68 protein-coding genes, 1 tRNA gene, 4 pseudogenes and 1 riboswitch are annotated in these 88,064 nt (G+C 42.5%); of the genes and pseudogenes, 47 read left to right on the top strand and 26 right to left on the bottom strand.

Translation table 11 applies throughout. The annotated features are described in order from the left end of the window. Window positions 1-233: 233 nt before the first annotated feature. Window positions 234-445, bottom strand: a riboswitch (cobalamin riboswitch). 125 nt (window positions 446-570) lie between these two features. The 5 genes from DW862_RS17025 (at window position 571) to DW862_RS17005 (ending at window position 5,621) form a co-directional block, all read left to right on the top strand. Further along, on the top strand, window positions 571-1,704 hold the full coding sequence (locus tag DW862_RS17025; RefSeq protein ID WP_178287198.1) for an ABC transporter substrate-binding protein: 1,134 nt from the start codon (window positions 571-573) through the stop codon (window positions 1,702-1,704). Continuing rightward, window positions 1,701-2,717: an iron ABC transporter permease gene (locus DW862_RS17020; RefSeq protein WP_120069511.1), complete on the top strand. Its 1,017-nt coding sequence runs from the start codon at window positions 1,701-1,703 to the stop codon at window positions 2,715-2,717. Before DW862_RS17025 ends, DW862_RS17020 begins: the two co-directional genes overlap by 4 nt. Then, complete coding sequence (locus DW862_RS17015; RefSeq protein WP_004313546.1) at window positions 2,714-3,469, top strand: ABC transporter ATP-binding protein; 756 nt, start codon at window positions 2,714-2,716, stop codon at window positions 3,467-3,469. The genes DW862_RS17020 and DW862_RS17015 overlap by 4 nt, the downstream gene beginning before the upstream one ends. A 204-nt stretch (window positions 3,470-3,673) precedes the next feature. Further along, complete coding sequence (locus tag DW862_RS17010; RefSeq protein ID WP_120069508.1) at window positions 3,674-5,023, top strand: MATE family efflux transporter; 1,350 nt, start codon at window positions 3,674-3,676, stop codon at window positions 5,021-5,023. A gap of 19 nt (window positions 5,024-5,042) precedes the next feature. Beyond that, complete coding sequence (locus DW862_RS17005) at window positions 5,043-5,621, top strand: Crp/Fnr family transcriptional regulator (RefSeq protein WP_120069505.1); 579 nt, start codon at window positions 5,043-5,045, stop codon at window positions 5,619-5,621. A gap of 182 nt (window positions 5,622-5,803) precedes the next feature. On the opposite strand, the gene DW862_RS17000 is transcribed toward DW862_RS17005, so the two are convergent. From DW862_RS17000 to DW862_RS16965, 8 genes are read right to left on the bottom strand one after another with little or no spacing between them, the layout of a single operon-like run. Beyond that, entirely contained in the window at window positions 5,804-8,542 is a 2,739-nt protein-coding gene (locus tag DW862_RS17000; RefSeq protein ID WP_120069525.1) for a GH92 family glycosyl hydrolase, read from the bottom strand. A gap of 17 nt (window positions 8,543-8,559) precedes the next feature. Further along, on the bottom strand, window positions 8,560-9,741 hold the full coding sequence (locus DW862_RS16995) for a sugar MFS transporter (protein ID WP_120069502.1): 1,182 nt from the start codon (window positions 9,739-9,741) through the stop codon (window positions 8,560-8,562). Window positions 9,742-9,746: 5 nt separating this feature from the next. Continuing rightward, a complete protein-coding gene (locus DW862_RS16990; RefSeq protein WP_120069522.1) occupies window positions 9,747-10,850 on the bottom strand; it encodes a DUF4185 domain-containing protein in 1,104 nt (367 codons plus the stop codon). A gap of 16 nt (window positions 10,851-10,866) precedes the next feature. Continuing rightward, entirely contained in the window at window positions 10,867-12,360 is a 1,494-nt protein-coding gene (locus DW862_RS16985; RefSeq protein WP_120069499.1) for a RagB/SusD family nutrient uptake outer membrane protein, read from the bottom strand. A 13-nt stretch (window positions 12,361-12,373) separates the two neighbouring features. After that, window positions 12,374-15,475: a TonB-dependent receptor gene (locus DW862_RS16980; RefSeq protein WP_120069495.1), complete on the bottom strand. Its 3,102-nt coding sequence runs from the start codon at window positions 15,473-15,475 to the stop codon at window positions 12,374-12,376. Window positions 15,476-15,499: 24 nt separating this feature from the next. After that, window positions 15,500-16,372, bottom strand: a complete 873-nt coding sequence (locus DW862_RS16975) for a hypothetical protein (protein ID WP_120069492.1) — start codon at window positions 16,370-16,372, stop codon at window positions 15,500-15,502. 21 nt (window positions 16,373-16,393) lie between these two features. After that, complete coding sequence (locus DW862_RS16970) at window positions 16,394-17,494, bottom strand: ROK family protein (RefSeq protein WP_120069489.1); 1,101 nt, start codon at window positions 17,492-17,494, stop codon at window positions 16,394-16,396. Between the two features lie 30 nt (window positions 17,495-17,524). Then, the gene (locus DW862_RS16965) at window positions 17,525-19,255 is read right to left on the bottom strand and encodes a class I mannose-6-phosphate isomerase (protein WP_120069519.1); all 1,731 of its coding nucleotides are present in this window, start codon (window positions 19,253-19,255) and stop codon (window positions 17,525-17,527) included. Window positions 19,256-19,397: 142 nt separating this feature from the next. Between DW862_RS16965 and DW862_RS16960 the strand changes: the two genes are divergently transcribed. Beyond that, on the top strand, window positions 19,398-20,126 hold the full coding sequence (locus DW862_RS16960) for a GntR family transcriptional regulator (protein ID WP_008024915.1): 729 nt from the start codon (window positions 19,398-19,400) through the stop codon (window positions 20,124-20,126). A gap of 116 nt (window positions 20,127-20,242) precedes the next feature. On the opposite strand, the pseudogene DW862_RS26415 reads toward DW862_RS16960, so the two are convergent. Continuing rightward, window positions 20,243-21,034 (bottom strand): annotated as a pseudogene (locus tag DW862_RS26415) (hypothetical protein). 595 nt (window positions 21,035-21,629) lie between these two features. On the opposite strand from DW862_RS26415, the gene DW862_RS16945 reads away from it, so the two are divergent. Next, window positions 21,630-22,229 carry a DsbA family protein gene (locus tag DW862_RS16945; protein ID WP_015531404.1) on the top strand — a complete coding sequence of 200 codons (600 nt, stop codon included), beginning with the start codon at window positions 21,630-21,632 and terminating at the stop codon, window positions 22,227-22,229. 37 nt (window positions 22,230-22,266) lie between these two features. On the opposite strand, the gene DW862_RS16940 is transcribed toward DW862_RS16945, so the two are convergent. From DW862_RS16940 to DW862_RS16930, 3 genes are read right to left on the bottom strand one after another with little or no spacing between them, the layout of a single operon-like run. Then, window positions 22,267-22,470 (bottom strand): DUF3791 domain-containing protein, encoded by a 204-nt coding sequence (locus tag DW862_RS16940; RefSeq protein WP_049702082.1) that lies wholly within the window; start codon window positions 22,468-22,470, stop codon window positions 22,267-22,269. Window positions 22,471-22,479: 9 nt separating this feature from the next. Continuing rightward, window positions 22,480-22,971, bottom strand: a complete 492-nt coding sequence (locus DW862_RS16935; protein WP_115484963.1) for a DUF3990 domain-containing protein — start codon at window positions 22,969-22,971, stop codon at window positions 22,480-22,482. Then, window positions 22,968-23,234, bottom strand: a complete 267-nt coding sequence (locus DW862_RS16930; protein ID WP_004313517.1) for a DUF3791 domain-containing protein — start codon at window positions 23,232-23,234, stop codon at window positions 22,968-22,970. Before DW862_RS16930 ends, DW862_RS16935 begins: the two co-directional genes overlap by 4 nt. Window positions 23,235-23,563: 329 nt before the next feature. Here DW862_RS16930 and DW862_RS16925 point away from each other — a divergent pair, with 329 nt between their 5' ends. Both DW862_RS16925 and DW862_RS16920 read left to right on the top strand, forming a co-directional pair. Continuing rightward, window positions 23,564-24,043: an HU family DNA-binding protein gene (locus DW862_RS16925; protein WP_004313515.1), complete on the top strand. Its 480-nt coding sequence runs from the start codon at window positions 23,564-23,566 to the stop codon at window positions 24,041-24,043. 142 nt (window positions 24,044-24,185) lie between these two features. Beyond that, a complete protein-coding gene (locus DW862_RS16920; protein WP_004299385.1) occupies window positions 24,186-24,431 on the top strand; it encodes a DUF4248 domain-containing protein in 246 nt (81 codons plus the stop codon). A gap of 23 nt (window positions 24,432-24,454) precedes the next feature. Here the strand turns inward: DW862_RS16920 and DW862_RS16915 are convergent, their stop codons facing one another. From DW862_RS16915 to DW862_RS16905, 3 genes are read right to left on the bottom strand one after another with little or no spacing between them, the layout of a single operon-like run. Continuing rightward, window positions 24,455-25,825: a TolC family protein gene (locus DW862_RS16915; protein WP_044130663.1), complete on the bottom strand. Its 1,371-nt coding sequence runs from the start codon at window positions 25,823-25,825 to the stop codon at window positions 24,455-24,457. Further along, window positions 25,822-28,959: an efflux RND transporter permease subunit gene (locus DW862_RS16910; RefSeq protein ID WP_118195549.1), complete on the bottom strand. Its 3,138-nt coding sequence runs from the start codon at window positions 28,957-28,959 to the stop codon at window positions 25,822-25,824. Before DW862_RS16910 ends, DW862_RS16915 begins: the two co-directional genes overlap by 4 nt. Continuing rightward, window positions 28,956-30,026, bottom strand: coding sequence for an efflux RND transporter periplasmic adaptor subunit (locus DW862_RS16905; RefSeq protein WP_022275942.1), 1,071 nt, complete (start codon window positions 30,024-30,026; stop codon window positions 28,956-28,958). The genes DW862_RS16910 and DW862_RS16905 overlap by 4 nt, the downstream gene beginning before the upstream one ends. Window positions 30,027-30,205: 179 nt before the next feature. Between DW862_RS16905 and DW862_RS16900 the strand changes: the two genes are divergently transcribed. Next, entirely contained in the window at window positions 30,206-31,066 is an 861-nt protein-coding gene (locus DW862_RS16900; protein ID WP_117683260.1) for a helix-turn-helix domain-containing protein, read from the top strand. On the opposite strand, the gene DW862_RS16895 is transcribed toward DW862_RS16900, so the two are convergent. Further along, window positions 31,056-32,408: an MATE family efflux transporter gene (locus tag DW862_RS16895; protein ID WP_004299380.1), complete on the bottom strand. Its 1,353-nt coding sequence runs from the start codon at window positions 32,406-32,408 to the stop codon at window positions 31,056-31,058. The genes DW862_RS16900 and DW862_RS16895 overlap by 11 nt on opposite strands. Window positions 32,409-32,513: 105 nt before the next feature. Between DW862_RS16895 and lysS the strand changes: the two genes are divergently transcribed. The 3 genes from lysS to DW862_RS16880 all read left to right on the top strand — a co-directional run bounded on the left by lysS (window position 32,514) and on the right by DW862_RS16880 (window position 36,715). After that, window positions 32,514-34,241, top strand: coding sequence for a lysine--tRNA ligase (lysS, locus tag DW862_RS16890; protein ID WP_049702077.1), 1,728 nt, complete (start codon window positions 32,514-32,516; stop codon window positions 34,239-34,241). A 26-nt stretch (window positions 34,242-34,267) separates the two neighbouring features. Next, on the top strand, window positions 34,268-35,263 hold the full coding sequence (locus DW862_RS16885) for an NAD(P)H-dependent glycerol-3-phosphate dehydrogenase (protein WP_004299378.1): 996 nt from the start codon (window positions 34,268-34,270) through the stop codon (window positions 35,261-35,263). Between the two features lie 114 nt (window positions 35,264-35,377). Continuing rightward, on the top strand, window positions 35,378-36,715 hold the full coding sequence (locus DW862_RS16880) for a glucose-6-phosphate isomerase (protein ID WP_004299377.1): 1,338 nt from the start codon (window positions 35,378-35,380) through the stop codon (window positions 36,713-36,715). 179 nt (window positions 36,716-36,894) lie between these two features. Here the strand turns inward: DW862_RS16880 and DW862_RS16870 are convergent, their stop codons facing one another. Then, on the bottom strand, window positions 36,895-37,401 hold the full coding sequence (locus tag DW862_RS16870; RefSeq protein ID WP_004313491.1) for a DUF5035 domain-containing protein: 507 nt from the start codon (window positions 37,399-37,401) through the stop codon (window positions 36,895-36,897). Window positions 37,402-37,648: 247 nt separating this feature from the next. On the opposite strand from DW862_RS16870, the gene DW862_RS16865 reads away from it, so the two are divergent. From DW862_RS16865 to DW862_RS16845, 5 genes and pseudogenes are all read left to right on the top strand, one after another. Beyond that, window positions 37,649-38,458: a hypothetical protein gene (locus tag DW862_RS16865; RefSeq protein ID WP_008024965.1), complete on the top strand. Its 810-nt coding sequence runs from the start codon at window positions 37,649-37,651 to the stop codon at window positions 38,456-38,458. Between the two features lie 37 nt (window positions 38,459-38,495). Continuing rightward, on the top strand, window positions 38,496-39,179 hold the full coding sequence (locus DW862_RS16860) for an HAD family hydrolase (protein ID WP_004299374.1): 684 nt from the start codon (window positions 38,496-38,498) through the stop codon (window positions 39,177-39,179). A 119-nt stretch (window positions 39,180-39,298) separates the two neighbouring features. Continuing rightward, window positions 39,299-42,154, top strand: a pseudogene (locus tag DW862_RS16855) (bifunctional fucokinase/fucose-1-phosphate guanylyltransferase); the annotation flags it as partial. A 545-nt stretch (window positions 42,155-42,699) separates the two neighbouring features. Further along, on the top strand, window positions 42,700-43,116 hold the full coding sequence (locus DW862_RS16850; protein ID WP_049702073.1) for a hypothetical protein: 417 nt from the start codon (window positions 42,700-42,702) through the stop codon (window positions 43,114-43,116). Window positions 43,117-43,204: 88 nt separating this feature from the next. After that, window positions 43,205-43,987: a hypothetical protein gene (locus DW862_RS16845; protein ID WP_087317189.1), complete on the top strand. Its 783-nt coding sequence runs from the start codon at window positions 43,205-43,207 to the stop codon at window positions 43,985-43,987. Between the two features lie 170 nt (window positions 43,988-44,157). Here DW862_RS16845 and DW862_RS16840 read toward each other — a convergent pair. Then, a tRNA-Arg gene (locus tag DW862_RS16840) sits at window positions 44,158-44,230 on the bottom strand. A gap of 221 nt (window positions 44,231-44,451) precedes the next feature. On the opposite strand from DW862_RS16840, the gene asnA reads away from it, so the two are divergent. Together asnA and ung are read left to right on the top strand one after the other, a co-directional pair. Next, window positions 44,452-45,489 carry an aspartate--ammonia ligase gene (gene asnA / locus DW862_RS16835; RefSeq protein WP_004299370.1) on the top strand — a complete coding sequence of 346 codons (1,038 nt, stop codon included), beginning with the start codon at window positions 44,452-44,454 and terminating at the stop codon, window positions 45,487-45,489. A gap of 6 nt (window positions 45,490-45,495) precedes the next feature. After that, window positions 45,496-46,158 carry a uracil-DNA glycosylase gene (gene ung, locus DW862_RS16830; RefSeq protein WP_004299369.1) on the top strand — a complete coding sequence of 221 codons (663 nt, stop codon included), beginning with the start codon at window positions 45,496-45,498 and terminating at the stop codon, window positions 46,156-46,158. Window positions 46,159-46,334: 176 nt separating this feature from the next. Here the strand turns inward: ung and DW862_RS16825 are convergent, their stop codons facing one another. Next, window positions 46,335-49,049: a putative LPS assembly protein LptD gene (locus tag DW862_RS16825; protein WP_015531394.1), complete on the bottom strand. Its 2,715-nt coding sequence runs from the start codon at window positions 49,047-49,049 to the stop codon at window positions 46,335-46,337. Window positions 49,050-49,138: 89 nt separating this feature from the next. Beyond that, window positions 49,139-49,675 carry an HDIG domain-containing metalloprotein gene (locus DW862_RS16820; protein ID WP_004312347.1) on the bottom strand — a complete coding sequence of 179 codons (537 nt, stop codon included), beginning with the start codon at window positions 49,673-49,675 and terminating at the stop codon, window positions 49,139-49,141. A 70-nt stretch (window positions 49,676-49,745) separates the two neighbouring features. On the opposite strand from DW862_RS16820, the gene DW862_RS16815 reads away from it, so the two are divergent. Further along, a complete protein-coding gene (locus tag DW862_RS16815; protein WP_087317282.1) occupies window positions 49,746-50,912 on the top strand; it encodes an exo-beta-N-acetylmuramidase NamZ domain-containing protein in 1,167 nt (388 codons plus the stop codon). Between the two features lie 132 nt (window positions 50,913-51,044). Here the strand turns inward: DW862_RS16815 and DW862_RS16810 are convergent, their stop codons facing one another. Both DW862_RS16810 and DW862_RS16805 read right to left on the bottom strand, forming a co-directional pair. After that, on the bottom strand, window positions 51,045-51,908 hold the full coding sequence (locus DW862_RS16810; protein ID WP_008024972.1) for a Bro-N domain-containing protein: 864 nt from the start codon (window positions 51,906-51,908) through the stop codon (window positions 51,045-51,047). Window positions 51,909-51,950: 42 nt separating this feature from the next. Then, a complete protein-coding gene (locus tag DW862_RS16805) occupies window positions 51,951-54,035 on the bottom strand; it encodes a BT4734/BF3469 family protein (RefSeq protein ID WP_087317192.1) in 2,085 nt (694 codons plus the stop codon). A gap of 398 nt (window positions 54,036-54,433) precedes the next feature. Here DW862_RS16805 and DW862_RS16800 point away from each other — a divergent pair, with 398 nt between their 5' ends. Together DW862_RS16800 and DW862_RS16795 are read left to right on the top strand one after the other, a co-directional pair. Next, window positions 54,434-55,042, top strand: a complete 609-nt coding sequence (locus tag DW862_RS16800) for an HU family DNA-binding protein (protein WP_087317194.1) — start codon at window positions 54,434-54,436, stop codon at window positions 55,040-55,042. Window positions 55,043-55,308: 266 nt separating this feature from the next. Continuing rightward, window positions 55,309-55,686: an MmcQ/YjbR family DNA-binding protein gene (locus DW862_RS16795; RefSeq protein ID WP_087317195.1), complete on the top strand. Its 378-nt coding sequence runs from the start codon at window positions 55,309-55,311 to the stop codon at window positions 55,684-55,686. A 50-nt stretch (window positions 55,687-55,736) separates the two neighbouring features. On the opposite strand, the gene DW862_RS16790 is transcribed toward DW862_RS16795, so the two are convergent. After that, window positions 55,737-56,123: a GNAT family N-acetyltransferase gene (locus tag DW862_RS16790; RefSeq protein WP_225450776.1), complete on the bottom strand. Its 387-nt coding sequence runs from the start codon at window positions 56,121-56,123 to the stop codon at window positions 55,737-55,739. Window positions 56,124-57,197: 1,074 nt separating this feature from the next. Here DW862_RS16790 and DW862_RS16785 point away from each other — a divergent pair. The 18 genes from DW862_RS16785 to DW862_RS26405 all read left to right on the top strand — a co-directional run bounded on the left by DW862_RS16785 (window position 57,198) and on the right by DW862_RS26405 (window position 82,933). Then, a complete protein-coding gene (locus tag DW862_RS16785; protein WP_087320694.1) occupies window positions 57,198-57,728 on the top strand; it encodes an RNA polymerase sigma-70 factor in 531 nt (176 codons plus the stop codon). 111 nt (window positions 57,729-57,839) lie between these two features. Beyond that, window positions 57,840-59,351, top strand: coding sequence for an arylsulfatase (locus tag DW862_RS16780; RefSeq protein WP_087317197.1), 1,512 nt, complete (start codon window positions 57,840-57,842; stop codon window positions 59,349-59,351). A gap of 49 nt (window positions 59,352-59,400) precedes the next feature. Continuing rightward, window positions 59,401-60,852 carry a sulfatase gene (locus DW862_RS16775; protein WP_120069482.1) on the top strand — a complete coding sequence of 484 codons (1,452 nt, stop codon included), beginning with the start codon at window positions 59,401-59,403 and terminating at the stop codon, window positions 60,850-60,852. A gap of 44 nt (window positions 60,853-60,896) precedes the next feature. Further along, window positions 60,897-62,201 carry a sulfatase-like hydrolase/transferase gene (locus tag DW862_RS16770; protein ID WP_207895164.1) on the top strand — a complete coding sequence of 435 codons (1,305 nt, stop codon included), beginning with the start codon at window positions 60,897-60,899 and terminating at the stop codon, window positions 62,199-62,201. A gap of 74 nt (window positions 62,202-62,275) precedes the next feature. Further along, the gene (locus DW862_RS16765; RefSeq protein ID WP_087317200.1) at window positions 62,276-63,253 is read left to right on the top strand and encodes a FecR family protein; all 978 of its coding nucleotides are present in this window, start codon (window positions 62,276-62,278) and stop codon (window positions 63,251-63,253) included. A 173-nt stretch (window positions 63,254-63,426) separates the two neighbouring features. After that, window positions 63,427-66,726, top strand: a complete 3,300-nt coding sequence (locus DW862_RS16760; RefSeq protein ID WP_087317202.1) for a TonB-dependent receptor — start codon at window positions 63,427-63,429, stop codon at window positions 66,724-66,726. 13 nt (window positions 66,727-66,739) lie between these two features. Next, window positions 66,740-68,338 carry a RagB/SusD family nutrient uptake outer membrane protein gene (locus DW862_RS16755; protein ID WP_199722818.1) on the top strand — a complete coding sequence of 533 codons (1,599 nt, stop codon included), beginning with the start codon at window positions 66,740-66,742 and terminating at the stop codon, window positions 68,336-68,338. A gap of 15 nt (window positions 68,339-68,353) precedes the next feature. Then, a complete protein-coding gene (locus tag DW862_RS16750) occupies window positions 68,354-69,325 on the top strand; it encodes a glycoside hydrolase family 18 (RefSeq protein WP_241149270.1) in 972 nt (323 codons plus the stop codon). Between the two features lie 14 nt (window positions 69,326-69,339). Further along, window positions 69,340-70,476, top strand: a complete 1,137-nt coding sequence (locus DW862_RS16745) for a DUF1735 and LamG domain-containing protein (RefSeq protein WP_087317204.1) — start codon at window positions 69,340-69,342, stop codon at window positions 70,474-70,476. Between the two features lie 121 nt (window positions 70,477-70,597). Continuing rightward, the gene (locus DW862_RS16740; protein ID WP_087317206.1) at window positions 70,598-72,181 is read left to right on the top strand and encodes a sulfatase; all 1,584 of its coding nucleotides are present in this window, start codon (window positions 70,598-70,600) and stop codon (window positions 72,179-72,181) included. A 73-nt stretch (window positions 72,182-72,254) separates the two neighbouring features. After that, a complete protein-coding gene (locus DW862_RS16735) occupies window positions 72,255-73,715 on the top strand; it encodes an arylsulfatase (protein WP_225450782.1) in 1,461 nt (486 codons plus the stop codon). Window positions 73,716-73,742: 27 nt separating this feature from the next. Further along, a complete protein-coding gene (locus tag DW862_RS16730) occupies window positions 73,743-74,969 on the top strand; it encodes a glycoside hydrolase family protein (protein ID WP_143241477.1) in 1,227 nt (408 codons plus the stop codon). Window positions 74,970-74,991: 22 nt separating this feature from the next. Next, window positions 74,992-76,476 (top strand): sulfatase, encoded by a 1,485-nt coding sequence (locus tag DW862_RS16725; protein WP_225450774.1) that lies wholly within the window; start codon window positions 74,992-74,994, stop codon window positions 76,474-76,476. Between the two features lie 22 nt (window positions 76,477-76,498). After that, on the top strand, window positions 76,499-78,811 hold the full coding sequence (locus tag DW862_RS16720) for a family 20 glycosylhydrolase (RefSeq protein ID WP_087317212.1): 2,313 nt from the start codon (window positions 76,499-76,501) through the stop codon (window positions 78,809-78,811). 32 nt (window positions 78,812-78,843) lie between these two features. Next, a complete protein-coding gene (locus DW862_RS16715) occupies window positions 78,844-80,304 on the top strand; it encodes a sulfatase-like hydrolase/transferase (RefSeq protein ID WP_243636504.1) in 1,461 nt (486 codons plus the stop codon). 84 nt (window positions 80,305-80,388) lie between these two features. Beyond that, on the top strand, window positions 80,389-81,891 hold the full coding sequence (locus DW862_RS16710) for a sulfatase (RefSeq protein ID WP_087317214.1): 1,503 nt from the start codon (window positions 80,389-80,391) through the stop codon (window positions 81,889-81,891). A gap of 285 nt (window positions 81,892-82,176) precedes the next feature. Then, entirely contained in the window at window positions 82,177-82,476 is a 300-nt protein-coding gene (locus DW862_RS26410) for a transposase (protein ID WP_243636503.1), read from the top strand. After that, a complete protein-coding gene (locus DW862_RS26405) occupies window positions 82,469-82,933 on the top strand; it encodes a transposase (protein ID WP_225450781.1) in 465 nt (154 codons plus the stop codon). Before DW862_RS26410 ends, DW862_RS26405 begins: the two co-directional genes overlap by 8 nt. Before the next feature lie 192 nt (window positions 82,934-83,125). On the opposite strand, the pseudogene DW862_RS16700 reads toward DW862_RS26405, so the two are convergent. Then, window positions 83,126-83,488, bottom strand: a pseudogene (locus DW862_RS16700) (hypothetical protein); the annotation flags it as partial. Window positions 83,489-84,029: 541 nt separating this feature from the next. Here DW862_RS16700 and DW862_RS16695 point away from each other — a divergent pair. The 6 genes from DW862_RS16695 to DW862_RS16670 all read left to right on the top strand — a co-directional run bounded on the left by DW862_RS16695 (window position 84,030) and on the right by DW862_RS16670 (window position 87,012). Continuing rightward, the gene (locus DW862_RS16695; protein WP_049129949.1) at window positions 84,030-84,224 is read left to right on the top strand and encodes a DUF6597 domain-containing transcriptional factor; all 195 of its coding nucleotides are present in this window, start codon (window positions 84,030-84,032) and stop codon (window positions 84,222-84,224) included. Window positions 84,225-84,349: 125 nt separating this feature from the next. Further along, window positions 84,350-84,976 (top strand): Type 1 glutamine amidotransferase-like domain-containing protein, encoded by a 627-nt coding sequence (locus DW862_RS16690; RefSeq protein ID WP_004315354.1) that lies wholly within the window; start codon window positions 84,350-84,352, stop codon window positions 84,974-84,976. After that, the gene (locus tag DW862_RS16685; RefSeq protein ID WP_004315355.1) at window positions 84,973-85,905 is read left to right on the top strand and encodes a YafY family protein; all 933 of its coding nucleotides are present in this window, start codon (window positions 84,973-84,975) and stop codon (window positions 85,903-85,905) included. The genes DW862_RS16690 and DW862_RS16685 overlap by 4 nt, the downstream gene beginning before the upstream one ends. 31 nt (window positions 85,906-85,936) lie before the next feature. Beyond that, the gene (locus DW862_RS16680; RefSeq protein WP_004315356.1) at window positions 85,937-86,176 is read left to right on the top strand and encodes a hypothetical protein; all 240 of its coding nucleotides are present in this window, start codon (window positions 85,937-85,939) and stop codon (window positions 86,174-86,176) included. Continuing rightward, window positions 86,130-86,549: an RteC domain-containing protein gene (locus DW862_RS16675; protein ID WP_008770715.1), complete on the top strand. Its 420-nt coding sequence runs from the start codon at window positions 86,130-86,132 to the stop codon at window positions 86,547-86,549. The genes DW862_RS16680 and DW862_RS16675 overlap by 47 nt, the downstream gene beginning before the upstream one ends. A gap of 130 nt (window positions 86,550-86,679) precedes the next feature. Beyond that, window positions 86,680-87,012 (top strand): helix-turn-helix domain-containing protein, encoded by a 333-nt coding sequence (locus DW862_RS16670; protein ID WP_008997282.1) that lies wholly within the window; start codon window positions 86,680-86,682, stop codon window positions 87,010-87,012. Window positions 87,013-87,064: 52 nt separating this feature from the next. Here DW862_RS16670 and DW862_RS16665 read toward each other — a convergent pair whose 3' ends face one another. Next, window positions 87,065-87,784: a hypothetical protein gene (locus DW862_RS16665; protein ID WP_103877822.1), complete on the bottom strand. Its 720-nt coding sequence runs from the start codon at window positions 87,782-87,784 to the stop codon at window positions 87,065-87,067. A gap of 4 nt (window positions 87,785-87,788) precedes the next feature. Further along, window positions 87,789-88,064 (bottom strand): annotated as a pseudogene (locus DW862_RS16660) (mobilization protein); the annotation flags it as partial.

The raw sequence follows: 88,064 nt of genomic DNA, 5'->3' as shown, positions 1-88,064 counted from the left end.
TCTTTAGACTGGCTAAGATTTATGCATACCCCCAATGATTATCGGGTGAGCCAACTTTCATAGGGTTACAGCAAGGATGCAATTTTCTACATACTCAAACCAATATACGTACTTCTCCCCCGTATAATGGAACATTCAAAAAGGCATATTTCTCCTTTCTGAAACTTCACATCAGCAATTAAAGATGTATTTTGAATTAAAAACTGCACTCTTCAAACTCTAATCCCGGAAAGTTTCAAGAATTCAATTTTGGCAGGTCTTCTGACTTACTCCATTTTCCTAACGCCCTTCCCATCTCTCCAAAGCGAGACAGTGGATTTGAGTATTGTAGGAAAACTTCTGGCGGAGCTTACAGCAGCGGGTCTGTTCAGGATTTACACCTGATTCCCTTTTCACCATTCTTCCGTAGCATCGGACGAATGACACCAAAATTTCTGCGGCAAAGATACATCAAATAGAAACAAATCAGAAGAAAATTCTAATGAAAATAAAAACAAACTAATAATTAGTCCTATCTTTGCCACTCGAGAGCATCCACTAATCTTTTTTCTAATTAAAATCTGTATAAAAGTGAAATCTCCAATCTTAACCATCGCGCTACTATGCCTCTTCTTTTTGGCAAGCTGTATATCACGTAATAAAACATCTCTGGAGAGATTCAATCAGGATATATATACTCCCGAATACGCTTCCGGATTTAAAATCCTGGGGGCAGACAATGCGGCCAGTACCCTCATTCAAGTTTCCAATCCATGGCAAGGAGCACAGGACGTGAAAATGTCCTATTTCATTTCGCGCAACGGAGAGCAAGCTCCTGCAGGTTTTAATAGTCCTGTCATTCCTGCCGGAGCCAGAAATATCGTATGTATGTCTTCTTCCTACATCGCCATGCTCGATGCATTGGGAGAACTCAAACGTATTGTCGGAGTATCCGGCATCAATTACGTGTCTAATCCTTACATTCTCGCCCACAAAGATTCAATCAAAGATATGGGAGCGGAAATGAATTACGAGTTGTTGCTGGGATTAAAGCCGGACGTCGTACTATTATATGGTATTGGTGATGCTCAAACAGCTGTTACAGATAAATTGAAAGAATTAGCCATACCTTATATATATATGGGAGAATATCTGGAAGAATCTCCACTGGGAAAAGCCGAGTGGATGGTTGTTCTTTCCGAATTGATTGACAACCGGGAGAAAGGGATTGAAGTGTTCCGGGAAATCCCGAAACGCTACCATGCTTTAAAAGCTCTCACCGACTCCATCAGCCAACACCCTACCGTCATGTTCAACACTCCATGGAACGACAGTTGGGTAATGCCTTCCACCCAAAGTTACATGGCACAGTTAATCGCAGACGCGGGTGCAGACTACATTTACAAAGAGAACAATTCCAACAGTTCAACTCCTATCGGTTTGGAAACAGCCTACGAACTGATACAAAAGGCAGATTATTGGATCAATGTAGGTTCGGTCACCACATTAGATGAATTAAAAGCTGTCAATCCTAAATTTGCAGATGCTAAAGCCGTCCGGGAAAAGACAGTCTACAACAATAACCTGCGACTGACATCGACAGGAGGCAATGATTATTGGGAATCAGCAGTTGTTCGTCCTGATGTGGTGTTGCGTGATCTAATTCATATTTTCCATCCGGAACTCGTTTCCGATTCACCTTATTATTACAGACACCTGGAATGAAACAATCCCGCAGACGTACCGCTCTATTATTCACCGCATTAGGAATAGTTGCCATTCTGTTACTATTAGTAGATATGGCAACAGGAGATACTTTCATCCCTATATCAAAGATAGGAGCAATACTCACCGGGGGTGAATGTGACGAAACCACCCGCAATATAATTCTCTCCATCCGCTTTATCCGCGTCATAGTGGCTGCATTGATAGGTATAGCGCTTTCGGTTAGCGGTCTGCAAATGCAGACAGTTTTCCAGAATCCGCTGGCAGATCCTTACCTGCTGGGAGTGAGCTCCGGGGCGGGTCTTGGAGTGGCATTGTTTATACTAGGTGCCCCGCTTCTCGGTTGGACAGATTTTCCCTTTCTGCAATCAGTCGGTATTGTAGGTTCGGGGTGGATAGGGACTTCCGTCATACTGCTGGGAGTAGCCATCATCAGTCGAAAAGTAAAAAATATATTAGGTGTACTGATTATGGGAGTCATGATAGGTTACGTGGCGGGAGCTATCATCCAGATATTACAATACCTAAGTTCTGCAGAACAACTGAAAATGTTCACACTTTGGGCTTTGGGCTCACTTAGCCACATCACGACAGGGCAATTAACAATTATGATACCAGTAATATGCATAGGGTTGCTGCTATCCATCGCCTGTATCAAATCACTGAATCTGTTGTTGCTTGGTGAAAATTATGCACGCACCATGGGAATGAATATCAAGCGCTCAAGAACGCTTATTTTTATATCTACAGCGTTACTGACAGGAACGGTTACAGCCTTTTGCGGTCCGGTAGGATTCATCGGGCTGGCTATCCCACATATCACACGGATCCTGTTTGACAACGCCGATCACCGGATATTGATGCCGGGTACGATGCTGACAGGGTTGATCGGGATGCTGATTTGTGACATCATAGCCAAGAAGTTTCTGTTGCCGTTGAATTGCATCACTGCGCTATTGGGTGTTCCGGTTATTTTATGGGTAATAGGTAAAAACTTGCGTATATTCAAATGATTCAACTAAAAGATCTGACATTAGGATACGAACAACGTATATTGCTGGAGAAAGTTTCCACCCATATCACGGGCGGGCAACTTGTCGCACTGCTCGGACGGAATGGTACAGGAAAAAGCACGCTTCTCCGTGCCATCATGGGGTTGGAAACACCTAAAAACGGAGAAATCATCCTGCATGGGAAAAACATTGCTTCACTGAAACCGGAGAAATTAGCCCGAAAGATTAGTTTTGTAACTACCGACAAAGTACGCATCGCCAACCTGCGTTGTAAAGATGTAGTCGCATTGGGACGTGCTCCTTATACCAACTGGATCGGACAATTACAGGCGGAAGATGAGAAAAGAGTGGTTACTGCCATGCACCTGGTAGGAATGTCCGATTATGCAGAAAAGACAATGGATAAGATGTCCGACGGAGAATGCCAACGAATCATGATAGCACGCGCACTTGCACAAGACACACCTATCATTCTTCTTGATGAGCCTACTGCTTTTCTGGATTTACCTAATCGCTACGAACTCTGTCTGCTACTGAAAAAGCTAGCGCAAACGGAAGGAAAATGTATCCTGTTTTCCACACACGACCTGGACATTGCCCTGTCTCTCTGCGACACGATCATGCTGATTGACAACCCACAATTGTATAGTCTCCCCACAAATGAGATGATTACGAGCGGACATATAGAAAGACTATTCCGAAACGAATCTGTGACATTTGATGCACAAGCAATGAAGATAATCATCAAATAAAGTCCAAAGAGACTTTATTCCGTAACATACCCTCCTTCAGATTCGCAAACCAATGGATATAGGTTTTCATCGCCCCCTCGTCGAGACGAATATCATAACTTTGTAAAAATCCAACAAATGGGATAAAATTACCAAATGGTAATTTTTATCTTCTTTCAGACCCCTACCTTTGCACCCGATTTAACAAACAAAAGATAGAAAGTTATGAAAGATAGTATTGATTTCGGCAGTATGGACGTTTCCATGTTATTCCGCAAATTATTGGTTCCTACAGTACTCGGAATGGTTTTCTCGGCTATATTCGTCATCACAGACGGGATATTCGTAGGGAAAGGAATTGGCAGCGATGCATTGGCAGCCGTCAATATCGCGGCACCATTCTTTATGATTGCCACCGGAATCGGACTGATGTTCGGAATCGGAGGATCGGTAGTTGCCTCCATTCATTTATCGCAAGGGAAAAATAAGGCGGCAAGCATCAATATAACACAAGCTCTTATTTTCTCTTCACTCATTATATTAGTGATGTCTGTGTTGTGCTGCCTATTTGTAGAACCATTGGCACAATTGCTCGGCAGTTCGGAAAAGCTGTTGCCGCTTGTGATAGAATATATGTTATGGTATCTACCATTCCTGGTATTCTACGAACTATTAAGCACAGGTATGTTCTTTATCCGGCTGGACGGTTCGCCCAACTATGCCATGATGTGTAATGCCGTTGCTGCCATACTCAACATTATCTTAGACTATATTTTCATTTTCGAGTTTGGCTGGGGAATGATGGGAGCCGCCTTCGCAACCAGTCTAGGAACCATTGCAGGGGGATTAATGACTCTAATCTACCTTCTACGATTCTCTCATAGCATCCGTTTATACCGCATTAAATTGAGTATAAAAAGTCTGATGCTCACCTTCCGCAATGTCGGTTACATGATAAAACTGGGAACCTCCGGTTTCATCAGTGAGGCGTCTATCGCCTGTATGATGTTTTTAGGAAACTATGTTTTCATCCGCCATCTCGGAGAAGACGGAGTAGCAGCATTCAGCATTGCCTGTTATTTCTTCCCCATCATCTTTATGGTCTACAATGCTATTGCACAATCCGCACAACCGATTATCAGCTACAACTTCGGAGCCGGACAACCCGATCGTGTCAGAAAAGCGTTGCATCTTGCCTTCCGGACAGCTTTAATCTGTGGAATCTGTTTTTTCATCATCACTGTGCTATGCAGTCAGAATATCGTTTCATTATTTATCGACCGCAGCTATCCCGCATTTGACATAGCGGTAAAAGGAATTCCATTTTTTGGAATCGGATTTATTTTCTTTGCGGTTAACATGATAGGAATAGGTTACTATCAAAGCGTTGAACGGGGACAACGAGCTACGATCATCACTCTTCTCCGGGGAATTGTATTTATGTTGATAGGTTTCTTTACCCTTCCTCCGCTTTTGGGTGTAGCAGGTATTTGGCTGGCCGTACCATTAGCCGAGTTATTAACAATGCTTTATATTATCGGAATTTATTTCAAAGATCGCTTCATGGTCCGCTGACGATGAGTATCTTTGCAGCATGGATACATTCATTGAAAAACTTTGCAATAAATATAAGGTATCGAAAACTGATATACAGACTTTACTGGGCTGTATGGAAGAAGTGTATTTCAAAAAGAAAGAATTAATTGTACGCGAAGGAACCAGGAATAACAATCTTTATTTCATAAGAACAGGGATCTGGCGGGCATATTATCATAAAGACGGAGTAGATACCACCATTTGGTTTGCTTCAGACGGAGAAGCTGCCTTCTCCGTCTGGGGATATGTAGATAATGCATATTCGCTCATCAATATCGAAGCAATGTGTGATAGTGTAGCTTACTGTATTTCCCGGACTGCTCTGAATCAACTATTCTCCTCCTCTATCGGACTCGCCAATCTGGGACTTCACCTGATGGACCGTCAACTACTTTTACAAGAAAACTGGCTTATCAGCTCCGGAAGTCCGCGGGCAAGAGAGCGTTATCTTACTCTTATCAAAGAGACACCGGAACTATTGCAATATGTACCTTTAAAGCATATAGCCTCCTATCTATGGATCACTCCGCAATCATTGAGCAGGATTCGGGCAAAGATAGCGTCTTCTTCTCTTTAATAGACGCCGTTTCCTTTTCCATATCCAAACAAATCAAATTTTATCCTTCCAACGCATCTCCAGCCTCTTAAAAAAGTGGTTCTGTCAACATTATTAGTTATGACAAAACCACACCCAGTATTAATGCCAGAATCGACATTGTTCCAGTTATTTAATAGAGAAATAGCAACTTTCTATTTCAATTATAAATCTGAGTCCGGAGCCAAATATTTAAGCTTTCCCCACGATTTATTGGGCTGATTACCTAGCCATAACTCAAGCTTTCCTCCTTTGGCAAAGTCTGCATGATCAAATTGTGCATAATTCCATTCCACATTGTTCAATTGCGCACGTTGGATATAACAATTTTCAGCAGAATTATTGTGGGTAGTTATAGTAAATGTACTTCCTTCATAATAATTTTTATTCAATTTGATTGTAATCTTATCAAAAATAGGTGAAGTAATATCATAGTATGGAGTATCAGATTCCGTCCCTGTTACACTAAATAGTCCAAGTGCCATCAAAGCACTGACACCTCCCATTTGACCTTCATCTTCATCATGACCACCGTACCCTTTATCTGGAGTAATTCCCCCATACGCACGTTCTTTTACCTGACGCACCCAATATTGTGTCAACCAGGGTTTTCCACCATAGGTAAAGACGTGTGCATTAGAACATCCGGGCTGATTAGCATAACTTACGTATCCTCCACTGTAAGCATAAACAAAATCTAAATCCTTTGCCTGCTCAAATGCAAAATTTAACTTCTCACAAAACTTATCAGCACCTCCCATCATCTTTACCAACTTAGGTAGTTCATGAGACAAAGACCAGGTGGCCTGCCAGGAATTAGCTTCCACCCAACCGCTTCCACTCAATCCATCCTGATGCAACCATTCACCATTTCTCTTTTTCGGAAATACCAACCCCTGTTCCGCATTGAATAAAGGAGTCCATGCTCGTGAACGTTTTTCAAACATACGCGCTTCCGAGCGTTTTCCCAACCTTGCAGCCATCCGGCTTGCTCCCCAATCTTGAAATGCCCATTCCAGAGTTTTGCTTGCATTGTCCGGACAATAACCATGACTGATATAAAACTTTAAATCATCAGCACTCTCATAGCTCATCATTCCGCCAGGCATATGATTACGTTTTATGACATCAAGTGTATGCAAAGGATCGGCTTTTTTCATAATTCCTTTCATATATGTGCTTACCAGTAAACTAGTAGCCGGACAACCGATCATAATAAATGAATATCCACCCGAACATGCCCCACGAGGCAACAGTTTTCCATTATCAGCATACTGAACCAGACAAGCAGATAAATCATCCATGACTTCGGGCCATGCCAGCCCCCATAAAACGTTCAAATTCCAATGTGTCAACCAAAGCCCGTCAAAGCCATACATATTAAACTTCGGTTTTCCATCGGCTGTAAGCGGAAGACGACGTACCTTCATAGGTTCAGACGTACGTTTATTGACGTATTTATTTCCGGCATAATCCGGATAATAGCCATTCACATCATTTATTTTATGCCGTCCTAACAATACATGCCAAAGGTCAGTATAGAACTTGATACGTTGAGCATCCGTACCACCTTCAACAGCTATACGTCCTAAAGCCTCATTCCAGATTGAACGGGTTTCTTTACAAACCTTGTCAAAATCCCAATGGTTCAGTTCCGCATCCATATTGGCTATTGCATTGTCTACACTGGTATAGGAGAGTGCCATCTTAAAAAGCAACTCTTCAGCATTTAGCTGTCCAAAGTTCAAGACCATACCTGCAGCATTCCCCGCAATGGCCTCAACATCGGGCAAGACGCCCTTCTCATTCCATCCGTCAATACTTTTTATAGGGCGGTTACAATCTAGTACAAAACTTATTTTTATGCTGTCCGGACCGCCCCAGAAGCGTTCTGTTGTGAAAAATTCTCCAACAACACGTGTATCGCTGACACGCAGTAAGGTAGCTTTATCCATAGAGCAATTACCCAAAACACTACCTACATCCACCAATAATTTGGCATTTACATTTTCGGTATAATTCAAACGATAGAATGTAGCCCGCTCTGTTGCCGTATATTCCACCCAAGTCTTATATCGGTCCAAATACAGACGATGATAGCCTGGCTGAATTATTTCACTTTCATGTTTAAAAGGCGATTTCCATCCTGCCATACCTTCAGTAGGATTTATTTCCCCTACAACCGGCATTATGTTCGGACCGGAAATCATCCACTCATTTATTTGAGAGAATCCCAAGATATCCGGAAAATTATAATTGTATCCGCCACCTCCCTGATTTTTATTGCGGGTAAAAGCATGAGCAGCCACCATACCAAAGGGACGTCCTCCCGGAGTACAGAAGAACCATCGTCCCCGGGTAGTTTCAATATAAGGGTCAACCCACTCCACATAGTCAGTTTGATCACCATGTGCGGCAAAAACTTCGATTTCAGACAACCCCAAATTCTTTCCATTACCGTCTGTTGCTTCAAAACGAATCCATTTCACCTTTTTCTTAGGAAAAGAGATACTTTTCGGACTTCCATCATTGGGAATAGCTGTTACACTAAGCTGAGATCCATCACTAAACTGAAGAGTTCCACCGGCAAGATGTTCAGCAAGAGACACACGGTCATATAATACCACTCGATCCACACACACTTCTTCATCCCATTCCAACTGTGCCCACGGAGTATACATGACTCCCCACGATGTAACGCTCCCCTTGCAAGCCCATTCGCCCTTATCACCATACATTATTTTACCGTCAACCAAGTTGTTGGCAGCATAATTTTCATTCAACACATTAGATACCGTGACGTGCGCCCGTGGAGCTATATTATCTTGTGCTGCCTGAAGTACAAGAGTACTGCTACACCATATAGCAGCTACTGCTAATCCTTTTATTAAGTTCTGATTCATCATTATATTTTAATTTATTATAAAGCTGTCTGCTCCCCACTCTTGCGTTCTCTTACCGCAAAAGCACAGTAGGTGAGATACAATACACAAAGCAAAATGACAATAACCCCAGCTGTAATTCCGGCATTGTCTATTGCAAACCCAATAACAGGGGTTACCACTCCTCCTCCGGCTACAGCCGTCAGCATTAATCCAGAAATCTGATTCATTTTTGTAGGACACTCTTGAAATGCCATCGAATAAATGATAGAAAATACAGACGAAGCAAAAAAGCCGACTCCGCCAATACACAATAGACTAACAGCGGGATTCTGAATACCGATCAATAATACAAGCATCAGGATACACGCCAGAATATTGACTTTGAAATAACGTACACCTGCAATGCGGGTCAGTAAGAAAGCACCGAGAAGAGCGCCAACCGTCCTACTAAAGAAATATACTTGTGGAGCAAACTTCACTTGTTCTGCAGTCCAGTCATACCGGATACTCATCAGTTTTGAACTGACATAGTTTGTAGCGACATCCACACCTACAATAAAGAATATTCCCCAAAAAAGAATGAGTATAGTTCTATTCTTCAGTAGGTTGAAAGAATCAGAGAAAGATACTTTACTCTCTTCCACCTGCTCTCTCCAAATGGGAGTAAACGTCAGCCATAAAGCAAAAAATAATGTAATAGTGCCTAAAATGGGGAAGCAATAATACCATTTATCATCACCAAAATGCAGGGTGGCAAACAATACAATTTCAGGACCGACCAAAGAAGAAACAGCCTTGATAACCTGTCCGGCCGTCAGACTACTGGTCAATAACCGAGGGCTAGAAATAACATTATTCAATAACGGATTTAAAGAGATCTGTAATATAGCATTTCCTACGCCTAACAAAACGTACGCAATAATACAGGTTACACTACTGTAGACCAACAATGGCAAAAACATCCCAACCACTGTCACCGCCATACTGGCGAGTACTGTATTTTTCCGCCCGTATTTACTCATTCTGTTACCAACAGGAATCCCTAAAAATAAAAACCAGATGAATACCATTGAAGGAACAAACCCCGTCATGGTTGGAGACCAATTAAAGTTCTTCTGCATATAGTCGGATGAAATACCGACTATATCACAGAATCCCATAACAAAAAAAGCGGCTAGCACGGGAATGGCTTTCAAATAAGAGTTATTCTTTACCATAACTATCACTTTAATATATGATCTACGGGTACCCAAAAGAAACGAGGCTGATACAACGATGCCTTCTCAAATACCTTCTTCAAATCATAAGTATTAACATTATAACACATCAATATTTTATCATTTTTCATGTATTGAGGATGTACCATCGTATTATATGTCATCATATTGTCTTTTTCAAAATTAGGTTCATCCACCGTATAGAGCAATTTCTCATGACTAAATGCACCTTCAGGACTGTCGGCAATATAAGAATAAATCTCTTTGGCATTTCCCGAACGATTTTGGGAAACCAACACTATCTTTTCTTTTAGACTAAATACATTAAATTGTTCAGAGATATTTTTCTGAAGTCCTTCAAGTTTCGCCGTTTTAGTAGCGTCCGACTGCCAGCCAGCGCCATCCCAATACACAAAGTTCGTCAACTTATTATCAACCAATTCAGCTTTCGCCACATGAACAACTGCCTTTGCTCCTGTTGAATCCGACTTTGTTCCATAGACGTAGATTGCATTTTGATAAGGCATCACTGCATGTCCATAGTGTACACCATTCTGATTGGCAGCAGGAATATTCACCTTATCAATGATCTTCATGGTTTTCACATCCAGACGGAAATAGTCACAACACATATATTCAAAACCAAAAGATCCCTCACCCACTTTCCTGAACTTGGACATAAACAAATGAAGAATACCATCTTTCACAAATCCATCTCCAGGCCAATACCAACGGGGCGAATCTCCGTCCTGCTCTGCCGGTATATATGCGGAAGGATTCTTCAAATCACCACTATACAAAGTCTCCAGTTCTCCTTTCTCATTAATAATCGTAAAAGTGTTACCCATCACAAATTTAGAGTCTTTGCTCCTTTTATCATCAACAACATCTCCAAAAAATGAGTCTCCCCACATAAAAAGACTTCTTCCATCCTTCAAATCTATAGATATAGCACCGTCACCTCCTGTCACTCCACCGCCAAGCCCGGGCATTAGCCGTGTACACCACATCGAATCGAGTTCGACCTCCATCTTTGTCACAGATGACTTATTATTGTTTTGGCAAGATACAAATAATGTACAGGCCAACAAATAGATAAACTTATTCATAATCCTATCATTTTGGTTATTGTCCATAGCCTTCATTCTGAGTAATCGTGTTTTGTGACAAGTCTATTTCTCTTTGAGGAATAGGAAATTTCACATGGTATTCTTTAGGAGTAGATTCCGGTTTGGCAGCCTTTATGATAGACACAAATTCTTGCGGCGTACACATTCTGGTCAAATCAAACCAACGATGTCCTTCCATCACAAATTCATGGCGGTACTCGTTCAATACAGCATTTTTAAATCCCTTATAGTCGGTAGGTACAGCTGTGGTCAGCCCGGCACGGTTCCTTACAGCATTAATTGCAATCACCGCCTCCTCATTAGCTCCTTGATTTATTTCATTCAAAGCTTCGGCTATAATCAAATACATCTCAGCAGTACGAATTGCCGGAAATATGGCCTCGGTATTATTCCCTTTAGGTTCAGCCTGGCTATCCCAATACTTAAAAACATAAGGCTTATCAAAATCCTCGACGCTACCATCACTATAAGTAAAACTTCTTTTCAAAGTAACATCCAAGCGTTGGTCATTCTGCTGATCAAAGCTGTTCCACAAATCTTCGGTTGCATTTTCCCATCCCTGAGCATTGCTGACTCCGTCAAGGGCAGGCAATAAACGTACCAAAAACTGTCCACCTTTCCAACCTTCACTCAACGCCGCACTAAAGTTTACTCCCCAGATTATTTCCGTATTAAAACGATTGGTCACCTTAAATAAATCACCGTAGTTTTTAAGCATAGGGAAACTCTTGATGACAGATTTAGCCTTGTCTACAGCAAGTTGGTAATGCTCCTTACTCTGATGTTCTGCTGCATAAGTAACATAAACCCTGGCTAACAAAGCTGATGCAGATGCAGGGTAAGGTCTTCCCCCGCCAAAACGTTCAGCGTACTTCAAATCGGTTTCAGCAGTCTTAAGATCCGAAAAGATCAGTTCATAAATTGTCTCTTTGGAGGTTCGGCTAGTTACATCTTCCGCAGCACTCTCAACATTATGTTCGCGTAAAGGAACATCGCCAAACATACGGATCAAATCAAAATACATCATTGCTCTAAAGAATTTTGCTTCGGCCACCAACTGATTTCTTAAAGTCACATCCATATCAATGGATGGAACTTTATCAATCACAACATTACAACATTTTATCGTTTGATAAAAATCTCTCCACAACAATTCTACAGGCTGATTATATTGGTCTATCTGCATATTTTCTACCGACTGATAGTCAATGCTGGTTTGATTTGTTTCCGAATTATCAGCAAACATATCCTGAAGAACCCAATAATCATTGTAGAAAGTGCCACCATAGTTTTTATCCCATAATCCATTGGGAGCATATCCGATAATCAAATAATCATAAATAGCATTGGTAGCGGATATAGCATGTTGAGCAGTTTTATAATATCCTTCACTTGTAATATCCCCTTTAGGCTCTTCGTCCAGGAAATCCGAACAAGCAGTGAACATAAATGCTCCACCCAATAAAACGCTTAATATGTATTTTTTCATAATCTATTCTTTTTTAAAAATTCATTCTTAAACCAAACTCATACGATTTAGACATCGGATAAGAACCATAATCAGCTCCCATTGAAAGATTATCGTTAGAAAAACGACTTACCTCGGGATCATATCCGGAATAATTGGTGAACGTATAAATATTCTTTAATCCGGCAAAGATTGTAAGTCCCTCACAATAAAATTTCTGAAGGATGCTTTTGGGGAAAGTATAACTTAACGTGATATCTTTCACTCTGAGATATGAACCGTCTTCCACATAATGATCGGATAAAATAGTACCTGATGATTTGGTCGTGGCACGAGGATATTTATTAGTAGGATTCTCTGGAGTCCATCTTTCCAATGCTGCCACAGAGTTGTTTTTATGTCCGTCAAAGCTTTCCAATGAAAACTTATTGAAGTTCACAATCTCATTACCTACCGCACCTTGCAAATAGACTGTCAGCCCAATGGATGAATGATCGCGCAGGTTATAAGTAAAGGTATTATTGAATCCGAAAGTAAAATCCGGATTGGCATTTCCCAATTCAAATAAATCGTCCTCATTAATCACATTATCACCATTCTTATTGACATATTTACGATCGCCATGCTTCAAGGTTTTTCCAGAGAAATATGGAATTTTAGACAAGTCTTCGCTCAGTTGTGCTATACCATCAGTTTTATATCCATAAATTGTACCGATAGGTTTACCCTCATTTATTTTAGTCCAATAGGTTACTCCCAAAATAGATGCCCCCGAAAGATTCTCCTGGCTTCCAGCTAAATCTGTAATTTCATTCTTATTGTAACCGAGAGTAAAATTCATATCCCAGCCGAATTTACCGGCAAAAGGCACTACTCCCAAAGCAAATTCAAAACCCTCATTACGCAGACTGCCAACATTCTTTACGGCTGTATCATAACCGGTATTAAATGACACAGGCATAGCAAGCAGCAAATCGCGCGTATTTTTGCGATAATAGTCCGCAGTTAAGGTAAGACGATTATTGAATAAGCCCAAATCAAAACCAAGATTTACCTGAGAAGTCGTTTCCCACTTCAGGTCCTGATTACTCAGTGTATAAGGCACCACCCCGGTTGCCACTTCACTATTGCCAAAATAAGCTTCTGTGTTGTACATTAACCCTTGCGAACTATAAGGAGGAATTCCTTCATTACCCACAATACCGTAACTTACTCTCAACTTCATATTCGAAATGGCTTGCAACTGCTTCATGAAATTCTCTTCTGAAATTCTCCAAGCACCCGAAACTGAAGGGAAAAAGCCATATTTATTCCCCTTTCCAAATTTTGAAGATCCATCAATACGCCCCGTCAGGCTCATTAAATAACGACCGCCATAATTATAATTCACGCGAGCCAAATAAGATAACATCTGCCATTCGGAGATGCCCGAACTTGCGGCTTGACGCAATGCTCCTGACTGTATGGAGTTGAATCCTAAAAATCCGTCTGTAAAATCAGCTGTTGCAACCGCCGAATTTTCCGAAACAAAAGCTTGCGCCGTCATACCAGCCAAAGCGCTAATCGTATGCTTCTCAAAAGTGTTTGTATAGTTGACGGTATTCTCCCACACCCAGTTGTAACCGTCACGATTTCCTACGCTGGCATAACCACCATTCGATTCTGCACGTTTTATCTCCCCAGGAGCGAAAGCCTGATCCTTTATATAGAAATAGTCGACACCGATACTCGTTTTAAAAGTTAGATTTTTAACTGGACCCCATTCTAAATAAGCATTAGCCAATGTCCGAAATGAAGTATTTCTATTTTTCGCTTCATAGGCATCTTGTACAGGATTACCCACATTGTTAGTTGTAGTGAGATTGTTTTCATAAATGTAATCACCGGATTCATTTCTCACGGGAAGAGCCGGATTCATTTCCAATGCCCAAGAAGTGATCGAAGAAGCAAATCCTCCTTCCGAGTTCGTTACTACACCATTTGAACGGCTATAACTCAGGTTCACAGAAACGCCAGTCTTTAGCCATTTATTTATTTGCTGCCCCAAATTAATGCGGAAACTTCCTTTTCCGAAATCTGAACCAATAATTATACCATCCTGCAACAGTAAATTACCGGAAACAAAATAAGTCGTTTTATCATTACCACCTGATATTGAAATATCATAGTTCTGCATAGGTGCTGTGCGGAATATCTCATCTTGCCAATTCGTATTCAGTTTAGACAGATTATTCAACCCTGCAAAAACGGGATTTCTTTCTTCACCTGCATTGTCCGTTGCTTCATTTCCCAGTTCGGCCAATTGAACTGCATTCAACATATCCATTTTTTTAGTTACCTGCTGCAATGTGTATTTAGCTCCGATAGAGACTTTAGGCTTTCCATTTTTACCTTGTTTGGTAGTGACCAGTACAACACCATTCGCCCCACGAGCACCATATATGGAAGTTGCAGAAGCATCTTTCAATATTTCAATGGATTCAATATCATTGGGATTGATATTAGTCAAAGGATTAAGAGCAGGATTCTTTAAAGTCCCGGTACTGAATGTGCTTGCGTCACTAATCACAGGGACACCATCAATCACATACAAAGGTTCATTATTTCCATTAATAGAACTGGTACCTCTGATGCGAATAGAAGTTCCGGCACCAGGCTGCCCCGAAGTGTTCAAAACAGCTACACCGGCTGCTCTTCCCTGAATACCCTGGTCTAAAGAGGTTATCGAAGTAGAAGATAATTGTTCTGACTTGATAGTGGAAATTGACGAAGTCAGATCACTTTTTTTCTGCACACCATATCCTACCACTACCACATCAGCCAATACTTGTGTATCATCTTCCAGCACGATGTTAAATTCTCTCTTTTGCGCGGTAACTTTAACTATCTTTGTTTGATACCCTATGAAAGAAATCTCAAGCATTGATTTGTCCGGAACAGATAATGAAAACTCTCCATCCTTATTAGAAATGGTTCCATGCGTTGAACCTTGCTGCAAAATAGTAGCTCCGACAATGGGGTCACCCATTGCATCACGAACAATACCTTTGATGTTCAAACTTGTATTCTGTGCACTAACACTTCCCAGAATAAACATCAACAACAATAAAGTTATGCTCCTTAATAAATTATTCATGTGTTCTTATGATTAGATTGTTTATTAATAAGATCCCGGATTACAAGACGCTACAATATAATTATCTGGATTCTGTCCCCGATAAGGAGTAAAATCTTCGGTTTTGGATACTGGCGTATAGACTTCCAGCACTCTTTCATTTGAAGAATAGTCACCCCCCAGTCCTGAAAGGTCTTGATAACTTTCCAATATCATTTTACGATCTGACAACTGCAATACATTATAATGAGTCATCAAAGCTTGGGACGGTGAAAACACATTATAGTGAATGGTAGATAAAGTCTTGACAGTAGCTCCGTCCATAGTAACCTTCCATGCACAATAGGAATTTAACGTTTCCAAAGCGGCACTTGAGAATATGAATCCCCAATCAACCTGCCAAGTCAAGTCTGAATTAAACCGGTGTATATCATCTTTCAAGTCAGGAGTAGCTGTATCTTCTCCTTTAATAGTTTGTGATGCCAATACCCAGTCATATTTTAGCAATAACGGAATCTGCGCCAGCTCCACTGTTAAAACCAGATCTGCGGCATCCACCACACTGTTATTCTCATCCATTCCATAAAAAGAGTACACTAATATTCCATTTTCATCACCGGCAATAATCTCCTCAGTAAATGTATATGGAAAGCTCAATTCCCTCACATTCAATTCCTTTAAATAGGAACTGACTTCTTTTCCTTCGATACTTTTTTTAACCACAATTTTCGAAATCAAATCAGGATGAGGCAGTGACAGTTCTACAGAAACATAATCCCCAATCTTAATTTTCCCCTCCAAAGTACTTAAGGTCAGTAACCCTGTCTGTCCCTTATCATCATTTTTACACGAAATAATTAATGATGATATCATTCCTAACACAATAGAAATGAAAATGATTTTTTTAAGTGTTTTCATATGATATTTAGTTTACGAATATTACGTTAAGTCTATTTTTTGTAGCGCATAGGCATAAGCACCTCGCATAATAGAGCGGCTGGCACCTTCTTTACTACACAGTACCAAGGTCTGTTTTAATTGATGATAGGTAGTAGTCAAACGAGTACCTGGAATGACAACCTGACTATCAGATAAACTCAAAAAGCGAGCTCTTTCCGATTCATCTTCTCCATTATATACCTCCATGGAAACACATGGAAACTTATTTCCCGAAAAAGTAGTCAGTTGTGTTCTAAGTTCTGTTATCAGAGCAGGCAATATATACTTTGATGCGCCTGCAACCCCACCACCTATAACCACCAGGCCATCCACAACATTCAGCATCGAAGCGACAGCAGCACCTGCCATCATGCCAAGTTCATTAAAACTTGTGATTGCTGCATGACGGTTGCCTTCCTTTATACCTTCAGCAATGTCATAAATATCCTTTGGACTCAATGAGGCAGAGTTTTGTCCGGACAAGTCGCCATACACTCTTTTCACAGCGCGTATACTAACACTTTCTTCGGCAAGCATATCTGGATATTTCTTATTTCTCATAAGCCAGATATCCCCTCCACAACCATTATCTCCGGTCAATAAGACTTTATCTATAACAACTCCTGCGCCGAATCCCGTTCCCAATGTTATACCAATCAAATTTTTATATTCCCTGCTGCAACCAGCTAAAGATAACTCTCTGTTTATCATAGGTAATGCACCCGATAAGGCTTCACCGTAAGCAAACAGATTTCCGTCATTTTCTATAAAAACCGGAATTCTGTATTTATGCTTTAAAAAAGGACCTAATGCAACACCTCCTCTGAATGAAGGAAAATTGGGCAAATCGCCAATAATTCCATTCTTATAATCAGCAGGACCCGGAAAAGCAAAACTTATTGCTACCGGAGGAACTGATATAGCAGCTATTACTCTATCAAACCCCTTTACCAATACTTCCAAACATTCGTCTAAATTATCAGAAACCGCCGGAAGACTTATTGGGCTTATCATTTCATTATTTCCTTGAATGGCAGAAAACACAAAATTTGTTCCTCCTGCATCCAGGGTCAAAACGACCCGTTTATCATATTCATACATATACTATTTTAGGCTTAAAAAGTTCAACTACTAAAATCTGACATACGCCTTGATAGTGACACATTCCTTATTACAGGACTTTCCATAAGGTTTTATTGTATATTCACCCACAGAAGCAGGAATGATAAATGTTTCAGCATAATGCACCACGAAAGGTTCAAAAGCATGAGTAGGACTCTCAACTACGGCCTCTTCTCCCTCCAACAGATTCAGTACATTTACACTATCGTTTGTGTGATGCAACACCGGTGATGAGAAACGGTGGCGACGAGTTTCGATAAATTCATTCGGATGCAGTCCGGTACGTTCTTCCACCCAACCTTCTCCGGAAGCAACTTCCTTAAACTGATTGCGAAGGTGTTCATTCACATATTCCGTATCGCGATTCCAGTTGATAACGCATTTACCACGTTCCACATTGATCGGACGCGGTTTTCCATCCAGTCCCAAGCGTTGCCAGTCCCATAGTTTGAAAGTAAAGAGGTTCGGAGTCGAGCTGATTTCAAGCACCATACTGTTGGCACCGGAACAATGAACAGTTCCTCCCGGAATCAGGAAGTGATCGTGTTTCTTTGTCGGAATCTTATTTACGTACTTTTCTGCGTCAAACACCAGTTCACCTTTTTGTGCTTTACGCAAATCGCCGATCATCGCTTCTTTGTCCACTCCTGTCTTCACTCCCAGATAAACTACGGCATCTTCTTCCGCGTCTACCATGTAGTAACTTTCATCCTGCGTGTAGTACATACCGAAGCTGTCACGGATAAATTGAGTAGTAGGATGCACCTGCAAACTCAAATTACCTCCGCCCATCGTATCCAAAAAGTCGAAACGAATAGGGAAGTCTTTTCCAAAGCGTGCCTCCACCGGTTCACCAAGCAACTCTTTACTTTTCAGTAAAACCAAATCAACCGAAGGCAGTTCAAAGCGCACTCCATTCACTTCAAAATAAAGGCTGTTCTCTTCAGGTACACAGTCAAAGCACCAGCCGAAATTTTCGCGTTCACGATCCAGGTCGCAAACCTCTTTCATCCATTGACCACCCCAGGGAGCCGGATCGAAGAAAGGAACTACCCGGAACGGTGTGTTCACCGTTGCCTCTACCCCTTTAAAGAAAGTATCCTTATCAATCATCTTCGGTGTCCCGGCCACATGGGTGTCAATCCAGAATTCTACCCTGCCAAACAATCTTTCCTTATACCTATCACATACTCTCCAATCGTTGAAATACCCTCTCTTGTATTGCAAAGAAACGGCATCGTTCCGATTGTCTATACCTAAAGCTTTTACCTCATGCCGACGGAAACGTTGTTGGATTTCCCAACGTGCCATATCCGCATAAACCACCATCGCATCCTGCGGAGCAACAACAGAAGCACCCGTACCTATGATTACAATGGCGTCTTTTGCTTCACTGATTTGTTTCCGTGCAGCAGCCACCTTATCCGCATCCAAATAATCTTCCAGCTTCAAATTGGTGACATAGCCGAATAATACATCTTCAGTCATGAAGCGTTCTGTCAACGTTTGAATTTCTTTTTCCGGCTTCATCAAATCACGTACATTCATCACTCTTCCGGAGAATTCTTTTGAAAAAGCATCCAGCACTTCTTCTTCATATACTCCTGTATATAAATCCACAGCCAGCACTTTTCTTGCATCCATTTTCTCTTTTAACATAGAAATGATAATATCCCAACCCTGAACAAGCATCCCCGTCAGCTTCGTAGAAGGAAATTTATCATAATTAGCTTTTCTCATGTTTATAGCGTTTTTAAATTTTATATGTTCATACATACTTTCAATTGTGCAAATATATAGATTTTATTTTTATTCCAAACAAAACTTGGATTATTTTTTGATAAATCTTATATTTGCTGAAAATAAACCAATCAGGATAGATATGAAATTAGATCATAATAGTGATAAACCGCTTCATATTCAGGCAGAAGAGATACTAAGAAGACTCATAGAATCTGAAGAGTACAAAAACGGGAAGCTATTTCCCAACGAGGTCGAATTGTCTGAACAATTGCATATTTCAAGGAACACATTGAGACAAGCTATCAACAAGCTCGTGTTTGAGGGGCTTTTGGTACGCAAGAAAGGCTACGGAACGAAGGTAGTAAAGAAAGGTATCGTAGGCGGAGTAAAAAACTGGCTTAGTTTCTCACAGGAAATGAAGATGTTAGGTATAGAGATTCGCAATTTCGAGCTGCATATCAGTTTAAAGCGTCCAACCGAAGAAATCGGTACGTTCTTTGATTTAGGTTCCAGTCCCGACACTCGCTGTGTAGTGATGGAGCGCGTCAGAGGAAAAAAAGAATATCCGTTTGTTTACTTCATCTCTTATTTCAACCCCAATATTCCACTGACCGGAGAGGAAGATTATACACGCCCCTTATACGAAATGCTGGAAACCCAATATAATATAGTAGTAAAAACCAGCAAGGAGGAGATTTCAGCCAGACTTGCAGGAGAATTTATTGCAGAGAAACTGGAGATAAAATCCAATGACCCTATATTAATAAGGAAAAGATTTGTTTATGATGTGAACGGAGTACCTATTGAATACAACGTCGGATATTACCGGGCGGACAGCTTTACTTATACAATAGAGGCAGAAAGATAAACCTTATGTTCATACATATACAATATAAGGAGGCTATTTTAGAAGTTGAAATCTCTATCTTTCCTTTAAAATAACCTCTTTATATCATCTCTCTTTCCATAATTATGTCCTACCCGTCATTTATTATCGAACTTACCATTAGAGCATCCGGCAAGAATCCGATCCAGACTTTCATCCACAACACCTATCATCTGAAGTTTGGATAATAAATGATAGTAGGAAGTTTTTCCTACTCCTTCTATTCTCAACAGACTTTTTCAACCTCTTCCCGATACGATTTCCAATAAGTCCTTTACCGTTCGAACATCTTGATTATACAAGATATTAGCCAACCGGGTATCAGCTACTTTACAAACAGGCAATTGAAGTATCCACTCCTCCTGCCCAACATTTATATTCTTATTATTGTCTGCCAAAGATAAAAAACGAGCATCGATAGCACGCTTTCGATAAGTAGCCAATATATCTTTCTTCAAATTCAACCCTTTAAGTATAGAGTTATACATTTGCAATGTCTTCCCATAGGTAATTCGATGCCGATCAGCCACTTTCGCTACTGATTCTCCTGTAGAAATTGAATAGAAGATATCGCGGGTAACAGGGTGAAGAATCAATGCTGCCAGTTCACGAATGATTATTTCATATAGAGGTTTACAAGTCTTCTGTGTTCTCAATACATATAGTAGATCATCGTATTTTGAAATGATAAAGTCCCGTTCCAGTTTCTTTTCTTCTACGATTTTAGAAAGGTAACCTGCTTCTAAACCAAGTCTTTTATGAGCTTCCAGATAAGCATCCAAACTCTCATCATCCAAAAACAACTGATCGTTGATTCGGGAACTCGTAATGTATCCAAGATTTGCCCAATTCTTTAGAATAGCTTCTTGAATGTCGCGTCTTTCAGACATCTGTTTTGTTGTGAGCCAATTTGACATAAAAAAACGGAACTAGATTAATAATATCAACTAGTTCCGTACCTTTTATTATAAAAGAGTACGGAGCTGCCACAATCCCGCAAACAGGAGGTAGTAGCGGCTACCTTTCAGACACGGGCAGACAGCCCGTACCCTATGAGAAGTCATAGAAGTACAGGCGTCTCCCGGTGTCTGAAAAAAAATCCGCTACGATTTCCTGTTCACCGAGGAAACGCACAATCGCATACCACAAAGGCATGCTACGTTCCAATGACAAAGGTACAAATACTTTTCGGAAAATAACAAGAGAGAGGCATAAATGTTTAGAATGATGATTGTATAATTAAAGCGTATGTATATAAATAGACAGGCTTCAATTAGTTATCTTATTCAAATAAGAAACCACTCTACAATTAAAGCACCTCTCTCTTGTATAAACTAGCTACTTTTGTAGCACACATCAATTCGTTCCACAAATATGGAACGAAACAATAACAGATGTGGAACTAAAGGGAAACAACTGTGGAACTAAAAGTCAACAGCTGTAGAACGATTTAACAGTAACTATAAAACCACTAAACATTAGTATATGAGTGCAATATATGACTTATTTGAGACTCCTAGTCCAAACAAAGAAGAGAAACAACCGCTACATGCCCGTATTGTCTCCAAAGGAACCGTAGATAAAGAAGAGTTTCTGGATCGTGTCCACAAATTTACCGGTATCAGCAGAAGTTTATTGGCAGGAGCCATGGAAGCCTTTGCCAATGAAGCACGGGATTTACTAGCCGACGGTTGGAATGTAGAAATGGGAAACTTCGGATTCTTCTCTACATCGTTGCAATGTCCGCCGGTTAAAGATAAAAAAGAAATTCGGGCAGCGTCTGTCCAAATGAAAAATATTAATTTCCGCGCAAGTCGTCCATTCAAGAAAGAAGTAGGCGACAAAATGAGGCTGCAACGAGGAGAATCTATCACACGCCCTAAGAAAAATAGTATCTCCCGTGAGACGTGTCGCGACCGCCTCAACACATACTTGGAAAATCACCTATTCATCAGCCGGACAGATTATAGCCATCTGACAGGACGAAATAAAAAAGTGGCTATTGAAGAATTAAATTCCTTTATCACTGACGGAATAATACGGAAAGAAGGGGTTGGAAAGTTGACTGTATATATAAAGGTATAAACTCTTGGAACAAGTAGAATTAAGAGTTACAACAGGATTATTGCTGTTGTAACTCAAGTATGATTTCATCAGTGATGTAGGCATCACTCAATGTTATAAGCGGGTATTGTTTATTAAGAAGCAATGCGTATACCTTACTGTTATAGAACAAGTACAATGCTTTTTCGGGAGAAATATTCAAACGCTCCGCTAATTGCATCACCACACGAGTGTATTTATTCCATACTAATACATCTATCATAAACGTAGTTTATTTTATTGTTATATATTCTTTGAAAGAGAGACACTCGTCAATAAGACGTTGATTGAGAATGCATAACTGATTGTTGGGCTGCTCAAAACGCAAACGTCCTAAAGCTACTTCTTTAGTAATCTGGTTTTCCATAAAATTTTCTATTGTGTCGAAAACCCGATCATTAGCAATACCGCCTTCCACAATGTCGTACTCCAACCATGGCTGTTTTCCTAAACGGCTACTGACAATAAATTCCAACCAATCATTGTTATACCCGTCAAAGTGAAGCCATTTGTATCCGGATGAATTTATCTTTTCAACATCAAGCTCGTATATGTTTACTACAGATGTGCTACCAGGATGGCGTAATGCCATGACAGCTCCCCAACGTTCAGCCTGGGCATAGATATCTGTTACATAGAATCCTTTACCAAAGTCGAGGTTTTCGCGTCCGACACCGACCAAAGGATATTCTACGGCCTGCGTACTACCATGATAGACTTTCATACAAATTCTCCTTTTTCTTTATAGTAGGCTTCCCAGTTTTCAAGAGCTTCTACCAACGTATCGGCTATGTACTCACGACTCTGGGTGTGAAGCATGTCATATCCACTTATCAGGTATTGACGGATAAGATTCAGTTTTTCCAAACGGTTATAGAGAGTAGGAGCCGGAATACCCAACTTCTGGGCGGCACTCTCAATGGCAAAAATCACAAACTCCATGACTTTGCCATCAACAACGGGGGCTGATTGGCTTGAATGTAGCATACTATACCTCTATTATCTTAGTGTAATATGTACAAATATAGTGTTTATTCTTGCAACGTTCATCGTTTTTCGGCATATTTTATGATTATCAAGAACATTTGAGTATCGTGAAACTGATTGAAATATTCCCTATTTGGAAATGGCTATTAAAGCAGAATATATAAGGATCTATAAATCAGAATCATACAAACAAAATAAATAAAAGTGAATCAAAGTACGTACATCTAGGACCGTTAAAGCACCTCCCCGGAAAGTGCCCATAGTATCTTTGCATCGTGATCACAAAGAGAATTGATAAATAAAGTAACTAATTTAAAAAACAAAAAATTATGGCACTTAGATACGTCATTAAAAAAAGAACATTCGGCTTTGATAAAACTAAAGCTGAAAAGTATGTAGCACAAAATGTAATCACCAATACGGTGGATTTCAGAGATTTGTGCGAGGAAATCACCAAAGTAGGAATGGTCCCCAGTGGAGCGGTAAAATTTGTACTTGATGCTTTGATCGATACATTAAATCTCAACCTTAGAAAAGGCATCTCTGTTCAATTAGGAGATTTCGGATGCTTCCGTCCTGGTATGAATTGCGAAAGTCAGGATACTGAAAAAGAGGTAGATAGCGATACGATACGCAGAGTGAAAATCATTTTCACTCCGGGCTACAAATTCAAAGAGATGCTAAGTAAAGTCAGTGTTCAAAAAGCGGTGGCTTCCGATGATGGTTCCATCAGCCCGGAGCAACCGGATCCCAACCCGAATCCAAACCCGGATGACGGCAAAGGAGAAGCACCGGACCCGGCAGCATAAGATTAATCATCAGCCTTTAAAAGCAGGAAAACAGTACCCGCCTACGGGCGGATACTGTTTCCCAAAGTATTCCTGTAAAAGACTTGACAACGCCTTTTTTATTTTGTATCTTTACAACATCTTAAAACATTAAAATATCAACATGAAAGAATTGCCATCAGAAGAGGAAGAAATTCCGTTTCGCATTAAAACTTATAAGAAAAAGGAATTGGCTTGTATGTACAATCCGAACATTACCCCCCGTTGCGCCATACGCATATTCACCAAATGGATTAAAATAAATAAAGAACTGCTCCGGTTATTGACTGCCACAGGTTATCATCCGCGTACACGAACTTTTACTCCCCGACAGGTACAAATCATCACCAGTATTCTGGACATTCCATAAGGATGTCCAGAATACTGGTTTTATCATTGCAGTTGTCCCGCCGCTTTCAAATAAGCCACATAATTCACATACAATTGGAAATAGGCATCCACTTTCGTCTGATAAGCCTGCTGCCAAAGCACTTGTGCTTCCAGATAATCCGAAAGAGTTTCCAGTCCCACTTCATATTGCTTACCACTGACTTTCATATTCTCCTCTGCCTGTTCCAGCGAACGTTCGGAAAGCTCCGTTTCCAACCGGGCCTCATCCAGATTATTGGCAGCTTGCATCAACTCCAGCAACATCTTTTCATTGACATTTTCCTGTTCAAGACGAGCTTGTTCCAACTTCACTTTGGCAGACTTTACTTTATTGGTACGTTCGCCAAAATGAAACAGAGGGACAGAGACATTCAGGAATACGGAAAAAGCACCCTTTTTCATCAAAGTTTCATCATTGACTTCCAATCCGTGAAGATAATCATAACTACCTCTGACACCGATACGCGGCAATAGTTCACTACGATTCAGCTTTACTTCCTGCTCGGCAATGGCTATTTGTTTGTTCAAGATTCCATATTCAGGACGGGCGGTAATATCAGAAACCTGCACTTTCCATTCCTGCTCCACTTCCGGAAAATCATCAGATATATCAATCTGTGCTGTCAAAGGGCGTCCGATGTAATGACAGAGATTCATACCCGCAAGACGGAGGGCGTTATCAGCCTTTCGCAAAGAAAGTTCACTCTCGTTGAGCTTCACCTGCACTTTCAGTACATCATTCTGCGGTTTCATGCCATGCCGGTGAGCACTCTTCACATTTTTGAAAAGTTCCGTCAGTAAGGCGTGATATTTTTCCGCCACTTTTCTCATTTCCTTGGCTTTCACTAACTGCACGTATGCTTTATCTGTATTCAGAATAACTTCCGAAGTAGTTAAGGCTTCGTTCAAGTGTGCCATTTCTTTTCCCAGTAGTGACATTTTATAGGCGGCACGGATTTTTCCTCCCATATAAAGAGGTTGCTCCACTTGTATACCGCCCGAGTAAACAGTTCCGACCTTATAGTCCAGATTCAGTCCGGGAAAATAAGCGAAACCGCTCGATACCAGTTCTCCGGTAGCAGGATTGGGCAGGAAAACCGGAAGGTTTCCTCCCGGAACTCCGAGACTTCCATCCGCTGTGCTATAAATACCCGTTCCGTTGGCTGTAAAATTAGGGAAGAAATTGGCTTTATAACTAAGAGACATCAATCGGGCTGCTTCCGTCTGCTTATTAGCGGCAGCCATATCCTTATTATATTTCAGTGCCATTTCACGGCATTGCGCCAGACTTAGTTTTTCTTGCGCGGCAAGAGAAACCGACAGGCCGAACAATACACCCGCTACACTAATGGCTACAAGAATTTCTTTTTTCATTTGTCTGTCTTTTTTATATGAAAGAATAATGCATACAAAATCGGGATAAAAAGCAACGTTATCAACGTGCCGAACAGCAACCCACCCATGATAGAAGCCGCCAACGAACCGAACATAGCATCCGGCAACAATGGAATCATTCCCAAAATCGTAGTCAGCGAAGCCATCATCACGGGACGGAGACGACTTTGCGAACTGTCTATCAATGCCGTCACAGGTTCCACTCCCTGATTAATTTGCAAAGTGATCTCATCCATCAAGACAATACCGTTCTTAATAATCATACCGATCAACCCCAATGTACCGACGATAGCCACAAAGTTGAATGTCTTCCCGGTAAGCAGCATTACGGCAACCACACCGACAAATACCAGCGGAATAGTACAGAAGATGATAACCGGTTTCCGGTAATCTTTGAACAGCATGATTAGAATGGATATCATCAGAATGATAGCAAACGGGAAATTCTTGAACAGATATTGCATAGACTTTGTGCTGGCGTTCCTCTCGCCTTGCCATTGAAGCCGATATCCGTCAGGCAGCGGAATCTGTTCAATCTGCGCGGCAATGGATTGCCGCGCCTTCTCCGTTTCTACCCCCGGAACAGGAGAACATTGCACCCGTTGGCTACGCTGCCCGTTATAACGGGGAACCACCGGATCTTCCCACTTCACATCAATCCGCTTACTGATTTGTTTTAACGGAGTTGTTCCCATCAACGTTTCCACCAATTCTTCTTTTGATAGTGTTCCTGTCTTCAGTTTCATCATCATTTCCTGTGTCAGCAAACCGTTCAGAGAAGGAAGAGACGAGAATACCTGCGTATTGTCCAGGTTTTCAATCGGATTTCCGTGTTCGTCCAGGCAACGCAAGTAGATATTATCTTTATGAATACCTTCGTAGAAAGACCCGATAGGGATGCCGCTGGTAGCGGTCAGTAAAGAAAGGCTTACATCATTACGGCTCAATCCGATAGCACGTGCCGCAGGCTGGTCATATTCAATAGTCAGTACCGGGATTTGCGGTTCCCAGTCCGTGGTAATCAGGTAAACATCCGGACAATTCTCCATAATCTTGCGGGCACTATCCGCCAACTGATGCAAAACAGCAGGGTCAGGACCGGTAAACTGCGCTTCAATAGGGTATTTTTTGAACATCAGGTTGTAGCGGTTCATCTTTACGTAAGCATCCGGATAATGTTGCGAAAGATATTGTTGAATTTCCGCCATGTTATCCACCAAATCGTCCGGAGAGGTGAAGTCGATAATCAATTCACCGTAAGATAAGGAGGGATTGGCTACGTTACGCACCAAGTTATAACGGGCAGGAGTACCACCGATAGAAGCAGTGACGTGTGTGACTTCCGGACGTTTTTTCAGGTAAGCTTCGATTTCCTCCAAGTCACGCGCCACGCGAGTGGAGTTAGTTCCTTCCGGCAATTTATATTCCATATAAAGCTGGTCGTAGACCATATCCGGGAAAAAGCCCTGCTTCATGAAACGGTAACTGAAAGCTGAAAGTAATACCAAAGCGATCATTGTAAACACAAAGCTCCAACGATGCGCCAAACTGAATGTCAACAATGAACGAAGCACGGCATAAATCTTTCCTTCATACACACGCTTTCCGGCAGCAGTTGTCGCAGAGATTTCCGGACGCAAAATCCGGTCGGCCATCAACGGAACGTGCACTAAGGCCAGCACCCAGCTAAGCAACAGGGAAACAGCGAGTACGATAAACAAATCGCGCGTATAGACGCCTGCCGTATCAGGCGACATAAAGATAGGAAGAAAAGCAATGATGGCAATCAGAGTAGCTCCCAGCAAAGGCATTGCTGTCTGCCGTCCGATAGCAGTCATTGCTTCCATCCGGCTCTTCCCGGCTTTCAAATCTACCAAAATACCGTCAATGATAACAATTGCGTTATCCACCAGCATCCCCATCGCAAGCACGAACGAGGCCAATGAAACACGCTGCATCGTACCATCCATAAAATAAAGGAACAGGAAGGAACCGAATACCGTCACTACCAGGCTGATACCGATAATCACCCCGCTCTTGAATCCCATAGCAATCATCAGGATAACGACTACGATAATCACAGATTCTATCAGATTAAGAATGAACGTCCCTAACGAAGTGCCTACGCGTTCCGGCTGATAGAAAACCTTATGACACTCTACTCCTGCCGGAAGGCGTTCAGCCTTTAGTTGCTCCAGTTTCTTTTCCACTCGATGCCCCACTTTAATAATGTCGGCATCCGGAGAAGCAGCCACCATGATTCCTATCGCACGCTGGCGGTCATAAAACAATTCGTTGCGGGTAGGGTCTTCATAATCTTTCTCAATACGGGCAATGTCACTCAACCGCAACTGATCGGCATCATGTCCCTGAATCAGCATACGACCGATGTCCTCCACCGTCTTAAACTTATCACTGACTGTCACCCGGATACGATTATCGCCATTATCATAATAACCAGTATAAGTAGTTTGGTTCTGTCCGTTCAATGTAGCTAGCACTTCGGCGGGTTTCACACCCAAGTTGGCCATCCGGTCTTGCAGGAGAGAGATGTTAATACATTCGGGACGTTTACCGTATAAGTCAACGCGCTCCACCCCATCCAATTCACTGACTTCACGTTTCACCAGTTCTGAATAATCAGACAGTTCCCTGTCGGAAAGTCCGTCACCCGTCAAAGCGAAAAACATTCCGTAAACATTTCCAAAATCATCTTTTACAATAGAAGGACTGGCACCTTCGGGAAGTTCTGCCTGTGCGTTCGCCACCTTACGACGCAACAAATCCCAGCATTGCTCTACATCCGTCTCTTTGACAGTCGTTTTCAGTTCTACCTGAATCAAAGAGAGATCATTGTAGGAATAACTTTCCACATTATCTATATTCCCCATGGAGCGGATATTTTTCTCCAGCACATCCGTCACTTCCAACTCTACCTGATGTGCAGACGCACCGGGATAGGTAGTGACTACCATAGCGAGCTTTACCGTTATTTCGGGATCCTCCAGTTTACTCATTTCATAACTGGAATAAGCTCCTCCTACAATCAGTACGGCAATCAGGAAGTAGATCAACTTCTTGTTCTCAAATGCCCATTTACTAATATCAATCATAGCAGTCCTCCCACATTGGTTTCAGTAGCCGGAAGAAGCGGCTCCACCTGTTCTCCCTCTTTTACATGATGTACCCCCGAAGCGACAACCAAGTCACCGGGATTCACTTCTCCTGAAGTAATCAGACATCTGCCGTCACTAAGCAGACGGGTTACTGTCACATCACAACGGCGAATAGCGTGACTGGAAGCATCATAAAGAAAGATACTCGTACGCCCGTTCTCACGAAGAATCGCTCCACCGGGAACCGACAGGTTACGCACATCTCCTTCACTACATTCGATAGTTACCATTGTATTCATGCCGGGCGATGGAACTGCCTGTTTATCTTCTTTCTTCAGTTGAAGCCGCATGGTGTACAACTGATTGGCATTTGCCTTAGGGGTGACACTAATCAGTTCCAAAGCATATCTTTGATGAGGATAAATATCGAATGTACAATAATAGCGGGTAAACTGCTGTCGACGAATATATTCCACTGCCGGAAGATTAATCTCTACCTCCGGGCTTCCCTCACTGATGATGGAAACGACGGGCATACCGGCAGCTACCGTCTCATGGGAATCAAAAAGACGTTTCTGCACATATCCGCTAAAAGGAGCATACAAACGGGTGTATGCCAACTGATCTTTAGCATGGTTATATTTGGCGGTAATCTGTCTCAATCCGTACACGGCCTTATCGTTAGCATCCGGTGTTGTCACATTTTCCTTATAAAGTGCCATCACCCGTTCCGCCTCCGCTTTCACACTTTGATATTCTGCTTCTGCCGCATCCAGCTGAATCTGATAGTCTGTCGGATCTAATTCTGCCAGTAATTGCCCTTTACGCACATAGGCACCGTCATTTACATGCATATACTGAATAGTACCACTCACCCGGAAAGACAGACTTATGTCCTGTGCCGCTTTCACCCGTCCCGGAAACTGCAAAGCTATTTGTCTGTCGGCAGAAAGTACGGTATCAATCTTCACTGCCGGCTTACTGTCTGTGTTTTGTACACGTTGCCCACACGAAGTCAATAGAACTGCTAAAAATCCTGTTAATAAGAAGTCTAATCGTCTCATATTTTCACTTATTAGTTAGTTGTCACAAAAGTATCCCAAGCAAACATGAGGAGAAAGGTTGATTTAGACGAAACATTGTTCTATTTGTACGTTAGCTAAGATAAAAAGCCGAAATAGTTTGCTATTTGTATTTATTTGTTTGTTACTTTGTAAGGAAATTCATTTCAACGAAAAGGAATATGGAACCACTGATGCCATTCAAGTATGTTATAATATCTCCGGAAGATACTTCCATGAAAGAAGGATGCATTATTTCCGAATTCAACCAATGCGGACTTTTCCTCTGCCAGAAAGGACAGGCGGAAATCCTGCTGGGAGGTAGACCATATCAGATTAACAAAAGGAATCTTTTCATATATACTGCAGCCAACCTTCTACAGATACGCCAAAGAAGCGCAGACCTGAAAGGAATCATGATAGAGGTCGATCTGGATTATGTCATACCGATAGTAAACAAAGTAGCCAACTCGGAAAACTTGCTTTATTTGCGGGAAAATCCCTGTCTGTCGCTTTCCGAAGAGCAATATACATTTGTAGAGAACTTGCTCAAATCTGTAGAAAAACGAATTAATAGGGAGAATATCTGTAACAGTTCCCGACAGAAACAACATTTAATTTCTGAATTAATCAAATCCTGGGGACAAGTGATATGCTATGAGTTATTAAACATCTATTTCAACAACGAACCGCAAACACCACTACCACAGGACAAAAAGGATAAGATTTTCCAAAATTTCATGATTACCCTCTATCGATATTATCATCAGGAACGGGATGTTACTTTCTATGCAAACAAGCAATGTCTGTCCGCCCGATATTTTTCTTCTGTCATCAAGGAGAAATCAGGGAGTAGTGCTTTGCAGTGGATTATACAGAATGTCATTACAGAAGCCAAATATCTGCTCGATAATACCGATTTAAGTATTAAGGAAATAGCGACCAAGCTCAACTTCCCCACACAATCATTCTTCGGGAAATATTTCAAGCAGTATGTCGGCATATCTCCTAAAGAATATCGGAACAAACTTATCAAACAGTAACTTTCTTAAACTGCCGGAACTGCCACCACAACATACCTCCGGATATAAGACTAGCCGCCAAATCTGCCACAGGCATACTGGCCCAAACACCCATTTGTCCATAATAATGAGGTAGAATCAATAAACAGGGCACTAAGAATAACATCTGTCGGGTCAGCGACAAGAAAATGGCTTTACTTGCCATTCCGATACTCTGGAAGAAATTGGAAGCTACCATCTGGAAACCTACAATCGGATAGAAGAACACCACTACACGAAATCCCTTAGACGCAATACTGATTAATTCTGCGTCCGAAGTAAAAATGGAAGATACGATTTCCGGAATGAACATACCTATCAGGAAACCAATCGTTGTCACTACAGTTGCACAATAAATGGTTACTTTCAGTACTTCCGTCACACGAGGATAGAGCTTCGCACCAAAATTATATCCCGCAATGGGCTGCATCCCCTGGTTCAGTCCCAATACAATCATAATAAAGACAAAAACAATACGATTAACAATACCGAATGCACCGATCGCCAAATCACCTCCATGCTCTTTTAATCCCTGATTAATCAGAATCACAATAAAGCAAGACGCCATATTCATCAGGAAGGGAGACATACCGATAGCCAATGAATCCAACACGATCTTCCGTTTCAAACGGAAAATACCTTTTTTCAATCGTATCAGTTCGTCTTTGCGACAGAACAGATGAAGCTGCCAGACCAAAGCGATCAACTGCGCACAAACCGTAGCTGTGGCCGCCCCGCGAATTCCCCAGTCGAATACAAAAATAAACAAAGGTGCAAGTAATACATTGATTAACACGGTCGTGATGGTTGCCACCATCGCTTTCTGCGGATGTCCCGAGGCACGAAGCACTGCATTCAGCCCCAAATATAAATGAGTTACCACATTTCCCAGCAGAATAACCTGCATAAATTCGCGGGCATATTTGACAGTCTCATCACTTCCGCCGAAAAAATAAAGTATCGGATCAAGAAAAGGCAGAACGACCAGCGTAAAAGAGATACCTATAATAAGGTTTAATACAAACACATTTCCCAAAACCCGCTGTGCGGTATCATAATCTTTCTGGCCCAACTTCACAGAAATCAATGTAGCCGCACCTACCCCTACCAGAGAGCCAAAAGCCGCGGCAAGATTCATTAGCGGAAAGGTTAATGCCAACCCGGAGATAGCCATCGCCCCTACTCCATGACCAATGAAAATACTATCTACCATATTATAAAGAGAAGACGCCGTCATGGCGATAATTGCCGGAATGGCATACTGCATTAAAAGCTTTCCAATCTTTTCCGTACCCAACGCAGTGGGTGTCTTTTGTCCTGTCATACCTATTAGTTTGAGGGTGCAAAGATACAAAAAAGAGACGGATTACAGGATATATGAGAAAAGTTTCGTATTTTTGCCCACAAAATTGAGTTAATACGTAACGAGATGAATATATTAGAACTAAGTGAACAGGAAATTATTCGACGTAACAGTCTGAATGAGCTTCGTGCAATGGGTATTGATCCATACCCTGCAGCAGAGTATGTAACCAATGCTTTCTCTACAGATATTAAAGCTGAATTTAAAGACGACGAAGAGCCACGGCAGGTTTCCGTAGCCGGCCGTATCATGAGCCGCCGCGTGATGGGTAAAGCCTCTTTCGTTGAATTGCAGGACTCTAAAGGTCGCATCCAGGTGTACATCACCCGTGATGATATCTGTCCGGGAGAAGACAAAGAACTGTACAACGCTGTATTTAAACGCCTGCTCGACTTAGGTGACTTTATCGGTATCGAAGGTTTCGTGTTCCGCACACAAATGGGTGAAATCAGTATCCATGCAAAGAAACTGACTGTACTTGCAAAGTCTATCAAACCGTTGCCAATCGTTAAATACAAAGACGGAGTAGCTTACGACTCTTTTGAAGATCCCGAACTCCGTTATCGCCAACGCTATGTTGACCTGGTAGTAAATGACGGTATCAAAGAAACATTCCTGAAACGCGCCACTGTAGTGAAAACATTGCGCAACGTTTTGGATGAGGCTGGTTACACGGAAGTGGAAACTCCTATCCTGCAATCTATTGCCGGTGGAGCCAGTGCACGCCCGTTCATCACTCACCATAACTCATTGGATATAGACCTTTACCTACGTATCGCAACAGAGCTTTATCTGAAACGACTGATCGTAGGTGGTTTTGAAGGTGTATATGAAATAGGTAAGAACTTCCGTAACGAGGGCATGGATAAAACTCACAATCCGGAATTTACCTGTATGGAACTTTATGTTCAGTACAAGGATTACAACTGGATGATGAATTTCACCGAAAAACTGCTGGAACGTATCTGTATCGCTGTAAACGGCTGTACGGAAAGCGTTGTTGACGGAAAAACTATCAGTTTCAAAGCTCCTTACCGCCGCCTGCCTATCCTGGATGCTATCAAAGAAAAGACAGGATACGACCTGAACGGCAAGAGCGAAGAAGAAATCCGCCAAGTTTGCAAGGAACTGAAAATGGAGGAAATCGACGAGACAATGGGTAAAGGCAAGCTGATTGATGAAATCTTCGGAGAATTCTGCGAAGGTACGTATATCCAGCCGACTTTCATCACCGATTATCCGGTTGAAATGTCTCCGCTGACCAAGATGCATCGTTCTAAACCGGGACTGACCGAACGTTTCGAGTTAATGGTGAACGGTAAAGAGCTGGCTAATGCTTACTCGGAATTGAATGACCCGTTGGATCAGGAAGAACGTTTCAAAGAGCAGATGCGTTTGGCCGACAAGGGAGACGATGAAGCGATGATTATCGATCAGGACTTCTTGCGTGCTTTACAATATGGTATGCCTCCTACATCGGGTATCGGTATCGGTATCGACCGCCTGGTAATGTTAATGACCGGACAGACCACTATTCAGGAAGTATTATTCTTCCCGCAAATGCGCCCGGAAAAAGTAGTGAAAAAAGACGCTGCCGCTAAATATATGGAATTGGGAATCGCAGAAGACTGGGTTCCGGTGATCCAAAAAGCCGGTTACAACACTGTAGCTGACATGAAAGATGTCAATCCGCAGAAGTTGCACCAGGACATCTGTGGCATTAACAAGAAATATAAATTAGAACTGACCAATCCGTCGGTAAACGACGTAACTGAGTGGATACAGAAAATTTAATAAGTTCTTCATCCAAATCCATACAAATGAAATTACCCGGCAAGATAGCGATAATGGGCGGAGGAAGTTGGGCTACAGCCATCGCAAAGATGTGTCTGGCCCAGGAAGACTCTATCAATTGGTATATGCGGCGAGACGACCGCATTGCCGATTTTAAACGATTAGGGCACAATCCGGCTTATCTGACAGGAGTGAAATTCGATACAAGACGCATCACGTTCAGTTCCAACATCAACGATGTGGTGAAAGAATCGGATACACTGATCTTCGTCACTCCCTCTCCTTATCTGAAGGCGCATCTGAAAAAACTGAAAACCAAGATAAAAGATAAGTTTATCATCACCGCTATCAAAGGAATCGTACCCGATGACAACGTTATTGTATCGGAATACTTCACAAAAGAATATGGTGTACCACCAGAAAATATAGCAGTCCTTGCAGGTCCCTGCCACGCAGAAGAAGTAGCCTTGGAACGCCTCTCCTACCTGACTATCGCCTGCCCTGACAAAGACAAAGCACGTATCTTCGCACGTCGTCTGGGAAGCAGCTTCATCAAAACATCTGTCAGTGATGACGTAGCGGGTATCGAATACAGTTCGGTACTCAAAAACGTATATGCCATCGCTGCCGGTATCTGTAGCGGTCTGAAATATGGCGACAACTTCCAGGCTGTATTGATCTCCAACGCCATTCAGGAGATGAACCGTTTCTTGAATACGGTGCATCCGTTGAACAGAAACGTGGATGAATCTGTTTATCTAGGGGATTTATTGGTGACCGGTTACTCCAACTTCAGTCGCAACCGAACTTTCGGAACGATGATAGGTAAAGGGTATTCCGTTAAGAGTGCGCAAATTGAAATGGAAATGATTGCGGAAGGTTACTATGGTACGAAATGTATCAAAGAAATCAATAAACATCATCATGTCAATATGCCGATACTGGACGCAGTGTACAACATTCTGTACGAACGTATCTCACCAATGATCGAGATTAAACTGTTGACTGACTCTTTTAGATAAAAAAATATTAAGTATTAAGTATTAGGCATTTAAGTATTACCCGCAGGTACTCATACTTGACAATCCATACTTGATGACTAATACTTAATACTTAAAACTTAATACTTAAAAAATATGATTAGTTTAAACATTGAAAAAACATTTGGATTCATCTCCAAAGAAAAGGTTTTTGCTTACGAAGCTGAAGTAAAAGCCGCACAGGAAATGCTTGAAAAAGGTACAGGCAAAGGTAACGACTTTTTAGGATGGTTGCATTTGCCTTCTTCTATCACTAAAGAACACCTGGCCGACCTGAACGCTACTGCAAAAGTATTAAGAGACAATTGTGAAGTAGTAATCGTAGCCGGTATCGGTGGTAGCTATCTGGGTGCCCGTGCCGTCATCGAAGCTTTGTCTAACAGCTTCACTTGGTTGCAGGAAAAGAAAACAGCTCCTGTCATGATCTATGCAGGACACAATATCAGCGAAGATTATCTGTATGAACTGACTGAATATCTGAAAGACAAGAAATTCGGTGTCATCAATATCTCCAAATCAGGAACTACTACTGAAACAGCTCTTGCTTTCCGTTTGCTGAAAAAGCAATGTGAAGATCAGCGTGGCAAAGAAACTGCAAAGAAAGTAATCGTTGCTGTGACGGATGCCAAGAAAGGTGCTGCCCGTGTAACAGCCGACAAAGAAGGATACAAAACATTCATCATCCCCGATAACGTAGGCGGACGTTTCTCTGTCCTGACTCCGGTTGGTTTGCTGCCTATTGCAGTGGCCGGATTTGATATCGACAAACTGGTTGCCGGTGCTGCCGACATGGAAAAAGTATGTGGTTCGGACGTTGCATTTGCTGAAAACCCTGCTGCTATCTACGCTGCTACCCGCAATGAGTTGTACAGAAATGGTAAGAAGATCGAAATCCTCGTTAACTTCTGCCCAAAACTGCACTATGTAAGTGAATGGTGGAAACAGCTTTACGGAGAATCTGAAGGAAAAGACAATAAAGGTATCTTCCCTGCATCGGTAGATTTCTCAACAGACCTCCACTCTATGGGTCAATGGATTCAGGAAGGCGAACGTTCTATCTTTGAAACGGTGATTTCAGTAGAGAAGGTTAACCACAAACTGGAAGTTCCTTCTGATGAAGCAAATCTGGACGGCTTGAATTTCTTAGCCGGCAAACGTGTGGACGAAGTGAACAAGATGGCCGAATTGGGAACACAGTTGGCTCACGTAGACGGTGGTGTACCTAATATGCGTATCGTACTTCCGGAATTGAGCGAATACAACATCGGTGGTCTGCTCTATTTCTTCGAAAAGGCTTGCGGTATCAGCGGTTACTTGCTAGGCGTGAATCCATTCAACCAACCGGGTGTGGAAGCATACAAAAAGAATATGTTTGCGTTGCTTGACAAACCGGGGTATGAAGAAGAATCTAAAGCAATCCGTGCAAAACTGTAATCAAGAACGTTTTTATAAACGGTAAACTATAAACAATGAACGGTGAACAACTATGCTATATGCATAGATTTGTTCACCGTTCATTATTCATTGAAATCCAAAATGGAGACATTCCTAAATGTCCCTATTTAGTTACAATTTACCGACTTACTTTGCTAGTTGCTACCACTCGTCAATTTTCACTTATCATCCTCCGCTTTCGTCTTCAAACCGATTTCTTCCTGTGCTCCTTCACATTCGGCTTTGGAAGAAAGATAGAACTCTAATTTTACATCGCCGTTCTTATCTACTTGTTTGATGGTCGCAATCACCATAATTTTAGCTTTTGACACACCATCCTTAAAACGAAGCTGTCCCTTTTCCACATCTGTCAGATTTCCCTCTGTAGATACTTCTGTTTTCTCAAAGATGAGTTTAGTATCCACTTCATCATCATTCTGAAGTCTAAAGGTTTTCAGTTCAGCTCCATTTCCATCCAAAAGCAGAAGAGCTTTCACTTCGTCCCCCACCTTCAAGGCCGGCAATTCGTCCCTCTGATTCGCATAGTCTTTTTCACCGGAACCGGAACTTTCATCCTCCGATTCAACCTTTGCATAAAGCTTTTCTATCTTGATAACAGGACTTTCCCCACTATCAGAGCAGGCGCCTAAAAACAATGGTAGCAACAATAATACTCTCTTTTTCATGCTATCGTCGAGTTTATAACGTTACAAAAATACACATATTCTTCTAAACAACAAATAATTATACAAGTAATACGCCGCAATTCAGTAGTGCCGAACAGTCTACACGACAAGAGTTGGCAGTAGATACCACATGGCAAGTAATCACTAAACTATCTTCCCGTTCTAACTTATCTCTCGTTTTTTATCGTTATCTTTGCCTCATATACAACTGTAGATTAAGCGAATCAAACTAAAAAGAACAAATAAAATGACAGGAAATTTATTAAAGAAATCCAGTGGATTCATATTATTATGTAGCATATCATTGCTAATGCTCGTAATGACCGGTTGCCAGGAAGCCAAACTCAAGACAGTGATCGGAGTAGCCAACAAACAGTGTCCGATAGACATGGGAGCAGTCGGCACGATCACCAGCATCATCTACGACGGGAATAACGTAGTGTACACGCTGAACATGAACGAAGAGATTACCAATATAAAGATATTGAAAGACAATCCGGAAAGCATGAAATCATCTATCACAATGATGTTTCAAAATCCGGCAGCAGATGTAAAAGAGATGCTCAAGTTGATGGCAAAATGCAATTCCGGATTACACATGATATTTGTAGGGAATAAGTCGGGCGAACAAGCGGTTTGCGAACTTACCGCCGAAGAACTGAAAGAAGTGATTAATACAAATGCCGATCCGGCACAAAGCGGACAAACAAAGCTTGAAGCGCAACTGAAAATGGCGAACCTGCAATTCCCGATGCAAGCCAGCGAAGAAGTCATTGTCGAAAAAATCGAGGTCATAGGCGAATCGGTTGTTTATATATGCAGTGTGGACGAAGAATTGTGTCCCATCAGCCAGATTGAAGAAAACGCAGCAGAAGTGAAAGAGGGTATTGTATCAACACTGGCAAGTCAGACCGATCCCGCCACCCAGATATTCATCAAAACCTGTGTAGATAACAATAAAAGCATAGCTTACAGATATATCGGCAAGGAATCCGGTCAGCAATACGATGTGATTATTCCTCTGTCTGATCTGAAGAAAATGCTTATAGAAAAATAAAATATCATCTTAAAAAGATTCTGCAACGTACCAAAGTATGAAAAAGAAACTGAAAGCCGTCCTGTTTGACATGGACGGCGTACTTTTTGACTCTATGCCCTATCATTCGGAAGCCTGGCATACAGTAATGAAATCTCACGGACTCACTCTTAGTCGCGAAGAAGCATATATGCACGAAGGACGGACAGGAGCCTCCACTATTAATATTGTTTTCCAACGTGAACTGGGCAGAGAAGCTACCCAAGAAGAAATAGAAAGTATCTATCAGGAGAAAAGTGTTTTGTTCAATTCGTATCCTGAAGCAAAACGTATGCCCGGTGCATGGGAGTTGCTACAAAAAGTGAAAAAGGATGGATTGATTCCGATGGTGGTCACTGGTTCCGGCCAACTATCCCTGCTCGAACGGTTGGAACACAACTATCCGGGAATGTTTCGTAAAGAATTGATGGTTACAGCGTTCGATGTAAAATATGGTAAGCCCAATCCCGAACCGTATCTGATGGCATTGAAAAAAGGCGGACTTAAAGCTGATGAAGCCATCGTAGTAGAGAACGCTCCGTTAGGAGTGGAAGCCGGACACAATGCGGGTATCTTTACAATAGCTGTAAATACAGGTCCTTTGGACGGACAAGTATTGCTGGATGCCGGAGCCGATCTGCTACTGCCATCCATGCAAGCACTAAGCGATCATTGGGATACGCTGTTTGAAAAGAACACCTAAAAGCTGAAAAGATAATTTATTCTTCAAAACAGGAGAAAAACATTGAAAAGAAGGAATATAAATCGTATTTTTACAGGAGTTTAATTCACTTAGATTCCATCTAAGCCAACGCAGATTCTACTATGCAAAAGTTATTATCCTTACCACCCAATTTGATCCATTGCTTCCACGAACTGGAAGAAGTCAACCATACCGATTGGTTTTGTACATCAGACCCCATTGGGAGCAAACTAGGCTCCGGCGGCGGAACGACATGGTTATTGCAGGCCTGCCATCAGGCATTCGCGCCACAAAAATCTTTCGGCAACTGGATAGGAGATGAAAAAAGAATATTGCTCCATGCAGGCGGACAAAGCCGTCGCCTGCCCAGCTACGGACCTTCCGGCAAAATATTGACTCCGATCCCGATCTTCAGTTGGGAAAGAGGACAAAAACTCGGACAGAATCTATTATCATTGCAGCTCCCGCTCTATGAAAGGATTATGAATCAGGCTCCGGCCGGTCTGAATACGCTGATCGCAAGCGGAGATGTATATATCCGTTCGGAAAAGCCACTCCAGGATATTCCGAATGCAGACGTAGTATGCTACGGCTTATGGGTAAATCCTTCCTTGGCAACCCATCATGGTGTATTTGTTTCCGACCGGAAAAAGCCGGAGGTTCTCGACTTCATGTTACAGAAACCTTCTCTTGAAAAGTTGGAAGGATTATCGAAAACTCATCTTTTCCTGATGGACATCGGTATCTGGATTTTGAGTGACCGCGCCATCGAAGTATTGATGAAACGGTCATTAAAAGAAGGAACCAATGATATTAATTATTATGACTTATACTCGGACTACGGCTTGGCTTTGGGAGAGCATCCCAAAACGGAAGATGAAGAAATCAATCAGTTATCCGTAGCCATATTGCCTTTGCCCGGTGGAGAATTCTATCATTATGGCACAAGCCATGAACTGATTTCTTCTACTTTAGCCATACAAGACAAGGTACGCGATCAAAGAAGGATCATGCACCGGAAAGTAAAACCGAATCCGGCTATCTTTATCCAGAACTCTATCACACAAGTTTCCCTTTCTGCAGACAATGCCAACTTATGGATTGAGAATAGCCATGTGGGAAAAGGCTGGAAACTGGGGTCCCGCCAAATAATAACAGGAGTTCCCGAAAACCAATGGAACATCAACCTGCCGGATGGAGTCTGCATCGACATTATCCCCATCGGCGACAATGACTTTGTTGCACGTCCGTATGGATTGGATGATGTGTTCAAAGGAGCGTTAGACAAATCAACGACTACCTATCTTAATATCCCTTTCACCCGCTGGATGGAAGAAAGAGGAATTACCTGGGAGGATATAAAAGGACGCACCGATGATTTACAATCAGCATCTATCTTCCCCAAAGTAACTTCTGTTGAAGATTTAGGCATATTAGTGCGCTGGATGACATCGGAACCCCAACTGGAAGAAGGGAAAAAACGTTGGCTCAAAGCAGAGAAAGTTTCTGCCGACGAAATCTCGGCAGGCGCCAACCTCAAACGTCTTTATGAACAGCGCAACGCTTTCCGTAAAGAGAACTGGAAAGGACTGGCGGCTAATTATGAAAAAAGCGTATTCTATCAACTTAACTTACTGGATGCCGCAAACGAATTTGTACGTTTCAACCTGGATACTCCCGATGTCCTGCAAGAAGATGCCGCACCCATGCTACGGATACACAACCGGATGCTTCGTGCACGCATCATGAAACTACGTGAAGACAAAGATTGCGCAAAAGAAGAACAGGCAGCCTTCCAACTGCTTCGTGACGGTTTATTAGGAGTGATGAACGAACGTAAAAGTCATCCCACACTCAACGTTTATTCCGATCAGATTGTATGGAGCCGCAGCCCTGTACGCATTGATGTGGCAGGAGGATGGACGGACACCCCTCCCTACTCTCTTTATTCAGGAGGAAGCGTTGTCAATCTTGCCATCGAACTGAACGGCCAACCGCCGCTGCAAGTATACGTTAAACCCTGCAAAGAATATCATATTACCCTTCGCTCCATTGATATGGGCGCAATGGAAGTGATACGAAATTACGAGGAACTGCAAGATTACAAAAAAGTGGGTTCTCCATTTTCCATCCCCAAAGCCGCCCTTACGTTGGCAGGTTTCGCGCCGGCATTCTCAACAGAATCCTATCCTTCTTTAGCCAAACAGCTGGAAGCCTTCGGTTCGGGAATCGAAATTACCCTGTTGGCTGCTATTCCTGCTGGCTCGGGGTTAGGTACCAGTTCCATTCTGGCCTCCACCGTGCTCGGAGCAATCAATGATTTCTGCGGACTGGCTTGGGATAAGAATGATATATGCAGTTACACATTAATATTGGAACAACTACTGACCACAGGAGGAGGTTGGCAGGATCAATATGGCGGTGTGTTTTCCGGCATTAAACTACTACAATCCGAAGCAGGTTTCGAACAGCATCCATTAGTGCGCTGGTTGCCCGATCAACTCTTTGTTCATCCTGACTACCGCGACTGCCATCTGTTATATTATACAGGAATTACCCGTACTGCCAAAAGTATTCTGGCGGAAATTGTCAGTTCCATGTTCCTCAATTCCGGTCCACATCTAAGTTTGCTAGCCGAGATGAAAGCCCATGCAATGGATATGAGTGAAGCTATCCTGCGCAGCAACTTCGATAGTTTCGGTCGATTGGTCGGCAAAACCTGGATACAAAACCAGGCATTAGATTGCGGAACCAATCCGCCGGCAGTAGCAGCCATTATCGAGAAAATCAAAGATTATACCCTAGGATACAAACTCCCCGGCGCAGGCGGCGGCGGTTATTTATATATGGTAGCCAAAGACCCTCAAGCAGCCGGACAGATCCGACGGATATTGACAGAACAAGCTCCCAACCCACGCGCTCGTTTTGTAGAAATGACGCTTTCTGACAAGGGACTTCAGGTTTCAAGAAGCTAAAGAAGAGGCATTGCCAGATTACCGGTCAATCTCATTCAGAACCACAAAAAACAAGCTTGGACAGATTCAAACGAAATGTCCAAGCTTCAATTTTTCAATGCCATAATGATCTGTTTTACATGTTGAGACTTGAAATAACTGTAAAGTAAATCATAATAATGATAAAACCAATAGCTCCGATAATCAGCGCCACACTAGCCCATTTCTTTTTTCTAGCTTCTTCCATTCTAATTTATATTTATGGGATTAATATAATTTATCGTCAGATATCTACTTCCGGAAAGCTATAAATACACTATATCAACATCATTTTTTTACTTCTTCATCGTTACAAAGTTAGCATTTTCTATGAGATTTCAATCATCTAAAACAACTTTTCATTCTCTTTAGACTAAATTATGCAACTACGGATAATAATATGGAACACAAGATTTTATCTATTACTGCTTTTATATCATGTGAAAGTTGTACATTTGCATAATCGACAATTCTGATTAAACACATTCACACCAGGAAAAGAATCAAAAAACAATAAAAATACAAAGATGAAATTACTTAAATTACTATTCGTTGTTTTGCTGTTTGCCTGCAATGACGACTCAAAAGACACTCCGACTACCGGAGAGCCCAAACAAATTGTTGTAGAAATGGACGCTGCCGCCTCCAATGTGACAGATGTTTCCGGCACATATACGTTGGAAGCCAATAAAGAATACTGTGTTCGGGAAGATGGAAAATATAAGATATTACTAGTAAAAAGCGTCTATACAGATAAAGAAGGAAAAGAAAAGGATATTCTTACTTACGGTATTCTTGATGTAGCAAAGAACAAATATCTCTATTATACAGCAGGAATTGATGTAGCCAAAAGACTGGAAAGAGACTGGAATTTCTATGATGACAACAACCCGGATAACGCTGCCAAACAGCTGATTTGCACTTCCCATCTGAAAGAGGAATAAATAGAAAATTAAAAAACGCAATTACCACAACCACGGGCAGTATATTAAAGATGCAAATTCTTATTTCCAACTTGGGCTATTAGTGATTATGAAAAGAATAATTCTCTCTTCCTTATTGGTTATTTTTGTTGTTGGCTGCATCGGAATTGGTAATCGTGAAGTTGCTGACAACGGGTACATGAACTCTGGTTATACGAAAAAAGAACTCGAAGCCAAAGGGGTCAATACCGAGCATCTGTTCGTATTTACAGAAAAATGTGCAACTTACAACGGGCAAGTATTCTCGATAGGCATCCCCATTGATTCCCTTATTAAAATATTCGGACCCGAAAATAGAATCCTCTACGGAAAAGATGGCAATGTGGGATATAACAACTATTTTTGGGATGAAATCGGCTTTGTCGCTTTAGTCTCCCCCGAAAAGGAGGTGATGCAGTTCAATTTGCATTGGGATTACGTGCCGAAAGAAAAAGAGTACGATTATGACGATCCGGATCCGGCTGAGGTTCCGGTTAATTTTTTCAAGGGCAAGATTCTATTAAACGGAGTTCCACTCGACAATACATCGGATTATGCGGATTATTGCAATAATAAAGAGGTGCAAAGTCAGTTGCGTAAATTGGCTCGAAAGGAAGGAATCAGAAATTACACTAAATGTTTTTATAATTACGGGGTCAATAGTGGATGTAACCGTTATCATAGTTCTTATCACAAGCTCTACTGCTTCGATTATACAATGTTCGAGATCGATCCCCTTGTCGCCCCCTGCTTCTCGTATCGGGTGAAAATATTCACCGAGACGGGACAAATTCATGAATTCGGAATGCAGCACGATGTCTATACCAATCCGGATGCTATCGACCTCTTTTAAATCTAACTGTCACCTTGAACATCAGCATGTTAGGTATTATATTTTCCACCAACAATTAACCAACAACTATCAACTACAACGAGTAAATCCACCATTTTAAGCCCAGTTCTACAAGGTATAACAAAGAAGAAATCCCTCAATAATCTACTGATTATCAAGGGATTCATCTGTGACCCCGGTGCGATTCAAACGCACGACCTTCAGAACCGGAATCTGACGCTCTATTCACTAAGCTACGGGGCCATTCTTTCTAAATGCGAGGACAAAAGTATAAAAAATCTTCTCATCTTCCTAATGATTCTTCTTTTTTTATAGTTCTTAAGGTACTTCCCCATGTTAAGACACTGTTATTTTGAAATGCTTTAGAGCATTTACTTTATCAAATTGACAATCTTTTAGAGAATATCCATTACATATATCAATTTTATTCCTATCTTTGCCGACAATTAACATTTAACAAACCTATGAGTTACTTGATAAAACCTAAGAACTATAATCCGCTACTCGACCTCAAACAGACCGAGCTGGGAATCAAGCAAATAAAAGAGTTCTTCCAATTAAACTTGTCATCCGAGCTACGCCTTAGACGTGTGACTGCCCCCCTTTTCGTATTGAAAGGAATGGGTATCAATGACGATTTGAACGGAATAGAACGACCCGTTTCTTTCCCTATTAAAGATCTGGGCGATGCACAAGCCGAAGTGGTTCATTCATTGGCTAAATGGAAAAGGTTGACCTTAGCTGACTATCATATCGAACCCGGATATGGTATTTATACGGATATGAACGCAATCCGTTCAGACGAAGAACTGGGCAACCTGCATTCTCTCTACGTAGACCAGTGGGACTGGGAACGTGTCATCACCAATGAAGACCGGAACGTAAACTTCCTGAAAGAGATCGTCAACCGTATTTATGCAGCTATGATCCGTACAGAATATATGGTATACGAAATGTATCCGCAAATCAAGCCGTGCCTGCCACAAAAGCTACATTTCATCCATTCAGAAGAATTGCGCCAACTTTATCCGGATCTGGAACCCAAATGTCGCGAACATGCCATCTGTCAGAAATACGGAGCTGTGTTTATCATAGGCATAGGCTGCAAACTTAGCGACGGCAAGAAACACGACGGACGCGCACCGGACTATGACGACTACACAACCAAAGGATTGAACGACTTGCCCGGACTAAACGGCGACCTCCTTCTGTGGGACAATGTACTGCAACGCTCCATCGAATTATCATCTATGGGAATCCGTGTTGACAAAGAAGCCTTGCAACGTCAGTTGAAAGAAGAAAAAGAAGAAAAAAGACTGGAACTTTATTTCCACAAGCGATTGATGAATGACACCCTTCCACTATCTATCGGAGGAGGTATCGGACAATCCCGCTTGTGTATGTTCTACCTTCGCAAAGCTCACATTGGAGAGATACAAGCCAGCATCTGGCCCGAAGATATGCGCAAAGAATGTGAAGAACTTGATATACACCTTATATAACAAACTATGAACGTACAAATTGAAGAAAGCTGGAAAGCACATTTAAAACCCGAATTCGACAAAGACTACTTTCGCACACTGACCGATTTCGTCAAAAGCGAATATAGCCAGTATCAGATCTTCCCTCCGGGAAAACTGATCTTCAATGCTTTCAACCTTTGTCCTTTCGACAAAGTGAAAGTTGTAATTATAGGACAAGATCCCTACCATGGACCGGGACAAGCACATGGTCTCTGTTTCTCTGTAAACGACGGAGTGCCTTTTCCCCCTTCATTAGTGAACATATTCAAAGAAATCAAAGCCGACATCGGTTCAGATGCCCCGACCACGGGAAACCTGACTCGCTGGGCAGAACAAGGAGTATTATTACTCAACGCAACTCTGACGGTACGTGCCCATCAAGCAGGTTCACATCAGAATCGTGGCTGGGAAACATTTACCGATGCTGCAATCCGTGCCCTGGCAGAAGAAAAAGAAAACCTGGTATTTATCTTATGGGGATCATACGCTCAAAAGAAAGGGGCGTTTATCGACCGCAACAAGCATCTGGTGCTCACCTCTGCCCACCCCTCTCCTCTTTCAGCTTACAACGGCTTCTTCGGAAACAAACATTTCAGCCGTACAAACGATTACCTGAAAACCCATGGAAAAACAGAAATCGCATGGTAGTTGGAGAAGTTGAGAATGGAGAGTTGAGAGTTAAGAATAAAGAGTAAAGAGTAAAGAGTAAAAAAATGGCTGCACTATTCGTCGAATGATAGCGCAGCCATTTTTCTTTTTCTATATTGTAGCAAAACAATTACACGTCCGAATTTCCACTCTCAACTCTCCACTCTCAACTTATCCTAGTACCACTGAATGTTACTTTGCGTTTGGCTTCTCTGCTCATACTTCAAGTCTTGCAAGATGCTTGCATTCGCACGGATGGTAACATTGTAATATTTCCAGCGTCCGAAAGGAGAAAGACTGGCGGACAGGTTGAAACAGTGCAAGTCACGGGAGATTGTACAAGAAGTCTGCGTAATCTCTTTTGCCTGAAAATCATAGCCCGAGTTGAACGAGAGCGACCAGTTATTAGAAATCTTTATATTTCCGTTTGCATTGATGTTATGCGTATACGTATAAGGATATCGCATGGAATAACGGTTAATAGGCTTAGACCTATCTTCACGGATATTAAACGAATAACTAAGGCTTAACGACCAAGGCATCTTAAACACCTGATAACCATCCGGGTCTGCCTGTGCTTTCTCTACTTTCTTAGGTGTAGTACCATCTCCTTCCGTTCCGTCAGATTCTTCATCGTCACTATCCTCCGACTTCTTATCTTTTCCTTTTTCATCCTCCTCTTTCGGACCGAACCATTTCTTCCATGTGTCATTATTAAAGGTATAGTTGAAAGAAGAACCATATCCTTGGAAACGCCCAAAACGACCATACGACCATTCTGTACGGTTACTGGTCACTACATTACCGCTTTTATCGAATGTATAAGCATACGTAGCGAATTGGGCATTCATATTGAAAGTATAATTCTTGGTCAGTTTCAGACGGAGGTTCATACTTAAGTCACTCCACGGTCTTTCCTTTGCCGCCATATTATAGGACATATTGGCACTCAAATCATCAATAAGGCTAACTTTCTTGACTGTATCATTCTTTGCGTCATAATACTTCATCTCCAAGTTATTAGCTATCGAGAAACTAACCGTTCCCGACCCCTCACGAGAAGGCACGCCATAAGGCTGATTGGTAAAAGGAGAATAATATTGTGTATTACCATTATAATCGGTATATTCTTCCCAGTACTTGCCAAATCCCGGAGCACCACTCAAACTCACCTGCGGTGTGAATACGTGACGAATCTGTATCTCCTTCTTCTTCGCAAAGATCGGTTTATACATACCATACAATTTCGTACTTAGAGCCAAACTAGCCGAGTAATTGGATACACGATAAAAGCCGTTAAGAGAATCGCCCGGCAATGATTCCAGCCTGTGAGTATCTTCGTTATAATGCTGATTGATTTTACGGGTGTACCATCGTTCTGTATAATTCACAGAAGGATTGACCTGCAAATATTTGAACAGCGTAAAAGTAGCACTGATAGGAATGTTATGGTTCATCGCATTCTCCCATGAGCTTAGTCCGGCTTTGAACAAATGGTCATCTTTAGTACGGATACTGTTTGTCAGACGTCCCGTATAACCAATGGAAATCTTCTCGTACCAACGTTCGGCTCCTGCCGCTTTCTTGCGCTTGAACGGAAACAGACGGCTCAACGTAATATTCAAGTCAGGCAAAGTGACCGCAATAGAAGAGTCACGCATTGTCTGTGCGATATTGGTAGTTCCGGATAAGGTCAGACCGATATCGGGAAAACTACGAGAATAACTAATACTTGATGTTTTGGTATTTTGAGTCAACAACTGCGAATTATAAAGGTTGTTGATATTAGAACGTTCATAACTACTGGTCGAGAAGTTCACACTGGCAGAGAATGTAGTGTTCGGACTGGCTTTAGCATCCTGTCGATGGTTCCATACCACCTTAAAGTCCTTAGCAACTGTATAGTCCGGCATCCCTTTATCTCCAGTCTTGGTGACCTGATAGTCCGCTTGCAGCGTACCGGAATATTTATAGCGTTTATTATAGTTTGTCAATCCAGACAATCTCCATGAACCTTTCGTGAAGATATCTCCCGTTATTTTCAAGTCCATGATATCACTCATGGCAAAGTAATATCCTCCTTCTGCCAAACCGAAACCACGACTGGAGTCATCCATATAAGTCGGCATAATGAAACCGGAAGAGTAACTGCTGGAGAATGGGAAGAAGAAGAACGGCACAGCCAACGGCAGAGGCACATCTTCCACAACCAGATAGGCAGGTCCTGTCACTACATTCTTTTTAGGGCGCACCTTAGCTCTCGTCAGCTGCATATAGAAGTGGGGATGATCGTGATGATCGCAGGTTGTATAACGCCCATGCTCCATGAAAATTTCATCATTGGCCCCTTTCTTCGCCTTGCTTCCGGTCACATATCCTTCTCCCTGCTGGGTGACGATATCAGTAATTCCCGCTTTCTTGGTTTTGAAGTTATATCGGATTGTTTCCGTATCATACGAGGTATCACCTTCTTTAAATACCGGTTTACCTTTTTCCACTCCGGTAGTATCCTTGATACCATAAGCATGCACAGTACTACTATCCAGATTCATCGAAATAACTTCCGCAGCCAGTTCGATGTTCTGATAATTCACTTTTCCGCTACCATAAAGTGTAGCGGCTCCTCCCAAAGTAAAGACAGTGGAGTCGTTGGATTCATAAACAACCGGTGCATCGAGTGGTTGTTTCTTCTTTACCGGTGCGATGGAATCAATGCGTACCGTTACCGTATCTGCTTTCAACGAATCATTTCCCTGAAGGGAATCCGTTTGTGCGGTATTGGAGGCAATCATTCCTCTTCTTCGACGCTGAGACGTAGCCTCATCGGGAAGCATCAGTAAGACAATCAGCAGTATGAATGATATAAGTATTTTTGCTTTCAATGGCGCCATTAACTAATAGTTTACGCTTGAAGTGGCAAAAGTACACAATCTTCACCAAATATGAGTTAGAATCTTCGTTATTTAATTATTTTTTAGTGCTATAAAAAGAGAGAACACCATCTATCAAAGCGGCTTAGGCCTTCTTCACCATATTTTGCAATACTTTGCCGCGCTTTTTCCACAGTTTTCTCTTCATCCAGATGGGTTTTAGAAAAGAATTTATCCGCAAAGCAAATCAATTGCTCTTCCAGGGTAATGGGCAGCATCTCACGATGAGGAACGGGGAGCTGCTGGGCAATGATATCTTCCAACGAGAGTCCGGCTCCCGTATGGCGTTCGCACACCAATGCGTGTTGGGGGAAACCTTCCGCCCGCAAGATTTCAGCTCCCAAATATCCGTGGGCGATATAAGGATGAGTGCCAAAGCACTGAATGGTGGGAGCATCGGTCTGAAAAATTCCAATATCATGCAACAGAGCAGCTTCTTTCACAAAACTCCGGTTTAAACGCAATTCGGGATGAGCATCCAGCATTTTCATTGCCTTTCCGGACACCGCCAGACTATGAATTACTAAGATTTGTCTCTGCTGCGTATTTTCCGGATAATATTTATCAATGATTTCGTATGGATTCATGTGCTTTATTTTTTGCTCTCTTGATGAGAAATTAATATTTTTGTGCAATATTACAAAAAAAATTACCGATATGCAAACTCGAGCTTCCTTCATTCTTATATTTCTATTCATTATGTTGTCACCAATGCGTGTAAGCAGTCAAATTGTCACGGGAGCAGAACAAATGGATCAATATATGCCGTTGCTGAAAGGAAAACGCATCGGAATGGTAGTCAACCACACTTCTGTCGTGGGAGCAAAGCGGGTTCATCTTCTCGATACCTTATTAAGGAGAGACGTCCGGGTAGTCAAAGCATTTGCCCCCGAACATGGTTTCCGCGGTAACGCGGATGCAGGTGAAACGGTGAAAGACGGAAAAGATTCCCGCACCGGCATTCCTATCGTATCGCTTTATGGTGACAACAAAAAGCCGTCAGCTGCCCAACTAAAAGATGTCGATGTGATTGTATTCGACATTCAGGATGTAGGGGCACGCTTTTATACCTATATAAGCACGATGTATTATGTGATGGAAGCTTGCGCAGAGAACAAGAAAGAAATGGTTGTACTGGATCGCCCCAATCCGTGCGATTATGTGGATGGTCCGATACTCAAACCTGCCTACCGGAGTTTTGTCGGTATGTTACCTCTTCCGGTTCTCCACGGATGTACCATCGGCGAACTGGCACAGATGATAAACGGGGAAGGATGGATTGCCAACAAGAAAAATCCTTGTTCATTAAAGGTAATTCCAATGACCGGGTGGAAACATGGAGAGCCTTATTCACTCCCCATCAAACCGTCGCCCAACCTCCCGAACGATCAGTCTATCCGATTGTATGCTTCACTCTGTCCTTTTGAAGCTACCCGCGTCAGCGTGGGACGGGGAACAACTTTTCCTTTCCAAGTATTAGGCGCACCTAATAAGAAATACGGAAGTTTCACTTTTACTCCCCGCTCCTTACCCGGTTTTGACAAAAACCCGATGCACAAAGGTATCACCTGCTATGGGGAAGACCTCCGGAATGTAACCGATGTGAACGGATTTACACTCCGCTACTTCTTGAACTTTTATCGCTTATCCGGTGAAAGCGCAGCCTTCTTCTCCCGTGCCCGATGGTTTGATTTGCTGATGGGAACTGACAGCGTACGCAAGGCTATCCTCAAAGGAGAATCGGAAGAGGCTATCCGGAATAGTTGGCAAAAGGAGTTACAGGATTACAAAGAGATTAGAAAAAAACATCTTCTCTATGAGTAAAAAAACTAGTATCATACTCTCATTCATTTTCATAAACCACTTATAATTAAAAGAATAAGTATGATAGATAACTATTATTTCCGGCATCTATCATACTTAGACCATCAAAAACGGGGTATCTATCATACTTGATTAATCCACGCTCTCTCCTGAAGTTTCATTTTTTTCCCGTTCATCACCAACTTGCAATGCACTTTTTGCATTAAGTGGAGATATAACAGGGCGTTTTAGCTGACTTTCCAATTGCTTGCGAGCAACTCTTGCCACATTTCCCCCATCTTTTGCCACTTCGGCATTTTCAGCAAAACCGGATGGGTTTCTCTCTTTGGACAAATCCGTAGTAGCCGTTTCAGCAAGCATATTAAGGATCAGTTCAGTGTTCGTCATATTGTCACGGAGATTTTCTTTCTTCAATCCTTTAAACTGCTTATATTCTTTTGCCGACTTTTCAGCCCATGTCTGATAAATTATATCCGTTAATGCAGCAAACTGAACGCCCTCTTGCATCCCATTTCTTTTCCATTCGTCAGTAAGTTCCTTCCGTACTTCAATTGATTTCAATCGTTGATTAATCCAATTGTCCGAGTAACCTAAAGATTTATATTCCATCATCGCCCGATTTATAGTCAGTTCGGGGTCCTGCATTTCATCCAGACGCTCTTTGGCGACTTGAGCCATCCACATTTTAAAGGGTTCCGCTTTGGGCGAGGGAATAGACTGAATTAGACGGAAAAGCTGTTGGGTTGTAGCTACATCTGTCTTATACAGCTTACCGTCGGAAGAGGGTAATTTCAGTTGGTGACAACTTGTCACCAACTCACTGCCTTCTGCTTTGAGACGCTGTTTCAACTTATTCCAATACTTGCGTCCATCAACACTTTCTGTTAGCACGCTTACCACATCCACAATGGAAAAATACCATTCCTCCTTTTGGTCATCCCAAACAGCACGGATCTTTTTATCTTCAAATACTTTTATAGCATCTTTTTTAGTCATAGCATTATATATCTGATGTAAATAATTAATAAATAACAAAATCTATTCTACCTCCAAAGGTACAACATGATAATACGTACCATACGTTTTCCGTTTAGATTTCACTCCGAGCCGCTGCAAGATACGTCCGAAATAAGACGCCTGCCTGGCGGAAAACGTCATTTTACTTGCTTTCTGAATCCGCCGCAGAATATCAATAGCCAGTAGCCATTCTCCTTCTTCCTCTTCTTCCGCCCTACGATAATAAACCATAAATAATTGTTCGATGGCAGGAGATTGTTCAAACTCCCGGTTGTTTTCCGTCATGATAGCCTCTTCTTCGGAGTCAAACCAATAACGTTCGTTGTGATAAAGCAACTCCAACGCCTGTGCATAAAGCTGTTCATAATCAATAGGACGCGACACATCTATAGCTCCCGTCATGTAAATACCGATGAAACGACGGCTACCGGAAGTATCCGTCAACAAGTCCCGATGATTGCTCGTGGCAATGAACGATGCATACCGGCGAAGCTCTTCCACTGCCGAAGCATTCGGACGACGTGTGTTCACCACCGGCTTTTGCAGAATATGTTTCAGAAAAGCCTGCTGGGTAGGACTAATCTGATCGAATTCATCCATATTGATAAGCAGAAAGCGATTCAGATACAACTCCGCGTCCCGTTTCCGACTGAAATCAATGCTATCCGTATAGTACGCCTGTAAAGCAGGAGGAAGAAGCATTCTGCAAAAAGTCGATTTCCGATATGCCTGTGGACCAATCAGCAAAGGTGACGTACTGTTGGCGTGTTTCTTATCCATTCCCCTCCAATGGGCAACCATATTCAAAAACCACCGACGGAACAACGGCGCCCAATGTGGATTATCACAGGGAACACGGTTGGCCAGTTCCAAAATCCGGTCTTTACCATCCCAGTGAGGCAGATGATACAAAAAATTCTCCACAGGCTGATAAACAGGCACATGATCAGAATCCAAATAGCGGATTACGTCCCTATCCCACATTTTCACCCCTTCATACATGGCATTCATCGTGATACTCGCCAGCACCCGCTTGTCCACCGGACGAAAATAGAAATTAAAACTATTCCGTTCGCGATATTCCACTTCCGTGGTCAGCGTATTGTATCGAAATTCATAACGGCGCTTCATAAATTCGTCCATCTGCATGGCGAAAAGCTGTTCGGCCGTCAGACTGCTCTTCTTGCCGAATCCCTTGGCGGAACGGTAGACACTTTTCACAGTTTCGCGAATCAGTAACTCGTCCGAAGGGAGCCGGTAGTGCGCCTTTGTCCACCGCACAGTATCTTCTTCGGGGATACCTGCCCGAAAGCAATGCTCCGCCAAACACACTAGTAGCGGTTGCAGATCGTCTCCTTCCCGGTATCCGTCCAGTTCTTCGAGCGCCCTGTTGAATGCAGCGGAGAAAAGCACCGACAATGCTTCATAATTTTCATATCCGGGCGCCATTCGCTGCAAAGGAGAATCAGTTTCCCGCGTTCGTTTGATAAAAGTCGTTTCGGACGGAAGACTGACGGGCTGCTTCATATAAATGGGCATTGCTTTCGGATTGAAATAAAGTTCAGGATCATACGTCAGCCTGCAATATTGTTCGAGCGACGGTTCTTTCAGTTCGATATCAAAAGGCAGTTGTGGCTGATAATATTTCACAGCCGTCTGATAAGCATGCGCGTGAAAAAGTTCCGCTTGCTCGCGTAAAGTCGGCAAGCGGTCGTCCGGATAGGTGAACCGCACCCATATCTTTACTGATTTGCCGGAAGATCCGGTAAAAGCAAGGTATGTTTGCGGAAGCTCTTTGACCAGTTCTTTTATTTCGTCGGCTTCCGCCCTCCCCGAAAGGTTATTGACTTCCATCATCACTATGCCGTTATATTCATTCAGGGTCATTACCCCTTCTTTACGGACAAAAGCTGCGGCAGGCATCACTTTGGGAACTTTACGCACCTCTTCAATCGAATTTCCCGGAAGAGTATACCGCAAGACTTCCCTCATCTTTGAGACGGGCTGCGCCTTGACTTCCGTTTTCATCTGCTCCAAAAGGAGCTCCATTTTCAACGTCCGTAAGGTTTTTACCTTGCCATCGTCTCTGACTAATGTTATTTTCATCTTTTTTTATTATTATTTCCAGTAAAAGGAAAGCTGCACTACAGCCATACAAAGATACAACATGCTCTTCGTCCAAACAAATTTCACTGCTTTTATTTGCCACGCCACACGACTTTATTTTATAGAAATAATGCTTACTAAATTTGCGAATAAAGGCAGGATGATGTATCTTTGCAGGCAGTAAGACTTCAGCCCGCATAAGTGTGCCGTACAGCCCACCTATGCGGGCTGTATAGTTTACATCTGTGGGCTCTACAGCCCACGAATGTGTGCCCAAGAAAAGCTACTGATTCCAGTTGATTATCCAGGTTGCAATTGTAGGTTATCTTACTGCAAAACAATCATTAAAATGCCTTTTAAAAGGTATTTTAGCCACATTAACCCATAATAGAAAAGACATGTACGCAAAGTATGATTTTCGCAAAAAACCGTCTTCGAAAGAAGACGAAGACGAACAGCCGTTGTACCCCCGCATCGTATCGAACGGGACCATCGACTTTCAACAAATTGTAAAAGAGATCGCTCAAGCTTCCAGCTTTACGCCGGCAGATATTGAAGGAGTCCAGCTGGCTATTGAAAATAAAATATCCGAATATTTAGTCAGCGGACATCACGTCCAGTTGGGGAACCTAGGATATTTTTCAGCCAAGCTGAAAGCACGTCCGGTGATGGATGCCAAAGAGATACATGCGCAGTCCATTTATTTCGATAATGTAAATTTTCGTCCATCATCTTCTTTCCGAAAGAAGGTTCGCGGATTTGTAGAAAAAGCGAAGTCGGGATTTGCACATTCCGCCGAAGTTCCGGTGGAAGAGCGTCGGCGCAGGTTGGAGAGGTTTCTGGATGAACGACCGATGATACGACGCAAAGAGTATACGCAACTGACGGGACTACTAAAGAACAAAGCGCTGAATGAATTGAACGGTTGGGTAAAGGAAGGAGTACTTGACACCATTGGAAGCGGCAGTCATAAAATTTATGTGCGAGCCAACACAAAGAAGGAGTAAACAGCAAAAAAAACAGTGAAACGGGAATGATAGATACCCATATTTCATAAAGAAAGTATGATAGATACCGGATTTTAAAAGCGTCTATCATACTTATTCATCAGATAATAAACATGTTAGCAAAAAGAATGAGAGTTATGATAGTTATTTTCTACTCTAAGAACAATCAGTTAATATATTTCACCTGAATATTTTCATAGAAAAATGGTTATCCACTCCTTTATTCTAACTATTTTTGCATAGATAACCGAACATAAAAAAGTGAAATGAATATCGAAGAATTTAGAGAATACTGCCTGTCTTTTAAGGGAGTCCATGAGAAGATGCCGTTTCCCAATGTGCCCGACAAATATAGCCGTGACATTCTATGCTTTTATGCAGCGGACAAATGGTTCTGTTTCGTTAACATTGAGATTTCCGATTTTTGTTGTATCAAATGCAACCCTGACGAATCCGGAGAACTGCAAACTGAATATACCGGCATAAGACCGGGATGGCACATGAATAAGAAATATTGGATCAGTGTTTATTTCAATCAAGACGTATCTGATGATAAGATCAAAGAGCTTGTAAGCAACTCCTACGATATTGTAGTTAAAAGTTCGACAAAGAAAGAACGGGAAATGTTATCACTGAAAGTTTAATGCGATATAGCTAACTTATTATCAAGATTACCATTCAGCTCATTTCAGTCTTAATATGAAAAATCTGAATCTCTATAAAGATAGTCATAAATTATAGGGAACTTTTCTTGAGATATCTTTCTAAATCCGGCCTTTTCATAAAACCGATATACTCTGTCTGTATTCCTTGGTGTATCAAGGATTATTTCTCTGAAATTGTGTTTTTGTGCAAAATCTAAGAAAATGGCATATAACTGCCGACCCAAATTATGAGGAAAACTTCTATAAGGTTCATAAACAAAAAACTTTTTTAAAATAACCACTCCATTCCCTGCATTCATTAAACCGATGGTTCCTACAACCTTCCCACTTTCCTTTGCCACCCAAAAATTCCCTCCGCCATCAATATACTTTTCTTTGATGTGAAGTAATTCCGGCTGGTCATCTACCGTTACCAACGGACGAGTGCCATCGTTCTGGCAATGAAGGACAAGTGCTATAATCTCTTCTTCATCGGACTAGACGTATTCTTCTATTTCTACCATGCTTATACGTGTTTGAAGTTACTATTATTTTAATTCAATTTCAGCATCATAAATTTTTCATAAATAATAATACACTGAAAATCAATAATATTATCTATATCAAAAATTGATATAAAACAAATATGCAACAAACAATTAAGGAAACACTGTCTTTATGATAGAACAATAAGAACTCAAAAGAACATTATTTTGTGATAGTGAATAATCTATATAGATGGCGACACATCCCACAGACTACTAAAAACGAACAAGATAAAAGGGACTATGCGCAATGCTTATAGTCGATTTCCACTGTTATGCCCCCGAGTGTAAAAACTTGGTATAACACAACAAATACTTGCCGAGAAAATGAGTTATACTCAACAGTCTATAGTGCCGAAAAGGATGGGTAGGAAGTCAAGCCAATTGTGGAAGGAATACGAAACGTACCGCCACAACACATGGGAGAGACACCGCAGATACGCAGTCCGGTGGTAACAAGTACGGAGTCGATGCTACCTCTTTTCAAAATGTAACATCACACTGCTTATGCTAGAACGCAAGAAAAAAGAAAATCCAAAGGGTTTGCTTCATTAACATTATTGATTAGGAAGGCGAGGTGAATTAGATAACAGTTCTTGCATATCCTTACTACAAAAGATTAGTGTAATTCTGTGTGGTGAAGACTCCCGAAAGTTTTCGCAATACCTCCATTCTTTTGTAAATTTGTAAAAATTATGAATGTGCAAAAATACGACTGTCTATTGACGACACCCAATCATTACAATATAGAGAGGGAACAAATTCATTTAACAAGAAAACAAACTGATAAAGAAACAAACGACTCAAAATCCACTTCTAAATGAATCAACACAAGTAGCTCTCTCAACTAAGTTTTTTTTATATCATTATACATTAAATTCAGGAATAAAGTTTGTCCTATAAATAAATAAACCTATTTTTGCCACTTATGAAATCTAATCATGAAATATAGAGTTGCGCAAAAAGATGATGAATAAACAAGAAAAATTCGAGCAGATATTCTATGAAATATTCCCAAAGGTAAAAGCCTTTGCCTGGAAAATATTGCAATCAGAAGAAGATGCGGAAGACATTGCTCAAGATGTCTTTGCCAAACTATGGAATACTCCCGAAACATGGGAAGACAAAGAAACATGGCATAACTATATATATACCATGACACGAAACCACATATTCAACTTCCTCAAACATAAAGCCGTCGAACAAAAATACCAGCAGCAATCCGAACCCGAAGACTACAATTATTATAGTACCGATGACATCCATGACCAGCTATATGCCAAAGAACTGCAACTACTCATTAAACTTACTATAGACCGCATGCCCGAGCAAAGGCGAAAAGTATTCCTCATGAGCCGACAAGAAGATATGTCCCACACAGAAATTGCCGAACGGTTGGGAATCTCAATACGTACAGTAGAGCGTCACATTTATTTAGCGTTGGGAGAACTGAAAGAAGTCCTCTACTTATTTTTTTTCATATTTACCATTGAGTAGTCAATCTGTTTCAGTTGTGTTTATAAAGTAAACGCATCCCGCTGCTCCTTAACCGACATAAGTTAAGGCACCGATGCAGTAATCACCTTTTAAACCTAAGAAACAATAGTAATGAAAACTCTGAGACTCACTTATCAATTGATCGCAATCCCTGCGGCCTTCTCACTTAGTGCCTGCCACACACAATCCAGCCAGCAGCAACCTACTCCACCGAATATCATCTATATATTGGCAGACGACATGGGATATGGCGATATCAATGCATTTAATCCACACTCGCAGATTCCCACTCCAACATTAGATTCGATGGCATCCGCAGGAATTATGTTCACCGATGCCCATAGCAACTCTTCAGTCAGCACTCCCACACGTTACGGCACGCTAACCGGAAGATACGCTTTTCGTTCTTCACTTAAAAAAGGAGTCTTGACCGGCTATTCTTCCCCCCTGATTGAAAAAGGACGCGAAACAATTGCGTCATTCCTCAGCAACCAAGGCTACCAGACCGCCTGCATCGGGAAATGGCATCTCGGGCTCGACTGGGTAAAAAAGGATGCCAAGAAACCCCTCTTTACCGGCAACGAGTGGAATGTAGAGAACACGGACAATGTAGATTACACCGCTTATATAAGCGGAGGTCCCACAGACTGTGGCTTCGGCTATAGCTGCATCCTGCCCGCATCACTGGATATGCCCCCATACATATATATAGAAGACGGAAAAGTGACAGCTCCCGTAAACGGATATACGGAAGACTATCTCGAAAAAAAAGTAAGAGGTGCCCGCTATCGACATGGCGACGTGGCAGACGACTTCAATCATCAAGAATGCCTCTCCTACTTCACCCAAAAGTCAGAAGAATACATAGCCCGTGCCTCCAGGCAAGACACTCCCTATTTCCTCTATCTCGCACTGACAGCCCCCCACGCCCCATGGTTGCCGGGAGAAGAATTCAAAGGACGCTCCACTGCCGGAGCTTACGGCGACTTTGTCTGTATGATAGACGAAACCGTACGCCGCATATACACAGCCGTAGAACGTGGCGGAAAGGCAGCCAACACATTAGTCATATTTACCTCGGACAACGGATCTATGTGGCTGGAAGAAGACATCGCACAAACCGGACATCGGGCAAACGGTGCGTGGAACGGTGCCAAGTCCGACCTATGGGAAGGTGGGCACCGAATACCACTACTCGCGACATGGCCCAATGTAATCATACCCGGAAGCCATTCAGGACATCTGATATGCTCCACCGATTTGTTCGCTACACTTGCCGACATGCTGGGAACAACATTGCCCCCTCACACGGCCGAAGACAGTTTCAGTTTCTGGCACGAACTATCAGGCAAAAAAACAAAAAAAGAAAGCAAGGAACGGCAATCAATGGTGTATCATTCCGTAAACGGTTTCTTCGCCCTGCGTAAAAACGAATGGGTATTTGTTGACTGCAAAGGTTCCGGCGGTTGGACATTACCTGAAGAAACAGCCAAAAAGCTGCCTGACACACAATTATACAACCTGAAAAATGATACCACCCAACTCCAAAATGTATTGATCTCTCACCCGGAAATAGCCTGGGAAATGAAAAGGGAACTGGAAGCCATTAAAACGAAAGGCTGAAAAATCACCTTGATGCATATTACCCAAAATTCAATCATCCTATAATATCATGAAAACAAATTCCCAATTATTGTTATTACTATCTCCTTTTTGTACATTCCACATAAGCATGGCACAAGATGCCTCTAAACCGAACATAATACTTATTATGGCCGACGACCTGGGATGGGGAGATGTAGGCTTCAACGGTAACACCCGTATCCAAACTCCTTGTCTGGACAGGCTATCTTCCGAAGGAGTGATATTCGATCAATTCTATTCCTCTGCCCCCCTTTCATCACCTACCCGTGCCAGTGTCCTGACCGGTAGAAACGCTTACCGAATGGGGGTGTTTGCTCCCAATGTAGGTATCCTGCGTCCGGAAGAGAAAACTTTGCCCAAGTTATTGAAAGAAAAAGGATATACGACAGGACATTTCGGTAAATGGCATTTAGGTACGCTTACCTACAAAGAAGTAGATGCCAACCGGGGACAGCCGGAAAATAAACATCTGTTCAATCCGCCATCCGAGCATGGATACGATGATGCTTTCGTGACGGAATCCAAAGTTCCCACCTTCGATCCGATGTCGGCACCCGTATCCAACAACGGACGTTTTTGGGATTATCTGCCGGAATATGAAGAACGGAAAACGTATGGAACATACTATTGGGACATCAACGGGAACAAAGTTACGGAAGAACTTCGGGGTGATGACAGCAGAATTGTCATAGACCGGACACTTCCTTTTATCGATCGTTCACTGAAACAAGGAAAACCTTTTCTGGCTACAATCTGGTTTCATACTCCACATCTGCCTTGCGTGGCCGGTCCTGAGCATGCTGCGCTCTATAGCGATCTACCTTTGGAAGAAAGAAATTACTACGGCTGCATTACGGCAATGGACGAACAAATAGAACGCCTGGTAAACTTCCTGAAGCGGAAAGGCATCTATGAAAATACTGTTATTTTCTTCTGTAGCGACAATGGTCCCGAGCTGAACACTCCCGGAACAGCCGGTATCTTCAAAGGGAAAAAACGCTCCCTGTATGAAGGTGGCATCAGAGTTCCGGCATTTATGGTTGGAGGAAAAGGGAAATTACCTGGACATATCACACAACCTTGCAGCACATCCGATTATCTGCCCACCATCTTAGAAATGACCGGGCTATCTCAACAAGGTCTATACGAACTGGACGGAGAATCATTCCTGCCTTTCCTTTCCTCAGAAAAAGCCATGCGGAAAAAGCCTCTTGTCTTCTGTTCGGGCACACAAGGAGCAGTTGTTACCTACGATTATAAATTATATTATAATAAAGGGAAGTTTGAACTGTACAAACTGCCGCAGGATCCGTCCGAACAAAATGACATCAGCGCATCTCATCCGGATGAAGTTAAAAAACTCTCTGGCTATTTACATCAGCAAATGTCTGCCTACCGCAATTCATTTGAAGGAGAAGAATATGGCACTTCTTCAGTAGAACGAATGAAACAGAAGTGGGAAGGGATATTTGCAAAGTAAGATTTAGTAAGATAAATAGTAACAACAAACCGTTTTAAATTATTATGGAAAAGTATTTTTTACCCATGTTAACCCTATGTATGAGTAGTGGTTACCTTCATGCCTCCACCCCCAAAAACCGCATGAACATCGTATTAATAATGGCCGATGACTTTGGCTATGAATGCATTGGAGCCAATGGCGGCAATTATCAGACCCCGCATATCGACAAACTCGCCGAAGAAGGCATACGGTTTGAACATTGCCACTCCAACCCGCTCAGCACCCCGAGTCGAGTACAGTTAATGACGGGTAAGTACAATGTTCACAATTATGTAGCTTTCGGCAAACTAGACAGAGGAGAGGAGACTTTTGGCAACATTTTAAAAAATGCAGGATACGCAACGTGCATTGCCGGCAAATGGCAACTGGGCAAAGAGAAAGACTCACCCAAACATTTCGGTTTCGACACTTCCTGTCTGTGGCAACAGACTGCAAGCGCAGTGGATGAGCAAGGACACGACACCCGTTATGCCAACCCCGTCATGGATATAAACGGTGAAACCATCGAATACCCCCAAGGCACATTCGGTCCTGATATATCTTGCGATTTTGTATTGGATTTCATAAAAAGACACAAAGAATCGCCTTTCTTTGTATATTATCCGATGGCACTGACACATTGTCCCTTTGTCTCCACACCTGACTCCGAAGAATGGTCCCCCATGCGCTCCCCCACTTATAAAGGAAATGCCGTACACTTTCCAGACATGGTGGAATATACCGACAAGTTAGTAGGGCGCATCTTAAAGCAGCTGGATGAATTACAACTTCGAGATAACACACTGATCATATTCACCGGTGACAACGGGACGGACAGCCCAGTGATCTCCATGCTAAACGGAAAGCCATACCCCGGTGGCAAAGGAAAAACCATAGACTCCGGTACACACGTACCACTGATAGTATCTTGCCCGCAAGGTGAAAAAGGGAAAGTCAACAAAGAACTGATAGACTTCACTGACTTTCTGCCGACTTTGTGTGATGTCGCCGGGATTAATCGTCCAACAACCCCGGAAACCGATGGTAAAAGCTTCTATCCGCAACTGTACGGAAAGAAAACAGAAGCAAGAAAATGGATATACTGCTGGTATGCTCCCCGGCAGGTATATGATGAAAAAGCAACAGTCTTTGCACGCGACCGGAAATATAAACTATACCGGACCGGAGAATTCTATGACATAGAAAACGATTTCTATGAAAAATCACCTATCACAAAACCCAATATGACCGGAAAACAAAAGAAAATATTCAAGGCATTGCAGACAGTGATCAACAAATATGAAGACGCTGCGAAGAAAAAAAAATAAAATTTCAAAAAAAGCCATTTACCATTGAGTAGTTACTCCTGCCTAGTTGTCTTTTCTATATAAAAACAATAACAATGAAAGATTATATCAGACAAATCATTCGGATATTCACAAATTCTTCTTTGGATAAAACAACCAGAGAAGAAGTGCACCAATGGTTGGTAAGTCCCGAACATGCCGATGAAAAAGAGGCGGCATTGCATGAGCTATGGATAGAAACCGAAGGTCGTCCGAGCAAGAATATGCACGAATCATTGAAAGCCGTTTATCGCAAAGCGGGTGTAACCGCTTCTCAAAAAAGACAACGCTACTACCTGAAGTTCACGCGCTATGCAGCAGCCGTAACACTCTTGGTTCTGTCCGTATCTGCCACCTACTTTCTGACCAAAGCCGAATACTCAGAGATAGCTATGGTAGAAAATTACACCCGTGCCGGTGAGATGTTGTATATCGACTTGCCGGACGGAAGTAAAGTACAGACCAATTCAGGTACATTATTACTCTATCCTGAAAAATTCACAGGAAATACCCGCACGGTCTTTCTACTCGGAGAAGCTAATTTTAAGGTAAAGCCTAATCCGGAAAAGCCATTTATAGTCCGTTCCAACACACTATCAGTCACAGCTTTAGGAACAGAATTTAACGTAGCTGCCTATTCCGATAAAAATGAAATAGTAGCTACCCTGCTTGAAGGAAAAGTAAGGGTCGTATGTGGCATAGAAGGAGAAAAGTACATCCTGCATCCGGGTCAGCAAGTCTCTTATCTGAAAAATACAGGCGCAAGCTATCTGACGGATGCCAACGTGGAGGATGTCACTGCATGGCAGAGAGGTATGCTGGTTTTCCGAAGCGTCACGGTGAAAGACATGATGATCACATTGCAGAGAAAATACAATATTACAATCCAATATAACGAAGCCCGCTTCAACAACGACAAATACAATTTCCGCTTCTCCGAAAAAGCAACTATTCAGGAAGTGTTTGCCGTTATGAAAGAGGTTATCGGTGGATTTGAATATACTGTAGAAAACGATGTATATACCATTCAATAACAGAGAAACATTGTTTAACCTTTAAATAAACAGAAAGTATGAAAAAAAATATCCGGGAAAAGGTTGCCGCCTCATCCCGGATGTGAAATCTTAACTTTTAGTATTTACATAATACTACAACTAGGGAAAAAATTCTAATATCATGAGTTTAACACTAAAAACTTTACAAAGATATGAACATATATCGATTAAAAGCTAAAATTATAACTTTTTTTTGCTGTTTGCTGCTCTCACAGACAGTAGTTTTCGCCCAAAATGCGAAAAAAATATCCATTAAAAAAGAAAAAGTCTCTTTGAAAGAGGCATTGACCGAAATTGAAAAACAGACTAAAATGTCAGTTGCCTATAATGAATCACAATTAGGCGCCGATAAAACCATTTCACTGAATGTCGTTGACGCGACAATAGAAAAAGCCCTTGACCAAATATTGAAAGGTACAGGATTTGCTTATAAAATCCAGGGAGACCATATCATGATCGTACAAGAGCCTAAACAAGAGAAAAGAAAATCCAAGAAGATAACCGGACAGGTATTAGATGATCAAAATATGCCCCTGATTGGCGTGAACATCGTTGTAAAGGGGAAACCCGGTGTAGGTGCCATTACAAACATAGACGGAAATTTTACTCTGGAAGTGAATCAGGGAGATGCGATTGAGGTCTCATACATCGGCTATGCCCCACAAACGCTAAAAGTTACGGATAATAATATCTATAATATCCAATTGTCAGCAGACGCTGAACTATTGGAAGAAGTTGTTGTAACAGCGTTAGGTATCAAGCGTAAGTCAAAAGCATTGGGATATAACCTCACTGAAGTGAAATCTGATGAAATCACTACGGTAAAAGACGCGAACTTTGTAAACTCGCTGACCGGAAAAGTAGCCGGGCTACAAATTAATAGTAGTTCTTCGGGTATCGGAGGTTCTACCAAAGTAGTGATGCGCGGTGTGAAATCTATCAGTAAAAGCAACAACGTGTTGTACGTAGTTGACGGTGTTCCTTTGAATAATACAAATGGAGGCGATGTCGAAAAGAACCAAGGTTTTTATACTGCAGCTCCCAAAGGTGAAGGCATTGCCGACTTTAACCCGGAAGACATCGAGAGTATGTCAGTATTGACAGGTCCTGCGGCAGCGGCGCTTTACGGTAGTAATGCAGCCAATGGTGCAATCCTGATTACCACGAAGAAAGGAGCTGCCGGCAAACCTAAAATAACATTATCGCATAACACGGATTTTTCCAACCCATTCGTAACTCCGCGTTTCCAGAACACATACGGCAACAAACCGGGCGAATTTTCGAGCTGGGGAGACAAATTGGCAACCCCTTCTTCCTATGATCCTCTGAATTTCTTCCGTACAGGTTATAATACCACTACTGCCCTGTCCATTTCACTGGGTAATGAAAAGAACCAGACTTTCGCATCGGCATCTTCCACAACAGCCGAAGGTATCATTCCGAACAATAAATACCAGCGTTATAACTTTACAGTTCGTAATACCTCCAATTTCTTTAATGACAGAATGACATTGGACTTAGGTTTCAGCTACGTGATTCAGAAAGACCAGAACATGCTCTCGCAAGGACAATACTTTAACCCGATTGTTCCTCTCTACCTTTTTCCTCGCGGTGAAGACTTCACCCCCTATCGCATGTACGAACGTTATGACGAAGGCCGTCAGCTGATGACCCAACACTGGCCTTATGGTGAAATGGGCATGGCAATGCAGAATCCATACTGGATCATCAACCGCAATATGTTCAATAACGATCGGGATCGTTATATGGCAAATGCCGGATTGAAATATAAAGTGTTCGACTGGATGGATATCAGCGGACGTGTACGCATTGACAATGCCAACACCCGACATACAAAAAAACTTTATGCCAGCACAGATGCCAAATTTGCTCAAAGCAAAGGATATTATGGCGACCGTAAGGACGTAGACAAACAATTGTATGCTGACTTCCTGGTCAATATCAACAAACGTTTCAATGATTTCGACCTCACTGCCAATGTGGGTGCCAGCATCCAGGACGTAAGTATGGATTATGTAGGTGCGGAAGGTCAGTTAAGCATGATTCCCAACTTCTTCACTTTGCATAATGTAGATTTGGGGGCAAATAATTCGCGCATCAAACAGGATGGTTGGAAAGAACAAACCCAATCGGTATTTGCCAGTGCGGAACTGGGATGGAAAAGCATGATTTACCTGAGTGCTACAGCACGCAACGACTGGTCATCGGCTTTGGTCAACACACCCAACAGTTCTTTCTTCTACCCATCTGTAGGTCTTTCAGGAGTAATCACTGAAATGGTGAAGTTGCCGAAGTGGTTGACATTCTGGAAAATGAGAGCTTCTTATAGTTCCGTAGGTAATGCACCTTCACGTTATCTCACAATCCCGACTTTCGGCTACAGTTCGAGTGGAGAATTTGAGACCAACACCCACATGCCGGTACCAGAACTGCATCCAGAGCGGACCAAATCATTTGAAATAGGTACAAATGCCAAATTGTTTGACGGGCATGTTGGCCTCGACTTCACCTATTACAAATCAAATACATACAATCAGACATTTGAAGCCAAAGCTTCCGCTTCCTCCGGATACTCAACATTCTATATTCAAGCAGGTGATATAGCAAACTGGGGTATTGAAGCTATGGTATCTTACGAAAATAAATTCGGGGACCTGAACTGGAACTCACAGCTTACTTTCAGTATGAACCGTAATGAAATAAAAGAATTGGTACGTGATTACCCGGATCCACTTACGGGTGAATTACTCAACATTCCCAGTCTGGAAGTTTCCAAGTTTGGAACATATCGGATGATACTGGAAGAAGGCGGCTCAATGGGCGATATATATGTAACCAGCCGTTTGCGCCAAGATGGTTCCGGATTTATTTATGTAGATCCCGATACCAACCAGCTCCAGACAGTAGAAGATTTACAGAAGGTAGGTAATGCCAATCCGGATTTTAACTTAGGTTTCCGCAACAACCTTTCCTGGAAAGGCTTTAACCTGGGCTTCTTGCTGACTGCCCGCATTGGTGGAGAAGTGATGTCAGCCACTCAGGCTATACTCGACAAATACGGAGTATCGGAAGCGTCAGCAATCGCACGTGACAATGGTGGCGTAACAGTCAACTTCGGTAAACTCGACCCACAGTATTTTTATGAATATATTGGCGGAGGTGATACCGGCATGTTATCTAACTATGTGTACAGTGCTACCAATGTACGCTTGCAAGAACTAACTTTAGGCTATAACTTACCGAAGAAATGGTTTAATGACAAATTGAATATGACAGTTTCCCTCATAGGACGCAATCTTTGGATGATTTACAACAAAGCCCCGTTCGATCCGGAAAGTATCGCATTTACAGGTACCTACTTCCAGGGATTGGATTACTTTATGCAACCCAGCTTGAGAAATGTCGGATTCAGTGTAAGAATGCAATTCTAAAAATAATACTATCATGAAGAACTATATATTAAATATTGGAAAAGGAATGATTTTTGCCGGAGCCATCTCCCTGGCATCCTGCACCGGATGGTTTGATAATGTCCCCCCTTACGAAGCCACCGAAGACATACTGGAAGGAGATAACGTGAAAGTCGGAGCTTTCTTCCCTCAATTGCAACGCAATGTGGTCTCTACGCATAACAATCAGTTTCAATTGTCGCAAAACTTGGTAGGAGATATCTATTCGGGGTACATGGCCATTCCCACCAATTTCAACAGCAATAAGAACAATGCCACCTACTTCTTCCAGGATAATTGGCTGAATAATCCGTTCGAAAAAGTATATACCCAGGCTATCGGCGCCTATATCGAAATTAAGAAAAGCGTAGATGGCGATGAAAACTCCCACATCTACCAATGGGCACAGATTCTTAAAATTGCTTCCATGCATCGCTTTACCGACATGTGGGGGCCTCTGCCTTACACCCAGGTAGGAAGCGGTTCGATGACCACTCCATACGACAGCCAAGAGACTGTTTATATGAAGTTCTTCGAAGAACTGGACAAAGCGGCTGAAGTCCTGACCAAGTTTACCGTGAACAATCCCGGTTCAAAACCTATGGCAGAGTACGATTTGGTCTATGGAGGCGATTACAGCAAATGGGTGAAATTTGCCAATTCACTACGTCTGCGTCTAGCAATGCGTCTAGCTTTCGTAAAGCCGGAAGTTGCAAAAGAACAAGCTGAAAAGGCTATATCTCATTCATTAGGGGTAATAACTTCAAATGATGATAACGCCGGGGTGAAAACGGTGGGAGCCAATGACGTAGTTAATCAACTATACACAATGTGGGCCAATTATAAAGACATTCGTATGGGAGCTTCCATTTGGTCTATACTGACAGGTTATGAAGACCCACGTTTGAGTAAAATGTTCACGCAAGGTACCCTGAATGAGACATCCGGTTACTTCGCTCTTCGAACAGGCCTCAACTTGGACAGCAATAAAGACTCGCGGCTAGGATACTCTTCCCCGAACATACAAAGTAACACTCCAATAATCTGGATAAATGCAGCCGAAGTTGCTTTTCTTAAAGCCGAAGGTGCTTTAAGAGGATGGAACATGGGAGGTGCTACTCCTCAAAGTGCTTATGAAGAAGGTATTCGCCTTTCTTTCAACGAATGGGGAGCAAGTGGTGCCAATGAGTATATGACGGATGAAGTGAAGACAGCCGCTAACTATGTAGATCCTCTAAAGTCGTCCAATAACATAGGTGCTGTCAGTAACATAACCATTGGCTGGAAAGAGAATGATTCCAAGGACAAGAAGCTTGAACGTATTATCACCCAGAAATGGATTGCCACGTTCCCAAATGGTCAGGAAGCCTGGACGGAATTCCGCCGTACCGGTTATCCTAAATTATTCCCTGTAGCAGTCAATAATAGCAGTGGAACAGTTGATACGGATATTCAAATACGCAGACTGCCATTTGCCAAATCAGAATACACTTTAAATCCCCAAAACATACAAGAAGCCATTCAATTATTAGGTGGTCAGGACAACGGTGGCACCCGTTTATGGTGGGATATAGAAAATAAATCAATAAACTAAAAGTAAGTAAATCATATGAAAAATATATTGAAAACTATCGGATTAGTATTTGGCTTGGGATTGTTTATGCAAGCATGCGATGACTGGACCATGCCCGAAGCAAATATAATACAAAATCTGGATGGAACTCCCAAATCAGAAGAATACTACAGGAAATTAAGAGCTTATAAAAAGACGGACCACCAAATAGCTTTTGGGTGGTTCGGCTTTTGGAACGGAGGCACATCAACTTCTGCAAGAGGTTCATTGCGCAGTGCACCCGACAGTATGGATATCATATCTATATGGGGAGACAAATATAACTTAACTCAAAATCACATAGATGATATGAGATACGTACAGGAGGTATATGGAACAAGAATCACATTCACGCTTTTCTCTCACAATATGTCCAACTTATTCAAAGGAGGAGTATGTCCGTTTGAAAACAAGGCAGAAGATATTCCCGCAGCAGCAAAGGCATTATCCGATTCTATCTTCAAATATGGTTATGATGGGATAGATTTTGACCACGAATGTTCGGGCAGTGATCTCTTCTACAATAAGGATAACATGACTATGTTATTACGTGAAATGCGCAAAAATTTAGGTCCGGACAAATTAATTATGGTAGATGGAAATATAGCTCTCATCACGGAAGAGGGATGGACGTATGTCGATTATGCGATTTCTCAGGCATACACGACCCACAGACCTGCCACTTTGCAAACCCGGTTTGACGCTGCTAAAAAGCACGGATTGACTCCGGAGCGTCTCATTGTAACCGAGAATTTTGAGTCCTATTGGAAAAATGGTGGTGTAACCTATACGGATGAAGAAGGTAATAAAATGCCCTCCTTATTGGGCATGGCCGGTTGGCATCCCGAAGAAGGACGTAAAGGAGGATGCGGAGCATACCATATGGAATATGAATATGCACACGATCCGGAATATAAGTTCATGCGACAGGCCATTCAAATAATGAATCCGGCCAATCCCAACAATTAAAAACTGAACAAATCATGAAAAATATAGCAAAAATAGGAATAATATTCATGGTTGCTCTTTTGGCAGCCTGCCAATCAGAATATGATGTGATAGAAAATGGGGTATTCCTGACCGATGCGCAGAAATCCCAATCAAAAAAAGTAACTATTGACGATACGGGAGCCAAAACTGTTATCTCTTCCCGTTTAGGTACCATGATGACAACGGATGTAACCGTTGAATACGGAACAGATGCAACGGCACTGCAAGCATATAATCAAAAAAATGGTACAGATTATCAGTTGTTGCCGGAAAAATTTTACAGTTTTTCGGAAAGTACGACAACAATCAAAGCTGGTGAAATCGGTTCATCACCGACAAACTTGATAATAAAACCTTTTGATGAAACTATCGACACAACCAAAAAATATGCTATCCCCGTAGCTATAGTCAATGCAAACGGAGCCGAGAAACTATTGTCTTCATCTTCTTTAATAGTACTTTTAGATCAGATAATAGTAACTACAGTACCATATTTAGCCAATGGTAATGCTATTTCTATTGTTCCAGAACCTATGATAGAAGGGCTTTCATCATGGACATTAGAGTGGAATTTATGCATGGATGCATTTAACAGAAACAATGTGACTCAATGGACTATAAAGGGAGCCGACGGGAAAAACAATATTTATACTCGCTTCGGAGATGTTACCTGTGAAAAAAACCAATTTCAGGCTAAAATAGGTTCTGGGAAACCACAAAGTATTACACGCTTTACGGCTAATAAATGGTATCATCTGGCATTAACTTACGATGGAACAAACATACGTTTCTATGTAGATGGGGTACTGGATTTTACAACTCCGCATGCTCTTCCGGGAGAAGTTTTCGAGATGAAAGAAATAGGCTTTGCAAATAGCGTAAATACTGCCTATACATTGAAGGGAAGTATTAGCGAACTTCGCGTATGGTCTGTAGCTCGCAGCCAAGCTGAAATCTCGAATAATATGTATGTTGTCTCACCTCAGACTCCGGGATTGGAAGTTTATTGGAAGTGTAATGAAGGAAGCGGAACCATAATCAAAGATTATTCCAGTCATCAAAGAGATGGCAAACTTGTGAAAGAAGCAACCTGGAAGACTGGTGTACGTTTTCCAGATGACGGAGAATGATTCTGATTCCAAATATCATCGATTATAATCAGCTTTTATAAGATAACGAGAGCGTTTCCTGAAATGAAACGCTCTCGTTACTAAAACCTAACTATTTTCCCGGAAACAACCCTATTTATATATGAAGAACATTTTAACAGACCATATAACGATAAAGTTGGGGTATTCTATTATCGGATTCAATTCTCTATTTTTTTTATCTGCCTGCAACCATACTTCCCGAAGAGAAGGAAAAGATGCGGAACGTTACAACATCGTCTACATCATGACTGATGACCATACCGCCCAAATGATGAGTTGTTATGACAAGCGCCACATCCACACCCCTAACCTCGACCGTATTGCGGCTGACGGTGTTCGTTTCACCTCCAGCTTTGTGGCTAATTCGCTAAGCGGTCCCAGCCGTGCGTGTATGCTCACCGGAAAACACAGCCATACCAATGGTTTTACCGACAACACCACCTGCGTCTTCGACTCTTCACAACAAACTATGCCCAAACTCCTGAAAGCGGCAGGTTACGAAACCGCCATGATAGGCAAATGGCATCTCGAAAGTTTACCGACAGGATTTACCTTCTGGGAGATTCTACCAGGACAAGGAGACTATTACAATCCGGACTTCATCACCATGGACAACGATACCATACAAAAGAAAGGTTATCTGACAAATATCATCACAGATATGAGTATCGACTGGCTGGAGACGCAGAGAGACAAGAACAAGCCTTTCTGCCTGTTCATTCACCACAAAGCAGCCCACCGCAACTGGTTGCCGGAACTGAAATACCTGTCCGAATACGAAGACCAGACTTTTGAACTTCCCGAAAACTTTTACGACGATTACCATAACCGCACAGCCGCCGCCTCAGCCGAAATGAGCATCCTGAAACACATGGATATCATGTACGACACAAAAATGCTGAGCGAAAAAGACGATTCACGGCTGAAAGCAACTTATCTAAAGTTCATAAGCCGTATGACCGACGAAGAACGGGCACAATACGATGCCTTTTATTCTCCACTTATCCAAGAATTCTATAAAACCAAGCCGCAAGGAAAAGAACTGGCGGAATGGAAATATCAACGCTACATGCGCGACTATGCCAAGGTGATAAAATCCTTGGACGACAACGTAGGACGCGTACTGGACTATCTGGACGAAAAAGGCCTGTCGGACAACACCCTGGTGGTCTACACCAGCGACCAAGGATTCTATATGGGCGAGCACGGATGGTTTGACAAACGATTCATGTACGAAGAATCCATGCATACGCCATTAATAATGAGACTTCCCCGCGGACTAAACAAGCGGGGCGACATCCCCCAGTTGGTCCAGAACATTGATTATGCCCCCACTTTCCTGGAACTGGCCGGAGTGTCCGTCCCCGAAGACATGCAAGGCGTATCGTTAGTACCCCTGCTGAAAGGCGAGTCGCCTGACGACTGGCGACACTCCTTATACTATCACTTCTATGAATACCCGGCGGAACATGCCGTAAAACGGCATTACGGCGTACGGACGGAACGGTACAAACTGATACATTTCTACAATGATATCGATGTCTGGGAATTGTACGACCTAAAAGAAGACCCTTCGGAAATGAACAACCTGTACGGTCGGGAAAGCACCGAAGAAATAACCCGCCAATTGAAGGATGAGTTGAAAACTCTTCAACAACAATACGGTGCTCCCATATCCTTATAAATAACAAAAGATCATGAAACACACTTATTGGTTATCGGGACTGGCCGTCCCCTTCTGCCTGCCACAACAGGCAATGGCAGAGAAACAGCCGCATATCATCTTCATAATGACCGACCAACAACGTGGAGACGCGATAGGGTGTGCGGGAAACGACCGAATCATAACCCCGAACATAGACGCCCTGGCAGAAGACGGCTTTTTATTCAACAACGCTTATTCCGCCACCCCCAGCAGCACCCCGGCACGCGCAGGATTGCTGACCGGACTTTCGCCCTGGCATCACGGCATGCTTGGTTATGGCAATGTGGCGGAACATTATAAATTCGAGATGCCGCAAATGCTACGTGATCACGGCTACCTCACGCTGGGCATCGGCAAGATGCACTGGCGCCCTCAAAACGCCTTGCACGGTTTTCATGCCACCATCCTCGACGAAAGCGGACGGATAGAATCGCCCTATTTCCGCAGCGACTACAGAAAATGGTTCATGACCGTCGCGCCGGGTAAGAATCCCGATGCTACAGGAATTGGTTGGAACGATCACGCCGCCTCTACCTATAAACTATCCGAGAACCTACATCCCACAGTTTGGACAGGCGACGTGGCCGTAAGTACCATCAAGCATTATGAAGGTGAACAGCCGCTATTCTTGAAGATATCATTCGCCCGTCCTCACAGCCCTTACGATCCTCCGCAACGGATTCTGGAGATGTACGAAAACATAGAAATCCCCGCCCCCGCCGAAGGAGAGTGGAGCAAGCATATAGGCAAAGACATCACCGATCCCAAAGCTGATTCTTCCGCCGCATTTGCCCAATTCAGCACCGAATATGTAAAGAATACCCGCAAGCATTATTATGCAGCCGTCACTTTTATCGACGAACAAGTGGGAAGAATCGTAAAAGCGCTCAAAGAGAAAGGCATGTATGACAACACAATTATCTGCTTCACTTCAGACCACGGGGATATGATGGGAGATCATCATTCATGGCGGAAAACCTATGCCTACGAGGGTTCTGCAGCCATCCCGATGATTATAAAAACTCCGAAAGACGTGGAAGGCGTACACTGCAGAGGAAAAGTCATCGAGAATCCGGTAGAGTTGAGAGACATTCTGCCCACATTTTTAGATGCGGCGGGGGGAGAAACGCCCGAAGCAATGGACGGCCGTTCAATGCTAAAACTTATAAAAGAAGAAAATCCACAGTGGCGGCGCTGGATAGATATGGAGCATGCCACCTGTTACTCGGAAGAAAACTATTGGTGTGCGCTTACAGATGGAAAGATAAAATATATATGGTTCCTGCGCACAGGTGAAGAACAACTGTTTGATTTAGTGAAAGATCCTCACGAAACAGTGAATCAGATAACCAACAGGAAATACCGGAAGCAAACAGATGAACTGCGCCGCGCAATGGCAGAGCACCTGAGCGAACGTGGCGACAAATGGGTGAAAGACGGACAGTTGCAGAAAAGGGAGAAAACCCTGCTTTACAGTCCTAATTATCCTTCAGGACTGTCAACTAAAAAGTAACGAATAAACAAGAAAACATACATGACCATGAGAAACAGAATGAAAACAGAATATATTGCCATTGCATTCGGCTTGTTGGGCTGTACCGGTCACCAGCCGACATACGAATACATCTTTGAAGCAGAACCCGTAGACTTACAGGTGAAACAAATAGAAGGCGGGTATGAAGTGGAAGGAACATCCGCCTTGCAAGTACCGGGGCACTTCACCTGGGGCGGCTCGGTGAGCAAAGCCGAAGATGGAAAGTATTACATGATCTACTCCGCACCCGAAACAGGAGTACATCCCTTCAACAACGCCTGGGTATTCGGCTCTAAACTCGGCCTGGCGGTTTCTGAACGTCCCGATGGTGGTTTCCGCCAGTTGGGCTTCTTCTACAACCAGGACGGGTTTGCCGCTGACACTTCCTCGTGGGATGCCCAAAGCACTTCAAATCCGCATGTGCGCAAGTTTGGCAACAAATACTACCTGTACTATGCGGCAACAGTAGATCCGGGCAATGACAATGTGCTTTCAGAAACAGACACTCTACCCAAAAGAGACAGGGTACAGCAGAACCAGAAAATCGGCGTAATCGTGTTCGAGTCGTTTCCCGACCTGCTGAAAGGAAAGTTCACACACTCGGACAAGCCGTTGCTTGAGCCGCGCACGCGGGTGAAGCCCGACAACGTGCTGGCTCCCTCACCCCAGGGTACAGAGCCGAAGCCGGATAACCTGATTGTGGTGAACCCTGCCGTAGTCTATCGTCCCACCGACGGCAAATACTTGCTATTCTTTAAAGGGAATATCTACGACCCGCATTGGCGCGGCATTCACGGAGTTGCCATCAGCGACCACCCGGACGGTCCGTTTACAGCTTTGGATGAACCCGTCTTCCATCTGGAAGGTGTGGAAGGAAAACTATCAGCAGAAGATCCTTACGTATGGTATCACAAGCGTGACAAGTGCTTTTATGCCGTATTCAAGGACTTCAACGGAAAGTTCACCAAAGGAGACGCATGCCTGGCCATCATGCGTTCGAACGACGGCATCAAGTGGCAGCTCCCCCAACATTCCTTGTTCATGAAAAAGGAGTTGATACTGGCAAACGGAGATACCGTGAAAGTTAAACGCCTGGAACGCCCGCAACTGCTGTTGAATGAAGAAGGAGACCCCGAAGTGCTTTATGCTGCATGTTCCATCGACAATGTAAATCCTAAGATAAACGGTGGCTCGTTTAATGTGCAGATAAGGATAAAAATAAAGAAGAATTAAACTTAAAACACTATTAAACCCAATGAAATATAAAACAGTTCAAAAGTTGAAAGACAACATGTTGCTGAGTTGCAAAGTATTGTCCAGCAGCAGAATATTATTGAGAAGCGGAGCATTCTTAGGCAGCTGCGCCTTATTAAGCAGCTGTGCGCATTCCGACAAAGAATTACCATTGAATATCGTCCTGATCAATTTGGACGATGCCGGAAACGGCGACTTCTCTTTCAAGGGAGCTGTGGGATATCAAACTCCCCATATCGACAAACTGGCGGCCGAAGGAGTGTCCATGACCAATTTCTATGCGGTACAACCCATCAGTGGTGCATCCCGCGCCGGCCTTATGACAGGATGCTATCCCAACCGTATAGGTTTTGCCTACGCCCCCAACCCAAACTCCCCTACTGGTATAAGCGACAAGGAAGAAACTATTGCCGAACTCTTGAAAACGAAAGGATATGCCACAGCCATTTTCGGCAAATGGCATCTGGGAGATGCCAGGAAATTCCTGCCACTCCAGCATGGTTTCGATGAATATTACGGATTACCCTACTCCAATGATATGTGGCCTAATCACCCCCAATATAAATTTCCCGATCTGCCTTTGATTGAAGGCAATGAAGTAATAGGCTACAATACAGAACAGTCGGAATTAACCACCAACTATACAAACCGCGCGGTAGACTTTATCCGGAGAAGTACCGGCAGCGGCAAACCATTCTTCTTGTATCTGGCTCATTCCATGCCTCACGTTCCGTTGGCTGTATCGGATAAATTCAAGGGAAAAAGCGAGCAGGGACTTTATGGAGACGTAATGATGGAACTGGACTGGAGCGTAGGAAAAGTCATGCAGGCCTTGCGTGAGGCTAAAGTAGAAGAAAATACATTGGTCATCCTTACTTCGGATAATGGACCTTGGGCCAATTACGGCAATCATGCAGGTTCGTCAGGCGGACTTCGAGAGGCAAAAGCTACCACCTTCAACGGCGGTATGCGCGTACCTTGCCTGTTCTATTGGAAAGGGACAATCGCCCCCGGAAGCATCTGCAACGACCTGATGTCGAATATCGATATCCTGCCCACCTTGGTGGAACTGACCGGTGCACCACACCCCCAGTTACCGATAGACGGACTGAGCATGGCAGCCATATTGAAAGGAACGAACAAAGCCCCCATACGCCAATCACTGTGTATGTATTATCACAGGAACTCATTGCAAGCCATCACCGACGGATATTACAAACTGGTATTCCCCCATAAATATGTATCCTACGAAACACAAATGCCAGGCAATGACGGACAACCGGGTGAACTGGGTAAAAAAGAAATAACCGAATGTGAACTCTATGACCTGAGACGTGATCCGGGTGAACGGGTCAATGTCATCAGCCAGCATCCCGCGATTGCAGAAAAACTACAACGGATAGCCGACCAGTGCCGGGAGGACTTGGGAGATGACCTGACAGGACAACCGGGAAAAAATCGGAGAGAACCGGGAAGAATAGATTGAGGTAAACAAATAACGATTACAAATGAATACCATAAACTTAAAAAACATACATGGAGTTATCCTACTGGGAATCGGATTACTAGTACAGGCTTGTTCTCAACAGCCGGCCTCGACCTATCTGCAAATTCCCCAGCCTGCCGATATAACAATTCATGCTGGAAAACCATTCACAATTGATGAACGTACCACAATTATCTATCCGACAGGAAAAAACGAATTGCCGGAAAGTGTCTCAACATGTATCTCCGAAATGGAGAGACACACCGGCATAACCTTTAAAAAAAGTACAGGAGAAAAGAACCTGAAGAATTGTATCCTCCTGAAACATAATGCGGCATTGCCCACCGAAGGGTTTAGGCTGAAAGTAAATGCGGACAGCATTGTGATTGAAGCCAAAGATGCTTCCGCAGCATTTTATGCTTTACAATGGTTAAAGCAATCTCTACTGTTACAAAAGAAAGCACCTTTCACGCTATCTGCCATCGAAATTGAAGACTATCCCGAAATGAATTACCGGGGAGCGATGCTAGACGTAAGCCGCCACTTCTTCACGGTGGAGCAAGTAAAGCGCTTCATCGATCTATTGGCAATGCACCGTTTGAATTATTTCCACTGGCACCTCACAGACGACCAGGGTTGGAGAATAGAGATAAAGAAATATCCGGAACTGACACGCGTAGGCGCTTGGAAAGGCACCGGCAGCGAACGTTACGGTGGTTTCTACACACAAGAGGAAATAAAGGAAGTAATTGCCTATGCAAAAGGGCGTGCTATCACCATCATCCCCGAAATAGACTTACCCGGACACACCACAGCCGCTCTTGCCGCCTATCCACAGTTAGGCTGCACCGGTGGCCCTTACGAGGTATCTATGGATCGCGGAGGAGTACACAAAGACGTACTCTGCATGGGCAAAGAATTTTCACGGCAATTTGTGGAAGATGTATTAGCGGAAGTGGCCGCACTCTTCCCTTCGCCTTATCTGCACATCGGGGGCGATGAAGTGCCGAGAGACCGCTGGAAAGCCTGTCCGGACTGCCAAAGAATCATCCGCCGATACAGCCTGAAAGATACGGAACAAGAGTCTGCGGAAGATTTGTTACAGAGCGAGTTCAACAAGCAAGTGGCTCTTTATCTGAAATCGTTAGGGAAAAAAATGATTGGCTGGGACGAAGTCCTCTCCGACAATATAGACCCCGAAACCGTAATCATGTCGTGGCGAGGACTGGGACGTGGCGTAAAAGCCGTCAAACAAAATCATCCGGTAATTTTCTCATCCAACGGGCATTTCTACCTGAACAACTATCAGTCAAGCAATATGGAAAACGAGCCCGCGGCAACCGGAGGACTTGTATTGATGCAGAAACTTTATAGTACGGAGATCGTCACACCCGAAATGACAGACAAAGACGTAGAAAAAATACTGGGAGCAGAAGCCTGCCTATGGGCTTCTTACGTACCTGACAACAAAACGCTGGATTATAAAATGCTGCCCCGACTGGCCGCCTTCGCCGAAGTTACATGGAGCGGAAGCAGACGGAAAAATTATCTCGACTTTCTAGAACGGCTACCGGTAATGCTCGACCTGTACCGTGAAAACGGTTTCAGATATGCCCCTCACTTCTTTGAAATAGAAGCAGGATACCGGCCGGATATGAAAAAACAACGACTGGAAGTGACGTTGAAGACCCTCGAAGGCACAAACGTTTATTACACACTGGATGGCAGCACTCCCACTCCCAAGTCCCTCAAATACACAGTTCCGTTTTACGTTTCGACAGATGCCTGCCTGAAAGCCATTGCCTACACTCCGTCCGGCCTGCACAGCGATGTGCTGGAGAAAGATGTCAGAATCAATAAAGCCACTTTTGCCGACATAAAGTTGTTGACAAAACCGTCAGATAGGTATAATGGAAACAATGGCACGATACTGGTAGACGGCGTGCGGAGCACAGCTTTCCACACCACCGGGTTGTGGGTGGGCTATAATCCTCATCCGTTGCAGGCGGTAATAGACTTGGGAAGCGTGCAGACAGTGAAGCAAGTTTGCCTCTCGTCACTGACAGACATGAGTTCCTATATCATGGGGATAGAGAGCGTGCGGATTGCACTGTCAATTGACGGAAAGGAGTTCAGCGAAGTGGCCTCGCGCACCTGGCCGGCTCCCGAAGCCCGGATGGAAGGAAAGCGCCGGGAGACACTGGAGCTCAACTTCGATGAAGCGCAGGCACGCTACGTAAAAGTAACCGCAAACGGTTTTGAAGCCTTGCCGCCCGGACACTCTGGCGCCGGAATGCCGCCTTTCCTATTTGTGGATGAGATAGAAGTATACTAATGGCTTAATTAAGAAGTTAAAAACGAACGACCATGAAAACAATGAAAACCCTGTTATCCGCCTCACTCGCCCTGACGGCCTTGAGCGGATGCCAACCGGAAACGGAAAAACCCAACATCCTGTTCCTGCTGGTAGATGATATGCAAAGTGATGCCATCGCAGCCTTAGGGAATAAAAATGTGTACACTCCAAATATCGACGGCCTAATAGCTGAAGGTGTCACTTTTACCCGCACTTACACCAACGGTGCCCTTTGCGGTGCATTGTCAATGCCCAGCCGTGCCATGCTGATGACCGGAAGGGGAGTATTTGAAGTGCAAAGCGACGGCATGAAGATACCCGAATGCATGGTGACACTTCCCGAACAATTACGAGCCAACGGTTATCAGACATTTGCTACCGGCAAATGGCATTCAGACCATGCCTCCTTCAACCGTTCGTTTGCCGCAGGAGAGAACATCTTCTTCGGTGGGATGCATCCTTACGAAAAGAACGGACACTGCTCTCCCCGTCTGTATCATTACGATAGAACAGGCCAATATAAAGAGACGTCTTTCATCGGAGAAGAGTTTTCTTCAAAAATGTTTGCCGATGCGGCAATCGAGTTCCTCAGCACCGCGGCAAAAGCCCAAAACCCTTTCATGGCATTCGTGTCATTCATTTCCCCGCACGACCCACGAAATCAATTGCCGGACTACGGAAAGAAATATAAAGCCAAAGACATCATCCTACCCACTAACTTTCTGCCGCAACACCCGTTCGACAATGGCGAACTGGCTATCCGCGACGAACAAATTCTTCCCCCACCCCGCACAGGCGAACAACTTCAGGAGGAACTCGCCCTCTATTACGGAATGGTCAGCGAAGTAGACGAACAGATAGGACGGGTGCTCAACGCATTGAACGCCACGGGCGAAAGAGAGCATACGGTCATTGTATTTGCATCGGACAACGGCCTGGCAATGGGACAAAACGGTTTGTTGGGCAAACAAAGCCTCTATGAGCACAGTGTGGGTGTACCCATGCTAATCATCGACCCACGCAGTAAAAAACATGGATTCAAAACCGATGCCTTATGCTATTTATATGATCTTTACCCCACCCTATGCGACATAGTAGGAATCGAAATACCGGCTTCAGTAACAGGCGTTTCTCTAAAACCTTTGTTGGAAGGAACCACAGACAAACTTCGTGACGACATCTTCCTGGCATACTCCAACCAACAACGGGCACTGGTAAAGGATGATTATAAGTATATCATCTACAATGTGGAAGGTAAAATCACGGAGCAGTTATTCAACCTGAAGAAGGATCCGAAAGAAATGGCAAACCTTGCTGACGCGATGCCCCAAAAAGCCGCCGCATATAAAGAAATGTTGATTCAACGCCTGAAAGAGCAACAAGACTTTTGTAATATCGACACCCCGTTATGGTGGAAAGACGGACATAAAATCACCTGGGATGAACTGATAAATTTATATATCTTCGAATAAAAACGAAGTAAGCGAAATAATATTAAACCAAAGCGAAAAACATCAATGAATACAAAATATTTATATCTCGGCCTGCTGCCTCTGATGGCAACTTCCGGAATGGCTGCCACCGACAGCCCGGAAGCGGAGACAAGAAAAAACGAACGTCCCAACATCCTGTTCATATTAAGTGATGACCACACATCGCAAGCATGGGGTATCTATGGAGGAATCCTGGCAGAGTATGCTCAAAATCGAAATATCCGCCGCCTGGCGGAGGAAGGCGTGACACTTGATAACTGTTTCTGCACCAACTCCATCTCCACGCCAAGCCGTGCAGCCATCTTGACCGGCAGATACAGCCACCGCAACGGAGTATATACGCTGGAAGATACCCTTGACACTGCACTACCCACCATAGCCACTGCACTGCAAGCTTCCGGCTACCACACAGGGCTGGTGGGCAAGTGGCACCTGAAGTCGCAACCGCAAGGGTTCGACTACTACTCCGTATTCCACGACCAGGGCGAATATCGCGACCCCACCTTCAAGAACAGCGATGTCCCCTGGCCGGGTAACCGGAACTTCGGCGAACGTGTACACGGCTTCTCAACTGACATCGTCACCGAAAAAGCCATTGCATGGATGAAAGAACAGGACAAGACGCAGCCTTTCCTGATGTGCTGCCACTTCAAAGCCACCCACGAGCCGTATGACTTTCCGGAACGGATGAGGCATTTGTATGACGGAGTCGTATTTCCCGAACCGGAGAACCTGCTGGACTGGGGTCCCGAAACGAACGGCAGGACCTTCGAGGGACAGAAACTGGAAACCATAGCCCGTAACTGGCAAGTAGCCTCGGAAGATCCCGACAAGTGGTGGTGCCGCTACCCCGAGCTACCTTTCAGTACCAAAGGAATGCATCCCACTGCCGCCCGCAAATCCGCCTATCAAAAACTGATACGCGACTACCTGAGATGTGGAGCCACCATAGACGACAACATCGGCAAACTACTGGTCGCACTTGATGAAATGGGCATTGCCGACAACACAATTGTGATTTACGTGGCGGACCAAGGTTATTTCCTGGGCGAACATGGATTTTATGACAAACGCATGTTCTACGAAGAAGCCGCCCGTATGCCTTTCGTAATTCGGTATCCACGCGAACTGCCGGCCGGGAAACGGTTGGATGATTTAATTCTGAATGTGGATTTCGCAGCTACACTGGCCGACTTTGCCGATGTGGATGCCCCTCAAGGCACTCAAGGCAGGAGCTTCCGCGACAACTTAAAGGGGAAAACACCCAAAGACTGGCGAAAAAGCATTTATTATCGCTACTGGACCCAACATAAGATTCGTCCGGCACACATCGGCGTGCGAACCGACCGGTACAAACTCATGTATCTATATGGTGATCCGCTGAATATGACCGGTTCTTCCGACTACGTCTCCGAACCTTCCTGGGAATTCTACGATTTACTGAAAGATCCGAAAGAAGACCATAACGCCTACAATGACAAGGAGTATGCAGAGGTCATCAAAAAGATGAAGCAGGAAATGCAACGCCTGCAACAGGAAGTCGGAGAAGAACAGAAGAAAAACTGAAACCCGGTTGACCAAGGGACGAGTTGGTCACTTATTCAAAATCCTATAATGGTTTTGAACTTTTTCATGCGCAAATTTACTGAGAATTTTCCGAATTTTCTTTTCCAACTAAGACTAAAGGAAGTTTAACTAAGACTTTATAAGGAGAATTAGACGTATTTTTGCAATCAGATAAAAACATCTCAATTAAGAGCCTGTTTAAAAATGGTTGAAATAAAATTTTAAGAAGGTTTCCGTACCTGCCCAATAATATCTTTATTTGAAGTGAGCAAACTTATAATAAAGATGTATCTGACAGATTTAACGGAAAGCGAGTGGCAATATATAACAAAAGTGCTGAACCTGCAAACAAGAAAGCGAAAATATGATTTGCGTATGATTTGGAATACCATATTTTATTTAGTAAAAACGGGTTGCCAGTGGCGTATGCTTCCCAAAGAGTTCCCCAAATGGGAATCAGTTTATTACTATTACCGGAAATGGGCTTCTCTCGACGTTTTCGATTTGCTTCTTGACAGATTACGTGGTCATGTCCGGGTAGAGCGGAGTCAAAACATGGAACCCAGTGTAGGCATATATAGATAGCCAAAGCGTTAAATGGGGCAATAACCAGTCTCTGAACGGAGTTGACGGCAATAAAAAAGTGAAAGGCGTCAAACGCCATATTGGTGTAGACAAGAATGGCTCCCTTATTGCAGTGATGGTTACAGTAGCCAATATTCATGACAGTAAGGCTGCTTATCTGCTAATGAGGGTATTGAAAGAACTTTGTTCAGGAATAAAAGTCATATTAGCAGACGGAGGATATAGGGGAGAGCTTATTCAGAACGTCAAAAATAAATTCGGTTATGTAATTCAGGTGGTTATTAGCGCATACAAAGAACAGGGATTCAAACCTATTCACAAAAGATGGATTGTGGAAAGAACATTTTCATGGATGGAAAATGACAGGAGGCTCTGCCGAAACTATGAACTAACATTCGATTCGGCAGAGGAAATGGTCAAAATATCAGCGATAAAATTATTATTGAAGAAAATTTAAACAGGCTCTGAAAGTACTTTTGTTTTTTGATATAAAATATAAAAGCACTTTCATAATTTAGATATATCGCTATCTTTTTTTGAATAAATAACATTTATTCCCAATATACTTGCCAAATCACCCTTTGAGACTGATTACATTTCTTCTGCCACCGTTTTATACAGTCAGTTACGTCATTTAAGACTACCATAAATCCTCCTGTTCACCCAGTTCTTCCACGTTGATGAAATCAAGCAAGTATTCGTCTTTGAATGATCAAATAGCTTTTAGCGCTTGCTTAGTATCGGGCAATGTTTGTGCGAAATTATTAGGCAAAGTTCCCCGATGGCTGTATAGGTCTGCTTGTAAGTAATCCCTTAAAGTGTATTTACTCCAATAGCGAGTAACATACTCATGTATATAAAACAGCCTTACTTCCAGAGTCTTAGCCTTGAATATTATTTCGGCATGATGACTAAAACCGATTGAAAGGAAATCAGCCCAATTGAATTCATCAGCCAGTGGCTGATGAATTTCTACAAGAAGCAACTTTTCATTCAACACCAAATCATCAACCAACGGCAAATGATTTATACGATTTTTGTCTAATGTCTTACGCTTGATTTTTCAATTCATTCTTTCTCTTTTTCCACAACTGCCACGAATTGATAATATTCTGCCACACATTATACATACAGCATAATATAGCTCTGATTATCAAAGTAAAAGCCCACCTATTACTAATAGTGGGTAACAAAATAGTAACAAAAAAAACGAAGAAATCGCTTTGCGGTGGGCTTCATGTGCAAAGGTAACAAAAGCTCTCTAACCATAAAAGCAAAACTGGCGAAAAGAAGAATACTGTTTTTCTTTTCGCCAGCATATATAATTTGCTGTCAATAGAAATTAGTTTAGTCCGTTTTGGATATATAGACAAAAACACAAACTAAACTTGTGTTTATAATAACTTTTTCAACTTATCTATGACATATCTTCCAATGCAGAGAACTTTGAATGATTTAGGTAACAGATATTTGGATGTTTTAATTAGAATGTCCCTTTTTTACACCTAATATCTATCTAAGAAATCTTACTTTTGTTTGATAATTAAAACAGAATGGAGAAAATTCAAGTAATACAACCTACCAAATTGCTCGCTCCTTATATAAAGCAATATTGGCTTTTAAGGATAGATGATGTAAAGCAAGGCTTTCAACGTTCTATCCCGGCAGGTTGTGTAGCACTTGTTTTTCATAAAGGGAACAAAATTATTTCTTCTTTTCATAAGGGAACGCAGCCACATTACAAATAGGGTAAATTTCAATAATGGATTGTTTTGATGAAAAAAACTCTTCAATATTTAGACTTACTGACATAGGGCTGTCATAGAAGACGCTATCTTTGTATCAAAAAGTATTCAACTTAATATTATAGAATATGAAAAGATTATTTTTATGCTCATCATTTGCTGATGTTGCTAATCTATTTGTCGATTGTGCCAAAGAAGATTTGCAAGGGAAAATTATAGCTTTTATACCAACTGCAAGCCTTACAGAACCAATACGATTCTATGTAAAAAAGGGGAAAAAGGCTTTAGAAGAAGCAGGAATGATTGTTGAAGAAGTCGAGATTACCCAACTGCCCAAAGAGGAAATATCTTCTATATTACATAAATGCGATTATATCTACATAACAGGTGGAAATACATTTTTCCTTTTGCAAGAGTTAAAAAGAAAAGGTGTTGATAAAATTATATCTAAACAAGTGAAATTGGGTAAACTGTATATTGGGGAATCTGCCGGAGCAATAATAGCCTCTCCCGATGCAGAATATATGAGAAGTGTGAATTTTGATCCAATAGAAAAGGCTCCTGAATTGAAAGACTGTACTTCTTTAGATTTGGTCGATTTTTATACGATTCCCCATTATGGAAATTTTCCATTCAAGAAAAAAGGTGAAAAGATAGTTCAACTATATAATGAGAAGTTGCAGCTTATTCCTATAAGTAATAAACAAGCTGTTATTATTGAAGATTCAAATATTCAAATTAAAGATGCAAAATGAATAGAATAGACCGTATTTCTGCTATATTGATTCAGTTACAATCGCACTCGTTAGTGAAAGCACAGCAAATTTCAGAACGTTTTAATATAAGCATTCGCACTGTATATCGAGATATAAGAACATTGGAAGAGGCAGGCATTCCTATCATAGGAAATCCCGGTATTGGTTATTCACTTGCAGAAGGATTCAAATTATCTCCTCTAATGTTTACTCAAAAAGAGGCTTTGTCCTTTTTGATTGCAGAGAAATTAGTACATGAACTAACTGATTCAAATAGCAACGAACATTATAAGTCTGGAATAGAAAAGATTAGGTCTGTCATGCGTTTTGCAGACAAAAATATGTTAGAAACAATGGAAAAGTGCATGTCTGTATTGGATACTTATAAATCATCGACCTATAAACCTGATATTCTTTTACTTATTTTACAAAGTATATACCAAAAAAGAATTATTGAAATATCTTATTTGGGAAGTAATGCGTTAAGTGTTTCAGAACGAAAGATTGAAGCTGTTGGAATTTTCTTTTCGAGAACTAACTGGTATCTAATAGGCTTTTATCTTCCCAAAGAAATCTATCTTACATTTCGGATAGATAGAATTCAAAAAATGCACATTCTTAATGAATTACAATCACGGGAGCATCCTCCTTTGGAAAAATTCATACGCGAGTTTTACGATAAAGAAAAATTACATGAAATCGTTATAAGAATAGAAAAGAATAAAACCTCCATAATGAATGATGATAAATATTATTACGGATTAACATCTGAGAAAGAGATAGGGGATATGTTTGAACTTCATTTTCTAACATTTTCAATCAGTAAGTTTGCACATTGGTATCTGTCTTTTGCAGATAGTGCAACTATAATAAGACCAGATTCTTTAAAATATGAAGTTAAAAATATTATCAATAACATTTCTATTTGATTGCTGTCAAATAGTATTTTTAATCGACTCAATGAAAAAAATATTCGACCAAAGATTTTTCCGCTTATTGTCGGAATGCTCACAACGTAAAGTGTCTGCATCTGAATTTGCAGAAGCTATCGAAGAATTGGCGACCCATGTAGCCAATTTTAGTATCAATGAGCAGGATTACAACGTTTTACTACGTTATTTTTCCTTTGGTTTGCACCGTCTTAAATCGTATCGTGTACGGTTTGAGCAAGAAAAAAATGCCCCATCTGCATCTAATTGATGAAGCGATAGGACTTTTGAACACTGAAATACGCCTTATCGAGTGGCGCATCAAATACCCGGAACAGCTACAGCAACGTATCAACAAACAGCCCCTTTCCCCTCTCTATCTCGCAGACAAGACAACCCTTATCAACATCATGGAAATGGTAAGCGGTCTGTTCCTCTCCAAAAACATCGTGTATCAGAACGGCAAGCCCGCCTACTTGGTGGACTTGGCGAAAGCCTTTGAATGGCTGTTCAACATCAAGATAGGCGACTGTTACCAAAAACATGAGGACGTGATAAAACGAAAGCCGGGCAAACTGACCGGGTTTCTTAATGGATTGGTAGAACTTATCAAAAAGGAACATGACAAGAAAGGATATAGATAATCAGTGACTTATGATTTATTTATAGGGGATTCCATTAGTTCCCCCGTAATTTCTTTGCGCCTATTTTCTGAACTTTGCTTCATCAATTGATTGACAGACAAGAATGTATAATCAGAAAAATGAAGCAATCATGTATATAGACAATGACGATTTCAGCGTATGGATGCAGAAGCTGTACGCCAAGCTGGAAGAACTCTGCAAGGATGTACGGGTACTACGCAATGCGGACAAGGTACTACCCGAAGATGACAACCTATTGGATAATCAAGACTTGTGTTTATTATTCAAAGTAAGTATCAAAACTCTGCAACGCTACCGGGCTATCGGTGCGCTGCCTTACTTCACTATCAGCGGAAAAGTGTATTACAAGGCTTCCGATGTCCGGGAGTTTATTAAAGAACGGTTCAGCGTCACCACGCTACGCCAGTTCGAGAAAGAACACTGTACGAAGAAAAAGAAGTGAATCTGAAAAGCCGGAACGGTGAATGTACTTCATCTGTTCCGACTTTCCCTGCTTATGGCTTACCCAACTTATCGGCTTCTTTCTTTAGCTGTTCGGCTTGCTCATTCAACAGCCTTGCACGTTCCAGTGCTTCTGCCTGCTTTTGGATGCGATATTCAAAATCCATCACTGAATCGGTCAAACTTCGGATAAAACCGTTATCCCGTTGCCACTTGAACTTGTTTTCCAGCATATCAAAAGTTTCCCCGTCTGCCTGTCCTTGCATCAGCAAATAGCGGTATTTCATATCGTTGTCCTGCAACTGCTGCATACGTTCAGCCAAACGGACATTCAAGAATATGGAAACGGAACAGACGACCAGCACTGCCGAAAAAACAAACAATCCCGGACGAATCCAAGAAGTGACCTTGTTGTAAATCCGTTGATAGAACGGTAAGGGCGTAGCTTCCTCTTTATCCGTCTTGCAAGAGCCCAAAGTATCAATCATTACCTTGAAACAACGGTAAGTTTCCAATGTTATTTTCTTGGTGTCCTCTATGTTCTTCTGCTGACCTTGCATCCTGCTCCTTATGTCGTCAAGTTGGCTTTGAATAACCCGCAACTTTTCTTCGGGAACAGCCGAATTACTGTGCAGTTCCGACAACGCTTGTTCGATTGCTCCCAGCCGTTCGAGAGTTTCCTCCCGACTGGCTGGCGTTGCCTGTGCTTCCTGCTTCTCTTTCAGTTCCGTAACCATAGAGAGAAGCCCCTCTAAAATCAAATTATCTTCCATGTCTTTACAGTTTAAGTTGTTTTTTCTTTTTCTTCTTCTTTCTCAAATTAAAATTAGGTTCTTCATCCACTGGGGGAGAAGAAGCGGAAAACAGACCGAGCGAACCAGTTATCAACGGACTGTCAGCCTTGCCCGGTGCAAGTGCTTGCTCCCGAACGGGCGCGAAAGTTGTTTGCCGTTGGCTTCCGGCAACATTCATTCCTGCATACCCGAAACATTTGTCCAGTTTGGAAAAACTGAAACTCCGGTCTATCTCCGAACCCTTGAACGTGTATTCACC

The sequence above is a fragment of the Bacteroides sp. AM37-9 genome, from assembly GCF_003603455.1.
GTDB classification, from domain to species: Bacteria; Bacteroidota; Bacteroidia; order Bacteroidales; family Bacteroidaceae; genus Bacteroides; species Bacteroides xylanisolvens.
Note: the sequence above shows the minus strand (reverse complement) of the source record. Positions and strands in the feature narration are given on the sequence as shown.

What these genes read in the sequence shown, in the direction of transcription:
- DW862_RS16695 (WP_049129949.1), top strand. Translation starts at nt 84,030, where the DNA reads ATGGAGAAAATTCAAGTAATACAACCTACCAAATTGCTCGCTCCTTAT.
- DW862_RS16750 (WP_241149270.1), top strand. Translation starts at nt 68,354, where the DNA reads ATGAAAAATATATTGAAAACTATCGGATTAGTATTTGGCTTGGGATTG.
- DW862_RS16980 (WP_120069495.1), bottom strand. Translation starts at nt 15,475, where the DNA reads ATGAATAATTTATTAAGGAGCATAACTTTATTGTTGTTGATGTTTATT.
- DW862_RS16795 (WP_087317195.1), top strand. Translation starts at nt 55,309, where the DNA reads ATGAATATCGAAGAATTTAGAGAATACTGCCTGTCTTTTAAGGGAGTC.
- DW862_RS17005 (WP_120069505.1), top strand. Translation starts at nt 5,043, where the DNA reads ATGGATACATTCATTGAAAAACTTTGCAATAAATATAAGGTATCGAAA.
- DW862_RS16885 (WP_004299378.1), top strand. Translation starts at nt 34,268, where the DNA reads ATGAAATTACCCGGCAAGATAGCGATAATGGGCGGAGGAAGTTGGGCT.
- DW862_RS16765 (WP_087317200.1), top strand. Translation starts at nt 62,276, where the DNA reads ATGAAAGATTATATCAGACAAATCATTCGGATATTCACAAATTCTTCT.
- DW862_RS16900 (WP_117683260.1), top strand. Translation starts at nt 30,206, where the DNA reads ATGGAACCACTGATGCCATTCAAGTATGTTATAATATCTCCGGAAGAT.
- DW862_RS16990 (WP_120069522.1), bottom strand. Translation starts at nt 10,850, where the DNA reads ATGAATAAGTTTATCTATTTGTTGGCCTGTACATTATTTGTATCTTGC.
- DW862_RS16770 (WP_207895164.1), top strand. Translation starts at nt 60,897, where the DNA reads ATGGAAAAGTATTTTTTACCCATGTTAACCCTATGTATGAGTAGTGGT.
- DW862_RS16805 (WP_087317192.1), bottom strand. Translation starts at nt 54,035, where the DNA reads ATGAAAATAACATTAGTCAGAGACGATGGCAAGGTAAAAACCTTACGG.
- DW862_RS16915 (WP_044130663.1), bottom strand. Translation starts at nt 25,825, where the DNA reads ATGAAAAAAGAAATTCTTGTAGCCATTAGTGTAGCGGGTGTATTGTTC.
- DW862_RS16920 (WP_004299385.1), top strand. Translation starts at nt 24,186, where the DNA reads ATGAAAGAATTGCCATCAGAAGAGGAAGAAATTCCGTTTCGCATTAAA.
- DW862_RS16785 (WP_087320694.1), top strand. Translation starts at nt 57,198, where the DNA reads ATGATGAATAAACAAGAAAAATTCGAGCAGATATTCTATGAAATATTC.
- DW862_RS16760 (WP_087317202.1), top strand. Translation starts at nt 63,427, where the DNA reads ATGAACATATATCGATTAAAAGCTAAAATTATAACTTTTTTTTGCTGT.
- DW862_RS16720 (WP_087317212.1), top strand. Translation starts at nt 76,499, where the DNA reads ATGAATACCATAAACTTAAAAAACATACATGGAGTTATCCTACTGGGA.
- DW862_RS16940 (WP_049702082.1), bottom strand. Translation starts at nt 22,470, where the DNA reads ATGATAGATGTATTAGTATGGAATAAATACACTCGTGTGGTGATGCAA.
- DW862_RS16945 (WP_015531404.1), top strand. Translation starts at nt 21,630, where the DNA reads ATGAGTGCAATATATGACTTATTTGAGACTCCTAGTCCAAACAAAGAA.
- DW862_RS16870 (WP_004313491.1), bottom strand. Translation starts at nt 37,401, where the DNA reads ATGAAAAAGAGAGTATTATTGTTGCTACCATTGTTTTTAGGCGCCTGC.
- DW862_RS16995 (WP_120069502.1), bottom strand. Translation starts at nt 9,741, where the DNA reads ATGGTAAAGAATAACTCTTATTTGAAAGCCATTCCCGTGCTAGCCGCT.
- DW862_RS16710 (WP_087317214.1), top strand. Translation starts at nt 80,389, where the DNA reads ATGGCAACTTCCGGAATGGCTGCCACCGACAGCCCGGAAGCGGAGACA.
- DW862_RS16975 (WP_120069492.1), bottom strand. Translation starts at nt 16,372, where the DNA reads ATGAAAACACTTAAAAAAATCATTTTCATTTCTATTGTGTTAGGAATG.
- asnA (WP_004299370.1), top strand. Translation starts at nt 44,452, where the DNA reads ATGAGTTACTTGATAAAACCTAAGAACTATAATCCGCTACTCGACCTC.
- DW862_RS16825 (WP_015531394.1), bottom strand. Translation starts at nt 49,049, where the DNA reads ATGGCGCCATTGAAAGCAAAAATACTTATATCATTCATACTGCTGATT.
- DW862_RS16910 (WP_118195549.1), bottom strand. Translation starts at nt 28,959, where the DNA reads ATGATTGATATTAGTAAATGGGCATTTGAGAACAAGAAGTTGATCTAC.
- DW862_RS17015 (WP_004313546.1), top strand. Translation starts at nt 2,714, where the DNA reads ATGATTCAACTAAAAGATCTGACATTAGGATACGAACAACGTATATTG.
- DW862_RS16680 (WP_004315356.1), top strand. Translation starts at nt 85,937, where the DNA reads ATGAAAAAAATATTCGACCAAAGATTTTTCCGCTTATTGTCGGAATGC.
- DW862_RS17010 (WP_120069508.1), top strand. Translation starts at nt 3,674, where the DNA reads ATGAAAGATAGTATTGATTTCGGCAGTATGGACGTTTCCATGTTATTC.
- DW862_RS17020 (WP_120069511.1), top strand. Translation starts at nt 1,701, where the DNA reads ATGAAACAATCCCGCAGACGTACCGCTCTATTATTCACCGCATTAGGA.
- DW862_RS16715 (WP_243636504.1), top strand. Translation starts at nt 78,844, where the DNA reads ATGAAAACAATGAAAACCCTGTTATCCGCCTCACTCGCCCTGACGGCC.
- DW862_RS16985 (WP_120069499.1), bottom strand. Translation starts at nt 12,360, where the DNA reads ATGAAAAAATACATATTAAGCGTTTTATTGGGTGGAGCATTTATGTTC.
- DW862_RS26410 (WP_243636503.1), top strand. Translation starts at nt 82,177, where the DNA reads ATGTATCTGACAGATTTAACGGAAAGCGAGTGGCAATATATAACAAAA.
- DW862_RS16745 (WP_087317204.1), top strand. Translation starts at nt 69,340, where the DNA reads ATGAAAAATATAGCAAAAATAGGAATAATATTCATGGTTGCTCTTTTG.
- DW862_RS16860 (WP_004299374.1), top strand. Translation starts at nt 38,496, where the DNA reads ATGAAAAAGAAACTGAAAGCCGTCCTGTTTGACATGGACGGCGTACTT.
- DW862_RS16725 (WP_225450774.1), top strand. Translation starts at nt 74,992, where the DNA reads ATGAAATATAAAACAGTTCAAAAGTTGAAAGACAACATGTTGCTGAGT.
- DW862_RS16880 (WP_004299377.1), top strand. Translation starts at nt 35,378, where the DNA reads ATGATTAGTTTAAACATTGAAAAAACATTTGGATTCATCTCCAAAGAA.
- DW862_RS16820 (WP_004312347.1), bottom strand. Translation starts at nt 49,675, where the DNA reads ATGAATCCATACGAAATCATTGATAAATATTATCCGGAAAATACGCAG.
- DW862_RS16930 (WP_004313517.1), bottom strand. Translation starts at nt 23,234, where the DNA reads ATGCTACATTCAAGCCAATCAGCCCCCGTTGTTGATGGCAAAGTCATG.
- DW862_RS16810 (WP_008024972.1), bottom strand. Translation starts at nt 51,908, where the DNA reads ATGACTAAAAAAGATGCTATAAAAGTATTTGAAGATAAAAAGATCCGT.
- lysS (WP_049702077.1), top strand. Translation starts at nt 32,514, where the DNA reads ATGAATATATTAGAACTAAGTGAACAGGAAATTATTCGACGTAACAGT.
- DW862_RS16755 (WP_199722818.1), top strand. Translation starts at nt 66,740, where the DNA reads ATGAAGAACTATATATTAAATATTGGAAAAGGAATGATTTTTGCCGGA.
- DW862_RS16960 (WP_008024915.1), top strand. Translation starts at nt 19,398, where the DNA reads ATGAAATTAGATCATAATAGTGATAAACCGCTTCATATTCAGGCAGAA.
- DW862_RS16775 (WP_120069482.1), top strand. Translation starts at nt 59,401, where the DNA reads ATGAAAACAAATTCCCAATTATTGTTATTACTATCTCCTTTTTGTACA.
- DW862_RS16865 (WP_008024965.1), top strand. Translation starts at nt 37,649, where the DNA reads ATGACAGGAAATTTATTAAAGAAATCCAGTGGATTCATATTATTATGT.
- DW862_RS16965 (WP_120069519.1), bottom strand. Translation starts at nt 19,255, where the DNA reads ATGAGAAAAGCTAATTATGATAAATTTCCTTCTACGAAGCTGACGGGG.
- DW862_RS16730 (WP_143241477.1), top strand. Translation starts at nt 73,743, where the DNA reads ATGAGAAACAGAATGAAAACAGAATATATTGCCATTGCATTCGGCTTG.
- DW862_RS16670 (WP_008997282.1), top strand. Translation starts at nt 86,680, where the DNA reads ATGTATATAGACAATGACGATTTCAGCGTATGGATGCAGAAGCTGTAC.
- DW862_RS17000 (WP_120069525.1), bottom strand. Translation starts at nt 8,542, where the DNA reads ATGAATCAGAACTTAATAAAAGGATTAGCAGTAGCTGCTATATGGTGT.
- DW862_RS16970 (WP_120069489.1), bottom strand. Translation starts at nt 17,494, where the DNA reads ATGTATGAATATGATAAACGGGTCGTTTTGACCCTGGATGCAGGAGGA.
- DW862_RS16895 (WP_004299380.1), bottom strand. Translation starts at nt 32,408, where the DNA reads ATGACAGGACAAAAGACACCCACTGCGTTGGGTACGGAAAAGATTGGA.
- DW862_RS16780 (WP_087317197.1), top strand. Translation starts at nt 57,840, where the DNA reads ATGAAAACTCTGAGACTCACTTATCAATTGATCGCAATCCCTGCGGCC.
- DW862_RS16845 (WP_087317189.1), top strand. Translation starts at nt 43,205, where the DNA reads ATGAAAAGAATAATTCTCTCTTCCTTATTGGTTATTTTTGTTGTTGGC.
- DW862_RS16690 (WP_004315354.1), top strand. Translation starts at nt 84,350, where the DNA reads ATGAAAAGATTATTTTTATGCTCATCATTTGCTGATGTTGCTAATCTA.
- DW862_RS16735 (WP_225450782.1), top strand. Translation starts at nt 72,255, where the DNA reads ATGGCAGAGAAACAGCCGCATATCATCTTCATAATGACCGACCAACAA.
- DW862_RS16935 (WP_115484963.1), bottom strand. Translation starts at nt 22,971, where the DNA reads ATGAAAGTCTATCATGGTAGTACGCAGGCCGTAGAATATCCTTTGGTC.
- DW862_RS16685 (WP_004315355.1), top strand. Translation starts at nt 84,973, where the DNA reads ATGAATAGAATAGACCGTATTTCTGCTATATTGATTCAGTTACAATCG.
- DW862_RS16740 (WP_087317206.1), top strand. Translation starts at nt 70,598, where the DNA reads ATGAAGAACATTTTAACAGACCATATAACGATAAAGTTGGGGTATTCT.
- DW862_RS16850 (WP_049702073.1), top strand. Translation starts at nt 42,700, where the DNA reads ATGAAATTACTTAAATTACTATTCGTTGTTTTGCTGTTTGCCTGCAAT.
- ung (WP_004299369.1), top strand. Translation starts at nt 45,496, where the DNA reads ATGAACGTACAAATTGAAGAAAGCTGGAAAGCACATTTAAAACCCGAA.
- DW862_RS16925 (WP_004313515.1), top strand. Translation starts at nt 23,564, where the DNA reads ATGGCACTTAGATACGTCATTAAAAAAAGAACATTCGGCTTTGATAAA.
- DW862_RS16905 (WP_022275942.1), bottom strand. Translation starts at nt 30,026, where the DNA reads ATGAGACGATTAGACTTCTTATTAACAGGATTTTTAGCAGTTCTATTG.
- DW862_RS16665 (WP_103877822.1), bottom strand. Translation starts at nt 87,784, where the DNA reads ATGGAAGATAATTTGATTTTAGAGGGGCTTCTCTCTATGGTTACGGAA.
- DW862_RS16815 (WP_087317282.1), top strand. Translation starts at nt 49,746, where the DNA reads ATGCAAACTCGAGCTTCCTTCATTCTTATATTTCTATTCATTATGTTG.
- DW862_RS16800 (WP_087317194.1), top strand. Translation starts at nt 54,434, where the DNA reads ATGTACGCAAAGTATGATTTTCGCAAAAAACCGTCTTCGAAAGAAGAC.